Origin of the sequence: Fibrella aestuarina BUZ 2, assembly GCF_000331105.1 — a bacterium.
Taxonomy (GTDB): Bacteria; Bacteroidota; Bacteroidia; order Cytophagales; family Spirosomataceae; genus Fibrella; species Fibrella aestuarina.
On sequence record NC_020054.1, the window covers coordinates 1,159,041 to 1,274,383 of the forward strand.

Sequence of the window (115,343 nt, forward strand, 5' to 3'; positions counted from 1 at the left end):
GGCAGCATCGAGCAGCAGGTGGGTGATTTTTATGCCAGCGGTATGGATACGGCCGCCATTGACAAGCGCGGTTACGACCCCGTGAAGGCAGAGCTGGCGAAAATCAACGCGCTGACCGATTACAAGCAGGTGCTAACGTACCTGGCTACCAACGATGCCAACCGGGGCGGGAAGTTTATCGGTTTCTATGTCGGAGCCGATGACCGGCAAAGTAGCATCAACCGGATTAACTTTTTGCAGGCGGGCCTCTCGTTGCCCGAGAAAGACTACTACACCCGCTCCGACGAGGCTACCAAAAAGATTCGGGCTGCTTTCGTGGCGTACGTGGCCAAGCTGTTCACGCTGACGGGCGTCGACTCGGTGCAGGCGAAACAGAAAGGCCAGGCTATCCTGGCTTTTGAAACCAACCTGGCCAAATCGCACAAATCCCCAACCGACCTGCGCGACCCCGTTGCCAACTACAATAAGTTTGCCGTCGCTGACTTGACCAAGCGCATGCCCACGTTGAACTGGCGCTCCTTGCTCGACAACATGAGCCTGACCAAGGTAGATACCGTCTTAGTGGCGCAACCGGGTTACTATCAGGCCCTGGATAAGCTGTTGCCCACAGTACCCATTGCCCTGTTAAAAGATCAGCTTGCGTTCGACTGTCTGGACCGGAACGCTACCCTGCTCAGCAAACCATTTGAGCAGGCCCATTTTGAGTTCAATAGCAAAACGCTCTACGGCCAACCCCAGATGCCCGAACGCTGGAAGCGTATCGGTCGGCGTATTGATGGGGCAATGGGTGAAGCTCTGGGCCAGTTGTGGGTTAAGAAATACTTTCCGGCGGAGGCCAAAGAACGCATGTTGACGCTGGTCGATAACCTGCAAAAGGTCTACCGGGAACGCATCGAAAAGCTGGACTGGATGGCGCCCGAAACCAAAAAAGTGGCGCTGGTGAAGCTGGACCGGTTCCTGAAGAAAATTGGCTACCCCGACAAGTGGAAAGACTATTCCGACATCAAGGTTGGGCGTGACGATTACTACGGGAACGTGCAGCGCGCGAATCAGCACCGGTACCGCGAGGACTTTGCCAAAATTAACCAGCCGGTTGACCGGATGGAATGGGGTATGACGCCCCCCACGGTGAACGCCTATGCCAATCCGACCAACAACGAGGTTGTCTTCCCGGCGGGTATTCTTCAGTTCCCGTTCTTCGACAAAGACGCTGACGATGCGATAAATTACGGCGGCATCGGGATGGTGATCGGGCACGAAATGACGCACCTGTTCGACGATCAGGGCCGTCAGTACGACGCCAACGGTAACCTGCGCGACTGGTGGACCAAGCAGGACGCCGAGCGATTCAAAACCAAAGCGGAGGTGGTCGTGAACCAGTACAACGGCTACACTGTGCTCGACAACCTGCACCTGAATGGACGCCTGACGCTGGGTGAAAACCTCGCCGATCTGGGCGGTATCAACCTGGCCTATCAGGCCTTCAAGTTGACTGAACAGGGAAAGAGCACCGATAAGATCGACGGGTTTACTCCCGACCAGCGCTTTTTCCTGGGGTTTGCTCAGGTCTGGCGCATCAAGGTGCGTGACGAGACCGAGCGCGCCCGGGTGACTACGGACCCCCACTCGCCAGCAAAATTCCGGGTGAATGGGCCTCTGGCCAATTTTGAGCCGTTTTATCGGGCTTTCAACGTGAAGCCCGGCGAAAAACTGTACAAACCAGAAACGGCTCAGGCGCGAATCTGGTAAGCTGTGTTTTGAAAACGAAGAGCCGGACATGCGCACATGTCCGGCTCTTCGTTTTTTAGGGTGTTACCGGCCAGAAGCTTACTGCCTTTGGCTATTACCGGTTCAGCGTGATGTTGCCGGCGGCATTGTAGCGCAGTTCGTCTTCGGCCAGCATCAGGCGAAGCGTCTCGTCGAGTGCCTGCTCGGGCGTGTGGCTGAAATAATGGGCAATTTGCCGGGGCGAGACGCCCTGCTCGCGGGCCAGCGTGATGTACTCGCGCAGTTGCTCACGCACTGCCTGACTGGCTTCGGGGCGGCGTTTGGCTTTGAGGCAATTATCGCAGATTCCGCAGGCCGCGTCGGTTTGTTCACCAAAATAGCTTTGCAGCAGGCGCGTCCGGCATTGGGTCGGATGGCGAGCGTACTCGACGGCGGCTTCGGCTTTTTGCAGCGCATGCTGCCGACGTTGGTCGAGGCCCTGCACGTCGAAAGGCAGCGTGCGGGCATCATGCCGGGGTGTCAGGAACGTCAGCTGCGGCTTGTCTTTCTGTTTTTCGTAGAGTAATACCTCCCGCTCGGCCAGTTGGTCGAGGAGCTGGATCACGTCGTTTTCAGACACCAGGAACGCCCGCGAGAGGTTGCCTTCTGAAATGGGGACAAAATCGGTGAAGAGTTCACCACCGTAGAGCCGCATCAAGAGTTTGATGAACGGGTCGAAACGCGGGTTCATTACCTGAAACTCATACAACGCCCGATGATCGAGGTTCAGCACGACCCGGCTCGGGCGAAAGTAGGCTTCGCTCAGATCGATATAGCCCGCCAGTTGAAGCTGCTTAAGTGCGTAATGCGTATCGTTGGGCGGTAGGTTGAAGGTTTTGGTAAACTGAGCCAGATCAAAGTCGAACGCCGAAAACTCACCACTCCCAACCGGCACGGCGGTGTAGTTGGCTAGTGCCTGATAGGTACGTCGGATCAGGTCGACGGGTGGATACTGCAGCTCGGTTTGCCGGATTACCTTCTCGCAGTCGGCTTCCGTGTAGAGCAGGACCGCGTAGGCTTTTTGCCCGTCGCGCCCCGCCCGGCCGGCTTCCTGGTAATAGGCTTCGAGGGTATCGGGCGGCTCCAGGTGTACCACCACGCGCACGTCGGGCTTGTCGATGCCCATGCCGAAGGCGTTGGTGGCTACCATCACCCGAATCTTGTTGTTAATCCAATCGTCCTGTTTCTGTGATCGCTCGGGCGTGCTCAGGCCGGCATGGTAGAAATCGGCGCTGACGCCCTGCCTCATGAGCCACTCGGCCAACTGCTGCGTTTGTCGACGACTACGGATATACACAATCGCCGAGCCAGGTACGTTGGTCAGGACTTTCAGCAGCCGTGCCTCTTTGCCTTCTTCGAGCATCGCCGAGTACGACAGGTTGGCCCGCGCAAAACTCTGCCGGAACGTCTGGAAGCCTGTACGGAAATCCAGCTTCTCGACAATCTCCCGCTGCACGTCGGGCGTGGCTGAGGCTGTCAGCGCTACCGTAGGTACGTTGCGGCCCGAATTGGTCGGCAGCAGAGCGCGAAACTCAGCAATCTGAAGGTAAGGCGGCCGGAAATCGTGACCCCAGGCGGCAATGCAGTGTGCCTCATCAACGGCGAGCAGGCAGATGGTCATCTGCTTAGCCCGCTCGATCATGATCTCGGTCCGCAGCCGCTCGGGCGATACGTACAGGAACTTAACGTTGCCATAAATGCAATTGTCGAGCACCGTGTCGATCTCGCGGTAATGCATACCCGAATGAATGGCCGCCGCCGGAATACCACGTCGTCGTAACTGGAAGACCTGATCTTTCATCAGGGCGATGAGCGGTGTCACAACAATGCACACGCCGGGCATGGCCAGCGCCGGTACCTGAAAACAGATCGACTTGCCACCGCCGGTTGGCATCAACACGAGGGCATCCAGCCCGTTGAGCAACGCCTCAACGATGTCTTCCTGCAACGGGCGGAAGGTCGAATAGCCCCAATAGGTTTGAAGGATCTGGCGTGCGGTCATCGGTACACAAATTTACAACCGCCTATAACCAAAAAAGCCCCACAGACGTGGAGCTTTTCGTTTTGCCAGAAGGCAATGTCTTATTTCGCGCTGTCGGCAGGAGCAACGGCTGACATAGAAGCAGCAGCTGAATCAACGGTGGCCGTGGCAGCTGAATCAACTACAGTAGCTGATGAGTCCAGGGTTGCGGCAGTTGAATCGACAGTGGTTTCTTCCGTTTTGGGTTTGCTTTCGCAAGCAGCGAAGGCCAACGTGCTACCTACAAAGAGGAGGGCGATAACTTTTTTCATGATACTGTTTTTGGTGGCTTTAAAGTTTCCGTAGCAAAACTAAGTAGTGCCTTGATAATGTGCAAACTAGTCGCCTATATTCTTTTCGAAAGCGCTATTTGTCTTAAAAAAATACAGTATCGCTATACTATGGAAAAAGTTTGTTATGAGTAGTTATCCGCAAAACCGGGAACGTCGCCTACTGAACAGGCTGACTAGTATACATCTTCGTTTTGCCGATTCGTGCGTGACCGGATCCGATCGTACATGCCCGTGCTCCGGAACGTGAGCAATTTATGGCCGAAGAAGTTAGCCAGGAAACTGAAGCCCATCCCGACTACGTGCGAGAATTTCTCCCGCCAGAACTCAGTGAGTTGATCAGTGAGGAAAGGGTTGGCGATCCATTTGAGGGTGGCGGCAGCAACGCCCACCTGCACGACCCAGGCCACGGCGGCAATAACGAGAAACTTGATCATCTCGCGGCTGGAGTTGCCGGAGTTCTTCGCGGAAAATGCGTAGAGTTTCGTCGGAATAAAGGTAAGGACAGTGGCTGTCAGGTAGCCCAACAGCACGCTCGTGTTGAAGCTGAAATAGTCCCTGTAAAATACCTGACTAAAGAAGTTTATGGAAGCACCCAGCAGAGCCGTTAGGAAGAACGAGAGAAATTCCCGCTGCGCTTTGTATTTTTCGGTCTGCACAGGACTTGTTTCTACAGTGATCACAAAGAAAGTGGTTGAGCTTATCTAAAGTGCCGCAAAGGTACATCCGAAGCCGTTCAACCCTGTATCGGGAAGACGTTCTCTGAGTAAACGGCTACAGCAACAAATAGTTAAATAAGCCGCTGGAAAAGCCCCGGCATGATGCCCAACACAATCGTTAATACGGTAGCCGCAATCAGAACGATGCGGTAAAACGGTGCCACGCGGATAGTGCCAACCTGACCTTCGCGAAAATACATGGCAATAACCACCCGGAAGTAGTAGTAGATACCCACCGCCGACATCAGTACCGCCACAACCAGCAGCCAGGTCGCGCCGCGGCTTGCGGCCGTCGAGAAGACCATAAACTTACCCCAGAAGCCAGCCGTCAGCGGAATACCCGCCAGCGAAAGCATAGACACGGCCATGACAAAACCCAGGAGGGGGTTCTGGCGAGCCAGTCCGTTGAAAGCATCGTAGTTTTCACCGGCGGGTGCCAGCGTTGACTGGTCGCCAACGTTGGCGGCGTTCAGGGGCCGGTTGTTCGCCACCAATAACAGAATGCCGAATGCCGAGATGGTCGCCAGCGAATAAGCGAGGGAGTAAAAGGCAATGGCCCCGTTCGACTGTTTGGACAGCCCTACCAGCCCGATCAGCAGATAACCAGCGTGCGAAATGCTCGAATAGGCCATCATACGCTTGAAACTGGTTTGGTAAACGGCCGTGATGTTGCCGATCAGCAGGGTAAGCACCGTCACGATGATCAGCGCCTGCGCCCAGTAGGCATAGACCGCACTGGCGCTGAAGCTAACCAGCAAAACGCGTAACAGCGCGGCAAAACCCGCCGTTTTCACCACCGTCGACATAAAGGCTGTAAACAGGCTGGGCGCGCCATCATACACGTCGGGGGTCCAGAAGTGGAACGGTGCCGCCGATACTTTGAACAACATCCCGATCAGCAGCATGAACATGCCCGTGTAGAGCAGCAGCGGCGACGATTGGTTTTTAAGAATCGTGCTGGCCGTGGCGCCGATACCCGTGATGGTGAACGTACCTGTAGCTCCATAGAGCAGCGCCATCCCGAACAGCAGAATACCCGTCGCAAAAGCACCCATCAGGAAGTATTTGAGGGCGGCTTCGTTTGACCGCAGGTTCCGCTTGTCGCTACCCGTCAGGATGTACATCGCTACCGACAGGATCTCGATACCCACGAAGAGCATGATGAGGTTTTCGAAACCCGTCATCATGATGGCACCCACCAGCGAAAAGAGCAGAATGGCGTAGTATTCGGCGGGTTGGGCATCTTCGTCGTCGATGAGGCTTCCCGACAAGGCCACGACCATAAACGCCGACAACAACACAATGCCGGTGAAGATCATCGCCAGGTTGTTGATGACCAGCATACCATTGAAATAGGTATAGGTCTTGTTCCAGTCGTAGAAATTAGTCACCGCAGCCAGCACCAGAAAGGCCAGCGTCGCCGGGATTAAGAGGGCCCGCGATTTCATAAAGCCCAAAAACAGCAGGGCAATACCTGAAACGGAAAGTACAACGATGGGGAGCATTGGAAAATGAGTTTACCGCTTACAGTCTATCCGTTTTCAGTTGCGTTGCGACTAGAGAATACGGGGTCAGCGCAACTAAAAACTGAAAACTATAAACTACTTTATGTATTGCAATAGGTTGGTCACGGCCGGAGTAGTGAGCTTCTGGAAAGAAGCCGGATACAGGCCCATCCAGAACACGAAGAAGCAAAGGACCGCCAGCACATAGCTTTCGGTGCCGCTGAGGTCTTCGACCGATTGGGTACGGGCCGACGGCTGGCCAAACATACTTTTCTGGTACATCCGCAGCATATACACCGCCCCGAAGATGATGGTCAGCCCGGCAATGAGCCCGATGTAATGGTTGTAGGCATAAACGCCCGCCAGCAGCAGAAACTCGCCCACAAAGCCATTGGTCAGCGGGAGTGCCACGCTACCCAGCAGGATAATCATGAAATAGACCGTCAGGCGGGGCGTGGTGCGCGTGATGCCACCGAGTTGATCAAGCTGACGGGTACCGGTGCGTTGCAGAATCAACTCGGCGATGAAGAACAGTCCCACCACATTGATGCCGTGAGCCAGCATCTGGATCAGGGCGCCCTGTAAGCCGGCCTCTGAACGAGAGAATACACCCGCGGCCATCAGTCCCACGTGCGAGAAGGACGAGTAGGCGATGAGGCGCTTCATGTCGCGCTGCCGAATAGCGATGATGGCGCCGTATACAATCCCGATGACCGAAAGAATAATGGCGGTGTTGCCCCAGGTATCAACCCCGGCCGGCACGATCGGCAGCAACAGCCGGATGAGGCCGTAAACCCCCATTTTCAGCATGATACCAGCCAGCAGCATTGTGGCGGGCGTGGGCGATTCAACGTAGGTATCGGGTTGCCAGGTGTGGAACGGGAACACCGGCATTTTAATGGCAAACGCGATAAAGAAAGCCCAGAAGATCCAGCCTTGCTGCGAAGGGGTCAGCGTAAGCTGGTAAAAATCGGCGATGGCCGACGAGTGAACACCGTTGACCAGCGGGGTAGCCATGTAGAGATACACTAGTGCCACCAGCATGAGCAGGCTGCCAAAGATGGTGTAGACGAAAAACTTGAACGTGACTTTTACACGGTTTTCGCCGCCCCAAAGTGCCGCCAGGAAATAGATCGGAATGAGCGCGGCTTCAAAGAAAAAGTAAAACAGAAAGCCGTCGCGCGCCACGAACACACCCATCAGCGCCGCCTGCATGAATAGAATCAGCGCGTAGAACGAATTGGTCCGTTCGTAGGTCTGCTTGAATGTCGACAGGATAATGAGCGGTGTCACAAGGGCCGTCAGCACCACGGGGAGCAGGCTGATGCCGTCGATGGCACCGCTAAACCGGATGCCGCTCTTCCCATCGACCGCGTTGAAAAACCAGGCGTAGTCGAAGCCAAACTGGAAGGTGGCGTTGGTCTGAAACTGAAGGAAGGCCACGATGGCGATCCCTAACGTACCCAGCCCGCCCACGAGAGCCGCCAGACGTGCCGTATCGCGGGACGTGAACAGCGTGGCTATTGCCGCTACAAGAGGAAAAAGAATCAGTGATAAAGTAAGCATGGTAGCAGCGGCGGTTATTTACCGTGAAAGAACGGAACGTTAAAGAAGCGCAGACCAAAGAGCAGAGTGATGCTGACGACCATCAGCAAGACGTAAAGCGCGATCGACCCGTTTTGTACGCGCCGAAGCTGGCCCGATGTGCTGCGCACAACCCAGGCCACACCGCCCACAACCGCGTCGATGGCAAATTCGCCGAGGCTGTAAAAGGCATCGCCTAACGCCCGAACGGGCCGCACGATCAGGCTTTCGTAAAACTCGTCGATGTAGTATTTGCCATACACAACCTGTTGCGGCAGCGATCGCTCCTGCGAGTCAGGCTGCGGCACAGCGGCATTACGTACGTACATGACGTAGGCCACTGCGGCCGACACCAGGGCTACGCCTGCCGAAATGCTCATGAGCATCAGCTCGGTGCCGTGGTCGAGGGCATTGGCTTCAAAGAGCGTTGGGTTGGCCTGCCGGGCCTGATCGAACAGCGGCGACATAAACTCCGCGAGCCGCGAGGCGCCGCCAAGCACCTCAGGTACGTTCATGAAACCGCCAATCGCCGAGAGCACGGCCAGCACCATCAGGGGCAGCGTCATGCTCAGGGGTGATTCATGCAGGTGGTGTTTCTGTTCGGCAGTGCCCCGGAACTCGCCGAAGAACGTCAGGAACAGCAGCCGGAACATATAGAACGAGGTCATGGCCGAACCCAGCAGCCCCAGTGCCCACAGCACTTTGCTATGTTCGAACACATGGGCCAGGATTTCGTCTTTCGAGAAGAAACCGGCAAACGGCGGGATACCCGCAATGGCGATGGTACCAATCAGGAATGTCCAGAACGTAATGGGCAATGCTTTCCGCAGACCGCCCATGTTGCGGATGTCCTGTTCGTTGCTCATCGCGTGGATGACGCTACCCGCCCCAAGGAACAGCAGCGCTTTGAAGAACGCGTGGGTGATGACGTGGAACATGCCCGCCGTGTAGGCCGTTGCGGCCAGGCCCAGGAACATATAGCCCAACTGCGACACAGTCGAGTAGGCCAGTACTTTCTTAATGTCGTTTTGTAGCAGACCAATCGACGCAGCTAACAGTGCCGTGGCAATGGCGATGCCACCGATAATATCGAGGGTGATAGGAGCAAGGCTGAACAGCACGTTGGACCGCACCACCATGTAGATACCGGCCGTCACCATCGTGGCGGCGTGAATCAGCGCCGACACGGGCGTGGGGCCAGCCATGGCGTCGGGGAGCCACGTGAACAGCGGAATCTGCGCCGATTTGCCCATGGCACCAACAAACAGGAGCAGCGTGATGGTTACGACAACGGGCGCGTTGACGTCCATGCCTACGACCTGTTCAAACACATCGGTAAACTCGACCGAGCCGAACGTACCCATAATCGTGAAGATGCCCAGCAAAAAGCCCAGATCACCGATCCGGTTCATTACGAAGGCCTTGCGGGCGGCATTGTTGTAGCTGGTGTTGGTGTTCCAGAAGCCGATGAGCAAATACGAACACAGCCCCACGCCTTCCCAGCCGATAAACATGACCACGAAGTTGGACCCCAGCACCAGCAGGAGCATGAAGAACAAAAACAGGTTGAGGAAGGCCATGAACTTGCCATAGCCCGCATCGTGGTGCATGTAGCCGATGCTGTACAGATGAATGAGCGACCCAATGCCCGTCACGATGGTCAGCATCAGCAGCGTAAGCTGATCGACTTGAAACGAGAAATTGATGGGCATCGACCCGACGCTGATCCAGTCGAACAGGGTGGTTTTGATGGTGGCTTCGTTGCCGACGCCAAACGCACTCCACAGCAGACAGACGCACAGAAACGCCGCTACGGGACCAGCCAGCGCCAACGGTCCTACCAGCCCGTTGGGCACTTTACGAAAGCCCAACCCATTAATGACAAAGCCGATCAGCGGCAACAACGGAATGAGTAAACAGAGTAGATCAGGAGACATAGGGAAATCAGTTTACTGTCTTCTGGTTAGTGTTGTCTGTTGCATGGCTTCCGCCTACGTAAACAGAGTCAGCTGAGCAACAGAAAGCGGAAGACAGTGAACGGTAAACAGGTTTTACCATTTCAATTTATTCAACATCCCCACGTCGATGGTGCGGATGTTCCGGTAGATCATGACAATGATTGCCAGCCCAACCGATACTTCGGCGGCAGCAACGGCCATGATGAAAAAGACGAAGACCTGCCCGGTTGGATCAGAGCGATACGACGAGAAGGCGATTAGCAACGTGTTTACGGCGTTGAGCATCAGCTCGATCGACATAAAAATGACGATGGCGTTGCGGCGCGTCAAGACACCGATGATGCCAATGACAAAGAGAGCCGTGCTAAAAATGAGGTAATAATTGAGCGGTATTTGTTGAATAACTTCCGGAATGGTAGCCGTAGCGGTAGGTTGCATAGGAGCCTGTTGAAGGGAAAGTTGGGGGCAAAGGTAGGATAAAATCTATTTTTCCCGCGAAGGGCCCCGTGAATGCGTCCCGTTCAAAGCGCCGGTGAACATGCGAAGGCGGATTTCGGTCAGGCGGCGTTTGGTGTCGAGCGAAAACTCGCCCTTCTGCACCCAATCGTAAAAGGACGGTTCGTTTTTCAGGACGTCGAGCACCGGCTTCCCGGCATGTTTGCCAAAATTGATGACTTCTTCGCCCTTGTCGTTAAACACCATCCGGCCCGCCAGATCCACGTTGTTGTTGCGGCCAATGGCATCGAGCGTCTCCACGTCGTTGTCGATCACGAAGTCGCGCTTACGGCCTTCGTCGCGGATAGTCTGGCCAGCATGTTTTTGCACAATCGTATCCAGCACCTCAAACGTAGCCAGCGTATCAGCTTCGGCCCCGTGCGCACCCACCAGTTCTTTCCCGCAGAAATGCCGGTAAGCGGCGCTGAGGTTGCGGGGCTCCATCAGGTGATAAATGCGCTGCACGTCGACCATACGGCGATTTTTCATGTCGAAATCGACGTTGGCGCGCAGAAACTCTTCCACCAGCAGCGGAATGTCGAACCGGTTGGAGTTGAACCCCGCCAGGTCGCAGCCTTCCAGGAATTGAGCCAGTGTCCGGGCGATGCTCTTGAATGAGGGAGCGTCTTTGACGTCTTCGTCGTAAATGCCGTGGATCAGGCTGGTTTCGAGCGGGATTGGTACGCCGGGGTTGACGCGGTACGTTTTCACGACCAACTCACCCGACGGCATCGCTTTGGCCACGCATACCTCCACAATCCGGTCTTTGGCCGTATTGACGCCCGTTGTTTCGAGGTCGAAAACGGCTAAGGGTTTTTTCAGTTTGAGATTGTGGTTCATTGGTTGGCTTCGTTCGGTCAGGTACGTTTGATTCAACAAAAATAGTGACGTAGCCCGAAGCTTCACCCGAACCCCACCCAACCCGTCGGTGTTTTTTCAGTATGACCGAATACCTCAAAGATGCCTTGCGGAAGGCGGCCTCATTTTGCGCCTATCAGGAACGTACCCAGCAGGAGGTTCGCAAACGGCTCGATGCCTGGGATATCTACGGCGACGATGCTGAGGAGATCATTGCCGAGCTGATTACGCAGGGCTACCTGAGCGAAGAGCGGTTTGCTACCAGTTTTGCCGGGGGGAAATTTCGGGTGAAAGGATGGGGGAAACGAAAAATTGCCCAGCATCTGAAGCAACGGGGTATTACGGGCCGTAATCTGGAAACGGCGCTGGCCGACATCAAACCCGATGACTACCGGGCGCGGCTCGCTGAACTGCTGGATAAAAAACGGCGCACCCTCCACGACGATAACCCACTGGTTGTAAAGCAAAAACTGGCCCGGTATGCCCTGAGCAAGGGGTTTGAAATGGGCCTGATCTGGGAAGTACTGGGGGGTGAAGACTAAGCGCTCCATTCACGCGTTCTATACATACAGACCTTAATTCGGATAGGCTATTGCCTAACTAAACCGGGCTGCATCCCAACCTTTTCCGCTGCACTTGACTCTTTATTGTTGTCTTGATAGCTATTCTGCTCATACACAAGCAAAAAGCTGCACAGGACGTTGTCAGTAGAGGTTAATGTGTTTACAGTAGAATCGGTCGTTCAGATGGTAGCAGTCAAATCGAGGTCCAGTATTCAGGTAGCAGTCGAGCAGAAAGTACCCAAGCCGCAGCGGTGGTCGCTTGAAACGTTGTTTCTGATTATAGGCTTTTTCTTTGGCGTCTTATTTTTAGCCACTACGCCGCCTTTTCAGGTTGCCGACGAGTCGCGCCATTTTGTGCGGGCTTACCAAATTTCGGAAGATGTCCTTCACGCGCTGGGCTGGATTCCGTCCAGCGATAAGTTGCCCGTCAGTCTGGTCAATGCTATCGAAGAGACCCAGTATCTACACGTTGACCCAGAATCGAAAACGACGATAGGCCACACCCTATCGCTGATGGACGACGACCTGCGGCCCGAAGCCAGGGTCAGGTACGTCGACACGGCGGGTTACCCATTCATCAGCTACCTGCCTCAACTTGCCCTCATCATTCCAATGCGTTTGTTGCAGGTCAACGCCGTTGTCACGCTCTATGCCGCCCGGTTTTGCGCGTTGCTGTTTTGGCTGCTGGTAACGTACCTGGCCATCCGGAAGCTGCCCGTTGCCAAGCATTTGCTGGTGTTCATTGCCCTGCTGCCCATGACCATCTTTCAGGCGGGGTCTCTTTCCGCTGACTGCATCACCCTGTCGTTGAGTTTCCTGTTGATCGCCTATTACGTGCATCTGGCCCACAAAGCGTCGTATGTGCGGAGCAATGAGTTTTTGGTCGTCAGTGGGGTAGGAGCGTTGCTGACGGCGGCCAAGCTGGTCTATTTTCCGCTGGTCGGGCTTCATTTCCTCATCAGTCCGGCTAAATTCCGATCGCGTCGGCTCTACGTCCTGACGTTCGCCCTGACGGTATTTGTCTGCATCGCCACGCTGCTGATCTCCTATAACAACTTTCTGACGCCGCTATTTTCGCCTGAAAAAGCAGTCGCCGCAACAAGTGCCCAAGGCCCAACGCCTTACCCGCAGCTTAATTTTCTCCTGGCCAACCCCCTGAATATTGGCCGGATGCTGGCCGCAACGGGTGGTAAGTACGGACGTACCTACATGGATGGCTTCGTTGGGCATTTGGGCTGGCGCTGCGCTTCGCTACCGTCGTATCTGTACGTAGTCACGATCCTGATGATTGCGATTACGGCCTTTACCGCCGACAGTCGCCTGTTCACGAGGCGCTGGCACAGGCTGTTGCTAATCGGTATTGCGGCTGTCATCAGCGGAGCCATTTGCCTGGCCATTTGCACCGACACGTTCCTGAATCACAAGCCTACGTTCCTGTTACGCGGTATTCAGGGACGGTATTTCACGCCGTTCGCCATGCTGATCGGGCTGTTGGCCGCCAACCGAACGAGCCTCAACCGGCGCTACGGTCGCTACATTCAGGCTGCGATGCTGCCGTTTGTGGTTTTCCTGCTGCTGAATGCCTTTTACTTTCTGGTCGATCATTACTACGAGTTGTAGAGGGCGAACCGCAACGTTTCAAATGCGAAAAAGGCGCACCGAGATCAATCTCGGTGCGCCTTTTTCGCGTGGTTTCAGACAGGATTTAAAAATCCTCTTCCATCGAGAATTTCGTTACCTCTTTATCCTTGCTCGTTGACGCCATGACACCCGCTTTCTGGTACTCACCAACGCGCTTCTCGAAGAAGTTGGTTTTGCCTTGCAGCGAAATCATATCCATGAAATCGAAGGGGTTCGAGACGTTGTAAATCGAGTTCAAGCCGAGCGATACCAGCAGGTGGTCGGCCACAAACTCGATGTATTGTTTCATGAGGTCGGCGTTCATCCCGATCAGCGATACGGGGAGGGCGTCGCTCACAAACTCCTGCTCAATCTCAACGGCGTTCCGGATGATGTCGTAGATCGCCTGCGGATCCATTTTGTTCCGGATGTGATCCGTGTAGAGCAAGCAGGCAAAATCGCGGTGCAGCCCTTCGTCGCGCGAGATCAGTTCGTTTGAGAACGTCAGACCCGGCATGAGGCCCCGCTTTTTGAGCCAGAAAATCGAGCAGAACGAACCCGAGAAGAAGATCCCCTCAACCGCTGCGAAGGCGATGAGCCGCTCGGCAAAGCTACCGTTGCTGATCCAGCGCAAGGCCCAGTCGGCTTTCTTCTGCACGCAGGGGATCGTATCGATGGCATTGAGCATCCGGTCTTTTTCGATCGGGTCCTTAATGTACGTGTCGATCAGCAGCGAATAGGTTTCTGAGTGGATGTTCTCCATCATAATCTGGAAACCGTAGAAGCACTTCGCCTCGGCATACTGAACCTCCGAGAGGAAGTTGACGGCGAGGTTTTCGTTGACGATCCCATCCGAAGCGGCAAAGAAGGCCAGCACGTGCGAAATGAAGTGGCGCTCACCGTCGCTGAGGCTATTCCAGTCTTTCAGGTCCTGCCCCAGATCGATCTCTTCAGCGGTCCAGAATGAAGCCTCGTGCTTCTTGTACATCTGCCAGATGTCGTTGTGCTTGATCGGAAAGAGCACAAATCGGCTTTTATCTTCTTCCAGGAGCGGTTCAACAGAGGTTTCAGCGAGCATACCTTAGTAGATGGTTGTTTATCAGATTGTTAGAGAGTCGTCCGGTAGTGGTGGGCGACTTGCGACTAACAAAAATAGCGCTTATGGTGGCACCGACAAGGCCAGGCCGCGCTTATTCTTCTGATAATTTAGGCTGGGCCATTCCGCTACTTTTCTGCCGTTTCTGGTTTGAGCTTATCGGCCAGCTTCTTTTTAAACTTCTCGACTTTGGGTCTCGAAACGCTATTGATATAGAAGTCGTCTGGGTGGGCACGGTAGTAGCCCTGATGATACACCTCGGCGGGGTAAAATGCCTTGAACGGCACCACCTGCGTCACCACCGGATCAGTATAGATGCCACTGGCATTGTAGTGCGCAATGGCCTTATCGATGGCTGCTTTTTCGGCTGGGGTGCGGTAGAAAGCCACGGAGCGGTATTGGGTACCCACGTCGGGGCCCTGCCGGTTGAGTGTGGTAGGGTCATGGGCATACAGGAAGGCTTTCACCAGCGTGTCGTAGGGAATCACCTTCGGGTCATAATACACCTGAACCGACTCGGCATGCCCCGTCTGATCGGTGCCGACCTGCTCATAGGTGGGGTTGGCCAGGTCGCCACCCGCGTAACCCGAAACGGCTTCGCGCACACCCTTGAGCAACTCAAATTCTTCTTCAATGCACCAGAAGCAACCACCCGCAAATGTGGCTACGGCTTCGCCCGGTGCGGGCTGAGGCAGTTTGGCGGGCGACGTATCTTTTACTTCGTTCTGATTGGCTTTGTCGGCGCTCTTTTTGGTGCACCCCACAGCTAGTATGAGGAGGAAGAAATAAGGAAGGAAACGCATGGTCATACGAGTTCAATAGGCGAAGGTCAGCAGAGGATAACGTACCTACGCGGTTGTGTGAACGACAGACATGCAGCCTGCCCCCTCGGGTTACACCCACAGGCCGCGGCCCTGGTAATACTCTTTGCCAATCTGTTCGATATCGGCGACCGAATAGGAGAGCCAGCTGCGGTCTTTGAGTTGACGAAGGCGCCGTTTTTCAAACCACGATAGGTTACCGTCGATTAGAACGCCGAAAATGACCAGACGTTCCAGTGGCTTGCGAACCTCGGGCGGTGCTTCGGCCAGCCGGTCCAGAAAGCGGCCGGTCGGGTTGATGACCTGGAGGCCAAACCGGTCCATCAGCGTCTCGGTAAGCAGCAGATGGGCATAGTTGTACTGGCGCTTCAGAACCGCCACATATTGCAGCGCTTCCGGGATAAGGGCGCAAAACGCTTCGTTGTGCCGCCATTCTTCATAAAGATCATCCACGAATTCGCGAATGGTCAGGGGCGCCATGACCCGAATTTTGGCTTCGTGAATAACCCGGTTCGAGGCCCACACATTCCAGAAAGCGTACACGGGTAAACCAATCAGATTGATTACCTGAGGAATGACAAAACGCCCTGCCAGTGGCCGCAATGCGACTTTCAGCACAAAGCTGCTGATGACTGCTTTGACTTGATTGACTACGAAAAACGCGGTCAGGCCCCACTGCGGCAGGCCCAGATAGGGGTCGATACCATAACGTAGCAAGCCTTTGTCGGCCCCGTCCCGGACGGCTTCGGCCAGCGCGTACAGGTGGCGTTCGTACTGGGCATCGTGCTGACGTGGGAACTGGCAAACCGCCATCACATACCGTACGGCCCGCAGGTTGATGTACAACAGTGCATAAACTTCAAGGTAAACCAGTAAGATAGCGTACAGCGTTGTGATCAGGGGTAGGTCGACCGAGTAGCCGAATAGAGTGGCGCTGTTTGATGCGAAGAAAGCAGGCCACAGATACTGAGGCAGATACAGAGAAACCACACCAAAAATGCCCAGCAAGGCCGCCATCCCTAGCGTTTGCCGACGAACTTTGCCAATGACCTGGTTTTCCAGTTCATTCATGACAAACGGCTCGTCAGTCGGATGCGCCGAGTCTAAAGCCCGCCGCAGGTAGCGTAACGCTAACTGGTCGATGGGACCAGGCGTATTTTCGGGCGGTTGTGTAGACATTGGAATGGTATGCATTGGTGGCGGTTTTGTGGCTATATAACTGTCAGAAAGCGGCTGCTGTTTAGAATAAGTATTGGCTTACTGGTATTTGGTCAGTAGCGGCGTAACCCATTTTTGAGGATTAATAACCATCGACCATCAACAGACATGACACTTTTCGACGATACGTTTCGAACCATCACTACGGCTACTGAAGGTGATTTTCGGGACCGGGGCAGCAAGTTTCTGGGCTTTGCCTACCCAATCCGCTCCGAGGCCGATGCCCGAACGTACCTGGAGGCCCTGCGTAAAATTCACCCAAAGGCCAATCACCATTGTTACGCCTACCGGCTCGGCCTCGATCGTAACCACTATCGGGTCAACGACGACGGCGAACCGAGCGGAACCGCCGGGCGGCCCATTCTGAACGTGCTGTTATCGCGCGATCTGACCAATGTGCTTGTGGTGGTGGTGCGCTACTTCGGCGGTACGTTGCTCGGTGTGCCGGGGCTGATCAACGCCTATAAACTGGCCACCATGGCTGCACTCGACGTGGCCACGGTGGTAGAGAAAACGGTGAATGAGGTGTACCGGCTTCGCTTTCCGTTCGAACAGATGAACGACGTGATGCGCGTAGTGAAAGAACACCAGCTGACGATCCTGAAACAGGACTTCGATACCGCCTGCCTCCTCGACCTGGAAATGCGCCGCACGTTGGTGGAGGTCGTGATGGGCAAACTGGGGAAGCTGGATGGCGTAGAGGCAAAGAGCGTGGCGCAAGGGGCATCATAGGAATCAGGGATAAGTCATTTATACCCCTATACCCCGAGCCCTATGCCCCTTGCCCTACACCTGTTGCATCGTTTGCAGACGGCGGTAAACCCCTTCGTTGAGCAACAGGAGCTCGTCGTGGCGTCCACGCTCCACAATGCGCCCCTGGTTGATCACCAGAATCTCGTCGGCGTGCTGAATCGTGCTGAGGCGGTGGGCAATCACCAGCGTGGTGCGGTTGGCCATTAGGCGGGTAAGCGCCTCCTGCACCAATCGCTCCGATTCGGTATCCAGCGCCGACGTGGCTTCGTCCAGAATCAGAATGGGCGGGTTGCGCAGCACGGCCCGGGCGATACTGATGCGTTGCCGTTGCCCCCCGGATAGTTTGCTACCCCGGTCGCCGATGGTCGTGTGGTAGCCGTTGGGCATCTGGCTGATAAACTCGTGCGCGTTGGCAATCCGCGCCGCCTGTTCCACATCGGCCGCGCTGGCGTTGCTGCCAAAAGCGATATTGTTGAAAACGCTATCGTTGAACAGAATGCTCTCCTGCGTAACGATCCCCATCAGGTTACGAAGCGACGCCGTCTGGCAGTCGCGCAGGTCGTGTCCGTCGATACGTACCTGGCCCGCCGTAGGGTCGTAGAAACGCGGCACCAGATCGGCCAGCGTCGACTTACCCCCACCCGACGACCCGACGAGCGCGATGGTCTTGCCTTTCTGGAGCGTAAAACTGATATCCTTCAAAACGGGCGTGCCGGTTTCGTACGAAAACGAGACGTGCTCAAAGGCGATTTCGTGCTGAAAGTCGGTCAATTGGTAGGCGTTTGGCTTATCGGTAATGGCCGGTTGGGTATCCATCAGATCCAGTACACGTTTGCCCGATACCAACCCCCGCTGCGACGCACTGAAGGCATTGGAAATATCTTTGGCCGGCCGCGTCACCTGCGAAAACAGGGCCAGGTACGTCACGAAGGCAGAAGCCGACAAGTCACTCTGCCCTGACAGCACCAGCGAACCGCCATACAGCAAAATCCCCGACAACACCGCCACACCCATAAATTCGGAGAAGGGCGAGGCCAGCTCGCGCCGGTTGGCCAGCGCCCGGATCGCCTGCCGGTAGCCATTGTTTTCTTCTTGGAACTTGCCAACAATAAATGATTCCGCGTTGAAGCCCTTCACCACCCGCATGCCGCCAAAGGTCTCGTCGAGCACACTCATGAGGCCGCTGAGGCGCTGTTGCCCCTGCGTCGCGTCGCGCTTCATGCGCCGAACCAGCATGGCAATTACGCCGCCCGAAACAGGGATGACCAGGAAGGCCACCAGCGTGAGTTTGGTAGAAATCGTAAAGAGCGTGATCAGAAAGAAAACGAGGGTGAATACCTCTTTCGACGCCGCCGAGAGTGTGTTGGCAATAGATCCCTCTACCTCCTGCACGTCGGTGGTAATGTGGGAGATGAGGGTGCCTTTGCGCTGATCGGAGAAGTAGCCGAGGTGCAGGCGTAAGGTCTGCGAAAAAACCGATTCCCGCAGGGTCGCCACCATGCGCGCCTTGAAATTTTCCAACTGTCTGGCCGACAGGTATTTGAACAGGTTGCTCAGCAGCACTGAACTAACGACCATCGCGCAAACGAATTTCAGCGTGCCCACCTGCCCATATTGATGGAAGAAATACGAGAAGTAATAGTTGAACCAACCAACCCCATCCAGCAACGACTCGGGCCGAGGGTTCGCACTCTGAAAATCAGCCAGCTTCGACTGGTTGAATAAGACGTTGAGGAGCGGAATCAGCAGCGCAAAATTGACCGTTGCAAACAGCGCCGCCAGTAGCGACGTCAGCACAAACGGCACCAGAAACCGCCCCAGCGGTCGGCCAAATGAAAGAAGGCGGAAATATGTATTCATGGCTTAGTTAATGTACAATGCACGATGAATACTGCACAATGACCCTACTTTGAGATTCATACTGTCTAGCCAACAGAGTCAGTGTACATTCTTCATTGTGCATTGTACATTCATCAAATATCGCCCAGCTGGGGGCGTAACAAAATTTCTTCCAGCACGGCGGTTTTGGGCAGCGAACAGGCCGTCCAGATCGCATCGGCTACGTCGGTGGGTTGCATAAACCGGTCGGCAGGCAGGTCGACTCCCTCCCAACTCGCCGTCAGCGTGGCGCCGGGCAATACAGCAGTAACGCGCACACCGCTGGGTTTAAGTTCCTCACGCAGCACCCGGCTCATGCCCAGCAGCGCAAACTTCGAGATACAATATGACCCGCCGTTGGTGTAGGCCGTGATGCTGGCCGTTGAGCACATCATAATAATATGGCCATCGCGCCGGGCCATCATATCGCCAACCAGGCCGCGCGTCAGGTGGTAGGCGCTGGCTACGTTGGTGTTCATCAACTGCTCAAACGTGCCCTCGGCTTCGTTGTGAATCTGCCCCGGCTGAAACGTACCTGTATTATTGACCAGCACGTCGACCGGCCGATTCAACCCGCGAACGTACTCAACCAGGGCATCCACACCCGCCCGGGTGCTCAGGTCGGCGGCAAACGGGAGCCGGTCGGGCCCATCGACATCGGCCACGTTGCGTGCGCACACAACTGCCTCGTAGCCTTCCTGCACAAATTTATCGACGATGGCCCGGCCAATGCCCTTGGAGCCGCCCGTAACGACGATCAGTTTTTTCATGCGGCAAAGGTCGGCGGAAATGCCGGAACGTGGATGACACGGATGCCGTAGATAACTGCGGATTTTTGTATTCGTCGGACATCACCGCGTCAATGGACCTGCGCTAATCCATATAATGCGCGTCATCTGCGTTCCCAACCCCGAAATTTCTAAGTTGCTGGTTCCCTGATTCAGAAAGAGTTCGTATCTTTGCGGCCTTGTTAGCAAACGACTGAGGTGAACGCATTACGTCCATACGATATCAACATTGCCGGTCTGGAAAATAAACGGTACGAGTACGACTTTACGTCGGACAAATCGTTTTTTCAAGTCCTTGAGCAGCAGCTGATTGGCGATGGCAATGTGACCACGCACCTAGTACTCGATAAGTCAGAGACCATGATTCGGCTGGACTTCTCGATTCAGGGTAGTGTGGAACAGATTTGCGATCGCAGCCTTGATCCGTACGACGAATCAGTGGATACGAACCGGACGTTGTACCTCAAATTTGCTGACCGGAACGAGGAACTGACCGATGAAATTGAACTGATCGAGCGGAATACGCAGACGATCAATGTGGCCCGCTACATCTTCGATTTCATTGTGCTGGCATTGCCCATGAAACGGCTGCACCCTCGGTTCCGGGCCACCGAAGAGGATGACGACGAGGAGTCGGAAGGTAAATTGATTTATACCTCCGGTTCAACCACCGACGCCGACGAGACCAATGAAGAAACACCCGCAGTGGACCCCCGCTGGGAAGCCCTGCGTAAATTGAGTAATAATTAATTGTAGAGTTTTCAGTCCACTGTCTTCTGTTTACTGTAATTCTGTAACGAGGGCCTTGGAAACTGAAAACAGCGAACTGAAAACTGTAAACTGACTTATGGCACACCCCAAGCGACGCCACTCATCGACCCGCCGCGACAAACGCCGGACGCATTACAAAGCCACGCCTGTAACGCTGGCTACCGACGCCTCAACGGGCGAAGTTCACGAGCGTCACCACGCCCACGTATTCGAAGGGAACCTCTTCTACCGTGGCAAAATGATCGTTGAAGGCTACAAAACAGTTTCATAAGTTTCGTTTCGACGTTTTCTGCAATGCTGCTTGCACTATGGCGGCGCCGATGCGGAGCAACCGAAAACGTAAAACCAGAAACTGGTAAACTGAAGCAGGTATTCCGCCGGCGTCTGACTCAGATGAAGGCGGAATACTTTTTTTTGGCCCCTCCCTGCTAATTTTACGCCCTTGTTCTACCGTTCGGAGCGTGGGGTATGTAAGGATGAGAGCACAAGACAACGGGTTTCGTCATTCCGATTCCTTCCCTTCGATTCACTGACCGATTGTATTCAATGAAGATTGCTGTGGACGCCATGGGTGGTGATTTTGCGCCAGATGCCATCATCGAAGGCGTAGCGTTAGCCATCAGAGCTGGCTTGCCTGATCAGGTTAGTATCGTCTTAATCGGTCAACAGGCTGTTATCGACGAGCAACTTCAACGGCACGGTGTAGCCAATCACCCAGCCCTTGAAGTCATGCATGCCGACGATGTGGTTGAGATGGGCGAGCACCCCACCAAAGCCCTGTCGCAGAAGCCAAACTCGAGTATTAGCATTGGTTTCAAACTCCTGAAAGAAAAGCAGGTCGATGCCTTTTGCAGTGCCGGGAATACCGGTGCCATGCACGTGGGCGCACTGTTTAGTATCAAGGCAATTGAGGGCGTGATCCGCCCCTGCATTGCCGGCTTTGTTCCTCAGCTCAACGGCGGCACGGCCATTATGCTCGACATTGGGGCCAATGCCGATTGTAAACCCGAAATGCTGGCTCAGTTTGGCGAGTTAGGGTCTATTTACGCCCAGTACACGTTTGGCATCGATCAGCCCCGGGTGGCGCTGATGAACATTGGCGAAGAAGAGCAGAAAGGCTCGTTGATTGCGCAGGCTGCGCACCAGATGCTGAAAGAGTCGCGCCGCATCCATTTCGTGGGCAACATCGAAGGGAAAGACATGTTCCTGAACCGGGCCGACGTCATCGTGACCGACGGCTTCACGGGCAATGCCCTGTTCAAACTGGGCGAATCGTTTTACAATATTGTAACGGAACGGGGTTTCAACGACGAGTTTATCGACCGGACCAATTATGAATCGGTTGGCGGGAGTCCCATCATCGGGGTAAACGGCAACGTGATTATTGCCCACGGTATTTCGTCGGCAACGGCCATTAAAAATATGCTCAACTTAGCTATCCGGCAGGTTGAAGCCGATGCCCACCGGAAGATCGCTCAAGCGCTCAGCTGAGGCCCCGTAAGTAAAAAACAATGATGAGAGCAGCAATTACCGGTGTACATGGCTACGTACCTGACTACATTCTGACCAACGCGGAGTTGGAACGGATGGTAGACACCAATGATGAGTGGATTACCACACGCACCGGCATCAAAGAACGGCACATCCTGAAAGGCGAAGGCATGGGGTCGTCGCACATGGGCGCTGAGGCCGTTCGGGGGTTGCTAACAAAAACGAACACGGCTCCCGAAGACATCGACCTGCTGATTTGTGCCACCGTTACGCCCGACTACGTGTTTCCGGCCACCGCCAATCTGATTTGCGACATGGTAGGGATTCGAAACGTCGGCAGCTTCGATATTCAGGCCGCCTGCTCGGGCTTTTTGTACGCCCTCACCGTGGGGACGCAGTTTATCGAAAGCGGCAAATACCGCAAAGTGATTGTGGTTGGGGCCGATAAGATGTCATCGATTGTTGACTACACCGACCGCACCACCTGCGTGTTGTTTGGCGATGGCGCCGGGGCCGTGCTGCTCGAAGCCGCCGAAGAAGGCTACGGCATCGTCGACTCCATCATCCGCTCAGATGGCGTGGGGCAGTATCATCTGTTCCAGAAAGCCGGGGGCAGCCGCTACCCGCCCACCCACGAGACCGTGGAGAAACGCTGGCACTATGTGTATCAGGACGGCCCGTCGGTGTTTAAATTTGCCGTGAAAAATATGGCCGATGTGTCTGCCGAGATCATGCAACGAAACAACCTGAAAGGGAGCGACGTAGCCTGGCTGGTACCGCATCAGGCCAATAAACGCATTATCGACGCGACCGCCAACCGCATGGGTATCGGCTCTGATAAGGTAATGCTGAATATTCATAAGTACGGAAACACCACCGCAGCAACCATTCCCCTTTGCCTGTTCGATTACGAATCGAAGCTGAGCAAAGGCGATAACCTGGTGTTGGCCGCCTTTGGCGGCGGCTTCACCTGGGGAGCGGTTTATGTGAAGTGGAGCTATTAATCAAGTAATGTACAATGAAGAATGAATAAGGCACAATGGGAATTCGCGTTCCCTTTCAGCTGATAGTCAGCCGCATTATTCGTTCACGCATTGTACATTGTTCATTCTTCATTGTACATTAGACATTATGGCAACGACCGCAGACATTCGGAACGGCTTAGTAATCAACTACAATAACGATCTTTTCCAGATCATCGAATTCCAACACGTGAAGCCCGGCAAAGGAGCCGCTTTCGTTCGTACCAAACTGAAAAACCTCTCGTCGGGCCGTGTTATCGACAACACCTTCAACGCGGGCGTAAGCATCACACCCGTTCGGGTGGAGCGCCGCAAGTTTCAGTTTCTCTACAAAGACGAAGCGGGCTACAACTTCATGGATCAGGAAACATTCGACCAAATCAATATCGACGAAAAGATCATTGATCAGGCCGACCTGATGAAAGAAGGGCAGGAAGTGGAGGTGTTGATCAACACCGAAAACGAAGCTCCGCTCACTTGCGAGCTGCCCGTTTCGGTTGAACTGGAAGTATCCTACGCCGAGCCCGGTCTGAAAGGCGACACCGCCAACGGAGCGAAAAAGCGCGTACAGGTCGAGTCAGGGGCTATGATCAACGTACCCCTCTTCATCAATCAGGGTGATAAAATCCGCGTAGACACCCGCACGCGGGAGTATCAGGAACGAGTAAAATAAATCAGTTTATAGGTTGGAGTTTACCGTCTGAAGTGGCTCCGCTGTACCACGGGAACGTACCCAGGTAGCGTAACTTCAGACGTCAGACACCAAACTATAAACCCTTGCTTATGAGCACACAGGACATTCAACAGCTAATCGATTTTATCTCGAAATCGGGCCTCGACGAGGTGAATATCGAGACCAGTGAACTCAAGATCAACGTGAAGCGGTCGGCTTCAGTAACGGTAGCGGCGGCTGCGCCAGCCCCCGTAGCGATCGCTGCCCCGGCTCCGGCGGCACCTGCCGCGGTCCCGGCTCAACCGGCCGCCGCTCCGGCACCAGCAGCGCCCGCCGCACCGGCTGCCAATCAGGTCACGATTAAATCGCCCATGATCGGGACGTTCTATCGGTCGTCGAATCCCGAGACGCCCTCGTTTGTTGAGGTGGGCGACGAGATTAAGCCCGGCAAGGTGGTGTGCATCATCGAAGCGATGAAACTCTTCAACGAAATTGAGTCGGAGATTTCAGGTCGTATCGTGAAAGTGCTGGTTGAAAACGCCACGCCTGTCGAGTACGATCAGCCGTTGTTTGTTGTCGAAATCTAAAGAGTGAGGGAGTGAAAGCGTGAAAGAGTGGCTCGCTCTGTATGGGTACGTCCCTACCAAAGCCCGCTCTTTCACTCTTTCGCTCTTTCATTCTATCACTCTTTATGTTTAAGAAAATCCTAATCGCTAACCGGGGCGAGATCGCATTGCGTATCATCCGTACCTGTCGTGAGATGGGCATCCGCACGGTAGCTGTTTACTCAACCGCCGACCGCGATAGCCTGCACGTGCGCTTTGCCGATGAGGCTGTCTGCATCGGTCCGCCAGTAAGTCGCCAATCGTATCTGAATATTCCCAGCATCATTTCGGCTGCGGAAGTAACCGGGGCCGATGCAATTCACCCGGGCTACGGATTCTTATCAGAAAACGCCGAATTCTCGCAAATCTGCGCCGATTACGGCATTAAGTTCATCGGGGCTACAGCCGAGCAAATCAACGCGATGGGCGACAAGGCTACGGCCAAAGCGACCATGAAAGCGGCGGGTGTGCCGGTTATTCCGGGTTCGGAAGGCCTGCTGGAAAGCATCGAGCAGGGCAAAGAGCTGGCTGCTGAGATGGGCTACCCGGTTATCATCAAAGCGACGGCTGGTGGTGGCGGACGTGGCATGCGGATTATCCGGGCCGAAGCTGAGTTTGAGAAAGCCTGGAACGACGCCCGGACCGAAGCCGGTGCTGCCTTTGGTAACGATGGCCTGTACCTGGAGAAGTTTGTCGAGGAGCCCCGCCACATCGAGATTCAGATTGTGGGCGACCAATACGGCAAAGTGTGCCACCTGTCGGAGCGCGATTGCTCGATTCAGCGGCGCCACCAGAAGCTGCTCGAAGAAACGCCTTCCCCCATCATGACCGACGACCTGCGGGAACGCATGGGCGCTGCCGCGATCAAAGGGGCGCAGTCGATTGGCTATGAAGGAGCAGGCACGATCGAGTTTCTGGTCGACAAATACAGCAACTTCTACTTCATGGAAATGAATACCCGTATTCAGGTAGAACACCCGATTACGGAAGAAGTAACCGATTACGATCTGATCAAAGAACAGATCAAAGTGGCTGCCGGCGTGCCTATTTCGGGCAAAAACTACACGCCGAAGCTGTTTGCGCTGGAGTGCCGGATCAACGCCGAAGATCCCGCCAACGGATTCCGCCCGTCGCCGGGTAAGATCACCAACCTGCATATTCCGGGTGGGCACGGTGTGCGTGTGGATAGCCACGTCTATGCGGGCTACACCATTCCGCCCAACTACGACTCGATGATTGCCAAGCTGATCGTATCGGGGCAGTCACGTGAGGAAGTGCTGACACGCATGAAGCGGGCGTTGCAGGAATTTGTCATCGAAGGCATTAAAACCACCATTCCGTTCCACATCAAAATGATGGACGACCCCGGTTTCAAGTCGGGTCAGTTCACGACAGCGTACCTGGATACGTTTGATTTCAGCGTATTGAAATAAGAAGACCTTACAGGTTTCCAAAACCTGTAAGGCCTGAAAAGCCCCGCCGGAGCAATCTGGCGGGGCTTTGTCGTTCAGGTACGTTGCCTAGTTTGTTAACTCGGCCTGATAGGCGCGAATCTGCCGACGGGTTGAGGTGATCCGTCGCCGTGAAATGCTGATCGTCTGCCCGTTTTTCAGGTGAAGGTGCGGTTCGTCGCCAAACCGTACGTCGAGCAGGTACGTTAGGTTGACGAGGGTCGATTTATGCACCCGGCAAAATGGCGAGCCAACCAGATCGGCTTCAAGCCGTTTCAGGTTCTTGGCAACCAGATACCGGCGTTTGTCGCGGGTGTGAATGAAGGTGTAATTGCTGGCTCCTTCCAGCCAGACGATATCGGTGGCGGCCACCTGCACAAGCTGATTGCGGAATGGCAGTGACAGCTTCGGCACGTGGATGGGCGTGGCAATTGGCCGGACAGGTTGCGGCGAGGCGACAGGGGCGTGGCATATGTGGATCATTGTTAGAGGGCGTTGTTGCTGTTCGAGCGAGGAAGATGCTGTAAAACTAGAACCGCGCGTGCGCCCCCTAAACCAGTATCCGTTGAACTGGTAGAAACACGCCCTAAAGCGTAACATTAGCTGCATTAACTGAGCTACACCAACTGAATAGGGCTGGCCAGCCACACCAAAAAAAAGCCACCGCTCAACCCTGAGCGGTGGCTTCGAAAGCCGCGTAACGTAGCGGCTACGGGATCTTCAGCCCAACCGTAACGGTGGCTATACCCAGAAACCCTTTGATGTTGGCATCGCGGTAAACGCCCCCTGCCGGTACGGCATAGCGAACGTCGACATCCAGAAACTTCAGTGGTGAAACGCCCAGACCTGCTTCGAGCGCCCACGTGAAACGCTTCACTTGCAGGTTAGCGGCTTCGCGAAGGCTCAGCAGATTGGTTGTTTCTTCCGTAGCCGGAATGGCAATGGCGGTGCCGAAACCGATTGCTGTATTTGGGTTCACCTGCCCCTGCGTGCTGCGTACTGCCTGCGACTTATTGACGAAAATAAGCGAGGGTCCAATGTAGGCGCGCAGCCGATCTTTCAGGATACGCCGCCCAAACAGGACAGGTACGTTGAATGACTCGATCGACGATTCGGACGTTACGTCGACTGTGGCATTGAGCAGACCGGGCGCAAAGCTGAGTGGTAAACGAGCCGCCAACGACGGATTGGCGTTGACGTCGAGCGTTGCGTTGGTTTTCTGCTTCAACAAATACCGGTTATACGATACCTCAAGCTGAATGTAGCCTTTGCGGCTGGCATTGTTAAAACGGGTGAATGCACCGAATGAATAGCCGGTGCCGACGCCGTTGTTTTTATTCTCAAGCTGCGGCACCTGTACGCCCACGATACTTGTTGGCTGAGCCGGAATCGTGGTATATCCGTGAACGAAGGTAGCTCCACCTTTGATACCTACCTCAATGGAACGAGTGGGTAATTGCGCCATTGCCGCCGTTGAGCTAAGCACAAGCGCGGCCAGTATGTATGCGTGTTTTTTCATCTTCATTAAGGTTGAACCAGCACTTTGCGGTAACGCGAGGCGTCGATTTCGGGGAGTAGGGTGTTGTATTTGGCGGCGATGGCTTTCTGAATTTCGTTGGCTACGAGTGCCTGGCCGGCTGCGGTAAAGTGAATGCCATCGAGGCCAATCGTACCGCCCAGAATGTAGCCAATACCAAATGAGGTGCCATTGACCGTGAGGCCAGACGTCAGTTGGTTGATCAGCGTCGACAGATCGGTCCAGGCCAGGCCACGTGCATCGGCCTGCGCCTTCATGATCCCGTTGTACTCATCAATTTTCGCATTCAGCGCGGTTACCTCCTCTGCGTCGAGCACCGAGGCGTTGGCCAGCGGGTTGGTAAGCGAGAGGCCATAGGGGCCAACTTTCGTGCCCACGTCGGTACGACCGATCGTTGCGTAGTCGGCTTGTTGGTTCAACAGAAGCAAATCGCCCTCTTTGGAGGCGCGGACGCCCTGCGCGGCCAGCGGCGACTGAATAACGAAGGCCGTTATGGCGGGAGCCCCGGGGGTTGCTTTCTGTACCGCCGCGTTAACCTGCGCCAGCACCTGCGCCAGTGTTACGGTGCGGAAGAAAGGAGCTACCGTAATTTTAGGAATACCAATTACAACGCCTTTGCGGCCTCCGTTGCTCAACACGTTCAGCAGCGCTTCTGAGTTGGCCGTAAACAGCGTCGTCGGGGTGAAGGCCGTTACGCCACCCGACGTAGCGTAACCCAGCGCATCGTTGTTGCCCATAAAGCTGGAGAAGAACGTGGCCCCGTTGACCTGATTGGTCACAAATTGCAGGTACGTCTGGGTTGAGTTGTCGGGCAGCAGGCGCTCGAAATAGGGGTTACCCAGCGCGGTGCCATAGCCCGGTGTCTGGATGTCGCTCATCCGGATGCCCGGCACGCCCAGGTTGTTGAGTGGGTACGTCGTATACTTGGTATACAAGGGCCGCCCATTTACCAGCGTACGAACAGCCTGAGGCGCTACCAGCGACGTGACCGGCAGGCCACCGCTAGCGGCCGTTGGCAGGCTGGTCAGCTTAAGGTAGCCCGTCCCGTTGGCTTGGTCAGTCGAAAACAGGGGTTGTACAAAGTTGCCACCACCAACCAGCTTGAATTGCTGCGAGAGAATGTAGGGGTAGCTATTGAGTTGTCCGTCGCGGTAGAGACCACCGTCCATAAAACCGGCTGTCAATGAATTGCCAACAGCCACATAGCGGGCAAAGCTGGCTGTCCCGCGCGATAGGGGGTCCACACGGCGGGCCAGGTCGTTTTCATAACAACCGGCCAGACCCGCCACCAGGCCCACAAGGGCTGCCAGGCGGACAGGCTGAGTTAATCGCATGTGCATGAGGTAGATTGTGAAAAATAGAAGAAAAAATTAGCTTGAAGAATTACACAAAGATAACAGAGGGCTCAGGCCGTTTACAGACGTAGGATAGGTTTTAACCATAGTTTTATGCCTCGCCAAGCCTACCGATGTTGTTACTTCTGAACAATGGGCTCGTCTGAGTGTTGGTTTGTTTGGTGAAATGAAGTTGTTTGCACCATGAATCAGTATGTTTAACACTTAATCAATTCTACGCATGGGTCTCTTAAGTTTTTTCAAAGGCGTTGGCGAAAAAGTTTTCGGCAAACACGAAGAGGAAGTTCCGGCCGCTACTCCTAACCAACCTGCCGATCCCGAGCCGCTGAAAGCCAGTGCGCTGCTTAACCACGTGAAGCAACTGGGCCTGCCCTACCAGACCCTGACGGTTAAAACCAAAGGCGACACCGTAACACTGGAAGGTCGGGTAGCCAAGCAGGAAGATGCCGAAAAACTGGCGTTGGCCGTTGGTAACGTGGAAGGCGTAACCGTGGTTGACAACCAGTTGCAGGTCGACAACCCGGAGCCGGAAGGGCAGTTCCACACGGTTGAAGAAGGCGACACGCTGTCGGCCATCTCGAAAAAAGTATACGGTGATCCTATGAAGTACGGCATCATCTTCGAGGCCAATAAGCCCATGCTGAAAAGCCCCGATCTCATCTATCCCGGTCAGGTGCTGCGTATTCCGCGCCTGTAAGTAAAAGCGACTATAAAACCGGCGATCGGTAGCCGACTGTTGCCTGAGGCAAGTCAGCTACCGATCGCCGGTTTTTGTATTAATAACCCGTAGCCGTTTGGCGTTTCAGCGCCAGTTGAACGTCGGGCGGCAGGTTGGTGAAGAAGCGCAGACCCGTGCGCTGTTCCAACTCACCGACGGTCAACCGGTAAGTTGTCCATGACTGCCCCGAGGCCGATTGTTGATTGGGCATCAGCACGGCTACCGCCTGTGTATTGGCGTTGATACGCTGAAGGTCGTTGTCGCCGTTGGGCAGAATAAGCAGCACTTTCCAGCAATAAGCCGGTACCGTGATTTTGCCATTGGCCAGGCTGCTTGCCTCGCCCTGCTCCCCCGAGCCGCCCGTGCCGGTTACGCCCGCCACGATGTACACCTCATTGCCCGTATCCAACTGTTTGCGGGCGTAATCTTCCAACGATTTCCAGACGCCCCGGTTCAGGTTAGGTGCTTGCGGCACGACGTTTGATAGGACAAACGTGGCCGCGTTGGCTTCAGGGCTGTTGTCGCGGTCTTCGGACGGACAAAGGTGCCCCCGGTCAAAGCCAGTGCGTTCATAATCAGCGCTTCGTACGGTCGAATAGCCCGCTGGCAGGTCGGGGTCAGGTCGAAAGGCTTTGCTCCTTGGCGCATCGCCGCGCCAGGTTTGGTCGAGGTGCCAGCTTACCCAGTTGGCAATGCCCCGGCCCCGGTTAAACGACAGCGTGAACTGTGGCTTCACCAGCAGGTAGTTGTCGGGATCGACCGTAGTGGCCTCGCTTGGGTTACCCAGCGTGAGGTGCTCGCTGATTGGCGTTTGCGTACCGGGCTGCCCTTTGTTGCCGGTCGATGGACCTACGGGCCTGTGTAAACAGCCGTTGAGCAGGAGCAGAAGGCCTACCCAAAGCAGGTGTCTGGGCTGTCGATTACACCCAACCATTGATTTTGTTACCATACTTGTAGAACTTTACTTTAGGAAGCCTGTGAAAAGGCCGCTTCCTCACCTAAAACGTACCTAACTAATAAATTACGATGTGCGCGCTGCGATTTACTGCTTGTGCCAACAGAGGCTGATGAGTTAACTCGCAGGCCGCACATTCTGATTCATTTTAACCCAAAGCATGAGTAAAAAGAAGCAGCCGGTGAGCCAACGCCCCGGCTCTGGCGCGCCGCAGAATCCCGCCCCGCGCCCTTCGGCGCCGCCTACGCAACGTACCCAGCCGGTGGTCACTATTCCACCGCGACCCAGCGCCCCCACCGCGTCGGATCTGCCCATTGAGCGGACACCCGTTGCGTGGTGGCCGTTGCTGGCACTGGCCGCCATCGGTGTGCTGATCTACGCTAACACGTTTGGTCACCAGTATGCGCTCGACGACATCGCGGCCATCGGGCAAAACCTGTTCGTGAAAAACGGGTTGAAAGGCTTGCCCGACCTCATGCGCACGGAGTTCTGGCACTTCAGCAATATCTCGCTGGGTTATTACCGCCCGCTGTCGCTGATCACGTTTGCACTGGAACAGGAATTTTTCGGCGATAAACACCCTGAATACAGCCATCAGATCAACGCCGTCTTGTATGGCCTTACGGGCCTGAGCATTGGGGCGTTGCTGCAAAAATGGTTACCGGGTAAAACCGTAATGGCGTTCCTGATCGGGCTGGCGTTCATCACGCATCCCATTCACACCGAGATCGTAGCCAACATCAAAGGCCGCGATGAACTGCTGAGCTTCCTGTTTATCTCGCTCATGCTGCTGACCTACTGGAAACAGCTCGAAGCTAAAACCTCGTTCTGGTACCAGGGCCCCACGTCGGATATGGCGCTGGGCGGCGTGCTCACGGTCTTCAACGTGGTAGGCGGCTGGGTAATCGGGAGCAGCCTGCTGGTCAACTCGTTCGGGGCTACGGCGGGTGGCGTGATCGGCGTGCTGGTGATGGCGGGGCTATCAACCACTTGGGTAGGGCTGGCCTGTGCGTCGCTGTACTTCGCGTTCCTCTCGAAAGAATCGTCGATCGTGAGTTTGGCCCTGATCCCGGCCATGCAGTACTGGTTTGCCCGCCGCAACGTGGTGCGCTCGATGGTGAGCCTGTGGCCATTCCTGATCATCGCCGCTGTGTTTTTCTACCAGAAAAAGCAGATGATCGGTACGTTGAGCGGCAACCCGCCCACCGACTGGGCCAACTACCCCTACGCGATCCTGAATACCAAGACCTCGACGATGTTTAAATTCTTCGTCTGGTACATCAAACTGTTGATCCTGCCGCATCCGCTTGTCTACGACTATTCGTACAACGTAATCCCGACGGGTGGCAAGAGCGATCTGCTCTCGTGGCTGGGCTTCTTCAGCATGATTGGTCTCATTGTGCTCACCTGGATCGGTTTCCGGCGGCGGACGCTGTGGGGCTTCGGGCTGTTCTGGTTCTTTGTCACGATGGCACCGGGGCTGGGCTTTATCTATAGCCGGGGCGGTATCCTGGCCGAACGTTTCCTGTATGCAGCCGTGATGGGTTTTGCCTTTGTGCTGGTCTGGGCTGTGCAGGCGTTGGTAGAGAAATTAGGCGTAGCCAAGCCGAAGGAGGACGTACCCAGCGAACCGGCAGGTACGTTGGCAGCGCGGCCAAGCCTGGCCATGAATTACCTGCCGCTGGCGGCCATCCTGGCGGTGGTGTGCGGGCTGTATTCATTCAAGACAGTCACCCGCAACCCGGATTGGGAAAATAACTTCGTTCTGTTTAACTCGGCTCTGCCCTATGCGCCCACGAGCTGTCAGGTGCAGCGCCACGTGGCGAATGAATGGATCGAGAAAGGGCTGAAAGAACGCGCCAAGATCGACACGGCCAATAGCCGGCTGGTGCGCTACCAGACCAAGCCCGATTCGGTAAAGAAATACCAGGCGATGCTGGGCGAATACAATAAGGAAACGAGCAAATACGCCCGCTGGGCGCTGGATCACCTCCAGGAGTCGTGCCGGATCTACCCCAATTTCGGCGAATCGTATTTTTCAATGGCCTACGTGTTCCAGCGGATCACGCCCAACGTCGACTCTGCCAAGTACTATTACAAGCAGACCATCCGGGCGGCTTCGTCCTATGCGCCTGCTTACAACAACCTTGGCGTGATCTACCAAAACGAAGGGAAGTATCAGTTGGCCTCGTATTATTACAACAAGTCGATGGAAGTAAACCCGGCTTATCAGGATGGTAAAAACAACTACGCCGCCCTGAAAAAAGCGACGGGTCTCGATGTCCGTTTTCTTCCTGATTCGGTGATTCGGGCCAATTAATTCAATCTAATTTGCTTGGTACACGGAGAGCAGCCTATCCAGTCGGATAGGCTGCTCTCCGTGTATTTATACTAGGCTATCCGTACATCTTGTCAGATTGTTATTGGATTGAGTATACTAGGAGTTACTCTACGCCCAACTGCCCGTCTGAAGACGAAGACTTCTACCACTTGCCCTCTGTTCACTTTATGAATACGCCGCCACCAACCCCCCTTACCAATAGCCTCATTCAGCCGGCGGAGGGCTCCCCGGCCCACGAATCGGGCGTTGAGCAATTGCTCGACATGCGAGCGAAGCTGCTGATTCGGGAGGCCCAATTGAGCCAGGCGCAACGGATGGCTGGCATGGCTAGTTGGGAATGGTATTTTGGGGATACCAAGATTCGCTGGAGCCCCGAGATGTATGTATTCTGGGGGTATGAACCCAACGAGATTGAGGTCGATCTGGCCACTGTAGCTCAATCCACGCACCCAGGCGACTTGCCTGTTCTGGAGGCGGCTGTCGCGAAAGCGTTACAGGGCGACGATCTGGAGATGGAATACCGGCGGTACGACAAGTTTGGCCGCGAGATTTACATCCATACCATCGGGCGTATTGTGCACGACGAGGCCGGGAAGGCAATTGGGGTGTTTGGCGTCGACATGAACATCACCCGGCAAAAAGAGCAGGAGCGTCAATTGCGTGAACTTAATGAAACGTTGGCCCGGCAAAACCAGCAACTGGAGCAGCGAAACGCCGAATTGAGTTCGTTTACCCACGTAGCCAGTCACGATTTGCAGGAACCACTCCGCAAAATCAAGAGCTTCAACCAGATGATTCTGGATCAGGAGGCCGAACGGCTGTCGGAGCGTGGGCGTGAGTTTTTCAAGCGCTCCATCGGCGCGGCAGCCCGCATGCAGGAGCTGATTCATGACCTGCTCAACTATGCTCGTATCAACGGCGCCGAGCACGTCTCCGAAACGTTTAGTCTGGCTGATCTGGTCACTGAAGTGCAGACCGATTTGCAGGAAGCCATCACCAAAAGCCAGGCGGTTATACGGCTATCCGAGTTACCCGAGATCACGGCCGTCCGGTTCATGTTTGGGCAGCTGCTGCAAAACCTGCTGAGCAATGCGCTTAAGTTTCACCGCCCCGGCCAGCCGCCCGTCGTCACGATCAGCCATCAATACTTGCCTGCCAGCAACGAACACGAACTGACGATCAGCGACGAAGGCATCGGGTTTTCGCCCCAATATCGCGAACGGATATTTCAGCTGTTTCAGCGGCTTCATTCCCAGAGTGAATACCCCGGAACGGGCATCGGGCTCGCCATCTGCCAACGGGTCATGCATAACCACGGCGGCTCCATCGAGGCGCACAGCCAGCCGGGCGAGGGTGCTACCTTTGTGATGCGTTGGCCGTTGGCAAACGCCTGAGGCTATTCCTTGTCCAGCTTAAAGCGGAATTCGGTCCCTTTCTCGAGGCGGCTCAACACCGTGATCTTCGATTTGTGGGCGTTCAAAATGTGCTTCACAATGGCGAGGCCCAGCCCGGTACCGCCCTGCTCTTTGGAGCGGCTCTTTTCAACGCGATAAAACCGCTCGAAGATGCGGCTGAGGTGCTCGGGCGGAATGCCGGGGCCGTCGTCTTTCACCGATACCTGAATGTGCTTTTTGCCGTCTTCATCGAGCGCAACGATCACGCGGCCGTTGTCGTTGCCGTATTTGACAGCGTTCTGAATCAGGTTGATCATCACCTGGGTCATGCGTTGCCGGTCGGCCTTGACCCAGATCGGGCCCTGGGGGGCTTTAAGCCTCAGGCTGGTCGTACGGGCGCGGGCCAGACTTTCTAGTTGCTCGAAAATTTCTTCGATTAATTGCCGCATATCCACGCGCTCAAAATGCATGCGCAACTCGCCGGTTTCAAGCTGCGAAAGCGCCACCAGGTCTTTCACGAGCGCATCGAGGCCGTCGAGGCTGCGGGCGGCTTTGGCCAGGAACTTGTCGCGCACGAACTCATCGTCCACCGCCCCGTCGATCAGGGTGTGAATAAAGCCCTGCGCAGCAAAAATGGGGGTCTTCAACTCATGCGATACATCGGCCAGAAACTCCCGCCGAAACTGCTCCATCCGTTTCAACTCGTCGATCTCCCGCTGCTTTTTGGCGACGTACACGAAAATCTCGTCGTTCAGCTTTTTAAACGGATTGCCTGTTTTCAGGATGGATTTGCGCGATATGGAGAAGTCTTTGACCTTCAGCCGGCGGATGGCGTCATAGAGCTTCGTGATTTCGCGGTACACCAGAATATCGATGGTGTACATGACCAGAAAAAACGACAGCAGAAACGACGACGTACCTACGACAAACAGCATACTGCCCGTTGTGCCCGGCACAAAGGCCAGAAAGGCCATCGTCAGCCCCGCAATGAGCAGGGCCAGCAAGAGGGCAATAATGCGGGGAGATAAGGACATGTGACAGAAAACCATGTAGCGCCGCAACCCCTTGCGGCTCACTGGCGTCAGCAAACTAATGCGTCAGCAGTACGGGTAAACAGCCTGCCACTGACGCCAGTGAGCCGCAAGGGGTTGCGGCGCTACGCGATTTCAAACATATACCCCACGCCTTTCAGCGTTCGGATATAGCCTTCGCCGATTTTTTCGCGGAGTTTACGAATGTGCACGTCGACAGTGCGTTCGAGGACGTAAATATCGGCACCCCAAATTTTTTGTAGCAATTCTTCGCGGCTAAAGACTTTGTTGGGCGTTTGGGCCAGGTGGAAAAACAGTTCAAACTCTTTCTTCGGCAAGATGATCGTCTGATCGCCTCGGTTCACCGAGTAGTTCTGCCGGTTGATGGTCAGGTCGGCAATCTGAATCAGGTCGCCGGTATCGGCTTTCTGGGCTTCTCGACGAAACAGCGCGTTGATACGGCTCATCAGCGCGCGGGGTTTGATGGGCTTGGTGATATAATCATCGGCGCCCACTTCAAAGGCCGCTACTTCCGAATATTCTTCCGAACGGGCCGTCAGGTAAAGGATGTAGGTATTGCGCAGTTCCGGAATGGCACGGAGTTGCCGACCGGCTTCGATCCCATCGAGGTGGGGCATCATGATGTCCATCAGCACCAGCTCGGGTGTGAAGGTTTTGGCTTGTTCAACGGCCTTACGGCCATCAGGAGCCGTTTCAACGTCGTAACCCTCCTTGCGAAGGTTATATTCCAGCAGTTCAACGATATCGGGGTCGTCATCGACGACCAGTACACGATGGGCTTGCTGAGAGGCTTTTGCCGTACTCATTGGCTTGTGCAGAAGGATGGTCTACGCCCCGAAGTTAGGCGGCATTGCGAATACGTTAAGAGCCAGCTTTACAGACTTAACACAAAGATAACGTTTGCTTAACGACGACGAAGCCGGTAAAGCCACCCCCGTTCGTTGCTGATTAACAGGTCGGTATCGTTCAGGAAGACAATCGCTTCGGTTTGGCTGCGGGGTAGCCGAAGGCAGCCCGTTGGCCGCCCCAGCCGGCCCGACGTACCCAGATCGAAGAACAGGATTTTGCCATACGTCAACACGGCCAGCGTTTGCCCCGCCCGCCCATCCGTAGCCGGGCTGATGGCCGCGCCTGTGACCATCGACTTGATAAAAACCGAATCGAGTGGAGCCAGCTGATACGTGCCCGCGCGGGCTGGCACGCCGTAGAGACGTACCTGATGGCCAGACCGGTTTTTTGATAACAGGAATAAACTGTCGGTGCGGTAAAAAACCGCTTCGCAGTCGAAATTGCGCCCCGGCTTCGTCGCCCGATCAGGCGGGAAAGCAAGCTGGTCGGCGTAGCTTATGGCTAGCGTCGCTGTATGGTTGCCAGCCCGATCGACCTGATGTATGGCCAGGTCACGCCGTGTGTTGGCGTTATTGCCCAGATCGGCGATGAACAGGCGGGACGTATCGGCCTGCGTCAACTCTTCCCAATCCGTATTGCGCAACGACGGGAAGGGAAGCGAATCGAGCAAGGTCCCCGTAGCCACGTCGACCCCATACAAGGTAGGCCGCCCACCGCCGTCGTTGTGGGTCCAGATGGTGCGGCCGTCGGCGGTTCGGCGTGCCAACCCGGAGCTTTCATTGACAACGCGCGGCAGGCGGGCCAGCCGTTCGATCTGGTACTGGGAACGTACCCGGGCTACGCCTAATCGCCTGACTTCGGGCGCACACGAACAAAATCCGACCTTTACGCCAAAAAATACGTTAAGCAACCAGTGAAACATAAATCAGTTATTGAAGTATATACTACTAAGTAGGAGATAATCTCCACTGGTGATTGAGGTCATTACAAACAAGCGCATGATCAATCGAGCTACAGAAGTTCAACAGCCGTTTTACATCCAACTGGCGGCTGTACTAACCTCAACCCTAATTCTGATCTACGGGTTGTATGAATTGCAGACGTTGCTGATACCGCTGGTATTTGCCATTCTGTTTTCGGTCCTGCTCTATCCACTCTGTTTGCGGCTCGAAAAATGGCGTATACCCCGTATCGCGGCTGTCTTGCTGTGTCTGGTCCTGACGCTGGCTGTCATCTCCACGTTGTTGTATGCGGTCACCATTCAGATCAGCAACTTCTCGGAAGTGCTGCCTCAGCTTATTCAGAAAGGCAACAACGCGCTCGACAAGCTGCAAACCTACGCCGACGCTAATTTCAACATTGACCGTAAGCGGCAGATGACCGAGGGACGCAAGTACCTGAATAGCCTGCTGGAATCGGGCGGCGCCATGCTGACGTCTACGCTGCTGGCCACCACCAGTACGATTACCGACATCTTCATCGTACTGCTGTTTATCTTTTTCTTTCTGCTTTACCGCGACTTTTTCCGGTCGTTTTTCTACAAGGTATTTGGCCACACCCGGCGCACCAAGGTAGACACCGTGCTGGGGCGCATTTATGAGGTGGTGAAAGATTACCTGGCCGGCCTCGTGCTGGTGATTCTGGTAACGGGCACCCTGATGACCATCGGCCTGATGATCTTGGGCGTCGATTACGCTATCTTCTTCGGCTTCTTCGGGGCCTGCCTGGTGTTGATTCCTTATTTCGGTATCTCGCTGGGGTCGCTGCTACCCGCTGCCTACACCCTCGTCACGCAAGACAATCCATTGAAGGCGCTGGGCGTCATTGGCGTCTTTCTGTTCGTGCAAGCCATCGAAGGCAACTTCATCACGCCCTACATCGTGGGGTCGAAGGTGAGCATCAATCCCCTCGCTGCTATTATTGCGCTGTTGGTTTGGGAGAAATTGTGGGGCTTGCCGGGTCTGGTACTGGCGCTGCCGCTGACGGCCATCATCAAAGTGATTTTCGACGCCGTCGAACCAATGACGCCCTACGGTTTCCTGCTGGGCGAAGCGGAAAAACCACGACCACCCATTAAAAACCTGCAGCAACTGACCGACCAATTGCCCAAACGGGTGAAGAAAGTGGGGCAGGTGGATGAAAAAGATTAGCGGCTAAGCAGGACCGTGAAGGCATCTACCAGTTGGGCAAGCGCCATTTCCGTGGGTACGTCGGTAAGGTGACCGTCGGGCGCTAATTTGCCTCGGACACCACTGATGAGCAGCGTCGTGGCGGGTGTGAAGCGGGCCTGCAACGTACCTACAACCAGTTGCAGGGCATCGTGTGCTTTCTCGCCCGATGCCGAAGCCGTAACCAGGGCGGTGGGCTTATCGGTGAGCAGGGTTGTCGATACCAGCCATTCCAGTAGGTTTTTCAGGCTACCCGGCAGACTGAACACATATTCAGGGGTGCAGATGATGACGCCATCGGCGGCCTCGATCGCCGCTCGAAGTACGGATACCTGTTCAGGTACGTTGCCGCGATTGAGGTCCGGGTTGAAATGCGGCAGCTGATCGAGCTGGTTGTAAAACGTCATGTTCCAGCGGTCGCCCGCCAGTGCTGCCATTATCCGCAGCAACTGCGCATTCGACGAGTCGGCCCGCGTGCTCCCCGAAATGGCCAGTATGTGTTTGGGTACGTTGTTCATGTCTTGCTGCTGATACGTAGCCAACTACTGAATATAATCCATTCGGGTTCCTGAGCGATGCGTGCGAACGGAGCAGTACGTCAGAAATTCAGTGGATCGAGGTTTTTGAAATGGCCGTTCATGCGGATGCGCTCTTTGGTCCGTTCCATGTCAAACACCACCGGAATCACTTTGTCGAGGTGGCGGATCAGGAAACGCTGCCGCTCGCCTTCGGTACTCAGCGTCAGCAGTTCATATTCCTGCTCAATGGAGAGCCCCACCTTGTGCGCAATCCGGTACGAAAACTGGTCGGGTGGCGTCAGGCTGTAGTCGGCCTCGATTTGAAGCAGATCGTACAGTTTCACCAACCGGTCGAGCAACTGAGTCAGGTACTGGCCCCCGCCCGAGGCCCGCAGTTCCTCGTCGGGGTTGATTTCCACGGGTTGCACATGGCCACCGGCATACAGCTTGTCGGCGACCGGATTCTGAAAATCGACCAGCCGAAAAACGCGGATGCCTTTCGTTTTCACGTCGAGGCGCCCGTCGTCGTAGCGTTTGTGCAGCGCCGTAATGTGTACTTCGGTGCCGTAACCGGGCATTTTATTGTCGACATAAGCCGGAATGCCAAACGTCTTTTCTTCGTCGAGGCACTCGTTGATTAGCTGCCGATAGCGCGGCTCGAAGATGTGCAGGTTGAGGTCTTCGCCGGGGTAAACGATCAAACTAAGCGGGAATAAGGGCAGAAACATAACGAGAGAAGAGAAGAAGTGTAAACAGCCTATGTTCGAGTAGCAATCGGTTTAAACCGATTGCTACTCGAACATAGGCCACTCTTTATTTATTGGGCTTTTTCCACGCTGATCCCAACGCTGACCACGTCGGGGAGGGGGTCCTGGCGCATATATTGTTTGATCCGAAACGCATACGTACCTGGCTTCGGAAACCGGTAGGCCCGCTTCATCAGCACCTTGTTGTCATAGAGATCGCCCAGCCCTTTGCCGCGCGGTTTGCCGGTTTTGGGGTCCATCAGAATCAGCTCGTCGAGGCGCGATTCCAGCTCTTTGCCCCGCTCGTCGGTGAGGTAGCGTGTCAGGTATAAGTTGTAATACGGATACGTGAGGTTGTTGCGCAGGGTATAATAAATATCGTAGGGCTGGCTGGCGTCGGTAATCTGAAAACGGAAGGTAGGCGTGTTCTTTACAAACCACTTCCCATCCTCGATGTCGGCATTTTCTTTATAGACTACATTGGGGTCATGGCAGGCCCAACAGGTAAGGCCTATAAACAGCCCGGTCAAAAGTCGTATCATTGGCAGGTAGCGATGCATATGTGTACAAAGCTACTTACGAAAAGAGGATGCTGGTTATTGGATACCAAACCCGCTTATGTCCCTTATCGATCACGTATCGTCATGAATCAACTTGCTCGCCTCGATGCACACCATCGGCTCCTGATTGGGCTGGGTGTGGCGGCGCTCACCTTCGCCGTCGCCAGCTATTACGTAATCTGGCCATTGCAACTGCTCCTTGCCTATGACAGCTATGCGCTGACGATCAACGCGCTGGCCTGGCTATCGATGACGTACCTGCACCCACGCGAAGCCCTGAAAGCCTACAAGCTGCAGGATTCGGGGCGGGTGCTGATCCTGATATTCGCCGTTGCGGCGGCACTGGCTAGCTTCTTCGCCGTTATTTTTCTGCTCGACGTGGTCAAACAACTGAACGGGCAACACCTGCGGCTTTATATCATTCTGTCGGCGCTTACTGTAATCAACTCCTGGGTGCTCCTGCACTCACTCTTTACGCTGCGGTATGCGCATCTGTATTACCAGCACGAGCCCGGCGAGGGGCTGAATTTTCCCGATACCAAGCAGCCCGGCTACGAAGATTTCGCCTATGTCGCGTTCGGGATCGGTATGACCAGTCAGGTGGCCGACGTGGGACCGACGACCCCGGCCTTTCGGCGGCTGATTCTGGTGCATAGCCTGTTGGCGTTTGCCTTCAACACGCTCATCGTCGCCCTGAGTATTAATGTCGTTTCGGGCGTGCTCTCGTAGCCCCTCACTAAGTTTTCAGAAAGGCCCTTGCGATACTTGACCGAAACCGGCAACTTGCCGCGCACACATTGATTTTGAAGTACCGCCATGTTTTCCCAAACTGACCTTGACCAAATTGCCAACCAAGGCACTACCACCGACGTTGTTCAGCAGCAGATCCAGCACTTTATCGATGGGTTTCCCTTTCTGCATGTAATCCGGGCGGCCACTGTGGGCGACGGTATCATCCGCGTACCCGAAGACCAGCTGACCAACTACATCCATCAGTACGATGCGCAGGCTAGTGAGTTGACGCTGATGAAATTTGTGCCGGCGTCTGGTGCCGCCACCCGGATGTTTAAGTCCCTGTTTGCGGCGCTGGATGGTAAGATGGATAAAGCAACCGACGGCTTTTTCGAACGCCTCGACGATTTTGCCTTCTACGAAGACCTGAAAGCGGCGATGGCCAAAGACCACCTCGACCTCGACAAGGCCGTTGCCGATAATGACCGGCATACCGTCCTGACGTACCTGCTCACCGCCAAAGGCCTCGACTACGGTAGCCTGCCCAAAGGCCTGCTCAAGTTTCATAACTACGCCGATGGGCCACGTACCCCGGTCGAAGAGCACCTGGTGGAAGGCGCAGCTTACGCCAACGCCAACGGGCAGGTTCGGTTGCACTTTACCGTTTCGCCCGAACACCGGAGCCGCTTTGAAGAACTGATTCAGCAGGAACTGCACGACTACGAAACCTGGCTGGGCGTTGACTTTGAGGTTACGTTTTCCGAACAGAAAAAGAGCACGGATACCATTTCGGTCAATCTCGACAATACCCCGTTCCGGAATGGCGACGATACGCTGCTGTTCCGGCCGGCCGGGCACGGGGCCTTGATCGAAAACCTGAACGACATCGACGCTGATCTGGTGTTTATCAAGAACATCGATAACGTGGTACCCGATGAGTTGAAAGAACAGACCATCACCTACAAAAAAGTGCTGGCGACGGTGTTGCTCGACGCCCAGAAACAACTGTTCCGCCTGCAGGAGCTGTTGAGCGGCGACGAGGTTAGCGAGGGCTACCTGGCTGAAGCCGACGAGTTTTTGCGTACGACACTCTGCGTAACGCCCCCGGCCGACTTTGCCCAGCGATCGGCCGCCGACAGGCTCCTCTATTACCGGCAAAAGCTTGATCGGCCGATTCGGGCCTGTGGGATGGTGAAAAACGTAGGCGAGCCGGGTGGTGGTCCGTTCTGGGCGCAAAACGCCGACGGTTCGGTTTCGTTGCAGGTAGTGGAGTCGGCGCAAATCGACATGGACGATGCCGCCCAGAAAACTCTGTTCGAGCAGGCTACGCACTTCAACCCTGTTGACCTGGTCTGTGGACTGAAAAACCGGCAGGGCCAACGGTACAACCTGCCCGATTTCCGCGATCCGCTGACGGGCTTCATCACGGCCAAGTCGAAAGACGGCAAAGACCTGAAAGCGCAGGAACTGCCGGGTCTCTGGAACGGCGCTATGGCCAACTGGAACACGCTGTTTGTAGAAGTACCGCTGATTACGTTCAACCCGGTCAAGACGGTCAACGACCTGCTCCGGCCCGAGCACCAGCCTGTTGCGCTGGAAGACTAAGGTTAGTAGTATACCCTATACATGCCAAAGGCCCGGAATATCCGGGCCTTTGTGCGTTGATGAGTAGCGGTTATCGCATAGGCAATGGCGGATTAGGCAGACAACAGGCTGGCGTCTGTGGCCGAATTCGGAGCAACCCCGATGGGAATCTCTTTCGTCTCCAACGACTCCATGTTCTGGAAGGTCAGCAAGGTGGTGTTTTCATAGACACCGAGGTTCGCATCGCGAACGCGCTCCATGATGGGCTTGAGGGCACAGGTCACCTCATCCTCGCAATCGTCGCATTTGACGTAGAAGTTCAGCGATACGCAGGGCGTGGGTGCAATGGGGCCGTCGATGACGCGCAACACCTGAGCCAGGTTTACCCGGGCTGGGTCGATACGGAGCAGATACCCACCACCTTTACCTTTCTGGCTTTGCAGGATACCGTGGTTGCGGAGTTCCAGCAAAATAGCCTCTAGGAATTTCTTCGGAATGTTCTCGCGCGCAGAGATGTACGAGATCAAAACCGGCCCTTTGCCAAACTCTTCGGTCAGAACCTTCAATGCCTTGATGGCATACTTCGCTTTTTTAGAGATCATTGGTTACGGTAGTCAGACCGTTCATCGCGGTTAGGTGATAAGAGAAATACTTATTGATTACTCAGGCCTACTTACAAACGGCCAAGTTAGTAACCAACTATGTGTCAATCAACGTTTCGCCCATCTATTTCCTTACTCTATCATAGATCGGGCCAAAAAAGTTCCTATTGCCTATGGGCGTACATCCGTAGCGCACGCTCAAGCCTTTTTGAGATGCCTGACGAATGCCCCGATGCCTAAGCTATTCCGAACCCACTCACCATCAGTGTGCAGGCTGGTTGCTGATCAAATCGATAGCGGCTAGGCGGCTAAACCTGGCAAGCAACGGGTGCACTCAATAGAGCTGTATTTACGACACAGCAGCCCTTGTAAACAAACACCACTAAGTAGACAAAGACTTATTCCGGGAAAATACTAGACGAAATGAAGCCCCTAAGCTACGAAAAAAATAGTGTGGCTACGCATTTACGTCGGCCAGCTCTTCTTCGCGAACCGGCTGGCCCATGAGCGTGGCAAAACGGTTGATGTTAAACGTCGGCTCAAACCAGACTTCGCCCAGCACCGGGTGCTTCACCGGTACGTCGGGGTTCTGAATTTCGTTGAGCAGTACACCCGTTTCGCCGGTTGTGTGTTGCTTCACTTGCCGGATCGTGTACAGCGTGTCTTTCACGGGCGTTTTCACGCCAAACTCCGCATAAAACGCCAGCACAGGGGCCGGAAACTTGTCGTTTGTGCAAATTACTTCCATACCTGCCTAACAAGGAGGCCTATCGCCCCGGTTCCGGTTGGGTACGTATCCGTGTGGCATCGGCGGCTGGTTTTACTGACCGTATTTGAGGCGTGCACGGCCACAAAAAACGCGTCGTTAATCCGCCTGTCTCGACTGGCGGATTAACGACGCGTTTGATCAAGAGAACGGTAAACGGGCTAATTAGCCGTTGATTATCCTTCAAATAGGTTGCCAAGCTGACCCAGTACGGAGCCGCCTTCTTTGTGCGATTGAGCACTATAAGGTGCCAGGCGCTGCACGAGTTTCGAGATCGGCATCGACTGAATCCAGACTTTGCCGGTACCGCGCAGGGTGGCCAAAAACAGGCCTTCGCCGCCGAAAATCATGCTGCGAAGCCCGCCCGCCTGTTCGATGCTGAAGTTAATCTGCGGCTCGAAACCGACCACACAGCCCGTATCGACGCGCAGCACTTCGTTGTTGAGGGTGCGCTCCATCACGACACCACCCGCGTGGATAAACGCCAGACCATCGCCCTGCACTTTCTCAAGGATAAACCCTTCGCCCCCAAACAGGCCGGCCCCGAGCCGCTGATTGAAGTGAATGCTGAGCCGCGTACCCATGGCCGCGCAGAGGAAGGCGTCTTTCTGCACGATGAGTGTATTCTGGTAAATGTTGGCCAGGTTGATGGGCATGACCGTGCCGGGGTATGGCGCGGCAAACGCTACTTTTCGCTTACCCACACCCCGGTTAGTGAAGTGGGTCATAAACAGCGACTCGCCCATGATCATGCGCGAACCCGCCTGCATGAGCTTGCCCAGAAAGCCACCGCTGGTTTGGGAGCCGTCGCCCATCCGGGTTTCAAACGAGATGCCCTCTTCCATGAAGAGCATGCTGCCTGCTTCGGCAATGACGGTCTCGTTGGGGTCGAGTTCAATCTCAACCACCTGGATGTCTTCGCCAATGATTTTGTAGTCGATTTCGTGTGAGGTCATGTCAGGAATGTTGGCCAGATAGGGGCCATTTGCTAGTTACTAAGTACGAGCAAACGGAAATTAGGTGGGTTGAAAATTGGATAAGCGGGCAAAAAAAGCGGTCATCGCACGAATGCGATGACCGTCGTTTATAGGCGCTCAAACGAACCGCTTGGCTGGTTACCTTTCGGGGTCGTTGTCGGGCAGGATGTCGTCGGTTTCGTCGAAGAGTTTTTCGTCTTCATCGTCAGGTACGTCCTCGTCGGGGCGGTCGGCTTCGCCTTTGAGGGCTTGCAGGTCGTCGCGGTGGCGTAGCTTCTTGTCGTCGACCGTCCGGTTCAGAAACTGGTTGATCTTGTCGATCTCGAAACTGGTCACGATCTCGCCAAACGAGTTGATCTCGATGTTGAATCCTTCCAGTTCTTTATGAACCCGTGGCTTTTCTGCTTCGTCGGGATTTGCGGGAGTTGGTTTCTTCTTCGCCATGAGTCTATATAGGAACGCGGATAAAACGAATTGAACGGATTAGCGCGGGTTTTTGATAGAACCGGATTAAACGGCAAATCTCTTAAAATCTGTGTAAATCTGCTTTAATCCGTTTATCCGCGTTCCCGTTAAAGTTGCGACAAAGCCGCTTCCAGTCGGCTGATGACTTCGGCTTTTCCGATAATCTGCATGGTCAGCATCAGGTCGGGGCCCGCGCCGAGGCCCGTAAGCGCCAGCCGCATCGCCTGCATCACTTTGCCTTGCTTGATGCCCGCCGCCGTCAGGGTATCCGACAGCAAATGCTTGATGGCATCGGCTTCGAACGGACCGTCGTACGTCAACAGCGCATCGCGGAAAGCCGTGACAGCCCGGCGGGCGTCGTCATTCCACTTGGCTGCCCGAACGGTCTCGTCGTACTCAGTAGGGGCGAAGAAGATGGTGCGGGCCTCGGGAAAAATATCGGTGGCGAAGGTCACGCGCTCTTTCAGCAACGCTACCAACTGCTCCGCTTTTTCGGGTGAGCAATCAAACCCGGCTTCCTGGGCCTGCCGCTGTACGGTGGGGGCCAGATCGGCGTTGGGACGCTGCCGGAGGTACTGCTGGTTGAACCATTTTGCCTTTTCGATGTCGAAACGCGCCCCGCCTTTCTGAATCCGTTCGATGTCGAAGGCCTCGATCAGCTCATCCATCGTGAACAGCTCCTGTTCGGTACCGGGGTTCCAGCCCAGCATGGCCAGGAAGTTCACGAGCGCTTCGGGCAGGTAGCCGTCTTCGCGGAAGCCCCGCGCCAACGTACCTGAGAACGGATCCTGCCATTGGAGCGGAAACACCGGGAAGCCACCCAAATCGGCGTCGCGTTTGCTCAGTTTGCCGTTGCCTTCGGGCTTGAGCAGCAGGGGCAAATGGGCAAACTGCGGCATGGTGTCTTCCCAGCCGAGGTAGCGATACAGCAACACGTGCAGCGGTGCCGACGGCAACCATTCTTCGCCGCGGATCACGTGCGTAATCTGCATGAGGTGATCATCAACCACGTTGGCGAGGTGATAGGTCGGTAACCCGTCTGACTTCAGCAACACCTTGTCATCGATGGCCGACGAGTGCACGTTCACCCAGCCGCGTACCAGATCGTTGAGCCGTACTTCTTCCTTACGCGGCGTCTTGAGCCGGATTACATACGGATCCCCAGCGTCGATGCGCGCTTTCACGTCGGCAGCGGGCAGCGTGAGGCTGTTCTTCATCTGCATCCGCGTGATGGCGTTGTACTGCGCGGCGGGGGCGTTGGCGGCTTCGAGCCGGGCCCGCATGGCGTCGAGCTCTTCGGCGGTGTCGAAGGCGTAATACGCTTTTCCTTCATCGACGAGCCGCTGCGCCTCGCGCTGGTAAATCGCCTGCCGTTCCGACTGTCGATAGGGTGCGTCGGGGCCGACGGGGCCATTAGCGGTCTGCCCTTCGTCGATCTGAATGCCGACCCAGGCCAATGCTTCGATGATGTATTGCTCGGCACCCGGCACAAACCGGTTCTGGTCGGTGTCTTCGATCCGAAGGAGCATCTGCCCACCCATTTTTCGGGCAAACAGGTAATTATATAACGCCGTGCGAACCCCACCGATATGCAGGGGGCCGGTGGGACTGGGCGCGAAACGAACGCGTGGTTTCATAGTTGGGGGATAGAACGCGGATGACGCAGATTTTAAGGACGATTGCGGATTTTACAGTCAACAAACTGAGCAAACAATCCGCGATCATCCTTGAAATCCATGTCATCCACGTGCCAATCAATTAACTGCGATGACTGAAATTTCGACGTTGACGTCTTTGGGTAATCGGGCAACTTCGACGGTTTCGCGAGCCGGGAAATCGCTCGTGAAAAAGCGGCCGTAGACCTCATTGATGGCCGCGAAGTTGTTCATATCTTTTACGAAGATGGTCGCCTTAACTACGTTGGCATAATCCATGTTGCCTGCCCGCAGAATGGCGCCCACGTTCTCCATTACTTTTTGGGTCTCAGCCTGGATATCACCCAGCGGGGCCAACTCAATGGCAACCTGCCCTGATACATAGAGTGTTGTGCTGCCACAGGCCGTAGTTACTTTCACAGCCTGATTGTAAGGCCCAATCGGAGCGGGGGCCTGGTCCGTATAAACAATTTCTTTAGACATAAGCTTGAGTCTCAAAAGTCTGCAAAAGTACAACCCTCATGGCTACCCACCATCTGATAATCTTTGTTAAGAACCCAATTCCCGGCACTGTCAAGACCCGAATCGCCCGAACCGTGGGTAACGACCGCGCCGTTCAGGTCTACCGGCACCTGCTTCAGCATACGCAACAGATTACCCGCTATACGCCTTATACAAAGGCTGTTTACTACGCCGATTTTATCAACCCCGGTGATGGCTGGAATGGTTATGAAAAAGCACTGCAAGTGGGCGACGACCTCGGCGAGCGCATGGCTAATGCGTTCCGGGAACAGTTTGCCGCCCGCGCCGAGAAGATCGTTATCATCGGTAGCGATTGCCTGACCATTACGGAAGATCATCTGGCGCAGGCGTTTCGGGCGCTTGATCAGGCCGATGTAGTAATCGGCCCCGCTACCGACGGCGGTTATTATCTGCTGGGCATGAAACGTCTCCACGATGATTTGTTTATAGACATGCCCTGGAGCCAGCCTGATCTACTGGACCGCACCAAAGCGCTGCTGGCTGCCAACGGGCAAACCGTTGCGCTCCTGCCCGAGCTGACGGATATTGACGAATGGGCTGACTATGAACGATACGCATAGGCCGCAGGCGTGGGCCGTGCGATAAGTCACCTACGAGCGGGTCAGTATTGGTATTCATTTTGCATTTCATCGGTAGGTGCGCGTGCTGGCATGAGTCAGGTGCTGATATGATCTGTCACCCATGTTATTGATTTCGTTGTCACCAGTCCGTTTACTAAGTCGTGCCATCGGTTTCGTACAGAGTAGCGTACGTATATCGTATTTTTGGCCATACACTTTTCACACAAACCAATGCGACCCTCTTCAGTGGCAGCCCTTACGTGCCTGATGTATGCGATAAAGCGCATGGCCTGCAGCGTTCGCTATTTGTTTGAAATAGCTTTGTCGGACCCTCTTGGTCTTTCATGATGGAACCGAAAAGAACGAAAAGCCCGCCAAAAGCGGGCTTTTTTGTTATAGGTCGTATACGTACAGGTTGGCAAAGCACGTATTGCACAGCCTTAGAAGTCAATACTGCATCTAGTTAGTAACATGGCAAAACCATACCAGATCATCTATTACCGGGGTTTCGGCTCCCCCAATGCCGTCTGGCTGACAGGCCGGGTCCTTCGCCAGAATGAATTAACATCGCCCGCCGACCGGGCTTCCTTCTGGGACAATCTGTCGGCTACCGTCAGCCGGTTTCTCACCAAGGAAGTTGGCGGTATTACCGTCCGCATCGAAACGTTTGGGCAGACGTTCCGGACCGTGACGAACGAGGAAGGCTACTTCGACATCACGATCAATCCGGACATTGAGTTGCCCGCCGGCCGGGCGTGGTTTCCGATCCGATACGCGCTCGAAGGTGTCCAGCAACCCGATACGGGTGAAGCGGTGATCAAGGATGGGCAACTCATGATTGCCCCGGCCTACAGCCAGTTTGGGGTTATTTCGGATATCGATGATACCGTTTTGGTGACGGGGGCTACCAGTGCCTGGCAAACCCTGCGGCTCACGTTTCTGGAAAACGCCTTCACGCGGCTCCCGTTTGCGGGGGTGTCGGCGTTTTACCGGGCGTTGCAGAGTGGCGCCGTCACCACGCTCTTCAACCCGATCTATTTTGTGTCGAGTAGTCCCTGGAATCTCTACGACCTGCTGATCGATTTTTTCCGCATTCAGGGCTTGCCCAAAGGCCCGCTGCTGCTGCGCGACCTGGGCCTCAACGCCGACCTGCTATCGTCGCAGGGGCATCACACCCATAAACGGACCATGATCGACAAAGTGCTGTCTGTTAACCCGGACCTGCCGTTTGTGTTGCTGGGGGATAGCGGCCAGCAGGATCCCGAGATTTATGCCGATGTCATCCGGGCCAATCCGGGGCGGATCAAGGCCGTGTACATCCGCGACGTCAGCACCGACGACCGCCGCGATGCCGCGGTGAAGGCACTGATCGAGGCAACCGCTGATCATGACGTACCGATGCTGCTCGTGGCCGATACGGTAGCGGCGGCTGAACACGCGGCGGCTATCGGCCTGATCGACCCCGATACGCTCCCTGAAATCCGTGCCGACCGGCAAGCCGATAAGGAATAATCACGACCCTTTCGGGCGGGTGGCGGGCTGCACTCGCCCGAAAAGCTGGGTACGTTCGTTGTTGCGCCCCACCAAAACGAACGTACCCAGCCGACCCCGAACGGGAACGATCGACCGAATCTCACCCGACAACAGGAACCCCGTATCGGCGGGAGAAAGGGCGGTAAACCGACCCTGCTCATTCCGTAACACAAACCCGTTGCTGGCGTCGTAGCGGCCTTGATAGGGGCTAACGCCGTAGAAATTGCCGCCGCCAAGCAGGTCGAGATCGCCATCATCGTCGATATCGAACGGGGTTAGGGCGAAGACCTTAGACACTTGAGCCAGCATTGGTAAGGGCTGCACCGTAAACGTAGGCGCCTCGCCGGCGTTCGGGCCGTTGTTGATCAGATATACCGAGGCAAACTGATCGACGGTGCGCTCTTCGGCATTGGCAAGGTCGTTGGCCGTGAAAATGTCGGTGATCAGTTTGCCCGCGATGCTGCGGTAGGTCACGTAGCGTTTGTTGATAATGCTGGGCATCTGTTTGCCCAATTCGTCTTTGGTGGCTACGGGGTACCACTCATCCAGATTACCATACGAGTCGGGGCCTATCTGAACGGGTCGGTTGTAGGCCACTAGCTGATCGGTGGTTTGGTTGCCGTCGACGTCTTTCACCCACATCCGCAACTGCCCGCCTGCGTTCTTGCGAAACTTGGTGTTCAGCCCGAGGTTGCCTGCCATCAGGTCGATATCGCCGTCGCGGTCGAAGTCGGCAGCGGCGAGGCACTGCCAGAGGCCGCGCATGGGGGCGTCGCCGAACAGATTTTTCGCTTCGGTCAATTGCCCTTTCTGGTTCAGGAAAACGCGGGGCGCCATCCAGTCACCCACCACCACCAGGTCGGGTTGGCGGTCGTTGTTGAGATCGGTCCAGCGGGCATCGGTGATCATACCGGCCTGCCGGAGGCCCGGCGCACGCTCATCGGTAGCGACCGTAAAGCGGGGGAGGCCGCCCGGCCCGCGCCCGTCGTTGATGAGCAGGTACGAATCGGGCGTTTGGCCGTATTGATTGGCCAGTACCCGACCACCCACAAAAAGGTCCAGATCACCGTCGGCGTCCAGATCGGCGGCCCGTACGCAGCTTTTATTCCCCATGAGCAGCGGCAGCGTGGCCTTGCTGAACTGAGGTTGACCGCCGGTCGTGCCGTTGTTCAGGTAAAGCCGGTCGAGCAGGGGCGGGTCTTTCCGCGAAAATTCGTTGCCGCCGCTTACCACATACAGATCCAGGTCGCGGTCGCCGTCGGCATCGAAGAACAGCGCATCGACATCCTCCGACACGGAATCAGCCGCCATCACCGGCTGCGGCGACGCCACGAACCGACCCGTCGGCGTTTGCAGTAGCAACGTACCCGGCTGATTGCGCGCCCCACCCGCATACACGTCGTCGAGCCCATCGCCGTTGACATCCCCCACCGCCAGACGCGGCCCCTCAGTCGACACCTTAAACGGCATCAGCGACTCACGGGAAAAATCGAGGTAGTAGGTGTTTTCGCGGTGCCGGTAAGGCAGCGCGGTGGTATCGGCCGCGGCCAGTTGGGCGAAAACGCGCGGTGCGCCCGGTCGGCTGATCACGTACCCACGACCATCGAGTTTGGCGTCGGTCTGTTTCAGGACAACCTGCTGATTGACCCGCACGTTGCGTCGCACCTCCATCTGTTGATCCGGCCAGATGACGATGAGCGAATCGATGAGTTGGGACGTACCCAGCCCAAACGTCAGGCGCGGCTCTACCGATGATTCAAAACCCCGCGTGGGCATCAATTGCTGCATTTGCAGGCTGTCGCTGTGGGCGTAACGCACCAACACCCGGGCGCCAATTCCGGCGGTGTTGGCCCCGCTGCCCTCCAGCCGGACGCGCAGGTACGTTCGCTGCGGAAAGAGCGTGTTGGTCTGGTTGAGGTAGATGCTGGCCGCTTCGTTGAGGTTATTCGTGATCAGGTCAAGGTCGCCGTCGTTATCCAGGTCGGCGTAAGTGGCGCCGTTGGCACAGTTCGGCGTCTTGAAACCCCAGGCGGCCGATTTATCATCGAAACGCCCTTCGGCTGTGCCCCGAAACAGGTAGTTGTGCACTTTGCCCTCGGGCATGATTTCGATCGCCTTGGTCAGGGCTTTGGCTGAATTGCCCTGTGCATTGCCCAGCGCCATCTGTACTGAATCGTTGGAGATATACTTGACGTAATCAAGGTCGTTGGGCCGGCGGGCAATTCCGTTGGCAATAAACAGATCCGTCTGCCCGTCTAGGTCATAATCGGCCAGTAGCGGCGACCAGCTCCAGTCGGTGGCCGCTACGCCTGCCAGGGCCGCTACGTCCGCAAAACGACCATTCCCTTGGTTGATTTGCAGGCAGTTACGGCTATACTGGTTCATGTAGCCATAGGCCAGTTTGTACTGGTAAATATCATAAGGGTCTTCGCCCGCCGACGCTTTCTCGACGGTTTCGTCGTCGGGATACATATCGAGCGTGACCAGATCGGGCCGGCCGTCGTGGTTGATGTCGGCCGCATCATTTCCCATCGAAAAACGGCTGGTGTGGGCCAGTTGCTGTGGCGCCACGTTGTCGAAGCCCCCGCGCTGATTATTCAGGTACAGGTAATCGTCTTCGTGAAAATCGTTTGAGACGTATATGTCTTCCCAGCCATCGCTGTTGAAATCGGCCACCGCCACGCCCAACCCATAGCCCATTGGCGCACGGAAAATGCCGGAAGAGGCAACCGGGCGGAAGGAGACGGGGGGAGGCGTGTTGCCGCCCAGAGTGGTTTTAGGCTGGCTTCCGTTCGCCACTCTCCCTTCGTTCCTGTACAAAAAATCACCCGCCAGCGAATCGGGCTGATCGCGGGCTGTGATCCGGTCGTAAGAACGCACCGAATGAACGGCGTGATTGAGCAGAAAACAATCGAGGTCGTTGTCGTGGTCGTAATCGAAAAAAGCGGCCTGCGTTGAAAAACCGGCGAAATCAAGGCCGTAGGCTTCGGCCTGTTCGGTGAACGTAGGCACGCCGTCGGGGCCGGGGCCATTGTTGATATACAGCTCGTTATGCCCTTTCAGTGGCGCTCCGTTTTTCGTGCGAAACCCGCTGACAGCGCAGACGTAAATGTCGAGCCGTCCGTCGCCGTTTACGTCGGCCATTGTCGTGCCGGTTTGCCACTCAGACTGCCCACCGACGTCGGCCTTTTCGGTTATATCGTCGAAATGTGGCTTTTCGCCCGGTTTGGTCCGGTTTAGGTAGAGCCTGTTGACGCCCCAATTAGAAACAAAATACAAGTCGGTGAGGCCGTCGTTGTTCACATCACCCGCCGATACGCCGCCGCCATTGTAAAAATAGAGGTAGTCGATGATGTTCAGCTGCGGGGATTCGATTACCCGGTTTATAAAGCCCACGCCCGTTTGGGTCGCGTTGAGCGACTCGAATAGGGGGGGCTCATCGGGTGTAGTGCGGCAACTGACGAAGGTGACGATACAAAGAAGAAGGGCAAGTAGTCTCACAGATGGTAGGAGGGAATCGCTGACTTAACTGATTACTTTGGTTGAAAGACCCGCAGCGGGCCGTTGCACTCGCCAACCAGCACATAACGACCCACCCGCTTTACATCGCGCACGTCGCCCCTGACAAACAGACCCGATTGAGCGGGCGACAGCGTTTCGAACTGAAAATGACCCTTGTTCTTCAAGACAACGCCGTGGTTGGCGTCTACTTTGCCGAGGCGCAGGCGCAGGTACGAATTGTTGCCCATCAGCAGCAGGTCTCGTTTGCCGTCATGGTCAAAATCGTCGGGCAGAATGGCACAGATCGGGGCATATTGGGCCGATTGGGGCAGCGCGTGCGGCACGAGTTCGCCGTTGTTGTTTTCAAGCGCCAGCGTACGAATTTCGTTGATAGTGGCTTTCTGGGCGTGTTCAAGCGCCGAGGGGTCGAAAAACTGGTCGAGTGTCGCCGTCGAATAGGCCGCATAGGTCGGAAACGTGCGCCGGAGCGCCGAAATCTGATCGCCGACCTCGTCGCGGGTATGCGCGGGATACGCTTTGCCCTGAATGTAGTAGGTCATGAAAAAGTCGAGCATGCCGTTCTGGTCGAAATCGTCGTAGACGAGCGTGGCGGGTTCGTCGACCGACGCCCGGAATTGCGTGTTTCGGCCCAGGTTGCCAACGACCAGATCATCGTCGCCATCGCCGTCGAGGTCGGCTTTTTCAATGCGCGTCCACCAGCCGGAAAGGGTTGGCTGTTTGCCGGTTTCGGCTGTCAACTGCCCATGCTTGTCATTCAGCAGCGTGGTGACGGGCATCCATTCACCCACCACAACCAGATCGGGCCAGCCGTCTTTGTTCAGATCGGTCGCGACGGCGTCGGTAACCAGCCCCAACGTACCCAGCGATTTGCGGGTGAAATGCGCCTTGCCGTCGTTGATCAGCAAAATGCTTTCTTCGGCCAGTGGAAACCGCACGGGCCGCACGTGGCCACCCACAAAAAGATCGAGGTCGCCGTCGCGGTCAACATCGAGCGCCTTCACGCAGGAGCCGTTGATGTTATCGGCGGGCAACTCGGCCGGAACAAGTTTTCCGTCCTGATTGAGCCAGAGCTGATCGGCAAGTTCGGCCTGATCGCGGGGGGCGTAGTTCCCATTCACGACGAACAGATCGGGCCGTTTGTCGCCGTTCAGATCGGCCAGCACGGCGTCGGCGTTTTTGCGGGCCGGGCCGGGAGCCGGGGGCATGGGGCTTGGGGCAAAGGGCGTCGTAGCGTTATCCCTGTTCCCGAGCAGCAACGTACCTGGTTTTTCGGGCGTACCACAAATGAATACGTCAGGTACGTTGTCGCCGTTGATGTCGCCTACGGCCATTCGTGGACCCGCGTAGGAGTACTGCATCGGCAGCATCTGTTGCCGTTCAAAATCGTTGGAGGGCGCGATGGTATGGCTGTACCCCACCCCCAGCCCCTCCCCTGAAAACCAGGGGAGGGGGGCCGTCTCAGTTAAACTGGAGCGCACTACACCCCTCCCCTGGTTTTCAGGGGAGGGGCTGGGGGTGGGGTCAGCCTGTTTGTAATCAAGCGTCAGCGTCTGGTCGGTGGCAGCATTGGCGACTTGCTGGGTACGTCCGTCGGGCCAACGTACCTGAATAGTACTGGCTTTTTCCGATGTGGGCAACCCGAACAGGAGCGCGTCGTGGCTGGCTGAGAGGTAGCCGCGGGTTGGGTAAAACTCCTGCGACTGGGTCAGACCCGCCTGCGTTACGTGTACCGTGGCGCCAATGCCAAAGGGGTTACTAGCGGGTCCTTTCAGCTTTATTTTCAGGAAACGGCCCTGCTGGTTGTCGCGTTGGGTATTGCGGTAAATGCGGGCCGTTTCGTTGAGGTTGTTCGTGATCAGATCAAGGTCGCCGTCGTTGTCGAGATCGGCGTAGGCGCAGCCGTTTGAGCGCGTGTTGTCGTCGAAGCCCCATGCTGCCTGGCGGTTCTGGAAGGCCACGCTGTCGGGCTGCGTGCCGCTTATGTTTCGGAAAATGAAGTTTTTCGTGGGCGTCGATGGCATCTGCTTCAGTTGTTCGAGCAGGGGCGTGCCGCGCTGCATTTGTTCTTCGGCACTGATGTATTTGGTGAAATCGGCGTTGGTCAGGTCGCGCCCGAGCCCGTTGCTCACGAACAGATCTTTCCGCCCGTCGAGGTCGAAGTCGGCCAGGAGAGCCCCCCAGCTCCAGTCGGTCGCGGATACGCCCGCCAGTTGTCCCACTTCGGCAAACTGCCCCGAGCCACCAGCAGGCGTTCGCTGGTTGATCTGCAACATATTCCGCATGTTCTGGTGCCAAAATCCATTGCGGAGCTGCGCCTGATAGACCTGCCAGCTATCGGGCCAGATCAGCAGCTTCTGCCGGGCGTTGTCGTCGGGCAGCATGTCGAGGGTGAAAATGTCGGGTAGCTCGTCGTTGTTCACGTCGGCTACGTCGACGCCCATCGCCGAATACGATGTGTGCCCGATGCGCTCGCGTAGTTCATCGCGGAAGGCAGGGGACTGGGACTTAGGGCTTAGGGCGTGGGGCGTGGGGTTGGCGCCGCCTGTTGTTCTCTCTGGCTCCCTACTCTCTGCTCCACGCTGGTTGATATAGAGGTAATCGTCTTCGACGAAGTCATTGGCTACATACACATCGGGCCAGCCATCGGCGTTGACGTCGCTCACCGAAACCCCCAACCCAAAACCCAGCGGATTGCCCTTGATGCCTTCCTGTTCGCTGACGTCGACAAATAGCGTGGGGCGCGGGACCGGGGGCGCGGAGTTGGCTTCGCCCTTGGTTACCCCAGGCCCTATGCCCTCCGCTCTTCGCTCCACGCTCATGTTCCTAAACAGCTTATCGCCCGCGTTGTAGTCGCGTTCGGCGCGCATGACGGCGGCTTCTTTGCGCTGGTAGTTTTTCAGATTGTGGTTGATCAGGAAGCAGTCAAGGTCGCCGTCGCGGTCATAATCGAAGAAGTTGGCCTGGACCGAATAGCCCGAATCGTCGAGGCCATACTCATGGGCGCGTTCGGTAAAGCTGGGTACGTTGTCGGGGCCGTTGTGGTTATTGATAAAGAGCTGATTGCGCCGGAGTGAGTCGGGCCGCAGGCCTGAGTAGCAAACGTAGATATCAAGCCAGCCGTCAGCGTTGACGTCGGCGAGGGTAACGCCGGTTTTCCAGCCGCCCGTTCGGCCTGCCAGCGAGTTGCCCGCACCGGCGGCCCGGCCTGTACCGGCCTTATCGGTGACGTCGGTGAATTTCAAGGGCGTGTCGGGGCTGCTAGCGTTTAGATATAGCTTATTACCAACCTGATTACCCGTGAAATACAGGTCGACGCGGCCATCGTTGTTCAGATCACCCGCCGCGACCCCGGCCCCATTGTAGAAATACTCGAAGGAAAGAATATTCTCCTGCTCGGTCTCCTGAAGCTGGTTAGCAAAGCTGACGCCCGTTTGTGCGGCGTCTGTTTTTTCGAAGAGCGGGGGCTCGCTTCCGCAACCAAAACAAAGGATGGATATAACGAGCAGTACGGCAGGTTTCATAGGTACGTAAAGATAATACATCTGTGGGGGTGGGCCATCGTCCCTACCCGCTTTCGCGAGAGTGTCCGCTGAGAATCAGCCACGTACCTGTCTTTATGCAAAAAGACCGCGACTAATTGGTCGCGGTCTTTTCAGGAAATCACTTGAATGCGGCACGCAGGGTATTATTCGCTGCCGCGTTCTGGTTCGGGCGGGCACGGTGGCCCGCCCCTACACTAGTATCCGATGTTCTGCTTGAGGTTCGGGTTGGTATCCAGTGCCTGTTGCGGAATCGGGTAAACGGCGCGGTAATCGGGCGTTACTGACGGCTTCTGATCGAAGGGCTGCGTGAACGTGCCGAAGCGGATCATGTCGTTCCGGCGCCAGCCTTCCCAATACAATTCGCGACCGCGCTCGGCCAGCAGGTTTTCGAGCGTTACGGTTCCCAGCGCGGCTACACCCCGTGCGGTACGTAGTTGCGTCACCAGGCTGGCTGGCGTAGCACCGTTGGTCGCCGTGCCACCCCGCAGAATCGCTTCCGCCTTCATCAGCAGGACGTCGGCATACCGGAAGAAGACATAGTCATTGCCGGGGTTGTCAGGACGAACCGGGTCAATCGGGTATTTGATAACCCGGATACCGCTGGCCTCACCCGCATACAGCAGGTTGAGCTGCGGCGTGAAATTGAGCGGATTACCCGCCCGGTCTGTCAACTGACGGCCATTTTTGTCGGTTTGCACACCGGCCAGGAAGCCCGCCCGGATACCCGTCGAATCGGTCATGCCCGGAATTGCCGCGCTCCGGCGCTGATCGTTTGCGTCGAAGCTCTGGTAGAAGTTAGCCAGCGTCGTGAAGCCGTTCCAGCCACCCCCAAAGGGTTGGTTGTAGTGCATCGTCATCCGGTAGCGGTTCTGTACGCTACCGACAGCGGCTCCGCGCTCGTTCTGAATCACGAAAATCAACTCGTTCGACAGGGTCGTGTTGTCCCAGTGGAAGTTGTCGAAATACTGACCAGCCGGTTCCAGCGAATAGTTGCCACTCGCGATGATCGCATCACAGTTGGCAATCACCTGGTTCATGTCGGCTGCCGGGAACGTAAACGGACCAGCGGGCGTCTGCGGGCTGTTGGTAAAGACGGCCCGGTTCAAATACACTTTGGCCATCAGGAAACGAGCGGCATCGCGCGTGGCCCGGCCCGGCGACTTGGTTGCCGGGAGGTTGGCAATCGCGTAGGTCAGGTCGTCGATAATAAACTGCGTCGCTTCCGTGCGGCTCAATACGCGCGGGTTCGTGTCGAAGCTGTCGGTTGCTTCCCGGAACGGAACCTGCCCATACAAATCCACGATGTTGAACATGAAGAAGGCTCGCAGGAAACGCGCCTGCGCTTGTACCGACGTGTTGTTGGCCGTAGCCGCTGCCGCCGCAACCTCCGTTGTGCGGAACAAGCCGGTGTTCAACTGGTTCCAGGCGCCGATAATCTGGTTGTGCGTGGCATCCCAGGTGTGCTGGTGCAGTCGACGCCAGGTACCGAAGTCGTCCCAGTCGGTGCCGCGCGTTGGCCCCATCATCTCATCCGACGAGTGTTCCTCCATGGCGTAGGTGTTCGCCTGGTCGGTGAGGGGGTTCAACTGTTGGTAAGCGCCGTTCAGGAGTTGTTCCAGGTTTGCAGAAGCTCCCCCGGCATCGATTGTCGTGGGTCGGTCCAGCACGCGGTCTTCCAGATTCGTGCAGCCGGCCGAGGCTATCAGTAGGGCACTGGCAGCCAGGAGCGGAAATTTAAGAGTTGTGTTCATTGAGTTTAATAACGTTAAACGACATCCGGTTCTGATTGGCTGAATCGGATCGTCGAGCAGCTTAGAATGAGGCACTCAGACCCAGCGTGAACGTGCGGGCCGACGGGAACGACGTGTAGTCGATGCCCAGCGAAGGCACACCATCCAGCGTTTTGTTGGTATTTACTTCCGGATCGATACCGGTGTAGCCGGTCAGCAGCAACAGGTTCTGGCCCGTCAGCGACAGACGCAGGTTGCGGATGCCCGACGTTGCTGGCAGGTTGATACCCCGGCTCAGCACCACGTTCGAGAGGCGGACGAAGTCGCCTTTTTCGAGGAAACGCGTTGATACAACGGGCGGGTTCAGGCGGTTTTCGCCGTTGGTCACCACGTCGCGCGTCACGTTACGACCAATACCCAGGTTGCCTTTTACGAAAATGGCGTTCTTGGTATTGTTGTAAAGGTAGTTGCCACCCGCACCCGTAATGAACAGGTTCAGCCCCCAGCCTTTGTAGCCCAGGTTGTTGGTCAGGCCGAAGTTGTAGGTCGGAATGGCCGAGCCCACGTAGGCCAGTTGCAGGGTGGGGTCGGTGTAGGTACCAAAGCCCTGCTCATCGAAGCCCGTGAAGGTGGGCATGAAGAACGAGAACAGCGGCCGACCACCCACGATCCGTTGCGCATAGGCACCCGACAGACCTTGTCCGTTGATAGCACCGGCGTTATACAGACCGTTGAAATCCGACACCTGGTTTTTGATAAACGTCGCATTGGCCGATACATCCCAGGTGAAATCGCTACCGCGCACTACGTCGTAGTTTACGGCCAGCTCAACACCCCGGTTGCTCACATTGGCAGGCAGGTTGATCCAGCGGGCGCGGGCCGGTGCCGGCGCAGCATACAGGGCTTCAAACAGCAGATCGGTCGTGTTCTTGTCGAAGTAATCGATCGTGGCAGTCAACCGGCCATCCAGGAAGCCCAGGTCAAAACCAGCGCCAAACTGCCGGGTTTGCTCCCAGCGCAGGTTCGGGTTGTCGACCAGGTCGCGGCTGGTAGCGTTGTTGTTGGCATCGTAGGCGTAGCGAACGTTGGTGATGTTCGCCGGGAACTCCTGGTTACCCGTGATCCCGTAGTTAGCCCGGAACTTGATGTCGACGCCTTTGCCTTTCAGGAACTCTTCTTCCGAAATTTTCCAGCCTGCTGCAAACGACGGGAACGTACCGTACTTGTTCTGCGGGCCAAACTTCGACGAGCCATCGACCCGAACCGTTGCGGTCAGCAGGTACTTGTCGTTGATGTTGTAGTTCACCCGACCGAAGTATGACTGCAACTCGCTTTCCAGCAGATCAGATCCCGCTTCAAACGCTTTGTTCTGGCCTGAGTTGTTTACGCCCGTAATGTTGTTGGCGTAGGGGAACACGGCCGTTGGTTGGAACAACTGCGCCTGAATGAAGCTGCCTTTGCTCTGAAACTTCTGATAGGCAAAGCCCAAGAGGGCATCGAAGGCACCGGGGCCCAGTTTCCGATTGTAGCTCAACGTGTGCTCGAGCAGCTGGCTTTGGCGTGACCGGTTCTGAATGACGGCCCGACCAGCGTTTTGCGCGATGGATTCGCTAAAACCGGGCAGGTTACGCTGAATCGACGTGCGCCGCTCTGATACTGAGTTGTCGATACCCACGTTCAGTTTGTACGACAGCCCTTCGATGATCCGCCACGTAGCACTCACGTTACCCAGCGTCCGGCTAGTGTTCCCAACGTCGTCGATGCCATTAAGCAGCGACACCGGGTTACGGAACGCCACGCCATTAGGCACGGCACCCGCATACCCGTCCGGGTTGTAATAACGGCCCTGACTGTCATAGATTGGGTACGTTGGGTTGGCCTGAATGGCCGCCCCGATCAGGTTGCCCTGATAGCCCGCGTTGTCGCCGTTCGGAATGTAAATGTCACGCACGCCCGCCGTTGTCAGCTGCATGTCGATCGTCACCTTGTCGTTGAACAGTTCGTGCGAGGCGTTGATGCGGCCCGTGATCCGGCGCAGACCGGCTTTCTTGATGATCCCCTGCTGATCGGAATAACCCAGCGAGAAATTGTAACGGGTATCGTCGTTGCCGCCGCCGTAGCTGATGTTGTAGTTCTGCGATACGCCCGTTTGGAAAATCTGGTCCTGCCAGTTGGTGTTAGCCGATGCGCTGTTGATTGGCGTAATGGCTACGCCCGCGCTCTGAAGCGCCGCCGGGTATTCGGCTGCCGACAGCAGATCGTAGCGTTTCAGCGGTGAGCTGATGCTGGTATTAGCCGAAATGTTCAGCGTCCGCTGGCCAGCTTTGCCTTTCCGGGTCGTGATCAGCACCACACCGTTGGCACCCCGTGCCCCGTAGATAGCCGCCGATGAGGCGTCTTTCAGTACCGAAATGTTCTCGATATCGTCGGGGTTCAAAAACGTGAGCGGGTTCCGGGCTGTTTGCGTCCCCGTTCCGAAATCGCGACCACCATCCGATACGTCACCCCCGTCAAGAGGTACACCATCGACCACATAAAGCGGGTTGTTGTTCGACCGGATCGACGTCGTTCCCCGAATACGGATGTTGACGCCTGCGCCCGGTTCGCCACTGGCGGGCGTGATCTGGATACCGGCCGCACGGCCTTGCAGCAGCTGCTCCGGCGTCGCAATTACCCCTTTGTTGAAGTCTTTCGTGCCCACTGAGACGACAGACCCGGTGGCGTCTTTCACGCGCTGGGTACCATACCCTACAACCACCACCTCGCTCAGCGTTTTGTTGTCTTCAACGAGCGTAATGTCGATCGTCTGGCGGTTGCCTACGGTTACTTCCTGCGTTGCGTAGCCGATCGAGCTAAACACCAGGACCGATGTAGGCGTAATGCCGGTCAACCGATATTTGCCTTCGGCATCGGTGGTTGAGCCTCTCGTCTGACCTTTGATCTGAACCGTAACACCGGGCAAGCCGATGCTACCGCCCGATTCGGTCACTTTACCGGTTACGGCAGCTTCCTGCGCGAACGCACAGGAGATGGTAAAGAGCATGAGCAGCGTGAAAACTGCTTTCCATAGGTTTGCAAGTGTGTTGATAGCCGGCCTGTGTCCTGCATCAACAACCTGACCCACTGTTGAGTAGGGTTTGTTGTCCATAAATGGTTGACTTGTTAAGAAATTGGCTTATAAACCATTCCTTTCGCCTTGCTTGATTACGAAAGCAGACAAAGCCAAACAGACAACCGGGACGTCGGCAAAGGGTATGTAAAGGAGATGTCACGTTGAGTATTGACTCTTTCTGTTCTGTAACTGTACAAAACAGGTATGGTCTATAGGGCAAATTACAATAATAAGATTGAAAAGTTCAAACGGGGGCCAGCACATCTTGTCAATAAAAGGCGGATATTGATTAAATAGACACTTACTTATTGGTGTGAATAGAGGGTGAAAGCCATTATTCGCTAATTATCAGTCGATGATTAGTAAAAAACAGGTTGATAAAAAGGAAGTCGTTATACTATATATGGCTATATCAACAGCCGCTAGCTGCTCTGGATAAACCACTCATTAGCAGCTAGCGGGTCGGTCTACTGGGCGATGAGTATCGATAGCTAGCGAAAGCTAATTCGGAGTTGACTCCCCACAGGCCAGGTGCAGGCGATTGGCTGAAAAAAGGCTCACCGAACCCGGCTCAATACGGGTCTGGCGTCATTGATAAGGCTCAGCAGGTAACGCTGTTTCCCAATGGTCAACGGGCTGATCTGCTTAACTTCGCCGTTAGTCAGGTAGCCGCTCTGCCGACTCGACAGCACCTGAAACGTACCCTTATGATTCATCAGAACCAGGCCCTGACAGGCGTCGATCATGCCTAATTGAGGCGTGAAATGGGTGAAGTTGCCACCCAGCACGAGGTCTTTCCGGCCATCGTTGTTGAGGTCTTCGCAGGCAATGGCGTTTACGCAGGTCATCTGCACGGCGGCGGGCAGATCACGCACCGTAAAATGAGGCTCACCACCCGGCCCTTTGCCATCGTTTATGGCAACAATGGAACGGCGATACGTAAGCGTTTTGACCTGTGCCTTGTCGAGCACGTCGGCGGTAAACAGGTCCTGTAGCGATTTCGTAGCGTAATCGCTGTGTTTGAGGATTTTGGTTTTTAGAAACGGAAACTGATCGGCCATTTCGCGTTTCAGGAATACAGGTATGTCGCGCCCGTCGATCGTTTTGGTGGTCACCTTGTCGAGGATACCATTCTTGTCAAAATCGTTGACCCAGAGTTTCAGCGGGTGGTCGGCGTCGGCAGCTAGGGAAAAGTTATCACCGAGGTTACCCAGCACCAGATCGTTATCCCCATCGCCATCGAGATCGGCCACGGCTACGCTGCCCCACAGTCCGTTGATGTTGGCCAAACCCGTGTTCAGTTTTGAAAAACGACCATTGGCATACCCAAAAACAACCGGCTCCATCCAGTCGCCAACAACCACCAGTTCGGCGCGGCCGTCGCCCGTCAGGTCGGCCCAGGTGGCATCGCGTATCATGCCCGCCTTCGTTAGCTCAGGCGCAAGGCGCGGGGCTACATCGGTAAACTCGCCCACACCGTTGTTCTGGTACAGGTAACTCGTTGGGGTAACACCATACTCTTTGGGGTAACTGCGGCTGCCCACAAACAGGTCAAGGTCGCCATCATTGTCGAAGTCGTAGGGCGTCACCACGGCGGTGTTCATGGTGGCGGGTGGCAAGGCGCGGGCGTTCAGCGCAAACTGCCCTTTGCCATCGTTCATGAATAGACGATCGCGCAAAGTACCCGACCCCGTAGGAGCTTCGTTGCCGCCGCTGCCTACATACAGATCGAGATCGCCGTCCTTATCAGCGTCGAAGAAGAGGGCGGCCGTGTCTTCAAAGTCCTTGAACTGGGCCATCGACGGCTGGGTTGAGACTGTGAAACCGCTGCCCGTTTGCAGGTAGAGCTGTCCGCCCTGCCCCCTCGCTCCGCAAATGTAGACATCCTGCCGACCATCGCCGTTAACATCGCCAATGGCCGCTTTGGGGCCTTCCTGCGACAGCTTCATCGGGATGTTCCGCTCGTCAAAGAAATCTTCGTACCGATCCTCCAGGTGCGGGGCAAACGGTGCAGGTACGTCGGTGAGGAGTAAAGACCCCGCCCCCAGCCCCTCCCCTTGAACTAAGGGGAGGGGAGAACCCTCGCGGAGCTTTTGCTCCCCTCCCCTTGAACTAAGGGGAGGGGCTGGGGGTGGGGTCTTTGCATCCTTGTGGGCCAGCGTCAGTGTTGTGCCCGCTTTAGGCGTCCGCACCAACGTACTACGATCGTCGGGCCAGGTGACGCGTACGGAATCGATGCGGGGCAACGTACCCAGCCCAATGGTCTGTACGTATTCGGTGCTCGACTGGAAACCGCGCGAGGGCGCAATGTACCGGCTGATGATCTGTCCGTTGGCAAACACCTCGATCTTCGACCCGATCGCATAGGTGTTCTGGCCATCGCCGGTCAGTTTTACTTTCAGGAATTGGTTACCCGCGGCCTGCTTCTCGGCGTGATTCTGGTACACAAAGCAGGGTTGGTTAACATTGTTGACGACCAGATCGAGGTCGCCATCATTGTCGAGATCACCGTAGGCGGCCCCGTTGGAGAAACTGGGCTCATCCAGGCCCAGCTCCGCCGCTTTTTCGGTGAAGCGCAGGTTCTTGTTGTTGCTAAAGAAGCAGTTCGGAATGGGCCGTGACGGCATATTCTTGACGATCTCATCGAACTGCTTTTTCTCGCCCGACAACACCATTTTCTGAGCTACCTCGTTGGCGAAGAAGTCAATAAAATCCTGATCGATGATATCGTTGTAGATGCCATTGCAAACAAAGAGATCGTTGTACCCGTCGTTTTCGGCATCGAATAGCAAGGCGCCCCAACTCCAGTCGGAAGCGGCAACACCGGCGTAATTAGCGATTTCGCTGAACGTGCCGTTCTGGTTATTGAGTTGGAGGCAGTTTTGCTGAAGCTGCTTATAAAACCCTTTGTCGCGTTTCAGCCCGGCTACGTAATGGTTCTCGAAGGAAGTCGTGGTTTTGAGTCGTAGCTCATCGCGCGGTAGCATTTCCGTCGTGAAGATTTCCGCATAGCCATCGTTATTGATGTCGCCCATATCGGCCCCCATCGACGCGATGCTCAAGTGCTTCATCCGCTGCTCGATTTCTTCCTTGAACCCTGTATGCCGACCTGCCGCGTCGTGCTGATTGATGTACAGGTAGTCTTTCTCGAAGAAGTCGTTCGAGACGTAGATGTCGGGCCAGTTATCGCCGTTGACATCGCCGATGGTCACGCCCAGCCCAAAGCCAATCAGGCTGCTGTAAATGTTTTCTTCCTTAGAAACGTCAACGAAGAGCGGGGCTGTGGGCGTGGAGCCAATGGCCTGGGTGCCCTTTATTCTCCGTTCCACGCTCATATTGCGCATTAACCGGTCGCCGCCGCCTTTCAGAAAATCCTTGACGGGCCACTCACTGGCGGGCAGGGAGCGGTTATTTTCGAAGTTGAGCGTGTTGACCGGGATGAAACTGTTGTTCAGAATGTAGCAGTCGAGATCGCCGTCTTTGTCGTAATCGAAAAAGGCGGCGTGCGTTGTGTAGCCGTTGTCGTCGAGGCCATATTGGTGCGCTTCTTCTTTAAACGTGGGAACGCCATCCGGGCCATTGCCCTGGTTGATGTACAGTTCTTTCCGCTGATCGACCCCTTTCTGGTAACCCGCGTAACAGACGTAGATGTCGAGTCGGCTGTCGTTATTGATGTCGACCATCACGACGCCCGTTCCCCATTTACCCTTGCTACCAACGCCAGCCTGCTCCGTGACGTCGTCAAACGTCCACGGTTTGCCGCCCTGCTTGCCCCGGTTGATGAACAGCTTGTTTGACCCCATGTTGGCGGTAAAGAAAACATCCGCCCAGCCGTCGTTGTTGAGGTCGCCGATGCCGACGCCGCCCCCGTTGTAGAAGTTCCGGTAGTTGAAAATGTTGAAGTCGGCCTTGTTTTCGACCTTGTTCTGGAAATTGATGCCAATGGCCTCGTTGTCCATTTTCTCGAACAACGTGTCTTTAGCAGGGCCTTGACAGGCCGTAAAGCCAACCGTAAAAAGTAGCAAACAGGCGGCTGTTTTTAGGCAATTGAACGGCTTATGTAGTTGGGTGGCCATCCAGAAAGGCCGCGGAAAGAAGGTGCGTATCACAGGTTGGTTAGAAAAAAACGCTCGCCTCGGGTAAGCTTTCCAGCTTGACGGGCGGCCGTTTATAAATAATGTCAGCCGTTATATCATTCCACTTTTCGGGCATAGCCATGTGCGCATACTTGCCACCTTTGCCCTCGATGTGGATGATGATTTTCTCGCGCGACAGGTGATCGACGGTAATGATACCGTCGGTCATGAGGTAGCCGATGCCGTATTGATTGGCCTTATCGGTAATTCGGCCCATCATAACGCTGGCATTTAGCTGGTTATTGGCGTAAACGGGCTTGCTAAATGGCTTGTTGCTGTACCAGTGTTCACCATTAAAGGTAACGATCACGTTGCTCTCAAATTGGTCGAACAGGCTGATTTTGAAAAATCGATCGCTGGCGGCGACGGTGCCGGTAAAAACGGACGAGTCCGGGTAAAAGGGTTGGCCGTCGATGGTTACCCGAATGCGGGCCTGACCATCCTTCAGCGATTTTAGTATCTCATCCTGGCTAACGGAGGGTTTACAGGCAAAACTCAGGATACCTATCCATACTACTAATCCTACTTTCCACATAATTGGGATAAAGTTACAGCGCAAATGGGGATTCTACTGAAAGCAAAAATGCCCGGCTGAGCGGGCATTTTTGTGTCATGGTATGACTTGAAGTCTAGTAACCCGCGTTCTGCTTCAAATTCGGGTTCGAAGCGAGTGCGTCAGACGGGATCGGGTACAGCACCGTGTTTGCGCTCTTATTGTCGACGCCCGTGCCAGTGGTGAATTTGCCGTAACGAACTTCAACGGTCCGTTTGCCACCTTCCCAATACGTTTCACGTCCGATTTCATCGAACATCGTATCTTCAGTCAGGGCGGTCAGGGTTGACGCTTTCCGGGTAGCCCGTAGCGCGTTTACGGTTGCCAGCGCAGCTGCCGTGTTTCCGCTGCGCAGTTGCGCCTCGGCCTTCATCAGATACGCATCGCCGTAGCGAATGAGGATGTACTTGTTGGCATCGGCCGGGTGGTATTTGATTACGCGGATACCTTTATCCGTAGGGCAGCCCGACAGAACGACGTCGCGGGTAAACTGCAGGGGCTTGTTGGCCCGGCTGTCGTTCAGCGCTTTGCCTTTGTCATCGTATTGCTGACCGATCAGGAACCCTTTGCCGATACCTGAGAATTGCGTACCATCTTTTTTCGCAGGAATGCCTTTCCGCATGTCGTTATTCTCAAACTTATCGTAGAAGTCAGCCAGCGTGGTGAAGCCATTCCAGCCAGATGGATTCTGATCGTAGTGGAGGGTCATCATCCAGCGGTTCTGCGGGTTACCCTGCGCACCGGTCAGGATAATTTCGTTGGCGGCACTGGTCGTAAAGTTGTCGAAGTAGTTGGGATTCAGTTTGAAACCCGCCGCCGTGATGGCATCGACGTACTTCACTACATTATCCATATCAGCCTTGTCGAAGGTGTAGGGGCCTTCTGGCTTCGTTGACTTGTACACCGCTTTGTTCAGGAACAGCTTAGCCAGCAGGTAGTTGGCCGATGCCTTGCTGGCAACAGCGTTCTCGGCGGCTGTAGCACTGGCTTCAGAGAGCGCAGGAAGTGCCTCGGTCAGGTCTTTGACAATGAAATCAAAGGCTTCCGAGCGAGTCATTACCTTCGGGTTGTCGTTAACGCCCTGATTAACATCGCGGTAAGGTACTTGTCCCCAGTAATCCATGACGTGGAACATGTTCCAGGCACGCAAAAACTTGGCCTGAGCTACCTGAGCCGGCGTCGAAGATGACGTAGCAATGATCTGCGTGGTTTTGAAAACCTCTGAGTTCAGGTTATTCCACGAGTTCAGGATACCTGAGTGGGTGGCATCCCACGTGTGCTGATCCAGTGTACGCCATACCCCATTATCACCCCAGTCGACCCCGCGGGTAGGCGGAATCATTTCGGCAGTGGTATGCACACCAAGTGAATAAATGTTCGCCTGGTCAGAGAAGTTGTTACCGAGGTTATTGTAAGAGGCTTGCAAGGCGTCTGCCACATTGGGCAGACCGGCAAACGTACCTGCCGAAGACGCTGGAACCACAATGGATGAGGTTTCCTTTACGGTCAGGTCCGTACAAGCCGACATAGCGGCAATAAAAGCGCCAGTCGTTAGTGCACTAAGTACTAGACTGTTTTTCATGTTAGTAGTTGCTTACGATTTAGAAAGTGAATGTAGCGCCTAGCGTGAACGTGCGGGCACGGGGGTAAGCCGTGTAGTCGATACCCAGCGAGGGTACACCGTTCAGCGACTTGTTCGTGTTTACTTCGGGATCCTGACCCGTATAGCTCGTCAAGACAAACAGGTTCTGGCCCGTGAGGAAGAGACGTACATTTGACAATGTTGACGAGTTTTTCGGGTTGATACGGTACCCAATGTTGACGTTCTGCAGCCGGACAAATGAGCCATTCTCCAGAAAACGGGTCGACACGTCAGGTGCGTTGAAAGCGCCTTCTGCCAGGCTAGGTACGTTACGGGTTACGTTACGACCGTTGTTGTAAGAGCCTTTGGTGAAGTAGGCATTGGCCGTGTTGTTATAGACGTAGTTACCGGCAACAGCGTTGAAGAACAGGCTGGCCGTCCAGTTGCCATACCGGAAGTTGCTGGTCAGGCCACCCGTGAACTTCGGAATGGGCGATTTGCCAATGAACTTCTGTACGTCACCACCGATGTAAACCGAGTTGCCGGCTTCGTCGTAGCCACCAAACTCACGCAGGAAATACGCGAAAAGCGGCTGGTTGTTGGCGATACGTTCAGCATATGCACCCGTCAGCCCCTGGCCACTGATGGCACCCGTGTTGATGATGCCACCGTAGTTTTTGAGGATGTTGTGGTTGTAAGCACCGTTCACGCTGATATCCCAACCGAAGTTTGTCTTGTCAACAGCTACGTAGTTCAGAGCGAGTTCAACACCACTGTTGATTACATTGCCATCAATGTTTTTCCAGACGAATGGGGTCAGTGCAGGCTGCGCAGAGGCTACCTGAATGAGCAGATTCTGCGTGTTTTTCTGGTACACATCAAGGCTACCCGTCAGGCGGTTGCCCGTGAAGGCAAAGTCAATACCACCGTTGATTTGCGTAGCGGACTCCCACTTCAAGTCGGGGTTCGGGAAGGCCTCTGAGTTAAGCCCGCCTCCCGATACGTTGCGACCGCCGGTCTGAATCGTGTACTCACCATAACGCTGCCGTTGTACGTACAGGTTGTGGGGGATCGACTGGTTACCTGTTACCCCGTAACCAAAGCGCACTTTGAGGTCGGCGAATACGTTTTTCGGGATGAAATCCTTGTTGATCAGCTTGTAAGCTACAGCCGCCGATGGGAAGTAACCATACTTATAGTTCGGTCCGAAACGGGTTGAACCGTCAGCGCGCAACGTACCCGTCACGATCAAATCGCCAAGACCCAGGTTTACCCGGCCGAAGTAAGATTGCAGTTCATCCTTCGTGTAGTTCGTGTTGGCAATGACGCTACCAATCAGGTTCTTGTTCGGATCTGAATTGTAGACCGTCGAGGCCGAAGCTGCGTTCTGAATCATCAGATCCAGGTCACTCGTCAGGAAGTTAGTTGCCGATGCTTTCTGGTAGAAGTAATCGAAGCTCTGGTAAGAGTACCCCAACAGGGCGCTGAGATCAACCTTGCCCAACTGCTTGTTGTACGTGAAGTAGTTCTCCCACAGGTTGTTGTCAATCTGAATATCCGTCAGGTACAGGCGTCCCTGATTCTGGATGTCCTGATACCCCAGGTCACGCGAGAAGGCCGACTTCCGCGACGACATCGACTTGTCAAAACCGTATACCGTTTTGAATTTCAGACCGTCCAGGATTTCGAATTCAAGGTTGATGTTACCAACGGCCCGGAGCGTCTTGGTGTTGTCTTTCGACAGGCTCAGCAGGGCTTGCGGGTTGGGTTCAGCTACGTTGGTCGACTGGTAGAGTGAACCATCGGCGTTATAGACAGGCAGCGTCGGGTTCGACTTCAGGATACCGGCCAAGAGGTCACCCTGGTAACCGGCATTGTCGGTAACGGGGATGTTGCCATCCTTAGTTTGCGATACCGTAGCCTGCACACCAATGTTCAGCCGGTTATTGATGAACTTTTTGTTCCCATTCAGGCCAATGCTAATCCGGTTTAGCGAGCTCTTCTGCATGATACCCTGCTGATCGAGATACCCCAGCGAGAACCGGTAGTTGCCCGTATTATCGCCGGCTCCGTAGGCCAGGTTTTGCTGGTTGGTTACGCCGGTGCGGAACAGAATGTCCTGCCAGTCGGTGCGGGAGCCACGGTCGTTAGAGGGCTGCAGCTTGGCATATTCGTCCGGGCTTAACAGGTCGTACCGCTTTGTAATGTTGCTGATACCAATTGAGGGCGAATATTCAAGCGTTCCTTTGCCACCTTTGCCTTTTTTGGTCGTAATCAATACGACACCATTGGCGCCCCGTGCCCCGTAGATGGCCGTAGCCGACGCATCTTTCAGAATGTCCATCGACTCGATGTCGTTGGGGTTCAAGAAGTTGAGGGGGTTACGGGCTGATGAGCTGCCGATCCCTGAGTTATCACCACCCGACGAGGTTTCGTCGCCGCTGAGGGGAACGCCATCAACAACGAAAAGTGGGTTGTTACCATTCCGAACCGACGATGTACCCCGGATACGGATGTTGATCGGGCCGCCCGGCTCGCCGTTGCCCTGCGTGATCGCCACACCCGGCACACGGCCCTGCATGAGCTGCTCAGGCGAGATGATTACCCCCTTGTTGAAGTCTTTGGTACCGATGGCGTTGACAGCGCCGGTCAGGTCCTTCTTCTTAACGGTACCATAACCGATAACGACAACCTCATTCAGCGTTTTGTTGTCTTCCTGCAGAGTTACGTCGATCGTTGACCGGTTGCCAACGGTAATTTCCTGATTTTCAAACCCTACAAAGCTGTATACGAGTACGGCGTTATTCGCTGCATTAATCTTGTAATTCCCGTCGGCATCGGAGTTGGTACCCCGTGTTGTGCCTTTCACACTGATACTTACGCCCGGCAGGCCCCGCCCACCTGCATCCTTCACTTTACCCGATATGCTGTTGTCTTGGGCAAACGTCAACTGGCTGCTCAATGTCAGCAATAGTATGAGCATTGCCAGAGCGCCTGCTTTCAGAAAGACCAGGGCAGGCTGCATACGCCGGGTGGTTACGGCGCTACCTACTAAGTAGGAATTGTGCATCATAGGTTTAAAAATGGTTAGCAATAGATTTTGGTAAACATTTATCACGATCAGGGTTAAGCCTTATTTCTAAGTAAAAAGCAAGTAGTATTCTGGTTGTGGTTGCTATGCGCAGAATCGCTCTACACTGCATTTCTAGGAGAAATTATTGCCGTAAGCCCTGAAATGAGTGGCGAATTACAATAAATAGTTAGTAAGATACAATAGAAAGATAATTAAAATTAGTCGTATTAATACGCATGTAATGTACTGTACTAATTGTAAATATTGACACATGTACTTAATGATTTACATTAATTGAGTATTTTTTCTATATAGGTAATGAGCTAATTATCAGTAAAACTTTTTGGCTCTATTGTCGAGGCTACCGCTGTATGTCGGCTTCTATGGGGTAAGATATGTGCGGGTCTCTAGTGTGCTTTTATCGTACCTTTATCCACCAGAAATAGTCCCACGGATGCCCGCCAGGGTTTCTGTTCATTGACCGTTACGAATGATTGCTCACGACGAATCAATAGTCTTGCCCGCCGACTATACCGGCGACTTTTTCACTGACGATACGCTACGGACCCTTTACGCCACCGATGCATCGGCCTATCGCGAGATGCCCCGCGCCGTGGCCATTCCCCGTACGGTTGACGACCTGAAGGTTTTAATTCGGCTGGCACAACAGCAGGGAATACCCCTTATTCCGCGTACCGCCGGTACGTCGTTGGCGGGTCAGGTTGTGGGCGCGGGTATTGTGGTAGATGTGTCGAAACACTTCACGAAGATTCTGGAAATCAATCCCGACGAGCGCTGGGTACGTGTACAGCCAGGTGTTGTCCGGGATGAACTGAATCTGTTTCTGAAGCCCTACGGCCTTTATTTCGGGCCCGAAACCAGCACCGCCAACCGGGCCATGATTGGTGGTATGGTGGGTAACAATTCATGCGGCTCCAACTCAGTGGTGTACCGGGCTACCCGTGAGCATACATTGGCCGTGAAGGCGCTGCTGGCTGACGGATCGGAAGTGGCGTTCAGTAGCCTATCGGGTTGGGACTACACCAAAGCCGTGGCCGAAGCGAGCCGTAAGGTCGGGCAAACCCCCGCCGACCAGCCCACGCTGGCCGATCAAATTCTGCTAAAAACCAATGCTATACTGGCCAATCCGACGAACCAGGCCGAGATACGGGCGCAGTTCCCGAAACCCACGATTGAGCGCCGCAATACCGGTTACGCGCTTGACGAACTCCTTAACTGCGAGCCGTTTACGCCGGGTGGTGAGCCGTTTAACTTTTGCAAGCTCATTGCCGGTTCGGAAGGGACACTGTGCTTTCTAACCGAAATCACGCTGAATCTGGTGCCGCTGCCGCCCAAAGAAGGGGGCCTGGTGTGCGTGCATTGCCACACCATCGACGAGTCGTTGCGCGCGACGCTGGTGGCGTTGAAGTATAAGCCGCAGGCCGTTGAACTGATTGACGACATCATTCTGGAGCGGGCCGATTCCAACGCCGAGCAGCGTAAGAATAGCTTCTTCGTGCAAAAAACGCCCACGGGAGGCTTCCCAATTATCCTGGTTGTCGACCTGTCGCGGGCCACGCGGGCGGAGGTGGAAGAAGCCGCCGTGCAGATGGAAGCCGAGATGCGGGCGGCGGGGCTGGGCTACCATTACCCGCTACTGTTCGGCGACGATACCAAAAAGATCTGGATCTTACGGAAAGCCGGTCTGGGCCTGTTGGGCAATTTACCCGGCGACGAAAAGGCGGTGGCGGTTATTGAAGATACGGCTGTCGACGTCAACGACCTGCCCGACTACATCCGCGAGTTCAACGAGATTTTGAAAACCCACAACATGGCGTCGGTGCACTATGCCCACGCCGGTTCGGGCGAGTTGCACCTGCGGCCAATCATCAACCTGAAAACAGCCGAGGGCCATCGCCAATTCCGGCTGATTGCCGAGGAGATCGCCACGCTGGTGAAGAAATACAACGGCTCGCTGTCGGGTGAGCACGGCGACGGGCGGCTGCGGGGCGAATTTATTCCGCAGATGGTGGGGGCGCACAACTACGAACTCATGCGGCAGGTGAAGCAGCTTTGGGACCCCAAGGGCATCTTCAACCCCGGCAAGATCGTCGACACGCCGCCGATGGATACGTACCTACGTTACGAGGCCAACCAGCAGACGCCCGATTTTCAGACGTACTTCCGGTATCACGACCAAACTGTGTTGCAACATGCCGAGCAGTGCAATGGCTCGGGTGATTGCCGCAAAACAGAGCTATCGGGCGGAACGATGTGCCCGAGCTACATGGCGACCCGCAACGAAAAAGATACGACGCGGGCACGGGCCAATATCCTGCGCGAGATGCTGACGCGTTCGCCCAAGGAAAACCGCTTCGACCACGACGAGATCAAGAAGGTGTATGACCTCTGCCTGTCGTGCAAGGCCTGTAAGTCAGAATGCCCCTCTAATGTGGACGTGGCGAAACTGAAGGCGGAGTTCCTGCAACATTATTACGATGCCAACGGCGTGCCGATCCGGTCGCAGCTGGTTGCCAATTTTGCGCGGTTGTCGGGGCTGGCCAGTTACGTGCCCTGGGCCTGGAATGCTGTGCTGGGTACGTCGGCGCTACGCCGGATCGCCAACCGGCTCGTTGGTTTCCACCCCGACCGTACCATGCCGTTGCTACACAGCACAACGCTCTCGGCCTGGCTTAAACGTACTTGGCCAACGGCGCCCGAAAACAAACCCGTAGGCGGCAAGAAAGTGTATCTGTTTGCCGACGAGTTCACCAACTTCAACGACGTATCGGTAGGCCAGAAAGCCGTTCGGTTGCTCGGTAAGCTGGGATATGAGGTGATCCTGCCCGAGCATGGCGAAAGTGGGCGGGCAGCCCTCTCGAAGGGGATGCTGAAATACGCGAAAAAGCTGGCCGAACGGAATATTCTGGCCCTGCGCGGACTGGTCACCGACGACAGCCCACTCGTTGGCTTGGAGCCCTCGGCCATCCTGACCTTCCGCGACGAATACCCCGATCTGGTCGATGTGTCGCTGGCTGAGGATGCCCGGCAGATCGCCAAAAATGCGTTGACGTTCGAGGAGTTCATCGCCCGCGAGCTGGATAACAAACGCATCGATCCGCAGGTATTCACGGAGGCGAAGCGGCTGGTGAAAGTGCACGGCCACTGCCAGCAAAAAGCGGTGTCGAACATGGCCCACAGCAAGCGGATTCTGGCCTTACCAAAAAACTACACCGTGGAGCTGATCCCGTCGGGCTGTTGCGGAATGGCGGGCTCATTTGGCTACGAAAAAGAGCACTATGAGGTGTCGATGCAGGTGGGTGAGTTGGTGCTGTTGCCGACGGTACGCGAGCAACCGGCCGACGTAATCATCGCCGCCGCCGGTACGTCGTGTCGCCATCAGATTCACGATGGGGCGCACCGCACAGCCCTTCATCCGGCGGAGGTGCTGTATGAGGCCCTGCGGTAAGAAGTGGGCGGCAACGTACCCAGAACCGTCTATCCGATACTCGCCTCATAGTTCGGCGTATCCTGTTATTTTTACAAGTAAATAGGTACGTTACCCTCGTTGGTGACGCTGCCGCAACGCTGTTTTCAATGAAAAAACTACTTGTCGCTGCCGCCTGCCTCGTAAGCTGGCAGGGTTTGGCACAGACATCTTCGTCAACTAGTAGCACCGCGGGCTACGACCAGAAAGCCCTTTTTCACCCGCTGTTCAACATGCAGCCGGGCAACGATTACCGGACGGGCAGCGGTGCGCCGGGGCCACGCTATTGGCAGAACCGCTCCGATTACAAAATCAACGTTAGCCTCGACGACGTGCAGAACGTGGTGACGGGCGAGGTGGAGATCACCTATAAAAACAACTCACCCGAATCGCTCAATTACCTCTGGTTGCAACTCGATCAGAACGCGTTCAGCGATACGTCGCGGGCAGCCAAAACAACGCCCATTCAGGGGGGGCGCTTCGGGAACAAAGACTTCAGCGGTGGCTTTGGCATCACGGCCGTGCAGGTGGAACAGGGCGCGAAAAAGTTTGCACCCGCCAACTACGTGCTGACGGATAGCCGGATGCAGGTGAAACTGGGCGAGGCCATGAAGCCCGGTGGCGATGTGGTGAAAGTAAAAATCACGTACTCGTTCAAAGTGCCCGAATATGGCTCAGACCGGATGGGGCAGGTGAAGCGCCGCGACGGGATCATCTATGAGCTGGCGCAGTGGTATCCGCGTATGTGCGTATACGACGACATTCAGGGCTGGAACACGCTGCCGTACCTCGGTGCGGGTGAGTTTTACCTCGACTATGGCGACATCGAGTACGCCGTCAACGTACCCTGGAACCACATCGTCGTGGGGTCGGGCGAGTTGCTGAACCCGACGGAAGTGCTGACGGCCGAGCAGATCAAGCGGCTGGCGCAGGCGCGGCAAAGCGACAAAACAGTCATTATCCGTAGCAAAGACGAGGTAAATAACGCCAACACGCGGCCCAAACAATCGGGGCGGCTGACGTGGCGGTTCCGGATCAACAACACCCGCGATGCCGCCTGGGCTTCGTCGAAGGCGTTTGTGTGGGATGCCGCCAAAATCAACCTGCCCAGTGGTAAAACAGCACTGGCCCAGTCGGTCTACCCGGCCGAAAGCGCGACCAACGATTCGTGGAACCGCTCGACAGAATACGTCAAGCACAGCATTGAGTTTTATTCTGGGTACGTCTACGAATACACGTACCCGGTGGCTACCAACGTAGCTGGTATCGTGGGTGGTATGGAGTATCCCGGCATCGTTTTCTGCGATCACCGCGACAAAAACGACGGGCTTTTCGGCGTAACCGACCACGAATTTGGGCATAACTGGTTCCCGATGATCGTGGGTAACAACGAGCGGAAATACGCCTGGATGGACGAAGGTTTCAACACCTTCATCAACTTCCTGTCGCTGGCCGCCTTCAACAAAGGCGAGTACAACCGGGAGCGCGGCACCATGCACGATGTGGCCCCGGCCCTTTATCAGCCTAAAGAACCCATCCTGACGATCCCAGACGTGCAACCGGCGCAGGCGCTGGGTATTCTGGCGTATTACAAACCCGGCATGGGGTTGCGCATTCTGCGCGAAAGTATCCTCGGCCCCGAGCGGTTCGACTACGCGTTCCGGCAATACGTAAACCGGTGGGCGTTTAAACACCCTACACCGCACGACTTCTTCCGGAGCATGGAAAATGGCGCGGGTGAAGACCTGGGCTGGTTCTGGCGGGGTTGGTTCTTCGAGACCTGGAAACTCGATCAGGCTGTGAAGAACGTACAGTACCCCGAATCGCCGGAGAAAGGCAGTGTGATCACGATCGAGAATCTGGACAAGCTGGCGATGCCGGCGGTCATCGAGATCCAGGAGAGCAACGGGAAGAAGAGCCGGGTAAACCTGCCCGTCGAAGTATGGCAACGCGGCGGTACGTGGAGCTTCCGGGCCAACACAACGACGCCCATCAGCCGGGTTACCATTGACCCCGACAAGAAACTGCCTGACTATAACCCCCGCAACAACGTCTGGAAAGGGGAAACCACCAGTCAGGGGAATTAAGTTGCCAAACCTATCAAACCTATAAGGTCTCCAAGACCTTATAGGTTTAGATTTTTACACGGAAGCGGCCATTACCAGTCTGGTAATGGCCGCTTTTGCTGTAGTCAGACTTTCACGATCCCTCTTTATTTTGTTAATTTTGTAAGATCGGTTCGCCGGTGCGTTACTCTTGTTTAACCAATTACAGAGATGAAGAAATCACGGCTCCTTGGCGGGTTGTTTGCCTTGTGCCTGTTGGTGTTGGCTGGTTGCCGGAAATCGGCGTCACCGGCCGAATACATGCCCAAAGCCAGCAATCCCGAGCGATACAATGCCTGCCTGGATAAGCTGACACAGGTGGTCATCCACGACATTTTCTCGCCGCCGGTTGCCAGCCGTATTTATGGGTATGCTACGCTGGCTGGCTACGAAGCCATGGCGCCCTTCAACGCTAATTACGAGTCGTTGAGTGGTAAGATGAAAGGCTTTAGCAATGCCGCCAAGCCCGAAGCCGGTCAGGAATATTGCTACCCGATCGCTGGTGCCAAGGCATTTCTGACGGTAGCCCGGGCGCTGACATTCTCGGCCAACTTCTACGACGAATTCGAGCCAGAGTTCTACAAGCAGTTCGAAACCGATGGCGTCCCCGAGGAGGTTCGTGAACGGTCGATGGCCTACGGCGAAGCTGTGGCCAAAAATGTGCTCGAATTTGCCGCGAAAGATCATTACAAACAGACGCGGGGCTTCAAACACACCGTCACCAATGAAGATGGCACCTGGGTGCCCACCCCGCCGGCCTACATGGATGCTGCCGAGCCCAAGTGGAATAACATCCGCTGCTGGACAATGGATACCTGTAACCAGTTTATGCCACCCCGCCCCTATACCTACAGCATGGCTAAAGGTAGCCCCTATGAAAAAGAGGTTATGGAGGTGTATGAAACTGGCAAAAAGCTAACCAAAGAGCAAAACGACATTGCCTATTTCTGGGATGACAACGCCTTTGTGATGAACGTAGCCGGGCACGTGATGTATGCGTCTAAGAAAATGACACCGGGCGGCCACTGGCTGGGAATTGCCCAAACAGTGGGGCGGCAGCAGAAGCTGGATCTGATGCGGATGGCCGAGGCCTATGTGCTGACCTCTTTTGCGCTGGCCGATGGCTTCATTGCCTGCTGGGATGAAAAGTACCGCAGCAAGACCGTTCGGCCCGAAACAGTCATTAATAAATCGATTGATCCGAAGTGGGCGCCCTTCCTGCAAACCCCGCCCTTCCCGGAGTATCCGAGCGGACACAGTACCATTTCTGCGGCCGCGGCTACCGTATTGACCCAGTTGATGGGCGACAGCATTGCCTTCACCGATTCAACGGAATACAAATACGGCCACGGGGTACGTGCGTTCAAATCTTTCAACGATGCGGCCAATGAAGCGTCAGTTAGTCGCCTGTACGGCGGTATCCACTATCGGTCAGCGCTGGATAACGGGGCTGCCATGGGTATGAAAGTTGGGCAACACGTGCTCGAACGAGCTAAAACCCGTAAGGAAGGGGTAGCGTCGAAGTAGGTTTACTAAGAAAGGGTCAACGTAACTGGTAGATGCCAATCGGCACCAGTTGCGTTGACCCTTTCTTAGTAAACTTAACCCTATTTCCCTTCCATCTCGCGCAACAGCTTGTTGGCGTAGATGAATTCGTTCAGCTCTTTTACGTCGGAGTGGGGGAGGGTTTCGCTGTTACCTTCCCACAGTTTTTTGCCCTGGTAAAGAAACATGATTTTCTCGCCGATCTCCATCATCGAGTTCATGTCGTGCGTAATCACGACGGTCGTGATCTTGTATTCGTCGGTGATCTCCTTGATGAGTTGGTCAATCTTGATCGACGTAAGCGGGTCGAGGCCTGAGTTGGGTTCGTCGCAAAACAGGTATTTGGGGTTCATCACGATGGCCCGGGCAATACCAACCCGCTTTTTCATCCCACCCGAAATCTCCGACGGCATCCGCTGCTCGGCGTTTTCCAGCCCAACCCGTTGCAGGGCGGCGTGAGCGCGGTCGAGCTTCTCGTCTTCCTTCATTTCGGTGAGCATATCGAGCGGAAAGCGGACGTTATCAAGCACGTTTTTCGAATCGAACAGCGCCGAGCCTTGGAAGAGAACGCCCATCTCGCGGCGGATGGCCTTGATATCATCTTCGTGGCTCGTCAGAAAGTTACGGCCATCGTAAAGGACTTCCCCTTCGTCGGGCTTCACCAGGCCAATCATACATTTCAGCAATACGCTTTTACCCGTACCTGATCCGCCAATCACCAGACTGGTCTCGCCCTGCTGAAACTGCCCACTGATGCCCGCCAGCACTTGCCGGTCGCCAAACGTTTTCTGAATATTCTTAATCTCGATCATGAGTCAAAGACCGTCTCTTTAGAGCGGGGATAGGCTAGGCCAGTAGCAATTGCGTAAGCACGAAGTCGGCGATGATGATCGATATACAACTCGCCGTTACGGCGTTGGTCGATGCATTACCGACTTCAAGGGCGCCACCGCTCACGTTGAAGCCCTGATAGGCTGAAATCGTAGCGATCAGAAACGCAAAGACTTCCGTCTTGATCAAGGCGAATTTTATGCCGAACGGATTGTAATCGAGACGAAGGCCCGCCAGAAAATCTTCGTTTGAAATCACATTCGTGAGCATACCGGCGATGTAGCCACCCACTATGCCCAGAAACGCGGCCATAATGGTGAGTAACGGAAACATGAACATGGCACCGATTACCTTGGGCAACACCAGATACGAGCTCGAATTGATACCCATCACCTCAAGCGCGTCGATCTGCTCCGTCACGCGCATTGTGCCCAATTGCCCCGCAATGTTTGACCCTACCTTACCGGCCAGTACGATGGCGCTGATGGTGGGGGCAAATTCGAGGATCGTACTGTCGCGCACAATGAAGGCAATGATGTTGCGCGGCACAAACGGGTTATCCAGGTTATAGGCCGTCTGAACGCAGGTAACGGCGCCGATAAAGGAAGCGACGATCGAGACGATGAAGATCGAATTGACGCCGATGCTGACGCATTCGTCGAGAATCAGGCGCATGTAGACGGACAGACGTTCGCGGTTGCGAAACAACGTACCGAGAAAGATAAAGTACCGACCAAGGGTAACCATATAGAAACAAACAAAGGGCCGTTGGCCACAACGGCGCAGCAGGGCCCTACGGCACTCAACGACCAGCGGGTGGGAATGGTTTCTGGGCCATTGCGTTCTTCCCCACTCTATCTTTGCGAAAAGTCATTCCCACATGTCTGTACATAACCCCGACATTAAGCGCGTTACCACGCACACACTCCAGGAGCTGAAAAGCCGGGGTGAAAAAATTTCAGCGCTAACTGCCTACGATTTTTCAATGGCGCGCGTGGTCGATGCCGCTGGCGTTGAGCTGATCCTGGTGGGCGATTCGGCGTCCAATGTCATGGCGGGGCACGAAACCACGCTGCCCATCACGCTCGATCAGATGATCTACCACGCCACCTCGGTGGTTCGGGCGGTAAAACGGGCGTTGGTGGTCGTCGACCTGCCGTTTGGTTCGTATCAGGGCAATTCATCCGAAGCCCTGCGGTCGGCCATCCGGATCATGAAAGAGTCGGGCGCCCATGCCGTGAAAATGGAAGGCGGGCAGGAGATCCGGGAGTCGATTACGCGCATTCTGAGCGCCGGGGTGCCTGTGATGGGCCACCTGGGCCTTACGCCCCAATCGATCTACAAATTTGGCACCTACGCCGTGCGGGCCAAGGAGCAGGATGAAGCCAAGAAACTAATCGACGACGCCCACATGCTCGAAGACATTGGCTGCTTTGGGCTGGTGCTCGAAAAAATCCCGGCGGCGCTCACCAAACAGGTGTCGCAGGAGTTGGCCATTCCCACCATCGGGATTGGTGCCGGACCCGACGCCGACGGGCAAATTCTGGTTATCCACGATATGCTGGGAATAAACAAAGAGTTTAAACCCCGCTTTCTGCGCCGTTACGCCGATCTGCACACCGCCATGCTGGAAGCCATCAGCCACTACGTAGATGACGTGAAAACCAACGACTTCCCGAACGAATCGGAAGCGTACTAAGTTGACTTTAAACCTGTAAGGTTTCCGAAACCTTGCAGGTGTGTTTTATGAAGAAGCGTTTGCCTTACTCGGTGGTTTATGAAGACAACCACCTGTTGATCGTGAATAAAGAGCCGGGGGTACTTGTCCAAAGCGACCGCACCGGCGACCCGTCACTGACGGAACTCCTGAAAGAATACGTCAAGGAGAAGTATAACAAGCCCGGCGACGTATTTCTGAACCCCATTCACCGGTTAGACCGGCCTGTCAGCGGGTTGGTAGTGTTTGGACGTACCTCAAAAGCCACCGAGCGGATGGCCGAGATTTTCCGGAAACGGCAGGTTCAGAAAACCTATTGGGCCGTTGTGCGGCAACATCCGGCCGAAAAGAAAGGGAAACTGGTCCATTACCTGGTGAAAGACGAGGCCAAAAACCAGGTAACCACCTACGATTACGAAGTGCCGGGCTCGCAACGGGCCGAACTGAGCTACCGTCTGCTGGGCAAGATCAACGAGCATTACCTGCTGGAAGTGGAGCCGCTGACGGGGCGACCGCATCAGATTCGGGCGCAGTTGGCAGCTATGGGGTGCCCGATTCGGGGCGACGTCAAGTATGGCTATGACCGCCCCGTACCCGAAAAGAAAATTTACCTGCACGCTCGCCGTCTGTATTTTATTCACCCCGTGAAAAAAGAGCCGTTGATTCTGCGGGCGGGCCTCCCCGACGACGGGTTCTGGGAGGAATTCCTTGAACTGGATAACGAGGAATTCAAGGACAAGAATTTAGATTTTATTTTTTAACGCGACGGGGCGGGGGCATAAACCAATCGGTTACGCCCTCGCCCCGTTTGCATCTAGGCTGCGTTCGATCAGGCTTCGGAATGCACCGAAGAATCTGCCGATTTATAGCTAACGTCGATACTCATTTGCTCGATAACACGCTCGGCCATCAATACCGCACCGCGCAACGCACCGAACACCATGCACAAAGGCAAAATGATGGGCAGGAAGAGAATCCACTGCAGCATCATGTACAACCGGATCGTTTTCATCTCTGTAGGCTTTTGAGGGTTTGGCACTGAAAAAGAGTTCATTAAACTTCTTTTCAAATGCCGTGCCAATTGTGTTACGGTATAACTAATTTATTACGTCAAAGTTAATCTTGGCATAGTGCAAATGCAAGCCTCGAACAATCAAATTATGCTATTTTCTTTCTTGTTAACTACCCCACAAACAAAAAAAGTTTTACTAGCATTAAGGTATAAGTAAAAACATTTATGTAAAAACATCAGGTTTTTCGTAAACTATTAAAATGGACTTGCGTCAAGGCCGGTTGCACTATATTTGACCGATAACTATGCGCAACCGACGTTTATATCGTTCCACGGTGGCCCGGCTCCTGTTGCTGGTTCAGCTGTTCATGCTGACCAACACAGTGGTCTTCCGCCATGCACACCGTTTACCCGACGGGACGATTGTCGTTCACGCTCACCCCTTTCTGCCTAAGGCCAACGGGCCTGTTCAGCCCAACGACCATACCCGGCAGCAACTGGTCTGGCTCGATGCGATGACCGACGCGTGTTATCCGTTTACGGAGCCGACTTTTTTCGTCTTCCAGGCTCCGATCTCGCCGTTATTCCCGGCCCCGGCTACGACCCTGGCTGAGTCGGCACATTCCGTTGCCTTTACCTGCTTCTCGCATCGGGGTCCCCCGTTGGTATAGTTCCTTCTAGTATGGCTCAGTGGTACAGGTCCCATCGGCATGATTGGGTTGATCTGCGCCCTTGCCTATTGACTATCAACCAAGACATCCCGAATGCATGAAACTGTTACTCCTCCTGGTAGCCTTTATTGGGCTGCCTGTCTCTATATGTAGTGCCCAGAATACCCTGACTGGAAAAGTCACGCACGGCGAACGCGTTGGCGAGGCCGTAATCGGCGCCGCGATCTACCTGCCTGACCTGCGCTTGGGTGCCACCACCGATGTGAACGGCAGCTATCGCCTTACCAACCTGCCCGCGGGTACGTTTACGGTGCAGGTAAGCTACATTTCCCACAAAACCCTGGTGCAGACCGTTACCATACAGGGCGAGACGGCTAAGGATTTTGTGATGGAAAACAGCTCGCAGATGCTCGAAGAAGTGATCGTGTCGGGCGCGGCTACCAAAACCATTATCCGCGAAAGCCCTGTGCCTATTACGGCGCTATCCCAACTGCGGATGCTGCAGCAAAGCTCAACCAACCTGATCGACGCGGTGGCCAAACTGCCGGGCATGTCGCAGGTGACGACGGGCGCGGGTCTCAGTAAGCCCATCATCCGGGGGCTGGGTTTCAACCGGGTCATCACCATGCACGATGGCATCCGGCAGGAAGACAACCAATGGGGCGAAGAACACAGCATTCAACTGGACGAATACGCCATCGACCGGTACGAGATTATCCGGGGGGCGGGTAGCCTGATGTACGGCTCGGATGGGCTGGGTGGTGTGGTCACGGCGCTCTCGGCCCGGCCCGTTGAAGAGGGTAAAGTGCGCGGGCGGTTGCTCACCAACTACCAAACCAACCACAACCTGCTGGGTGCCTCGGTGCAGGCGGCTGGCAACCAGAATGGCTTCGTCTGGCAGGGAGTCGTGTCCACCAAATCGTCGGCCAATTACCGCAACCGGGCCGACGGGCGGGTGTTCGCCTCGAACTACGCCGACGTGATTGATATCAGTGGATTTATCGGCCTGAACAAGAAGTGGGGTTACTCGCGGCTCTATTTCCTGCGCACCGATCAGCGATTTAACATCATCAACGGCACGCGCGATTCGCTGACGGGGCGCTTCACCACCACGTCTGTGCGGGTAGACGGTACACAGGCCGACCGTCCCGTTACGGATAGCGAGCTGAACAGCCGTGACTTTTTGCCCTACAATTCGCAGCATCTGATCAACGGCAAAGTCTCCCTCAACAACCTCTTTCAGTTTCGCAACGGCGGCGCGCTGACCCTCAACCTGAGCCATGCCCGCAACAGCCGCGACGAGTTTGCCGACATCGTTCGGCCCAATCAGGCTCAGTTGGGGCTGCGGTTATTCACGAATTACGTTGACCTGCGGTATAACCTGCCGACGCGCCACAACTGGGAGATCACGCTCGGCAGCAACGGCATGCAGCAGGCGCTGGACAATCAGGGCTACCAGGCGCTGTACCCAAACTACGATCTGTTTGATCTGGGCGGGTTTGTGTTTTTCAAGAAGAACATCGACAAGCTGAAAATCAGCGGCGGGGTACGTTACGATGGACGCTCGCTGCGCATTGGGGCGCTCTATGCCGATGCCGACGGGGCTTTCCAGGTACGTTCGCAGGGGCCGGGTAGTCAGCGGTTTGCGGGCGCCGATAAATCGTACAGCAACGTGTCGGCGAGTTTGGGGGCGGTTTACTCGCTCACGGATCGGCTGAACATCCGCGCCAACGTGTCGCGCGGGTTTCGGGCGCCAACCGTGCCCGAGCTGTCGTCAAATGGCGTACACGCAGGTACGTTCCGGTATGAGATCGGCAAGCTCGACGCCGTACCGGAGGTGGCCTATCAGGGCGATTTAGGCTTTACCTACGAAAGCCCCAACTGGTATGTCGACTTTAGCCTGTTTCAGAATAGCATTCAGAATTACGTGTATTCGGAGCGGGTGCAGACGACGGCGGGCATCGATTCATTGTTTCAGGGGAACGTACCTGTGTATCGCTATGCGCAGGGTAACGCCCGCTTGCAGGGGATGGAGGGTACCGTGACGTTCAACCCGGCGGCAGCCCGGTGGTTCTCGCTGACGCAAACCTATTCGGCGGTATTTGGCCGAAACCTGTCGGCGGTGGCGGAGAATGCGCAATACCTACCCTTTATGCCCGCTCCCCGCTGGGTGAGTCAGCTTCGCCTGACGCGCGACCGGATCAAATCGCGGTTCCGTAACCTGTATGCGACCCTTGACGTAGAAGTGACGCAGCGGCAGGACCGGTTTCTGGCGGCCTACAACACCGAAACGGCCACGCCCGGCTACACGCTCGTGCACGTCGGGGCGGGCGCTGACGTCACGGGAAACCAGAAGCAGACGCTGTTTTCGGTGTTTCTATCAGCCAACAACCTGTTCGACGTGATCTATCAAGCTCACCAGAGCCGCCTTAAGTACCTCGACGTCAACAACGCGACGGGCCGGGTAGGCGTGTTCAACATGGGTCGTAACGTGAGCCTGAAAGTGGTGGTGCCCTTCTAAGATTAACGTTTGCGCGCGGGCTGGTGTTGAGTAACTTACGGGCATAAACCGTGCAGATCATGACCGTAGCTGATAAACTTCCTGCATGAAGAGCATTTGGCCTAGCTACTTGATGCTGTACAGGCTACACTTTTCGGCGAGCCGATGTACCCTTCCGTCGCTGACAAAGCAGCCGTCTATTGCTATACTATCATCTGCAATCACGTCTTCTCTGACGGAAATAAACGAACTGGCCTTGGGTCGGCGCTCAACTTTCTGTTGGTGTTGGCTAACGGCTGGCAAATAAAGTTGTCCGTGCAACCCGATACCGTCACCAGCTATATACTGGACCTGGCGTCGGGACAATCGAGTTTGGAGGCGTGCTGGGCGTGGTTTGCGGCGAATGCGGTACCCTTGTAGCCGCCCGAACGTTACGGGGCGCTGCCTTGTTTTGTGGGGTAGCGGGTTGTCTCTACTTTTGCCGGGCTGAAGACGGCCCATCAACAACGAACCATGTTGCTTACCTTAATGAAATCGAAGTTGCACCGCGTAAAGGTCACTCAGGCTGAGTTGAACTACGTGGGCAGCATCACCATCGACGAAGATCTGATGGACGCCGCAGGGCTGCTCGAAAACGAGCAGGTACACATTGTGAACAACAATAACGGCGAGCGGCTGATTACGTACGTCATTAAAGGCGAACGCGGCACGGGCATCATCTGCCTTAACGGGGCCGCGGCCCGCCGTGCGCAACCGGGCGATGTCATCATCATTATCGCCTATTGCACCCTGACGGCCGACGAGGCGAAAACGCACAAGCCATTGGTTGTTTTCCCCGACGAAAACAATCGGCTCGTCACGGGCGGTCAGGCAGCGAGGGGATAAACTAGCGCGGGGCAGGAAGCAGGGTTTGCAGGGTGAGCTTTCGCACTTACCCCCAGCTCCGTGCTCCCTGCCTCAGGCTATTAATGGTTCGGGCAGCCGCAGTCTTTCTTGCGGAACAGGCCCCAGAGGAAACCGCGCTTCCGACGGTAGCCTTTTCGTTTGCGTTTAAAAATGGCTTCTTCTTTTGCCTTGACGGTCAGCTCGGAAGGAGCAGAAGCATAGGCTAGGGCCGGCGCCTCGACCATGGTCAGCAGAGCCGTAAGCAGGAGTACCAGAGCGGTCAATTTCATGTTGATTGCGATTACGAAGCCGTACCTAACTAACGCAAAAAGCAGGCCGACCGTTACGCTGTTGGTGCGCTTTTCTAGGGTACGATCAACCGGCCCGGTCAGGTACGAGTCGTTCCAGGTAAAATAGCCAGATCCAGAAGCCCGCCTTCCCCCGAACGCGCTCGTAAGAACGTACCTGAAAAAGGCCCTCGTAGCGGTATCCCTCGGTGGGAGCATGTTCATTGCGAAGCGTTGCCCCGCGGATCAGCCGTACGGGGTGCCCCAACGCCACGTTCCGAAGCAGCGCCATATTGTAAGCGTCGAGCGTTTGGTCGGCAATCTGCTTTCCAGTTTTCTGGTCGCGGCCTCCATGACCGGCATACCAGATACGATCGCCGGCGTCGATGTCGTCTTCATACATCCCGGCCAGAATAATCGAATCGGCTCCGTGTGCTGACGTACCGCTGATGCCCGCCCGGCGCGGACGATGCAGACCGCTGAGCGACAACGCAATGCGGTTGGCGAAGGTGTCGCCGGGCCTGAAGTCGTTGAGCGGAATAGGGGGCTGTCGGTTGTCCTGTGGCATAAGCAATCAACAAAAAATCCCGGCTAATAGACCGGGATTCTGTGCTTAGTGTGCCTGAAGGCTAGCGCCAACCGCGCCGCCCGCCATTGCCGTAGCGTGGCGCGTTATAATAGCGAGGCGCATTGTATCGGTAACTGTAATAAGGTCGACGATAATAGGCCCGCGGCGGTGGGGCTACATAAACCCGTGGCCGGTAATAGGGACGAGCGCCGTAGTAACCATACGCAGGTCCATAGGGTGGGCCGCTGCGAACGCCTACGTAAGACGGGCCACAACTCCAGAGTGTCGCAGCGAGCAGCAGAGTCAGCGCCGCATAGAGCATTGGTCTGTTTTTCATAGCCACAGCCCAGCCGGGAGAATGTGGAACTTACCAGTCGGGCTACTCCATATAACACACGGCCGCTAAAAATGATTTTCGATGGATCCATTCTAATAAAGTTATAATTCGGGGGGAGCCGGGCCTCCAACCTTTCCCACAACCTCATACTCCTAGTTACGTAAACCCACCTGTGCCAACTAAACGTTGAGCCCTCAACGTTGTCTTAACCACGTAACCGTACGTCAAATGTCTGTTCATCTCACCTTCCTGCGCGTGTTTTTAGTGGGCCCCTGGCTGTGGCTGTTGTCGTTGCCCGGCCCGGTCCGGCACGCCCATGCCCCCATGATCGATTACCCAACCGAGTGGCGTAAAGCCGACTCGCTGATGGCCAAAGGGCTCCCTAAATCGGCCCTGGAAATTGCCGATCGCCTGTATGCGGAGGCGAAAAAAACCAATAACCAGCCCCAACTGCTAAAAGCGGCAATGCGGCGCGTGGTCTTCCGAACGCAGGCGGCCAAAGACGAAGAAACGTACGTTACGCTGACGCGTGAACTGACCACCGATATTGCCGAAACCAACGGTGCGACCCGTGCCGTACTCCAATCGGTGCTGGCCGACGTATACTGGCAATTCTACCAGAACAACCGCTACCGGTTCTTCAACCGCACCAGCACCGCGCCCGGCGCCGACGTGGCCGGCCCCGACTCGACCGACGTCAGCACCGACCCACGTACCTGGGATACGCGCCGCCTGATGCAAACCATCACGACACTCTACAAAGCGTCTGTGCAGCCCGCGGTGTTGCAAAAAACGCCCCTCACCGCCTATGACGCCATCCTGACGCCGGGCAACAACGCGGGTCGGCAATTGCGCCCTACGCTCTATGATGTGCTGGCGCAACGGGCCATCAGCTTCTTTGCCAACTCGGAAAACGACCTGACTAAGCCAATCAACGCGTTCGGTCTGAACGATCCCACGTACCTGAGCGATCCCGAAACGTTCGCTGGTAAAGCGCTACCCACTACCGATACGCTGTCGGGGAAATACCAGGCGCTGGCCCTCTATCAGCAATTGATACGAATTCACCAGGCCGACAAAGACCCGCTGGCACTGGCTGTGACCGACGTCGATCGACTGCTGTTTGTGAGCCAGTCAGGTACGTTGCCCAACGAGCGCGACCTGATGGGTCAAACGCTCCGGCGGCAGATGGCGCGGTATAAAAACCAACCGGCCGAGGCCGAATACGGACTGGCGCTGGTGCAACTGCTGGCTCAACCCGACGGCATCATCCGCAACTACATACGGGGGCGGACCAACGTACCCAACACCGGCAATGCGCCCGATTCGGCCCGTCGCTGGGATCGGAAAACCGCCGCCGAACTCGCTCGCGACCTGATTGCCCGCTTCCCCAAAAGCTACCCGGCGCAACAGGCACAACCGTTGCTCAACAACCTGTATCAGCCCACGCTGTCGGTACAAACCGAAGACGTGAACGAACCCAACAAACCCTTCCGGGCTCGGGTCGATTTCCAGAACGTAAAAACGCTCTTTTACAAAATACTGCGCCTTACGCCCGACGAACTGCTGAGGCTGGACAACGCGGGTTCCGACGACGATAGCCAGGACCGGTGGTTCGCCGCTCTGCAAAAGCACCCAGTTGTCACACAGGGCCAACTTTCCCTACCCGACGACGGCGACCTGCGCGCGCACAGCACCGAAGTGCCGATGAATGCGCTGCCGCTGGGTCACTATGTGCTGCTAGTTTCCAACGAAGGCCGGTTTGCTAAACCCAGCGACGACCGGGCCGAGATTGTGAGCATTGGCAAGGTCGTGGTGTCCAATCTGGCGTACGTGCAGGCGGGGGCCAACCAGACGGGTGGACTAACGCTGTATGCAACCAACCGGCAAACGGGCGCGCCAGTAGCCAATGTGACCGGCACGGTGATGGTGGCGCAGGATCGCTTGGGCCGGTCGAACTACGTAGCGGAAACAACCCGCAAGACCGACGCCCAGGGCCGCTGGGTACTGGAACCGGCTCAGGCACCCACTCAGAAAGCCTTTCTGGTCCGGTTTACGAATGGCACCGACGTGCTGGATACACAGGTGTTCTATCGATACGGTCGCCCTGATCAGCCCGACGCGCCGCAGGATGTGAACCGGGCAGTGATCTTCACGGATCGGGCTATTTACCGGCCGGGGCAATCGATCTTTTTCAAAACGCTCCTTTATCAGGGCAAAGACAACAACTTTACGGTTCGGGCCAATCAGTCGGTAACGGTTCGGTTCAACGATGCTAACGGCGAAGAGGTCGCTAAAGCTGAACTGAAAACCAATGAGTTCGGGACGGCCTCAGGTACGTTCACCGCGCCGGTGGGCCGCCTGACGGGGCAGATGACGCTGGTTGTCGACAATGCCGAAGGGGGTGGGCAGGCGCTGGTCCGGGTCGAAGAATACAAACGCCCCACCTTCGCCGTGGTGGCCGAACCCATGAAGCAGGCGCCTGTGCTGGGGCAGGCGGTCACGGTGCAGGCCACGGCCAAAACGCTGGCGGGCGCGGTGGTTGACGGGGCCAACGTGACGTATCGCGTAACGCGCACCTACATCCAGCCCTACTGGTACTGGTGGCGCTCCTACCGGCCCAACGCGGGGCAGGAGCAGGAAATCGCCAACGGCACCGCCACGACCAACGCCGACGGCACCGTGAGCCTGACCTTCACGGCCGTGCCCGACATGGGCATAGCGAACACCGATAAACCGCGCTTCACCTATACCGTCAGTATCGACGTGACGGACCGGAGCGGCGAAACCCGCAGCACCACGCAAACCCTGTCGATTGGCTACACGGCCCTCACGGCGAGCCTGCCGCTGCCCAATCCGGTGCTGACGACCGACAAAAAAGCATACAACGTCGGCCTCACCAATGCCAGCGGCACATCGGTGACGTTGAAAAGTGGCACGGTTCGCCTCGCCCGGCTGGAACCGCCACGCAACGGCGCCTTACTGCGTAATCGCCTTTGGGAGAAACCTGACCGCCCCACGCTGACCCGCGCCGACTTTGAAAAGCAGTTTCCGCTCGATCTGTACGCCGATGAAGACAACCCGGCTACCTGGGCGAAAACGCCCGTTCGTACCGAACCGGCCAAAGCGGTGTCGCTGGCGGGCCTGACGCCCGGCTTGTATGAAGCAGCCATCGACGCGATCGATTCGACCGGCAAATCGGCGACCGAAGCTGTTTTCTTCACCGTTATAGACCCGCAGCAACCTACGGCACCGGTGCGGGCGGGCGAGTTTGTGCAGGTGCAGAAAGCGACGGCCCAACCCGGCGACGAAGTCGTATTCTGGGTCGGAACACGGCAACCGGGCCACGTCCTGATGGCTGTTGAGGAGAAAGGCAAGATCGTGCGGCAGGAGTGGATCAATACCACTGGTAAACCCGTTCGGATAGCATTGCCCGTTGGCGAAAAGCACCGGGGTGGCTTTGCCGTACACTTCGCGATGGTGCAAAATGGTCGTTTACTGATGAAGAACGAAACCATTGCCGTGCCGTTCACCAACAAGCAGCTAACGATCGAAACCGAGACGTTTCGGGATAAGCTGCAACCCGGTCAGGCCGAGCAGTGGACATTGCGCGTCAGTGGTCCGAACCAGGATAAGGTGCTGGGTGAACTGGTCGCCACGCTTTACGATGCCTCGCTCGATCAGTTCGTCGCGCACACCTGGCCAACGACGTTCTACCAGCCCACTGCGGGCCTGTACGACTATTGGGTGAGTAGTACGTTTGGCGCCGCGACCACCCGGCAATATTGGTATCCGACTCCGCCCGAAAATGAGAGCAACTTGCAGCGCGACTTCCCCGAGCTGAGTTGGGGGCCTTACCAATACATCCCCTACACTGGCCGGTTTGCTATCCTTGTCCAACCCGACCCCATCCGCATCGAGCTGGACTACGCTAAAAACGTCGTTAAAGGGCGTGTCACAGCCGATAACGGACGCACGCCCGTGCTCGATGTCAATGTGCTGCTAAAGGGAACAAGGCAGGGCGTGACAACCGATGCTGATGGCCGGTTTACCCTGGCCATACCAGACACCCAAAAGAACCCGGTACTGCTATTCAGCTACGTAGGTTACGGGCAAACCGAAGTGGCGCTGGGTAGTAAGCGAAAAATAGTGGTCCTGATGCCTGCACAAAGTACACTCTCACAGGAGCGTATCTCAGCTGGTTTCGGTGGTCAGGCAGCGCCAGGCATGAAGATGTCGGTACGGGGCCGCGCTTCAGCGGATATGGCCATGGCTGCTTCGGCGCCGATGGCTGAACGCAAAGAAAACGCCGACGGCGCCGGGCAGGCTGCCCCGGCCCCGAATCAACCCGCGTCGGCCGACGTGGCTCAGCCGGTGATTCGGAGCAATTTCAACGAAACGGCCTTCTTCTTCCCGCAACTACAAACCGACGCGCAGGGGCGGGTGGTGCTCAAATTCACTATGCCCGATGCCCTCACGAGCTGGCGGTTGTTGGCGTTCGCGCATACGAAAACCATGCAGACGGGCAGCCTCGAGGCCACCGTGCAAACGCAGAAAGAGCTGATGGTAACAACCAACGTACCCCGCTTCCTGCGCGAAAACGATACGTTGCGTCTCACCGCTCGCATCGACAACCTGAGCGGGAAAGCCCTGGCCGGTACCGCCACGCTGACCCTCACGGATGCCCTCACCGGCGAGTCATTGACAGCCAAGATGGGCCTGCGCGTAGCGGACGTTTCTTTTTCGGCCAAAGCCGGGCAGAACAGCGTGGCGACCTGGAACCTCGTAGTACCGCAGGAGCTGCCGCCCGTGGCGGTACGTGTCACGGCGCGTGCCGGTACGTTCACCGATGGCGAAGAGCGCGTGGTGCCGGTGCTGCCCAACCGTGTGCTGGTGACCGACGTGCAACCGTTCTGGATCGATGGGGGCACGCCTGGTGGCGGCAAGAGCAAAACGTTCCGGCTGAAAGCGCTCGCCGACCATAACTCCGAATTGCCCCTGCAAACCGAACGTTATACGGTTGAGGTAACCAGCAATCCGGCCTGGTACGCGCTGCAAACGCTGCCTTACCTGATGGAGTATCAATACGACTGCGCCGAGCAACTGTTCAGCAAGCTCTACGCCAACGCATTGGGCGCCCACATTCTCAACAGCCGTCCGGCCTTCCGGCAAGTGGTCGATGGCTGGAAACAGACGCCGCCCAAAAGTCCGCTGGCCAAAAACGACGAATTAAAAGCGGTGGTGCTGGAAAACACGCCCTGGCTGGCCGATGCCAAATCGGAAACCGAACGCACGGCCAAACTGGGCCAGTTTTTCGACCAGAACAATCTGGCGGCGCAACAGCGGCGGGCAATTGCCAAACTGCGGCAGTTGCAGACTGCCGACGGTGGCCTGATGTGGTTTTCGGGTATGCGCCCCAACTTCTGGATGACGATGCACGTGCTGGCCGGTTTAGGTCACCTGCAAAAACTCGGCGTGCGTTTCGATGCCGACGTACAGGCCGAGGTAAAAGACTTGCAGGCAAGCGCCATTCGTTATGTGGACACCGAGGCACAACGCCTGATGACCGACGAGAAACGGCTCGCCAAAACAAAGGTGAGCACGGGTAGCTATTGGGCGGCAACGTACCTGTATGCCCGGAGTTTCTACCTTAATACCAATCCCGTCGACAAAGGGCTGCAAGCGTACCTGTTACCGGCTATTCAGAAAGGCTGGCAGCAAAGCAACCTGCAAGGGCAGGCGCTGGCGGCTGTCACGCTACACCGCTATAATCTCAACGCCGATGCACTGGCCATTTTGCAATCCCTGACCGAACGTAGCAAGCTCTCCGACGAACTGGGTCTTTACTGGCCCGACAACGTCAGTGGGCCATACTGGTACCAGGCTCCGGTCGAGACGCAGGCGTATTTGATTGAGGCCTATCTGGAAGCGGGTACTGCCGGTGATGGCTTTGCCTGGTATCGCAAACAGCCCGCTTTTGCCAAAATGTCGGGCAATCAGGTGTTTATCGACAAGATGCGGCAGTGGCTCATCCAGCAGAAACGTACCCAGGCATGGCCTTCGACCAAAGCCACTACCGAAGCCGTTTACGCACTCCTGCTGACGGGTACCGATTGGCTCGACACGAAAAACACCGTTACCGTGCGCGTGGGCAACCAGGAAATCGCCAAACGGGCGCAGGGGAGCGAAGCCCTGACGGGCTATCAGAAAGTAACGTTTGCGCCAGCCGAAGTAACACCCCAACTCGGCGTGATCGAGGTAAGCAAGTCCGGAAAAACAGGTATCAGCTGGGGGGCGGCTTATTGGCAGCACTTTGAGCCGATGGATGCCGTGGGTCGGTCGGGGCCGGGCAGCCTCAACGTGAAGAAAACGCTCTTCCGCCAGCGAAACACGGCAGCGGGCCCTGTACTGGAACCCATTACGGCCCAATCGCCGCTTAAACCGGGTGATCTACTGAGCGTTCGGGTGGTACTGACGACCGATCGGGTGATGGAATACGTGCACCTGAAAGACGGGCGGGCGTCGGGGTTTGAACCGGTTGCGGCCCTATCGGGTACCAAATACCAGAATGGTCTTTCGTATTACGAAGCCCCGCGCGATGCCAGCACCGACTTTTTCATCGAGTACCTGCCCACCGGCACCCACGTGTTTGAGTACAAACTACGGGTCGTACACGCGGGCGACTTCGGGATGGGCGTTGCTACGGTGCAGTGCTTTTATGCGCCCGAATTTGCCGCCCATTCCAACGGCGGACGCGTGCAGGTTAATTAACTGAGGGCCTATACTTTCGCACATGATGAGGATATTGATGAAATAAGCTAACTAACGGGTTGGCAGTGATAGCCCAGATAATGTACTACTGCCAACATGGCGAAAGGGCATGGTTTGTCTAAGATGAAGCGCCCCACTTTGTCGATGAACCATGCCCTACGCCGGGGTCCCGAAAAATGGTTGCCTGAACCAGCCGAATCGCATCAGCCGATCGTACCTTGGGGAAGTCGCAAACGCTGGCCTGAGCTAAACCCGGCTTGATTCGTGCCGATTCGATGTATGCGTATTGGTGCCGTAACATACCTGTTAGTAAGCTCGTTAGGCTGGGTACGTTGTCAGGTAGCCAGGTTAGGGTTTTTCCTAAGCGGTCGATCTGGTAACGGTGAATTAGAGGGCTAAACTTGTCTAAAACAGGGATATTTCGACCGGGAAAGCGGGTTTGTCGGCTGTCCTTTGTAGTTTGGTATGTTTCGCTAGAACGGCGCTAACCCCAAACATCCAAGACAAACGTAGTTAATGCATTCTCTACCCCGCAATGCAATTCGCAATGCGCTTGGCAGCCTGTTGCTACTAGGCCTTGCCGTACCCATGCTGGCCCAACGGCGGCCCAGCGCGCCCACCTCTTCATCAACGGCTTCGGTCACGACCACCCCGGCGTCAAGCACCGCCTCACCAACCGCCGCCGGCCCGCCCCGTACGCCCATCAAACCCTACCGGGAAGTGATCACCAAAGCGGCCAAAACCAGCCGTGGCCTGTTCACGGCCCACCAGATCGACGATAAATACTACCTCGAAATCGCGGATTCGCTGCTGGGTCGTGAGTTTATGGCCATCACCCGTATCGCCAAAGCGCCCACCGGCGCGGGCTACGGCGGCGAACTGGCCAACCGGCAGGTGCTTCGCTGGGAGCGCGGCCCCGACCGTCGGCTGTTGCTGCGCGTAGTAAGCTACATCAACGTCGGCACGGCCGGGGGCGATACGTTGCCTATTTCGCAGGCCGTACGCAACTCCAACGTGGAGCCGATTGCCGCTGCCTTCGACATCCGGGCGATCCGCAAAGATTCGTCGTCGGTCATTGACGTGACTGATTTTTTCCGGAATGACAATCAGATCGTATCGCTGACCCCCGCGACCAAATTCCGCTACCGGATTACCGCCGCCGCCACCGACCGCTCGTTTATCCAGACGATCCGGTCGTTTCCGATCAATACGGAAGTGCGCGTAACCCGCACGTTCAGTGTGAATACCGCCCCCACGCCGCCTTCGCCCACGCCTTCGCCGCTACCCACGGTTAGCCTGCCGGGCGGAAGCGACGCCGGTGCCGTCACGATGGAACTGAACGTATCGATGATTCTGCTCCCGAGAGATCCCATGCGCAAACGCCTGTTCGACTCGCGCGTCGGCTTCTTTGCGTCGAACTACACCGTTTACGACGATAATTCGCAACGCACCGAAGACGAGACGTTTGCCGTACGGTGGCGCCTCGAAGCCAAGTCGGACGCCGACGCCGAGCGCCAGAAGCGTGGCGAACTGATCGAGCCCAAGAAGCCGATCGTGTATTATATCGACCCGGCTACGCCCTACAAATGGCGCTCATTCCTGAAAGCAGGTGTGGCCGACTGGCAGAAGGCCTTCGAGAAAGCTGGCTGGAAAAACGCGATCATGGCCAAAGATTGGGATCTGCGCGATACTACGATGAGCCTCGAAGACGCCCGGTATTCAGTCATCCGGTACTTCGCGTCAGACATTGAAAATGCCTACGGCCCCAACGTTCACGACCCGCGCTCGGGTGAGATTATCGAAAGCCATATTGGCTGGTACCACAACGTCATGAACCTGCTGCGGAAGTGGTATGTGGTGCAGGGAGCGGCCGTTGATGCCCGCGCCCGCAAGCCCAAGTTCGATGATGAATTGATGGGACAACTCGTTCGGTTTGTGTCGAGCCATGAGGTTGGTCACACACTAGGCCTGCGCCATAACTTCGGTTCAAGCCACGCGACACCGGTCGAGAAGCTGCGCGATAAGGCCTTCATCGCCCAGAATGGGCATACAGCGTCGATCATGGACTACGCCCGGTTCAACTACGTAGCCCAGCCCGAAGACGGCATCACCGACCTATTCCCGCGCATCGGCACTTACGACATCTGGGCCATCGAGTGGGGCTATAAGCCGGTTTATGACACCAAAGACGCTACGGCTGACAAACTGGTGCTGAACAAGATGGTGCAGAGCCACGCCAATGACCCACGTTACTGGTTCGGGACCGAAATCAACCCGATGGACCCCCGTTCGCAGAGCGAAGACCTGGGCGACAATGCCATGAAGGCGAGTGAATATGGCATCAAAAACCTGAAGCGTATTCTGCCCAACCTCCCCGAGTGGACGCGTGAAGAGGCCGAAGACTACGATAAGCTGCGGGAGATGTACGGTGAAATTGTTGGCCAATTCCGGCGGTACATGGGCCACGTAACGAAGTATGTGGGCGGCATTTACGAGACACCACGTACCTACGATCAGGCGGGCATTGTCTACGAACCAACCCCGCGTGCGCTTCAAAAGGAAGCGATGACGTTCCTGAATACGCAGCTATTCCAGACGCCGACGTGGCTACTCAACGCCAAGATTATGCCGCTGGTACGCGCCGATCAGGGTGTCGACTACGTACGAACATTGCAGGAAACAACGCTGAACAGTCTCATGGACGTGGGCCGGTTGTCGCGTCTGATCGAAACGGGTTCGGGCAGCCTCGGCAAAGGCGGCTACACGCTGATCGAGTTTATGGCTGACTTGCAAAACGGCATCTACAGCGAGTTGGGCTCGGGTAAGGCAATCGACATTTACCGGCGCAATCTGCAAAAAGCCTACGCCGAGAAGCTGATTGCGGTATTGAACACGCCCGCCTCATCGGGTGCCGGAGCGGCGCCGTCCAGTGGCGCGGGGTTCCGGTTCAACCCCGGCCCCGTGACCGATATCCGCAAATCGGATATCATGTCGGTGGTTCGTGGTCAACTGGTTAGCCTGCAACGAAGCATCGCTTCGGCGCTACCTCGGCAGACCGACACCATGAGCAAGTATCACCTAGCCGACGTGCAGGCCCGTATCCAGAATGCGCTGGATCCGAAGAAGTAAGTTTGAATGCACAATGTATGATGTACAATGCACAATGGTCGCCTACCCGAAAAAATCTTGCCTAGGCGACCATTGTGCATTGTACATCATACATTGTGCATTATATTTGCACTCCCATTCGGGATGTAGCGCAGTCCGGTAGCGTGTCCCGCCATAGCGGGAAGGTCGGTATGAGTTATGTTGTTTACATAGTTTATAGCGACTCGCTCCAGAAGTTCTACATTGGCCAAACTGTTCATCTGGGTCTTCGACTAGAGGAACATAATCGGGGAAAAGGCAATTTTACTGCTAAAGGCCACCCTTGGCGGCTGATTGCCAGCTTTAACTGTGAAACTAGAACTGAAGCCGTTCAACTTGAGTTGAAAATAAAAGGCAGAGGTGCTAAAAGATACTTGCAGGACATCGGCTTGCAGGAATAGTATTCGGGATGTAGCGCAGTCCGGTAGCGTGCTTGCATGGGGTGCAAGAGGTCGTGGGTTCGAATCCCGCCTTCCCGACAAAGCCAGTCAGCAATGACTGGCTTTTTTGTTGTTCGCATTTTAGCGATGCGCTCACAACGTACGGTGTCTATTGAGTTGACATAGGCTGTTCAGGTACGTTGATCGTATCGGGTTGGCCGACGACCGAGAGTTGGAAAACATCGTGGCGGGCATAATGCCCCACGCAGTCGAAATCCAGTTTGCTTTTGACGAGTTCAGCAAAGTCCAGTTCGGCGGTCAATAAGCCTTCCTGATCCCAGAGTGGGCCGGCCAACACGTCACCCATCGGCGAAATAATGACGCTGCCACCCCGGCTCATGATGTCGGGTTCGTCGCGGATGGCTTCCTGATAGCGGTTGGGGTAATCGGCTTTGGTCACGAACTGATTGCTCGACAGCACGAAGCAGCGGCCTTCCAGGGCGATGTGCTGCATGGTCGCCTGCCAACTGGGGCGGGCGTCGGCGGTGGGGGCGAGGTAGATTTCTATGCCTTTCTGGTACAGAGCCGTTCGGGCGAGGGGCATGTAATTTTCCCAACAGATCAGCCCGCCGATCTTACCCAGTCCAGTATTGAAACTAACGAGCGAACTACCATCGCTTTCACCCCAGATATACCGTTCGAGGCCTGTTGGTTTCAGCTTCCTGTGTTTGCCCAGCAGTCGGCCGTCGGGGCCGAAGTACAGCAGGCTACAATGGAGTGAGCCGCCCACCGGCTCACGCTCGGTAACGCCCAGCGCGACGAACATACCCGAATGCCGCACGGCCTCGCCTATCCGGGTGACCTCGGGTGAATCAACCTCGACGCAGTTGGCCCAGAAATCCAGCCACATCGCCCGACTGGCCTCGGAACGTCGGCCAATGACCGCATCGAAACGCAGCCCGCGTGGATAGCAGGGAAGGAATGTTTCGGGAAATAGCAGCAATTGACAGCCGGCGGCGGCTCCTTTTTCCAGCCACGCCAGCACTACCTCGACACTCTTCTCCAGATCAAACAGAACAGGGGTGGCCTGAACAACCCCTACTTTAACGCGCTTCATGCTGCTCTTCGTTAGTTGATCGTTGAAGTAACACGCTTTAGGGCAGAACAGAAAACAGCGTTCATCGATTGGGTAGAGGGCGGCCTTGCTGCTTGCTTGAATTAAGGTAACTCGAATGATGAGATGGCAGGCGCGGAATCGAACCGCGATGACCAGATCCAAATTCTGGTATAATGACCGTTATATGACCCACCAAGGTATTTTAATTAATACGTAATTGTGAAATAAATGAGCTAATTTCTATTTTTTGAAGATGGTCAATTTGAAAAAATAGACAAAGAGTATGAGCCACTAATACAGAATATTAGCGCTACAAATCGGCTGATTGGTAAGAATTATTGTTCGGTTAGTTCTTGTTTACGGTCGCCTGCTTATATGAGAGTGATTACTGAATGGAGTATTGTGTATTGGGTGAAAAAGTCGTCGGGGCAGCAAGACTCGAACTTGCGAAGCCGAAGCGCCGGAGTTACAGTCCGGTGTAATTGCCACTATACGATACCCCGTTGCTTGATAATGAGCTGATTAAACGAAAAAATCCCCTGCCAGTTGATGCCGACAGGGGATTTTAGTATGACTCTAGTTCAGTGTAGTCAATACGAGCTTTCCCGCTGCCTGTGGCAGTGTTGGTAATAACCCTGGTATTGATTCCGCGTGAACATGATTTCGCTTTGTTTGATACAAAGGTGGTAAAAAAAGAAAGTAATTGTCAAGTTATTTCGAATTTATTTTTCTGAATGTGCTTTCTCTGCCTAATAAAGCAGCTAATGCTATTTCGAGATGATGCTTTGAATTGATATTGAGATTGGTAAAAAGTATCATCGACGTTCCCGCTGTTATTTATCAAACACAAACGTACCTGCGTATTGACCGTTAATCTGGTCAATACGCAGGTACGTTTAGGAAGTCAGGAAGGAGTACTAGGTGAACAACCTACCCACAAAAATGAGAATGACTGCCCCAATGAAAGCAATCAGCAGATTCATAACAAGACCGTCGTTGTCGGGGTCGTTGCCCAGGCGCTTGGCTACAAAACCGCCGACGAAGCCGCCGACGATCCCCAGAATGATATTGATCAGTGCCGAATTGTGGCTGCCCATGAAACGGCTAGCCAGATAACCGGCAATACCGCCGACGATAATTGAATACAAAAAGCCCATGAGAATAGGAGTGTTATGTGATGCCGATATGGCTGGGTACTATTACTTATGGCTAACTAACTAGGCGGTATTTGGTTTGGAGCAATCGTGGTTAAAGTGATTTAAAGGGATAAGCTCACCGGCCTATAAGGCCTTCAAAAACGCAACCAGGGCCCTTTTTTCGGAGACGGTAAGATTGAGCTTGTTGGCCGAAAGCGTTTGGTTGGGTAAGTCGAAGCCGAGGCCAACACCGCCGCCTTTGTCATAGAAGTCGACCACTTCGTCGAGGGTTTGGTAGACGCCATTGTGCATGTAGGGGGCCGTTTGGGCGATGTGTCGGAGGGTCGGTGTTTTGAAGGCGTAGTGCAGCGGATCGAGTTTGGTATGTACATACCGGCCCGCATCGGTGTCGAGCTGCCGGTTGTCGGGCTGGGCCGGTACACCGATGACCTCGGATTCGATCGTCGTAAAATCGGGCGGGACCGTGCCGTTGAAAAGTGGCATGAAGTGACAGGTGCCGCACTGTCCTTTGCCCATGAATACGTTGAAACCATGCACCTCGTCGGTGTTGAGAGCAGCCGTTTGCCCCCGCATATACCGGTCGAATCGGCTGTTGAGCGATACGAGCGAGCGCTCGTAGCTAGCCAGCGCATTCTGAATCTGATCGGCGCTGATTGGGCGCTGGTCGGCCGGAAAGGCTTTTTTGAACGCCGCTACATAGGCCGGACTGACGCACAGTCGCCGGGCCGCTTCGTCGAGCGAGCCCGCCATTTCGGCTTGATTATGCACCACGTCGAACGCCTGACTTTCGAGGGTGTTGGTGCGCAGGTCGTAGAAATAACCGGCCTGCAACGCGGCGTTGAGCAAGGTGGGCGTGTTGCGCAGCGGGGTGCTGGGGCTACCCACCGGAAACGCCCGAGCCAGCCCATCGGTGAACGCCCGATCGGGTTGATGGCAGGTAGCGCAGGAGCGCTGCCCACTGCCCGAGAGGATGGGGTCGCTGAAGAGCCGACGGCCCAAGGCAGCGCGGGCAGGTGTGGGGCGTTGGTCGGCGGTGGGGGCGTAGAAGGCCGCGTTGAACGCATTGGGCGAAAACAGGGTGGGGGCGGTAGCGTTCAGCGGGCGTTGATCGGTCAACGGTGCGATGCTCAGAGACCGTTGATAGTCGAGCAAGCCAGCCGAAATTGGGTTCAGGTACGTCCGCAGAAACGTTGCCCGGTCGAAGCGATTGAAATCGGGCTGGCGCTGGCAAAAAGCAATGGCCCCATCGAGGCGGCTGTTGAGCTGACGATAGGCGTCGTTGTTGCGCTTGTACACTGATAGCAATTGCTGAATGGCCCGGAGCGATTCGGCGGTTTCGGGAATGGCCGTGCGGCAGGCGGGCGTATCGAACCCACTGATGCCCATCGCGGCGATTCGGAACGTACCCAGCCGGAGCAGGTCAAACAGGTGGCTGTCGGTGAGGGTGGTTGCGTACCAGAGGTAGCGGGCCGAGTTGAGTTCGCGGCGGAATTTGGCTACCTCCCGAAGCAGATCGGCCCGGCGCGTGGTATCGAAAGCGGGGTACAGCATCGTTTCGATCACCTGCAACCCACCTGGATCGAAGGTTTTGTGCTCCTCGACTTCGATTTCGGGCAGGGGCGGGCCGTTGAGCTGCCGGTTGGTGTGGGGCATGTAATAGGCCGTAACCGGTTCGATGCGCTTGTACCGAAGCCGAAACGCCCGAAACGCCGCCTGCAACGAATCGGTCGACTGGGTACGTTGAGCCAATGGCTGAAACGTAGCGTCAACGAAGGTTTGTAACGCTTCGAGCTGCGCTACTACCTGCGCTTTTGCCCGTTGGGTTGCCTGTTCCCGCGCCGACCGCGCTTCGATAAACCCAAACAGCCTAACGAACAGCGCCGCCATGCCGAAGAAGGAAAGAAGGAGCTTCATGCTTGTTAAAGATACTATATAAAATGGGCTGGCGCAGCCTGAGTAGCCCGCCAGCCCATGCCGAAAGGTATCTATCCGGGTTATTTCTGAACGCCCCGGATCAGCACAACCTGTCCGCCTTCGGTGAAGGAGCCGTTCGAAGCGGTAATGCTGGCCGCTTTCGAGCCCGCGCTACCGTCAGCATTGTTGTATTTCATGTCGCGCCATGTGTGCGGGTGCAGGTTCACGATAAACGAGTTCGGCACGCCGATAATGTCCGATACGTCGTACATGGCCCCGTATTCCCACGAGCTGAGCAGTGACGACGCCGCTGAGTTATACTTGGCGTTGAAAGTGGCATCGTCGCGGCGGTGGTTCATTTCCAGCATTGGCTTCAACTGACCGGTTGCCAGCGAATACTGCCAGATGCGCCCATCGTGTTTGTTGTTGATGTAGAACGAGTCGCCATCTTCCTGAATATAGACGTAGTCTTTCGTGACGCAGAGGTTGTCGGGGTTCACGATGTTATTGCCGGGATCAACGCCGCCGTCGGCAATGATCGACAGTTTGCCTTTGAGTGGATCGGCGGCGTCCATTTGCAGTCGGTAGACCCGACCCCACATGGTTTTACCCGCAATGGGCGTCAGCCGGTCACCCTGCGACTGACCCGTAGCCGTAAAGAACACATCGCGCCCTTGCCCGTCTTTCCGGTAATCGATGTCTTCGACGCGGGCAAACTGAATGGCTTTTTTCTCGACGGATTGAGCGGCTATCTGCGCGCCCGTCTGCGTTTTAGCGTCGGTCACCTCCACAAATTCTACGTCGTAGGTCTGCCCCTGCACCATGCTGGTTTCGACCGCGTCCTGGTTAGTGCGGCGCAGGAAATAGAGTTTGCCGTTTTGCAGGTCGCCCACCGTGTTCGACACGTAGGCCAACAACTGCCCGTCGCCATTGTCTTCGCCCAGAATGACCACGGTTTTGCCACCATAGGCCGTTTTGGGTAGCGGCACGGCGTTTTCCATACTCGCTTTCCCCAGGGCGGGCAGCACCCGGTCTTTGTTTTTCTTGTCGGCCGTGCCCAACGGGTTTATGGCGTGTACCATTGATTCAGCCCCGCTTTCACCCGCCGTCAGGAATAGCGGCCCAAACCCGTGTTCGGCTGGTGTGGCCATCGACGCTGAGCAAAGCCGCCACGCACCGCCTTCATAGTCGACGATGTATTCCCCTTTGACGGGTTTAAAGGTCTTGTCGAGGTATACCCGCGACACCGATTGCATGTATTCGTGGTTGTTGATGAGCACGTACCCACCGCCGTTGGGGTCTTTCAACAACCCGGCCCCATCGGGTTGACCGCCAAACACAAAATCGGGCGACTGAGCCAGTTTGTCGTCGCTGCTGATGAGCGTGGTAATCTGCAGGTTATCGAAGCCAGAGAGCGCCTTGACCAACGCCGGGTTGACCGATTGGTTGGTGAGGTTGATGGCTGAGTTGACCGCTTCAGTAGTGGGGCCTTCATTCTGATGACAACCGACCGTCGACAACGCAGCGGCAGCTACCATAATCTGTAAAGCAGCTAATTTCATAAAGGGAAGTGTTGGGTGTTACGCAATACTTCCGCAAAGCAAGAAACCAGCTATTACCTGATGGTTACGGGCCCGTTACGGCTTCGTAAAATCAGGGAATAGCTGGTTAATGGGAATTTAATATTGACCCGCTCAATGAATAGCAGCTCAAACTACTGGTTAGTTGGCAGGCATCAGCACCGAATCGATGGCGTGAACGGTACCATTGGTCGCCTGGATGTCGGCGGTAGTTACCATGGCTGAGCCACCACTGCCGTCGGTGAGCATAACCGAGTTACCCTGTTTCCGTACGGTCAGGGTGCCACCCGCTACCGTCTTGATTTTCTGGCCGTCTTTCAGGTCGCTTGCCATAACGTTGCCGGATACCACGTGGTAGGCTAGCAGGCGTTGCAGCTTCGCTTTGTTGGCGGGCTGAGTCAGGCTTTGCAGTGCGCCTGCCGGTAGTTTGGCAAAGGCGGCGTTAGATGGCGCAAACACCGTGTAAGGCCCCGGCTCTTTCGCGTTCTGGTCGAGACCAGCCGCTTGCAGAGCTGTTTGCAGGGTCGAGAAATCAGCAGCAGCGGCCAGGCTACCGGCCAGATCGGTCGTCAGCGCTTTCGAACTCATCCCCGATGAAGACGGCATATTGACCGACTCTGACATGGGTGTGCTGGGTACGCTACCCGTCGAGGAAGGGCGTTGGGGCATCGTATTTGTCGTTTGCGCATAGGTGGCCGTGCCAACCAGTGTCGCGATGGCCAAAAGGGCCACATGCGTCAATTGCTTTTTCATGGAGTGATTACTCTTTTTTGTCTAGTAAGATTATATGCTATGAATAAACGACTCATAACCAATAATGTTTACGTGAAAGTCAGAATAGAAAACATCGATTGTCGATTTGGCTAGTCAGCCAAAAAAGGAAAGTGGTTGCGTTGGTAAGTCGACCATATTTTTGGTATGATTGCGCTTGCCGTAATGCTGCCGCCTGTGGGTGGCTACTACTCGTCTCACCGTGCCTGCTACCGAATCGTCTCAAGCTTCTCTCTACCAAATCGCGCTGGCGCTGGTGCCGGGCGTGGGCGGCGTCATGATCCGCCAGCTTATCAGCTACTGCGGGTCGGCCGAGGCTGTCTTTTCGACGCCACCGGCCAGGCTGCTCAAAATTCCGGGTGTCGGCGACGTAACAGTGCGGGCAATCCGGCAAGCCGCTGGTACGCCCTTGCTGGGTACGTCCGGGTCAGGTACGTTGGCCGAGGCCGAAAAAGCGCTCAATCGGCTTCAGAAGATGGGCGCCCGGTCGCTGTTTTATACCGATGCCGATTACCCCGCTCGGCTTAAGGCGCTGTATGATGCTCCCGCGCTGCTGTTTTGCCTGGGCAAGGCCGATCTGAACGCCTCTCGCACCATTGCGCTGGTCGGCACCCGGCAGGCAACGGAGTATGGCCGCCGTATGACGGAAGAACTGGTACAGGCGATGCAGCCATATGGCGCGAGTATCATCAGTGGGTTGGCCTATGGTATCGACATTGCGGCGCACCGGTCCAGCCTGACGGCGGGCCTGCCGACGGTGGGCGTCATGGCCAGTGGGCTCGACATTATTTATCCGGCGGTGCACAGCCGTACGGCGCAGGATATGCAGCAACAGGGCGGGCTGCTCACCGAACACCTGCCGGGTACCAAGCCCGATCCGCGCTATTTCCCGGCCCGAAACCGCATCATTGCGGGGCTGAGTGATGCCGTTGTGGTGGTTGAGGCTGCCGCCAAAGGAGGCGCATTGATTACGGCCGAATATGCCAACAACTACAACCGGGAGGTGTTTGCGGTGCCGGGGCAGGTGTCGCAGGCGTTTTCAGCGGGCTGCAACAAACTGATTCGCGAAAACAAGGCGCAGATATACACCAGTCCGAAAGACCTGATCGAAGCCCTGAACTGGGATCAGGATCCCACTCTACTGGCGGCGGGGAAGTCATCGGCGGCTACGCCGCTACCGCTCGATTTCACGGCGCAGGAAAGCCAACTGGTCGCCTTGTTGCGCCAGAAACCGGGCCTGCACATTGATGAACTAAGCTGGCAATCGCAGATTCCGATGGGCGCGCTAGCTTCGCTGCTACTCAGCCTGGAATTTCGTGGGTACGTTCGGAGCCTGCCCGGCAAACGCTACGAAGTCGTGTATGTATGAAAAGGCGTAGGCCTGGGGGCATAGGGCTCGGGGTATCCCATAATAAATTCACTACCCCGAGCCCCATGCCCTACGTTCGGCTCACCGTTGTGTGAAATCGGAGAGAGGGAGCGAATCGGCGGGGTCGGTGAGGGCCTCCAGCATGCGCTCGACCTCTTGGGTACGTACTTTATCCCCGTTCCGGTCGAATGACAGCATCAGGTTGCGAAGCATCCGCCGGATGATGTCGATGTTGGTGCAGGGCTGGTAGAAAATCGGGGCGGGTTTCAGATTCAACTGCGCTATGTAGTGGTCGATGTCTTTTGTCGAGAAAATCAGACCACGGTTGAACACGTTGATGTAGAATTGCACCCCGTTGGGCGCTTTGTAGGTCAGCACAAACAGGTTGGGCAGGTTGACGCCGTAAATGGGCAACCCCAGTTTCTGCGCCACCATCATATAGATCAGGCAGAGCGAGATGGTGTTACCCCGGCGGGTTTCCAGCACCTGATTGATCATCGAATTGGCAGGCGAATGAAAGTTTTTGGTATTGGGCGCAAACTTCATTTCGTTATAAAAAACGCCGTTCATTCCCTTCACCTGATCGGCCGGATGCACGTCGGTGCGCACCTTCAGCCAGGCATCGTAATAGAGCTGCTCCAGATCCTGCCGAAGTTTGTCGAGCGAGAGATCAGGGTATTGGTAGGTGGCGATAATCCACAGTCCCTCCAGCAGGTCCATGCCGCCGCCGTCTTTCCAGCCAACGAGTCGGTCGAGCACCGTGGTGTATTGTAAATCATGGATTAACTCTTCAATCCGTTTCTGCAAATGGGGGTTGAAGCTGCCTTCCCATTCCGATTCCAGAAACGGGATGACTGCGCTGCCAATTTGCCGGATTCGCCCTTCTACGTGCTCAATCACTTCGGTATCGTCATCATCGAGCAGCGAGATCAGGGCTTTGATTTCATTGTCGTTCATAGTCGTTGCGTAGAGGTCGCCCCTTTATTGGGCGTACCTCAGCGTAAATAAGATTTGTCCAATTCGCGGGCTTATGGTTAGCTTTGCCCGGTTTTTTGGCGGGGCACTCTCTGCAAGTAACAACAGAAAATTACAAAAAACGATTTGGAACTCAGCGCAGCAACACCCCAAAAAATAGTGGTTACCGGCGGGGCCGGTTTTATTGGCTCACATACGGTTGTCGCTTTGATCGAAGCCGGTTTTGAGCCAATCATTGTCGACGATTATTCCAATTCGGAGCCTCGTGTGCTCGAGGGCCTGAAGACGATCCTCGGTCGGGACGTAACCTCGTTTACGATCGATTGCAACGACCGCGCCGCCATGGCTGAGGTGTTTGCCAGCGGACCTATTGCGGGCGTCATCCATTTTGCGGCGTTCAAAGCCGTGGGCGAGTCGGTTGAACAACCCCTTAAGTATTACCGGAACAACCTCGATTCACTGCTGCTGCTGCTCGAACTGATGCCGCAGTTTGGGGTGAAGAACCTCGTTTTCTCGTCGTCGTGTACGGTATACGGCCAACCCGAGCAGTTACCCGTTACCGAGAGCACGCCCCGGCTACCTGCTCAGTCGCCCTACGGTAACACCAAGGCGATCTGTGAGGATATCATTCGGGATACGGTCACGGCCAAAACGCCGGTGCGGGCCATTTCGCTGCGGTACTTCAACCCGATTGGGGCGCATCCGTCGGCGCTGATCGGCGAATTGCCGCGTGGTGTACCGGCTAACCTAGTGCCCTATCTGCTACAGGTGGCCGCTGGCAAGCGCGCGAGCCTGACCGTGCACGGTAACGATTACAACACACCAGACGGTACGGCTATTCGCGACTACATCCACGTGATGGATTTGGCCGAAGCGCACGTGAGCGCTCTGAAAGTACTGGCCGACGCGGATACCGACTCGTTCTACGATGTGTACAACATCGGCACGGGGCGAGGTGCCTCGGTGCTGGAGCTGATCAATACTTTTAAAGAGGTAACTGGCATTGACCTGCCTTATGCGCTTGGCCCACGTCGCCCCGGCGATGTTGAACAAATTTATGCCGATGTAACAAAGTCGGCACAAGGCTTGCACTTCCAAACCAAACGCTCACTTGCCGACGCCTTGGCCGATGCCTGGCGCTGGCAGCAAACGTTAAGTTAGTTTAAGGGGCAACGGCCAACGCCCAGAGTTGCCTGGCCGGATTACTACCATGAATAATAGCAGAGCACACTGGACTTTGGACCTTGGGCTTTGAACTTCTGTCTATGAAAACGATAGTCATTACCGGCGGGGCCGGATTTATTGGGTCGCATGTGGTGCGGCTATTCGTTACCAAGTACCCAGAGTACCGCATCGTCAACCTCGATGCGCTGACCTACGCGGGTAACCTCGCCAACCTGCGCGACATCGAAAACGCGCCGAACTATACGTTTGTGCGGGGCGACATTACCGATGCTTCGTTTCTGGAAGGCATGTTCACCGAACTGCAACCCGAGGGCGTCATTCACCTCGCCGCCGAGTCGCACGTGGATCGCTCGATCACCGACCCGATGTCGTTCGTGATGACTAACGTGGTGGGTACAGTAAACCTGCTCAACGCTGCCAAAAACTGCTGGAAGGCTTCTGAATCGGCCGGGGGCGCGTCCGCCTTTGACGGGAAACGATTCTACCACGTCTCGACCGACGAGGTGTATGGCTCGCTGCATAACCCCGACGAATTTTTCCTAGAAACTACCCCCTACGATCCCCAATCGCCCTATTCGGCGTCGAAAGCGGCGTCGGACCACTTTGTGCGGGCCTACGGCAATACGTATAAGATGCCCGTGGTGCTGAGCAACTGCTCGAATAACTACGGCCCGAATCACTTTCCCGAGAAGCTGATTCCGCTGATGATCCACAACATTCAGCAGAATAAGCCACTGCCTGTATACGGCAAAGGTGAGAACGTGCGCGACTGGCTCTTCGTGGTCGATCACGCCCGCGCTATCGATACCATCTACCATACAGGTACGTTGGGTGAGACCTACAACATCGGTGGTTTCAACGAGTGGAAGAACATTGATCTGGTGCATTTGCTGTGCAGCATCATGGACCGCAAGCTGGGCCGTGAGCCGGGTACGTCAGCGCAATTGATCACCTACGTGACCGACCGCGCCGGACATGACCTGCGCTACGCCATCGATGCTAGCAAGATCATGAACGAATTGGGCTGGAAACCCTCGCTCCAGTTTGAAGAAGGCCTCGAAAAAACCGTTGATTGGTTCCTGGCTAACCAGGACTGGCTCGACAACGTCACGTCGGGTGCTTATCAGGGCTATTACCAGGACATGTACGCAAACCGGTAAAGAGAGAACGAGTGAAGGCACTGTTCACTCACTCATTGATTCATTCACTCGTCAAGAAAGATGAAAGGAATTATCCTCGCGGGGGGCTCAGGCACCCGGCTCCACCCACTCACACTGGCCGTTTCAAAACAGTTGATGCCCATCTACGACAAGCCGATGATTTATTATCCGCTGTCGATTCTGATGCTGGCGGGCATCAAAGATATTCTCATCATCTCCACCCCGCACGACCTGCCTCATTTCGAGAAATTGCTCGGGGATGGCTCACGCATCGGGTGTTCGTTCAGCTACGCCGTGCAGCCCAGCCCCGACGGGCTGGCGCAGGCCTTCATTATTGGTGCCGATTTCATCGGTAACGATAAGGTAGCGCTGGTACTGGGCGACAATATCTTTTACGGTTCAGGATTGTCGAAGTTGCTGCAAGCCAACAACGACCCGGATGGCGGCGTGGTGTATGCCTATCAGGTGCACGACCCCGAGCGCTACGGCGTGGTTGAGTTCGACGAGGCGTTCAACGTACTGTCAATTGAAGAGAAACCGGAGCAGCCTAAATCAAACTACGCGGTGCCGGGCCTATACTTTTATGACAACGACGTAGTCGAGATTGCCCGCAACATCAAGCCGTCGCCACGCGGTGAACTAGAGATCACCGACATCAACCGGGTTTACCTGGAGCGTGGCAAGCTGAAAGTAGGTGTACTGGACCGGGGAACTGCCTGGCTCGATACGGGTACGTTCATGTCGCTGATGCAGGCCGGGCAATTTGTGCAGGTCATCGAAGAGCGGCAGGGCTTGAAAATCGGCTGTATCGAAGAGATCGCCTACCGGATGAAGTTTATCAACAAAGAACAACTGGTCGAGATTGCTAAGCCACTGGTTAAGAGCGGCTATGGCCAGTATCTGCTATCGATATAGGAGGCTGAACTTCCAGATGGGCATAAAAAAAGCCGGGGCAGAGCTCCGGCTTTTTTTTACCTAACCTATGAGATGAGAAAACTTATACAATTAGAAAATAATGTTGGTATGGACGCGGTCGGAAAGATAACTGCCGCTTGATGTACACAAAGGTAGGTGGGTTGGCTACGGCCTGTAAGCGCATTATTACCCTTTTTTTTGCAATTGAAAACAACAAGCAAAAACCCGTATTCGAATGCGTAGTTCTACGTAACCGGGTGGTTCATCCGCAATAAAACTGCCGCTAGCTCAATACGAAATCTGGACACGTGGATAGCTGAATGCGTTTTGGTAGCTTGCTTACGGAATCTCAAAACAACCAGACTCAATGCCCAAACGTGACAAATTTCACGGCGATGTAGGTCAGTTTCTAACTGGCAAAGACGCTGTAGACCGTACTATCCGCTACAAGAAACACAAAGAAGTCGACCAGAAATGTGCCCCTGATACCTATATCCGTGGGGAGTTTTTTGGCATCAACCGGATCAACAGCCTACTGGGCCGCAAGGACTGCGTGGGGATCCGCATTTACTACGGTAAGCGGTATGAAGACAAAGATGAGAACCCCGTCGACGAAGGGAGGGGCGAACTGAAGTCCCGCCTCGTCATTGTTGGGGTTCGCGCTGATGGTACGGATATTTTCGATGACAAAACCGGCTTAAAAGGCGACGGCGATGGTGATGCACTGGGCGACGGTTATACATGTCCACGGCATTGTGCCCCTTAAGCCGGTATGGTTGAACGTTTCGTTGAGTTTTTTCAACACTATCCGCTAGATGTAATAAGCCACCTTTTTTTGTTCTCGCCTGTATGTGTTTTTATATACAGGCGAGCTTTTTTTGACAAGGCACTGCTTTGCGTTTGCCTCTATTTTCTAGTGCATTTTCTTGAGGAAACTGTATTGCTATATTATGTTTTACATAAGCAAAGCACGATTAGTATTCAGAAAGGGCTAATTGCAATTGACACGTTGGTCATTGCCGAATTATACTATCTTGCTCTCAAAGAAAATGAAATATCGCGTCAGATTGGATTAGCCTTGTCGCTAGTTACTTTATTCGTGACGATTGTTACCTACGTTTATAGTCAATATAGTTTTATAGGCGCTTCTCTTTTTCGTTTGCTATTGATTCTTTTCGCGATTGTGTATTTTAATAAAATATTAGCGGAAAATCGGATTTTAAAAATTATCCATCATCCTATGTTCTGGATAAGCTCCGCTTTTCTGGTCTTTGGCATGGGTACGTTTATGACATCGTTATTTATTGATTACCTATTAGATCCCGCTATTACGTCCGACAAAACGTTTGACTTATTTTGGAATATGGGGCAACTGTTAAGTGTTTTTCAATGTGTTCTGGTCTCAATTGGCTTCTGGGTCAGTAAGTTTGACCGGGGGAATTACATTCAACCACTTTAACATCGGCTAGGTACGTTCTGCTGATTAATCCAAAACGTACCGGCCCCTGCAATTAGAGCAGGCCCAATTCCTGCCGCACCAACTTTGCGCCCGCCACCATATTGGTTAGTTTTTGCTTGGTAGCCCAACGGGCGGTTTGGCTCATGCCACAATCAGGGGCGATGGCTAGCTTTTCGGCGGCTACGTAAGGGAGGCACTTATGAATACGCTCGGCGACATCCTGCGGGGTCTCGATGTAATAGCTTTTTACGTCGATAACACCGACGGCTACATCGAATTTTTCGGCAAATCGCGCCAATAATTGTACTTCCGAAAAATTCAGAATCGTCATTTCAGTATGCAATTCGTCAACGGTCATATCCAGGAAGTCAGGGAGCATGGGTGCGATGGTTTTTTTGCCCACGGACCGCCCTTTGTAATTGCCAAAACAGAGGTGCATAGATAGGCGTGTTTTACCCACCCCCGGCGCTACCGTCCGGTTGAAAATATCGACAAAGCGTTTGGTGTCTTCGCGGTAGGCATAGCAACTCATCGAGGGCTCGTCGACGCAGATTTCATCGACGCCCAGCGCAATCAGATCGTCAATTTCTTTGCGTACGATGGGCAGTAGTGCTTCGGTAATTTCCCAACGGTCTTTGTATCGTTCGTCGGGCAGCAACCGACCGCTCAGCGTGTAGGGTCCCGGAATCGACATCTTCAGACGCTGCCCGGCGGGGGCGAGCCGTTTGAGCCGACGGTACTCGTCTACGACGCCAAGGCCACGTGGCGCCGTTAGTGGTTCGGTGATGGTGTGCTTGCCGCGCTGATCGTGAGCAGGTGGGCCAAACCGGCGCAACTCTTCGTCGTTATTCTGGATGCCCTTGATGTAGCCGTAGAACGACAGATTGAAGTCGAAGCGGGTTTGTTCTCCGTCGGTGATAACGTCGAGCCCGGCCGTGGTTTGATCGTGAATGGCCGTGATGACGGCGTCTTCGATGAGTTCGTTGATATCGGCGGGGCCAAACGCGTTGAGGTTCTGCGAAGCATGCTCAAGCCAGCCCGGAAACGGCAGCGAGCCAACGACAGTGGTTTTGATGGGTACGGGTTGCATGGTGTGTTGCACTGACTTTCAATGCTTTATCCGATTGGGTGCCTTGTTCACAAGCAGAAAAAACAGGGAGCGGCAGGTTTTACCCATTTTTGCAGCATGAACACTGTTGTTGCCCGCCCCGTGAGTTACTCACGCACGACACTCACTGAATTGATGATTCCGGCCTACGCCAACTTTGGCGGTAAGATCCACGGTGGTACGCTGCTGTCGCTGATGGACAAAGTAGCCTACGCCTGCGCGGCCAAACATGCTGGTGAATACTGCGTCACGGTATCGGTCGACGGGGTCAATTTTCGGCAGCCGGTCGACGTGGGGGAACTGGTCTCGCTGATGGCCTCGGTCAATTACGTGGGGCGCACGTCGCTGGTTATCGGGATTAAAGTCATTGCCGAGAATGTCAAGACGGGGGTGGTAAAGCACACGAATACGTCGTATTTCACGATGGTGGCGAAAGATGAAACCGGCAAGCCAACCGAAGTGCCGCCGCTGCTACTAGAAACGCCCGACGATGTGCGCCGGTTTTTAGAAGCGATGAAACGCAAAGAACTGCGGGCCACTTACAGCGAGCATTTCGACAATGCCCGTACCCGTATGTTGCTGGCCGAAAACCTAAGCCAGTTGACGACTGAGCGGTGCACGTTGAGCGAAGCACTGGCCAACGAGTTAAGCTAGTTTACCTGTCCAGACTACTTTATCCGACATCGGGTTAACTACCTGGGCTGGGTACGTTGCCTGCTTCAGGTACGTTACCTGATCCCGTTCCGGCTGCGCCGTGAAGCGGGAAAACTGAACAATACGGGTCAAATAATGACTTTTGATGAAAAGGGGGCCGTAACGCTCACCGCTTCTCCAAGTCATTCGTCATTGTATAGACATGTGGTACTTTATTCTGAAACAGGACGACCTGAAACCGGAACCTTATCGGGCTTTACAAAAACAGGCCACGCTCACGGAGGTAGAGCCTTTCAACGAACCCCATTACAATCTCTGCCTGTTTACGGTAGATGACTACGCCGCTTTTGTGGACGCGCTCGATCTGATGGGGCTGCGCTATGATGTAGTAAGGCAGCGCCCTACCCGCGAACAGCTGCTGGAACGGCTTCGAAGTGAGTGAACGGCCGCGGCGGTGAGCAGTTGGCTGGATTAATCGGCCAATCGGAAAAAGCGGGAGGTGAGCAGCATCGCCGCTACGCTAAGACCAACCAGCAAGCCCACCCAGACGCCGAGCACGTCGTAGCCAAGCGTAAACCCCAGCACATAGCTGGTGGGCAAGGCAACGAGCCAATACGAAAAAAGCGTGATCACTGTGGGTACGTTCACGTCGGAGAGGCCGCGTAACATGCCGACACCGACAACCTGAAAACCATCGGCTAGTTGAAAGAAGCCCGCCATGAAGACCAGCATGGCGGCCATACGGGTTACGTCGGGGGCGTCGGTCAGGTAAATGCTAACCAACGTTTCGTTGAACAGCATGAAGATGAGCGCCGTAGTACCCATCAATAATCCGGTAAGGATAAACGCCGCCAGCCCCGCCTGCCGGATACCATCCCGATCGCCGCGGCCATAGGCATTGCCCACGCGAATGGCAACGGCCGACGAGATACCCATCGACATCATGTAGGTACTCGACACCAGGTTGATGGCAATCTGATGCGCCGCCAGTTGGTTGGTGCCCAGCCAGCCCACGAGGATAATGGCAACGCTGAACAGGGCAATTTTGAAGAAGAACGTAAGCCCGCTGGGTAACCCCAGGCGAATAATCTGACGCATACTGGCCAGAATCGGTTGCTGGTTGAACGCCAGCTCAAAGTAGGGCCGAAACTGCCGTGACCGGTGGATGTACAGCAGCATCGCCACGGCCATGAACACCCGTGACAGCAGCGTGGCCATCGCCGAGCCCTGTACACCCATCGTCGGAAAAGGGCCGATTCCCAGAATGAGCAGGTAATTGAACAACGCGTTTACGACCAGCGCGGCCACCGTGATGACCATGGCGATGCGGGGGTAGCTCAGGCCGTCAGACAATTGCCGGGCGGCGATGAAGACGAATAGCGGTAGGTTAGAGGCGCTCATAATGAGCATAAACGGGCGAGCCAGAGCGTTTACGGCGGTTGTTTGGCCAAACCACTCGATGCCGAGCGCCGCTATGGCTACCACCCCCCCAAACACAATGCCCAGCAGCAGGGCCACCCGGAGCCCGGCCCGGTACTGTCGGTTAATGTCAGCGGCATCGGCGCGACCATGGGCCTGGGAGACCAGCGCACTCACCACCGATAGGGCCCCAATACCGATACTCGACAACAGCAGCGAGAGTGAGGCCGACAAACCCGCCGCGCCCAGCGGCACGGGCCCCAGCAACCGGCCGATGAACAGGTTGTCGGTGACGCTCATCAACATATTGCTCAGTTGAGCAATGATGATGGGGATGCTTAACCGAAGCGTGTCGATCAGGTCAGTACGGAGTGACGGCGGCCTCAAAAGTGGGCTTTCGGTTTGCATGGCAGGTCTACTCAAAGACAATTAGTTGAGTATTTTTTTGTAAAAGTACTAAAGGAATGGTTACAGACCTGTTAGTTGACCGCCGCGGGCGCCAGCCGAAAGAACCGGACGGTGAGCAATACGGCGGCTACAGTGAGGCCCACCAGTAGCCCCGCCCATACGCCCTGAGCATCGTAGCCGAGCGTAAACCCCAGCACGTAACTGGTGGGCAAAGCCACAAGCCAGTACGAAAAAAGCGTGATCAAGGTGGGTACGTTCACGTCGGAGAGACCGCGTAATACGCCAATACCCACGACCTGAAGGCCGTCGGAAAGCTGAAAAACGGCGGCCATCAGCACCAGCGATGCTGCAATCTGCGCCACGCCTGCCGTAGGCTGCCCCGGCGCATCGCTGAGGTACAGACTGACGAGCGTATCGTTGAAAAACCAGAAAACCAGCCCCGAGGCGCCCATGAGCACTGCCGACAGGGCAAAGGCCGCCAACCCCGCCCGACGAATGCCCGGCTGATCGCCGCGCCCCAATGCACTGCCCACGCGAATGGCACCGGCCGACGAGATGCCCGTCGCCATCATGTAGGTGCTCGACGCCATGCTGATGGCGATCTGATGCGCCGCCAGCCGGTCGGCACCCAGCCAGCCCACGATGATCATCGCCACGCTGAACAGGGCGATCTCGAAGAAAAAGGTTAGGCCACTGGGAAGCCCAAGGCGCAGTATCTGGCGAACCGAATCGGTCACGGGTCGACTCACAACGGCTGGGCTGAAATAGGGCCGAAACTGCCGCGACCGGTGAATGTAAAGCAACATCGCCCCGGCCATAAATACCCGCGACAGCAGCGTGGCCGTGGCCGAACCTTGCACGCCCATGGCAGGCAACGGGCCAACGCCCAGAATCAGCACATAGTTGAGCAGGGCGTTGAGGCCCAGCGCCACGACCGTAATGGTCATGGCCACGCGCGGATACCGCAGACCGTCGCAAAGCTGCCGGGCGGCAATGAAGACAAACAGGGGGAGCGTCGAGGCGCTGATGATGAGCATGAACGGTTGCGCCAGTGCATTGACTTCAGCCGTTTGGCCAAACCACTCGATCCGCCAGGCAGCCAG

91 protein-coding genes and 2 tRNA genes (2 of these 93 cut by a window edge) are annotated in these 115,343 nt (G+C 55.6%); 40 read left to right on the plus strand and 53 right to left on the minus strand.

All coding sequences use genetic code 11. The annotated features are described in order from the left end of the window. Nucleotides 1–1,749 carry the 3' portion of a M13 family metallopeptidase gene (locus FAES_RS04625; protein ID WP_015330040.1) on the plus strand. The gene continues 351 nt to the left of window position 1, outside the view, so only the last 1,749 of its 2,100 coding nucleotides appear in the window; the start codon falls outside the window, past its left edge; it ends in the stop codon at nt 1,747–1,749. Nucleotides 1,750–1,843: 94 nt separating this feature from the next. Here the strand turns inward: FAES_RS04625 and FAES_RS04630 are convergent, their stop codons facing one another. From FAES_RS04630 to FAES_RS04665, 8 genes are all read right to left on the minus strand, one after another. Beyond that, on the minus strand, nt 1,844–3,769 hold the full coding sequence (locus FAES_RS04630; RefSeq protein WP_015330041.1) for a RecQ family ATP-dependent DNA helicase: 1,926 nt from the start codon (nt 3,767–3,769) through the stop codon (nt 1,844–1,846). An 80-nt stretch (nt 3,770–3,849) separates the two neighbouring features. Further along, on the minus strand, nt 3,850–4,059 hold the full coding sequence (locus tag FAES_RS04635; RefSeq protein WP_041257556.1) for a PG1828 family lipoprotein: 210 nt from the start codon (nt 4,057–4,059) through the stop codon (nt 3,850–3,852). Between the two features lie 194 nt (nt 4,060–4,253). Further along, nucleotides 4,254–4,760, minus strand: a complete 507-nt coding sequence (locus FAES_RS04640; RefSeq protein WP_015330042.1) for a GtrA family protein — start codon at nt 4,758–4,760, stop codon at nt 4,254–4,256. A gap of 107 nt (nt 4,761–4,867) precedes the next feature. After that, nucleotides 4,868–6,301: an NADH-quinone oxidoreductase subunit N gene (locus tag FAES_RS04645; protein ID WP_015330043.1), complete on the minus strand. Its 1,434-nt coding sequence runs from the start codon at nt 6,299–6,301 to the stop codon at nt 4,868–4,870. Between the two features lie 96 nt (nt 6,302–6,397). Beyond that, nucleotides 6,398–7,867 carry a complex I subunit 4 family protein gene (locus tag FAES_RS04650; protein WP_015330044.1) on the minus strand — a complete coding sequence of 490 codons (1,470 nt, stop codon included), beginning with the start codon at nt 7,865–7,867 and terminating at the stop codon, nt 6,398–6,400. 14 nt (nt 7,868–7,881) lie between these two features. Continuing rightward, complete coding sequence (gene nuoL / locus FAES_RS04655; RefSeq protein ID WP_015330045.1) at nt 7,882–9,822, minus strand: NADH-quinone oxidoreductase subunit L; 1,941 nt, start codon at nt 9,820–9,822, stop codon at nt 7,882–7,884. 114 nt (nt 9,823–9,936) lie between these two features. Beyond that, a complete protein-coding gene (gene nuoK, locus FAES_RS04660; RefSeq protein WP_015330046.1) occupies nt 9,937–10,281 on the minus strand; it encodes an NADH-quinone oxidoreductase subunit NuoK in 345 nt (114 codons plus the stop codon). Between the two features lie 45 nt (nt 10,282–10,326). After that, nucleotides 10,327–11,178, minus strand: coding sequence for a 3'-5' exonuclease (locus FAES_RS04665; RefSeq protein WP_015330047.1), 852 nt, complete (start codon nt 11,176–11,178; stop codon nt 10,327–10,329). A gap of 101 nt (nt 11,179–11,279) precedes the next feature. Between FAES_RS04665 and FAES_RS04670 the strand changes: the two genes are divergently transcribed. Continuing rightward, entirely contained in the window at nt 11,280–11,738 is a 459-nt protein-coding gene (locus FAES_RS04670) for a regulatory protein RecX (protein WP_015330048.1), read from the plus strand. Between the two features lie 204 nt (nt 11,739–11,942). Next, the gene (locus FAES_RS04675) at nt 11,943–13,379 is read left to right on the plus strand and encodes a DUF2142 domain-containing protein (RefSeq protein ID WP_015330049.1); all 1,437 of its coding nucleotides are present in this window, start codon (nt 11,943–11,945) and stop codon (nt 13,377–13,379) included. 85 nt (nt 13,380–13,464) lie between these two features. Here FAES_RS04675 and FAES_RS04680 read toward each other — a convergent pair whose 3' ends face one another. The 3 genes from FAES_RS04680 to FAES_RS04690 form a co-directional block, all read right to left on the minus strand. Continuing rightward, complete coding sequence (locus FAES_RS04680; protein ID WP_015330050.1) at nt 13,465–14,457, minus strand: ribonucleoside-diphosphate reductase small subunit; 993 nt, start codon at nt 14,455–14,457, stop codon at nt 13,465–13,467. Nucleotides 14,458–14,603: 146 nt separating this feature from the next. Next, nucleotides 14,604–15,278: a peptide-methionine (S)-S-oxide reductase MsrA gene (gene msrA / locus FAES_RS04685; RefSeq protein WP_041258585.1), complete on the minus strand. Its 675-nt coding sequence runs from the start codon at nt 15,276–15,278 to the stop codon at nt 14,604–14,606. 90 nt (nt 15,279–15,368) lie between these two features. Beyond that, nucleotides 15,369–16,475, minus strand: coding sequence for an LBF_2804 family protein (locus FAES_RS04690; RefSeq protein WP_051054025.1), 1,107 nt, complete (start codon nt 16,473–16,475; stop codon nt 15,369–15,371). Nucleotides 16,476–16,622: 147 nt separating this feature from the next. Between FAES_RS04690 and FAES_RS04695 the strand changes: the two genes are divergently transcribed. Further along, nucleotides 16,623–17,246: an IMPACT family protein gene (locus tag FAES_RS04695; protein ID WP_015330053.1), complete on the plus strand. Its 624-nt coding sequence runs from the start codon at nt 16,623–16,625 to the stop codon at nt 17,244–17,246. 54 nt (nt 17,247–17,300) lie between these two features. On the opposite strand, the gene FAES_RS04700 is transcribed toward FAES_RS04695, so the two are convergent. Both FAES_RS04700 and FAES_RS04705 read right to left on the minus strand, forming a co-directional pair. Further along, on the minus strand, nt 17,301–19,127 hold the full coding sequence (locus FAES_RS04700) for an ABC transporter ATP-binding protein (RefSeq protein ID WP_015330054.1): 1,827 nt from the start codon (nt 19,125–19,127) through the stop codon (nt 17,301–17,303). Between the two features lie 113 nt (nt 19,128–19,240). Beyond that, complete coding sequence (locus tag FAES_RS04705; RefSeq protein WP_015330055.1) at nt 19,241–19,915, minus strand: SDR family oxidoreductase; 675 nt, start codon at nt 19,913–19,915, stop codon at nt 19,241–19,243. A 216-nt stretch (nt 19,916–20,131) separates the two neighbouring features. Between FAES_RS04705 and FAES_RS04710 the strand changes: the two genes are divergently transcribed. From FAES_RS04710 to accC, 7 genes are all read left to right on the plus strand, one after another. Then, entirely contained in the window at nt 20,132–20,683 is a 552-nt protein-coding gene (locus FAES_RS04710; RefSeq protein ID WP_015330056.1) for a YceD family protein, read from the plus strand. Nucleotides 20,684–20,780: 97 nt separating this feature from the next. Then, on the plus strand, nt 20,781–20,975 hold the full coding sequence (rpmF, locus tag FAES_RS04715) for a 50S ribosomal protein L32 (protein ID WP_015330057.1): 195 nt from the start codon (nt 20,781–20,783) through the stop codon (nt 20,973–20,975). Nucleotides 20,976–21,250: 275 nt separating this feature from the next. Then, nucleotides 21,251–22,195, plus strand: coding sequence for a phosphate acyltransferase PlsX (plsX, locus tag FAES_RS04720; RefSeq protein WP_015330058.1), 945 nt, complete (start codon nt 21,251–21,253; stop codon nt 22,193–22,195). A gap of 20 nt (nt 22,196–22,215) precedes the next feature. Further along, a complete protein-coding gene (locus FAES_RS04725; protein ID WP_015330059.1) occupies nt 22,216–23,199 on the plus strand; it encodes a beta-ketoacyl-ACP synthase III in 984 nt (327 codons plus the stop codon). Nucleotides 23,200–23,326: 127 nt separating this feature from the next. Next, complete coding sequence (gene efp, locus FAES_RS04730; RefSeq protein ID WP_015330060.1) at nt 23,327–23,890, plus strand: elongation factor P; 564 nt, start codon at nt 23,327–23,329, stop codon at nt 23,888–23,890. Nucleotides 23,891–24,000: 110 nt separating this feature from the next. Further along, nucleotides 24,001–24,477, plus strand: a complete 477-nt coding sequence (gene accB / locus FAES_RS04735) for an acetyl-CoA carboxylase biotin carboxyl carrier protein (protein WP_015330061.1) — start codon at nt 24,001–24,003, stop codon at nt 24,475–24,477. Between the two features lie 104 nt (nt 24,478–24,581). After that, nucleotides 24,582–25,928, plus strand: a complete 1,347-nt coding sequence (accC, locus tag FAES_RS04740) for an acetyl-CoA carboxylase biotin carboxylase subunit (RefSeq protein WP_041257557.1) — start codon at nt 24,582–24,584, stop codon at nt 25,926–25,928. 87 nt (nt 25,929–26,015) lie between these two features. Here the strand turns inward: accC and FAES_RS29500 are convergent, their stop codons facing one another. From FAES_RS29500 to FAES_RS04755, 3 genes are all read right to left on the minus strand, one after another. Beyond that, nucleotides 26,016–26,429 (minus strand): LytR/AlgR family response regulator transcription factor, encoded by a 414-nt coding sequence (locus FAES_RS29500; RefSeq protein ID WP_158408749.1) that lies wholly within the window; start codon nt 26,427–26,429, stop codon nt 26,016–26,018. A gap of 226 nt (nt 26,430–26,655) precedes the next feature. After that, nucleotides 26,656–27,465 (minus strand): outer membrane beta-barrel protein, encoded by an 810-nt coding sequence (locus FAES_RS04750; protein ID WP_041258588.1) that lies wholly within the window; start codon nt 27,463–27,465, stop codon nt 26,656–26,658. Between the two features lie 5 nt (nt 27,466–27,470). Then, entirely contained in the window at nt 27,471–28,823 is a 1,353-nt protein-coding gene (locus FAES_RS04755; RefSeq protein ID WP_015330065.1) for an SGNH/GDSL hydrolase family protein, read from the minus strand. Nucleotides 28,824–29,058: 235 nt separating this feature from the next. On the opposite strand from FAES_RS04755, the gene lysM reads away from it, so the two are divergent. Then, nucleotides 29,059–29,535, plus strand: coding sequence for a peptidoglycan-binding protein LysM (lysM, locus tag FAES_RS04760; protein WP_015330066.1), 477 nt, complete (start codon nt 29,059–29,061; stop codon nt 29,533–29,535). Nucleotides 29,536–29,614: 79 nt separating this feature from the next. Here the strand turns inward: lysM and FAES_RS04765 are convergent, their stop codons facing one another. Further along, entirely contained in the window at nt 29,615–30,505 is an 891-nt protein-coding gene (locus FAES_RS04765) for a DNA/RNA non-specific endonuclease (RefSeq protein ID WP_015330067.1), read from the minus strand. Between the two features lie 166 nt (nt 30,506–30,671). Between FAES_RS04765 and FAES_RS04770 the strand changes: the two genes are divergently transcribed. Together FAES_RS04770 and FAES_RS04775 are read left to right on the plus strand one after the other, a co-directional pair. After that, on the plus strand, nt 30,672–32,831 hold the full coding sequence (locus FAES_RS04770; RefSeq protein ID WP_015330068.1) for a tetratricopeptide repeat protein: 2,160 nt from the start codon (nt 30,672–30,674) through the stop codon (nt 32,829–32,831). Between the two features lie 188 nt (nt 32,832–33,019). Further along, nucleotides 33,020–34,246, plus strand: a complete 1,227-nt coding sequence (locus tag FAES_RS04775; RefSeq protein WP_015330069.1) for a sensor histidine kinase — start codon at nt 33,020–33,022, stop codon at nt 34,244–34,246. A gap of 2 nt (nt 34,247–34,248) precedes the next feature. Here FAES_RS04775 and FAES_RS04780 read toward each other — a convergent pair whose 3' ends face one another. From FAES_RS04780 to FAES_RS04790, 3 genes are all read right to left on the minus strand, one after another. Then, nucleotides 34,249–35,280, minus strand: coding sequence for a sensor histidine kinase (locus tag FAES_RS04780; protein ID WP_041257559.1), 1,032 nt, complete (start codon nt 35,278–35,280; stop codon nt 34,249–34,251). 122 nt (nt 35,281–35,402) lie between these two features. Beyond that, the gene (locus FAES_RS04785) at nt 35,403–36,104 is read right to left on the minus strand and encodes a response regulator transcription factor (protein WP_015330071.1); all 702 of its coding nucleotides are present in this window, start codon (nt 36,102–36,104) and stop codon (nt 35,403–35,405) included. 98 nt (nt 36,105–36,202) lie between these two features. Continuing rightward, nucleotides 36,203–37,069: a YjiK family protein gene (locus FAES_RS04790; RefSeq protein ID WP_015330072.1), complete on the minus strand. Its 867-nt coding sequence runs from the start codon at nt 37,067–37,069 to the stop codon at nt 36,203–36,205. Between the two features lie 76 nt (nt 37,070–37,145). Here FAES_RS04790 and FAES_RS04795 point away from each other — a divergent pair, with 76 nt between their 5' ends. Then, nucleotides 37,146–38,297: an AI-2E family transporter gene (locus FAES_RS04795; RefSeq protein WP_015330073.1), complete on the plus strand. Its 1,152-nt coding sequence runs from the start codon at nt 37,146–37,148 to the stop codon at nt 38,295–38,297. Here the strand turns inward: FAES_RS04795 and FAES_RS04800 are convergent. The 3 genes from FAES_RS04800 to FAES_RS04810 all read right to left on the minus strand — a co-directional run bounded on the left by FAES_RS04800 (nt 38,294) and on the right by FAES_RS04810 (nt 40,121). Continuing rightward, a complete protein-coding gene (locus tag FAES_RS04800) occupies nt 38,294–38,833 on the minus strand; it encodes an NADPH-dependent FMN reductase (RefSeq protein ID WP_015330074.1) in 540 nt (179 codons plus the stop codon). The genes FAES_RS04795 and FAES_RS04800 overlap by 4 nt on opposite strands. A gap of 80 nt (nt 38,834–38,913) precedes the next feature. After that, complete coding sequence (locus FAES_RS04805; RefSeq protein ID WP_015330075.1) at nt 38,914–39,561, minus strand: LON peptidase substrate-binding domain-containing protein; 648 nt, start codon at nt 39,559–39,561, stop codon at nt 38,914–38,916. Nucleotides 39,562–39,650: 89 nt separating this feature from the next. Next, nucleotides 39,651–40,121 carry a gliding motility lipoprotein GldH gene (locus FAES_RS04810; RefSeq protein WP_051054365.1) on the minus strand — a complete coding sequence of 157 codons (471 nt, stop codon included), beginning with the start codon at nt 40,119–40,121 and terminating at the stop codon, nt 39,651–39,653. Nucleotides 40,122–40,223: 102 nt separating this feature from the next. Between FAES_RS04810 and FAES_RS04815 the strand changes: the two genes are divergently transcribed. Next, nucleotides 40,224–40,868 carry a DUF1345 domain-containing protein gene (locus FAES_RS04815; protein ID WP_041257560.1) on the plus strand — a complete coding sequence of 215 codons (645 nt, stop codon included), beginning with the start codon at nt 40,224–40,226 and terminating at the stop codon, nt 40,866–40,868. An 87-nt stretch (nt 40,869–40,955) separates the two neighbouring features. Next, complete coding sequence (locus FAES_RS04820; protein ID WP_015330078.1) at nt 40,956–42,476, plus strand: DUF4301 family protein; 1,521 nt, start codon at nt 40,956–40,958, stop codon at nt 42,474–42,476. Between the two features lie 92 nt (nt 42,477–42,568). On the opposite strand, the gene FAES_RS04825 is transcribed toward FAES_RS04820, so the two are convergent. The 6 genes from FAES_RS04825 to FAES_RS04850 all read right to left on the minus strand — a co-directional run bounded on the left by FAES_RS04825 (nt 42,569) and on the right by FAES_RS04850 (nt 47,403). After that, entirely contained in the window at nt 42,569–43,057 is a 489-nt protein-coding gene (locus FAES_RS04825; protein WP_015330079.1) for an RrF2 family transcriptional regulator, read from the minus strand. A 457-nt stretch (nt 43,058–43,514) separates the two neighbouring features. Further along, complete coding sequence (locus FAES_RS04830; RefSeq protein WP_015330080.1) at nt 43,515–43,805, minus strand: hypothetical protein; 291 nt, start codon at nt 43,803–43,805, stop codon at nt 43,515–43,517. 194 nt (nt 43,806–43,999) lie between these two features. Continuing rightward, on the minus strand, nt 44,000–44,779 hold the full coding sequence (locus tag FAES_RS04835) for a TIGR00266 family protein (protein WP_015330081.1): 780 nt from the start codon (nt 44,777–44,779) through the stop codon (nt 44,000–44,002). 159 nt (nt 44,780–44,938) lie between these two features. Beyond that, complete coding sequence (locus tag FAES_RS04840; RefSeq protein WP_015330082.1) at nt 44,939–45,244, minus strand: hypothetical protein; 306 nt, start codon at nt 45,242–45,244, stop codon at nt 44,939–44,941. A 128-nt stretch (nt 45,245–45,372) separates the two neighbouring features. Beyond that, nucleotides 45,373–46,902, minus strand: a complete 1,530-nt coding sequence (gene gltX, locus FAES_RS04845) for a glutamate--tRNA ligase (RefSeq protein WP_015330083.1) — start codon at nt 46,900–46,902, stop codon at nt 45,373–45,375. A 117-nt stretch (nt 46,903–47,019) separates the two neighbouring features. Further along, nucleotides 47,020–47,403 (minus strand): Rid family detoxifying hydrolase, encoded by a 384-nt coding sequence (locus tag FAES_RS04850; RefSeq protein WP_015330084.1) that lies wholly within the window; start codon nt 47,401–47,403, stop codon nt 47,020–47,022. A gap of 38 nt (nt 47,404–47,441) precedes the next feature. On the opposite strand from FAES_RS04850, the gene FAES_RS04855 reads away from it, so the two are divergent. Together FAES_RS04855 and FAES_RS04860 are read left to right on the plus strand one after the other, a co-directional pair. Further along, nucleotides 47,442–48,023 (plus strand): TIGR04282 family arsenosugar biosynthesis glycosyltransferase, encoded by a 582-nt coding sequence (locus tag FAES_RS04855; RefSeq protein WP_015330085.1) that lies wholly within the window; start codon nt 47,442–47,444, stop codon nt 48,021–48,023. A 471-nt stretch (nt 48,024–48,494) separates the two neighbouring features. Then, nucleotides 48,495–49,535, plus strand: coding sequence for an App1 family protein phosphatidate phosphatase (locus tag FAES_RS04860; protein ID WP_015330086.1), 1,041 nt, complete (start codon nt 48,495–48,497; stop codon nt 49,533–49,535). Here the strand turns inward: FAES_RS04860 and FAES_RS04865 are convergent, their stop codons facing one another. From FAES_RS04865 to FAES_RS04900, 8 genes are all read right to left on the minus strand, one after another. Further along, the gene (locus tag FAES_RS04865) at nt 49,536–53,057 is read right to left on the minus strand and encodes a VCBS repeat-containing protein (protein ID WP_015330087.1); all 3,522 of its coding nucleotides are present in this window, start codon (nt 53,055–53,057) and stop codon (nt 49,536–49,538) included. It abuts the gene before it with no gap. Nucleotides 53,058–53,089: 32 nt separating this feature from the next. Next, entirely contained in the window at nt 53,090–56,599 is a 3,510-nt protein-coding gene (locus tag FAES_RS04870; RefSeq protein WP_065814291.1) for a VCBS repeat-containing protein, read from the minus strand. 215 nt (nt 56,600–56,814) lie between these two features. Next, complete coding sequence (locus tag FAES_RS04875) at nt 56,815–58,371, minus strand: RagB/SusD family nutrient uptake outer membrane protein (RefSeq protein WP_015330089.1); 1,557 nt, start codon at nt 58,369–58,371, stop codon at nt 56,815–56,817. Nucleotides 58,372–58,432: 61 nt separating this feature from the next. Next, nucleotides 58,433–61,393: a SusC/RagA family TonB-linked outer membrane protein gene (locus FAES_RS04880; RefSeq protein ID WP_229364424.1), complete on the minus strand. Its 2,961-nt coding sequence runs from the start codon at nt 61,391–61,393 to the stop codon at nt 58,433–58,435. A 626-nt stretch (nt 61,394–62,019) separates the two neighbouring features. Beyond that, entirely contained in the window at nt 62,020–65,571 is a 3,552-nt protein-coding gene (locus tag FAES_RS04885; protein ID WP_229364425.1) for a VCBS repeat-containing protein, read from the minus strand. A 7-nt stretch (nt 65,572–65,578) separates the two neighbouring features. Then, nucleotides 65,579–66,133 carry a hypothetical protein gene (locus FAES_RS04890; protein ID WP_015330092.1) on the minus strand — a complete coding sequence of 185 codons (555 nt, stop codon included), beginning with the start codon at nt 66,131–66,133 and terminating at the stop codon, nt 65,579–65,581. Between the two features lie 94 nt (nt 66,134–66,227). After that, on the minus strand, nt 66,228–67,733 hold the full coding sequence (locus FAES_RS04895) for a RagB/SusD family nutrient uptake outer membrane protein (protein ID WP_015330093.1): 1,506 nt from the start codon (nt 67,731–67,733) through the stop codon (nt 66,228–66,230). A 19-nt stretch (nt 67,734–67,752) separates the two neighbouring features. Next, nucleotides 67,753–70,758 carry a SusC/RagA family TonB-linked outer membrane protein gene (locus FAES_RS04900; RefSeq protein WP_229364426.1) on the minus strand — a complete coding sequence of 1,002 codons (3,006 nt, stop codon included), beginning with the start codon at nt 70,756–70,758 and terminating at the stop codon, nt 67,753–67,755. A 538-nt stretch (nt 70,759–71,296) separates the two neighbouring features. On the opposite strand from FAES_RS04900, the gene FAES_RS04905 reads away from it, so the two are divergent. The 3 genes from FAES_RS04905 to FAES_RS04915 all read left to right on the plus strand — a co-directional run bounded on the left by FAES_RS04905 (nt 71,297) and on the right by FAES_RS04915 (nt 77,925). Further along, entirely contained in the window at nt 71,297–74,275 is a 2,979-nt protein-coding gene (locus FAES_RS04905; protein ID WP_015330095.1) for an FAD-binding and (Fe-S)-binding domain-containing protein, read from the plus strand. 128 nt (nt 74,276–74,403) lie between these two features. Continuing rightward, nucleotides 74,404–76,380, plus strand: a complete 1,977-nt coding sequence (locus tag FAES_RS04910; RefSeq protein ID WP_015330096.1) for a M1 family metallopeptidase — start codon at nt 74,404–74,406, stop codon at nt 76,378–76,380. 189 nt (nt 76,381–76,569) lie between these two features. After that, entirely contained in the window at nt 76,570–77,925 is a 1,356-nt protein-coding gene (locus tag FAES_RS04915) for a vanadium-dependent haloperoxidase (RefSeq protein ID WP_015330097.1), read from the plus strand. Between the two features lie 80 nt (nt 77,926–78,005). Here the strand turns inward: FAES_RS04915 and FAES_RS04920 are convergent, their stop codons facing one another. Together FAES_RS04920 and FAES_RS04925 are read right to left on the minus strand one after the other, a co-directional pair. After that, a complete protein-coding gene (locus tag FAES_RS04920; RefSeq protein ID WP_015330098.1) occupies nt 78,006–78,755 on the minus strand; it encodes an ABC transporter ATP-binding protein in 750 nt (249 codons plus the stop codon). 34 nt (nt 78,756–78,789) lie between these two features. Further along, nucleotides 78,790–79,521, minus strand: coding sequence for an MlaE family ABC transporter permease (locus FAES_RS04925; RefSeq protein ID WP_015330099.1), 732 nt, complete (start codon nt 79,519–79,521; stop codon nt 78,790–78,792). 133 nt (nt 79,522–79,654) lie between these two features. Between FAES_RS04925 and panB the strand changes: the two genes are divergently transcribed. Beyond that, complete coding sequence (gene panB / locus FAES_RS04930; protein ID WP_015330100.1) at nt 79,655–80,473, plus strand: 3-methyl-2-oxobutanoate hydroxymethyltransferase; 819 nt, start codon at nt 79,655–79,657, stop codon at nt 80,471–80,473. A gap of 47 nt (nt 80,474–80,520) precedes the next feature. Next, the gene (locus tag FAES_RS04935) at nt 80,521–81,252 is read left to right on the plus strand and encodes an RluA family pseudouridine synthase (protein ID WP_015330101.1); all 732 of its coding nucleotides are present in this window, start codon (nt 80,521–80,523) and stop codon (nt 81,250–81,252) included. A 68-nt stretch (nt 81,253–81,320) separates the two neighbouring features. Here FAES_RS04935 and FAES_RS04940 read toward each other — a convergent pair whose 3' ends face one another. Next, nucleotides 81,321–81,503, minus strand: a complete 183-nt coding sequence (locus tag FAES_RS04940; protein WP_041257561.1) for a hypothetical protein — start codon at nt 81,501–81,503, stop codon at nt 81,321–81,323. A gap of 305 nt (nt 81,504–81,808) precedes the next feature. Here FAES_RS04940 and FAES_RS04945 point away from each other — a divergent pair, with 305 nt between their 5' ends. The 4 genes from FAES_RS04945 to panD all read left to right on the plus strand — a co-directional run bounded on the left by FAES_RS04945 (nt 81,809) and on the right by panD (nt 85,559). After that, a complete protein-coding gene (locus tag FAES_RS04945; RefSeq protein WP_015330102.1) occupies nt 81,809–82,174 on the plus strand; it encodes a DUF8478 family putative metalloprotein in 366 nt (121 codons plus the stop codon). Between the two features lie 97 nt (nt 82,175–82,271). After that, the gene (locus FAES_RS04950) at nt 82,272–84,695 is read left to right on the plus strand and encodes a TonB-dependent receptor (protein WP_015330103.1); all 2,424 of its coding nucleotides are present in this window, start codon (nt 82,272–82,274) and stop codon (nt 84,693–84,695) included. 144 nt (nt 84,696–84,839) lie between these two features. Beyond that, nucleotides 84,840–85,094 (plus strand): type II toxin-antitoxin system death-on-curing family toxin, encoded by a 255-nt coding sequence (locus FAES_RS04955; protein ID WP_051054028.1) that lies wholly within the window; start codon nt 84,840–84,842, stop codon nt 85,092–85,094. A gap of 93 nt (nt 85,095–85,187) precedes the next feature. Next, nucleotides 85,188–85,559 carry an aspartate 1-decarboxylase gene (gene panD, locus FAES_RS04960; protein ID WP_015330104.1) on the plus strand — a complete coding sequence of 124 codons (372 nt, stop codon included), beginning with the start codon at nt 85,188–85,190 and terminating at the stop codon, nt 85,557–85,559. A gap of 80 nt (nt 85,560–85,639) precedes the next feature. Here panD and FAES_RS04965 read toward each other — a convergent pair whose 3' ends face one another. Together FAES_RS04965 and FAES_RS04970 are read right to left on the minus strand one after the other, a co-directional pair. Further along, nucleotides 85,640–85,849 carry a hypothetical protein gene (locus FAES_RS04965; protein WP_041257562.1) on the minus strand — a complete coding sequence of 70 codons (210 nt, stop codon included), beginning with the start codon at nt 85,847–85,849 and terminating at the stop codon, nt 85,640–85,642. A gap of 85 nt (nt 85,850–85,934) precedes the next feature. Next, complete coding sequence (locus tag FAES_RS04970; RefSeq protein WP_015330105.1) at nt 85,935–86,414, minus strand: YDG/SRA domain-containing protein; 480 nt, start codon at nt 86,412–86,414, stop codon at nt 85,935–85,937. A gap of 565 nt (nt 86,415–86,979) precedes the next feature. Between FAES_RS04970 and FAES_RS04975 the strand changes: the two genes are divergently transcribed. From FAES_RS04975 to FAES_RS04990, 4 genes are all read left to right on the plus strand, one after another. Then, nucleotides 86,980–93,522 (plus strand): alpha-2-macroglobulin family protein, encoded by a 6,543-nt coding sequence (locus FAES_RS04975; RefSeq protein ID WP_015330106.1) that lies wholly within the window; start codon nt 86,980–86,982, stop codon nt 93,520–93,522. A gap of 516 nt (nt 93,523–94,038) precedes the next feature. Next, a complete protein-coding gene (locus FAES_RS04980) occupies nt 94,039–96,651 on the plus strand; it encodes a zinc-dependent metalloprotease (RefSeq protein ID WP_015330108.1) in 2,613 nt (870 codons plus the stop codon). A gap of 170 nt (nt 96,652–96,821) precedes the next feature. Continuing rightward, complete coding sequence (locus FAES_RS04985) at nt 96,822–97,070, plus strand: GIY-YIG nuclease family protein (RefSeq protein WP_041257563.1); 249 nt, start codon at nt 96,822–96,824, stop codon at nt 97,068–97,070. Between the two features lie 4 nt (nt 97,071–97,074). Then, nucleotides 97,075–97,148, plus strand: a tRNA-Pro gene (locus tag FAES_RS04990). A gap of 70 nt (nt 97,149–97,218) precedes the next feature. Here FAES_RS04990 and FAES_RS04995 read toward each other — a convergent pair. The 6 genes from FAES_RS04995 to FAES_RS05020 all read right to left on the minus strand — a co-directional run bounded on the left by FAES_RS04995 (nt 97,219) and on the right by FAES_RS05020 (nt 103,570). Next, complete coding sequence (locus tag FAES_RS04995) at nt 97,219–98,166, minus strand: carbon-nitrogen hydrolase family protein (protein ID WP_015330109.1); 948 nt, start codon at nt 98,164–98,166, stop codon at nt 97,219–97,221. Between the two features lie 423 nt (nt 98,167–98,589). Then, nucleotides 98,590–98,669, minus strand: a tRNA-Tyr gene (locus FAES_RS05000). A 414-nt stretch (nt 98,670–99,083) separates the two neighbouring features. After that, nucleotides 99,084–99,323, minus strand: coding sequence for a GlsB/YeaQ/YmgE family stress response membrane protein (locus FAES_RS05005; protein ID WP_015330111.1), 240 nt, complete (start codon nt 99,321–99,323; stop codon nt 99,084–99,086). A gap of 123 nt (nt 99,324–99,446) precedes the next feature. Further along, on the minus strand, nt 99,447–101,237 hold the full coding sequence (locus tag FAES_RS05010) for a cytochrome-c peroxidase (RefSeq protein WP_148289292.1): 1,791 nt from the start codon (nt 101,235–101,237) through the stop codon (nt 99,447–99,449). Between the two features lie 80 nt (nt 101,238–101,317). Further along, nucleotides 101,318–102,799: an alkaline phosphatase PhoX gene (locus FAES_RS05015; protein ID WP_015330113.1), complete on the minus strand. Its 1,482-nt coding sequence runs from the start codon at nt 102,797–102,799 to the stop codon at nt 101,318–101,320. A gap of 159 nt (nt 102,800–102,958) precedes the next feature. Further along, a complete protein-coding gene (locus FAES_RS05020) occupies nt 102,959–103,570 on the minus strand; it encodes a fasciclin domain-containing protein (RefSeq protein ID WP_015330114.1) in 612 nt (203 codons plus the stop codon). A gap of 220 nt (nt 103,571–103,790) precedes the next feature. Between FAES_RS05020 and dprA the strand changes: the two genes are divergently transcribed. Next, nucleotides 103,791–104,957 carry a DNA-processing protein DprA gene (gene dprA / locus FAES_RS05025; RefSeq protein ID WP_041257564.1) on the plus strand — a complete coding sequence of 389 codons (1,167 nt, stop codon included), beginning with the start codon at nt 103,791–103,793 and terminating at the stop codon, nt 104,955–104,957. Between the two features lie 81 nt (nt 104,958–105,038). On the opposite strand, the gene FAES_RS05030 is transcribed toward dprA, so the two are convergent. Beyond that, a complete protein-coding gene (locus FAES_RS05030; RefSeq protein ID WP_015330116.1) occupies nt 105,039–105,914 on the minus strand; it encodes a transglutaminase-like domain-containing protein in 876 nt (291 codons plus the stop codon). 144 nt (nt 105,915–106,058) lie between these two features. On the opposite strand from FAES_RS05030, the gene galE reads away from it, so the two are divergent. The 5 genes from galE to FAES_RS05055 all read left to right on the plus strand — a co-directional run bounded on the left by galE (nt 106,059) and on the right by FAES_RS05055 (nt 110,651). Beyond that, nucleotides 106,059–107,093, plus strand: a complete 1,035-nt coding sequence (galE, locus tag FAES_RS05035) for a UDP-glucose 4-epimerase GalE (protein ID WP_015330117.1) — start codon at nt 106,059–106,061, stop codon at nt 107,091–107,093. Between the two features lie 104 nt (nt 107,094–107,197). Continuing rightward, nucleotides 107,198–108,277, plus strand: a complete 1,080-nt coding sequence (gene rfbB, locus FAES_RS05040; RefSeq protein WP_015330118.1) for a dTDP-glucose 4,6-dehydratase — start codon at nt 107,198–107,200, stop codon at nt 108,275–108,277. A 60-nt stretch (nt 108,278–108,337) separates the two neighbouring features. Beyond that, nucleotides 108,338–109,192 carry a glucose-1-phosphate thymidylyltransferase RfbA gene (gene rfbA, locus FAES_RS05045; RefSeq protein WP_015330119.1) on the plus strand — a complete coding sequence of 285 codons (855 nt, stop codon included), beginning with the start codon at nt 108,338–108,340 and terminating at the stop codon, nt 109,190–109,192. A gap of 367 nt (nt 109,193–109,559) precedes the next feature. Next, entirely contained in the window at nt 109,560–109,958 is a 399-nt protein-coding gene (locus FAES_RS05050; protein WP_015330120.1) for a hypothetical protein, read from the plus strand. A gap of 6 nt (nt 109,959–109,964) precedes the next feature. Further along, nucleotides 109,965–110,651, plus strand: a complete 687-nt coding sequence (locus FAES_RS05055; RefSeq protein WP_041257565.1) for a hypothetical protein — start codon at nt 109,965–109,967, stop codon at nt 110,649–110,651. A gap of 52 nt (nt 110,652–110,703) precedes the next feature. Here the strand turns inward: FAES_RS05055 and FAES_RS05060 are convergent, their stop codons facing one another. Continuing rightward, entirely contained in the window at nt 110,704–111,741 is a 1,038-nt protein-coding gene (locus FAES_RS05060; RefSeq protein ID WP_015330121.1) for a cobalamin-independent methionine synthase II family protein, read from the minus strand. A gap of 96 nt (nt 111,742–111,837) precedes the next feature. Between FAES_RS05060 and FAES_RS05065 the strand changes: the two genes are divergently transcribed. Continuing rightward, the gene (locus FAES_RS05065) at nt 111,838–112,413 is read left to right on the plus strand and encodes an acyl-CoA thioesterase (RefSeq protein WP_041257566.1); all 576 of its coding nucleotides are present in this window, start codon (nt 111,838–111,840) and stop codon (nt 112,411–112,413) included. Here the strand turns inward: FAES_RS05065 and FAES_RS30300 are convergent. Continuing rightward, on the minus strand, nt 112,405–112,545 hold the full coding sequence (locus tag FAES_RS30300; protein ID WP_158408751.1) for a hypothetical protein: 141 nt from the start codon (nt 112,543–112,545) through the stop codon (nt 112,405–112,407). The genes FAES_RS05065 and FAES_RS30300 overlap by 9 nt on opposite strands. Nucleotides 112,546–112,615: 70 nt before the next feature. Between FAES_RS30300 and FAES_RS05070 the strand changes: the two genes are divergently transcribed. Further along, nucleotides 112,616–112,855 carry a hypothetical protein gene (locus FAES_RS05070; protein ID WP_015330124.1) on the plus strand — a complete coding sequence of 80 codons (240 nt, stop codon included), beginning with the start codon at nt 112,616–112,618 and terminating at the stop codon, nt 112,853–112,855. 29 nt (nt 112,856–112,884) lie between these two features. Here the strand turns inward: FAES_RS05070 and FAES_RS05075 are convergent, their stop codons facing one another. Beyond that, on the minus strand, nt 112,885–114,240 hold the full coding sequence (locus tag FAES_RS05075) for an MATE family efflux transporter (protein ID WP_015330125.1): 1,356 nt from the start codon (nt 114,238–114,240) through the stop codon (nt 112,885–112,887). Nucleotides 114,241–114,311: 71 nt separating this feature from the next. Continuing rightward, on the minus strand, nt 114,312–115,343 hold the 3' portion of the coding sequence (locus FAES_RS05080; protein WP_015330126.1) for an MATE family efflux transporter. 327 nt of this gene lie beyond the right edge of the window; the window shows 1,032 of its 1,359 coding nt (coding positions 328–1,359); the start codon falls outside the window, past its right edge; it ends in the stop codon at nt 114,312–114,314.

What these genes read in the sequence shown, in the direction of transcription:
- FAES_RS04630 (WP_015330041.1), bottom strand. Translation starts at nt 3,769, where the DNA reads ATGACCGCACGCCAGATCCTTCAAACCTATTGGGGCTATTCGACCTTC.
- FAES_RS04635 (WP_041257556.1), bottom strand. Translation starts at nt 4,059, where the DNA reads ATGAAAAAAGTTATCGCCCTCCTCTTTGTAGGTAGCACGTTGGCCTTC.
- FAES_RS04645 (WP_015330043.1), bottom strand. Translation starts at nt 6,301, where the DNA reads ATGCTCCCCATCGTTGTACTTTCCGTTTCAGGTATTGCCCTGCTGTTT.
- FAES_RS04650 (WP_015330044.1), bottom strand. Translation starts at nt 7,867, where the DNA reads ATGCTTACTTTATCACTGATTCTTTTTCCTCTTGTAGCGGCAATAGCC.
- nuoL (WP_015330045.1), bottom strand. Translation starts at nt 9,822, where the DNA reads ATGTCTCCTGATCTACTCTGTTTACTCATTCCGTTGTTGCCGCTGATC.
- nuoK (WP_015330046.1), bottom strand. Translation starts at nt 10,281, where the DNA reads ATGCAACCTACCGCTACGGCTACCATTCCGGAAGTTATTCAACAAATA.
- FAES_RS04665 (WP_015330047.1), bottom strand. Translation starts at nt 11,178, where the DNA reads ATGAACCACAATCTCAAACTGAAAAAACCCTTAGCCGTTTTCGACCTC.
- FAES_RS04670 (WP_015330048.1), top strand. Translation starts at nt 11,280, where the DNA reads ATGACCGAATACCTCAAAGATGCCTTGCGGAAGGCGGCCTCATTTTGC.
- FAES_RS04675 (WP_015330049.1), top strand. Translation starts at nt 11,943, where the DNA reads ATGGTAGCAGTCAAATCGAGGTCCAGTATTCAGGTAGCAGTCGAGCAG.
- FAES_RS04680 (WP_015330050.1), bottom strand. Translation starts at nt 14,457, where the DNA reads ATGCTCGCTGAAACCTCTGTTGAACCGCTCCTGGAAGAAGATAAAAGC.
- msrA (WP_041258585.1), bottom strand. Translation starts at nt 15,278, where the DNA reads ATGCGTTTCCTTCCTTATTTCTTCCTCCTCATACTAGCTGTGGGGTGC.
- FAES_RS04690 (WP_051054025.1), bottom strand. Translation starts at nt 16,475, where the DNA reads ATGTCTACACAACCGCCCGAAAATACGCCTGGTCCCATCGACCAGTTA.
- FAES_RS04695 (WP_015330053.1), top strand. Translation starts at nt 16,623, where the DNA reads ATGACACTTTTCGACGATACGTTTCGAACCATCACTACGGCTACTGAA.
- FAES_RS04700 (WP_015330054.1), bottom strand. Translation starts at nt 19,127, where the DNA reads ATGAATACATATTTCCGCCTTCTTTCATTTGGCCGACCGCTGGGGCGG.
- FAES_RS04705 (WP_015330055.1), bottom strand. Translation starts at nt 19,915, where the DNA reads ATGAAAAAACTGATCGTCGTTACGGGCGGCTCCAAGGGCATTGGCCGG.
- rpmF (WP_015330057.1), top strand. Translation starts at nt 20,781, where the DNA reads ATGGCACACCCCAAGCGACGCCACTCATCGACCCGCCGCGACAAACGC.
- plsX (WP_015330058.1), top strand. Translation starts at nt 21,251, where the DNA reads ATGAAGATTGCTGTGGACGCCATGGGTGGTGATTTTGCGCCAGATGCC.
- FAES_RS04725 (WP_015330059.1), top strand. Translation starts at nt 22,216, where the DNA reads ATGATGAGAGCAGCAATTACCGGTGTACATGGCTACGTACCTGACTAC.
- efp (WP_015330060.1), top strand. Translation starts at nt 23,327, where the DNA reads ATGGCAACGACCGCAGACATTCGGAACGGCTTAGTAATCAACTACAAT.
- accB (WP_015330061.1), top strand. Translation starts at nt 24,001, where the DNA reads ATGAGCACACAGGACATTCAACAGCTAATCGATTTTATCTCGAAATCG.
- accC (WP_041257557.1), top strand. Translation starts at nt 24,582, where the DNA reads ATGTTTAAGAAAATCCTAATCGCTAACCGGGGCGAGATCGCATTGCGT.
- FAES_RS29500 (WP_158408749.1), bottom strand. Translation starts at nt 26,429, where the DNA reads ATGATCCACATATGCCACGCCCCTGTCGCCTCGCCGCAACCTGTCCGG.
- FAES_RS04750 (WP_041258588.1), bottom strand. Translation starts at nt 27,465, where the DNA reads ATGAAAAAACACGCATACATACTGGCCGCGCTTGTGCTTAGCTCAACG.
- FAES_RS04755 (WP_015330065.1), bottom strand. Translation starts at nt 28,823, where the DNA reads ATGCACATGCGATTAACTCAGCCTGTCCGCCTGGCAGCCCTTGTGGGC.
- lysM (WP_015330066.1), top strand. Translation starts at nt 29,059, where the DNA reads ATGGGTCTCTTAAGTTTTTTCAAAGGCGTTGGCGAAAAAGTTTTCGGC.
- FAES_RS04765 (WP_015330067.1), bottom strand. Translation starts at nt 30,505, where the DNA reads ATGGTAACAAAATCAATGGTTGGGTGTAATCGACAGCCCAGACACCTG.
- FAES_RS04770 (WP_015330068.1), top strand. Translation starts at nt 30,672, where the DNA reads ATGAGTAAAAAGAAGCAGCCGGTGAGCCAACGCCCCGGCTCTGGCGCG.
- FAES_RS04775 (WP_015330069.1), top strand. Translation starts at nt 33,020, where the DNA reads ATGAATACGCCGCCACCAACCCCCCTTACCAATAGCCTCATTCAGCCG.
- FAES_RS04780 (WP_041257559.1), bottom strand. Translation starts at nt 35,280, where the DNA reads ATGTCCTTATCTCCCCGCATTATTGCCCTCTTGCTGGCCCTGCTCATT.
- FAES_RS04785 (WP_015330071.1), bottom strand. Translation starts at nt 36,104, where the DNA reads ATGAGTACGGCAAAAGCCTCTCAGCAAGCCCATCGTGTACTGGTCGTC.
- FAES_RS04790 (WP_015330072.1), bottom strand. Translation starts at nt 37,069, where the DNA reads ATGTTTCACTGGTTGCTTAACGTATTTTTTGGCGTAAAGGTCGGATTT.
- FAES_RS04795 (WP_015330073.1), top strand. Translation starts at nt 37,146, where the DNA reads ATGATCAATCGAGCTACAGAAGTTCAACAGCCGTTTTACATCCAACTG.
- FAES_RS04800 (WP_015330074.1), bottom strand. Translation starts at nt 38,833, where the DNA reads ATGAACAACGTACCCAAACACATACTGGCCATTTCGGGGAGCACGCGG.
- FAES_RS04805 (WP_015330075.1), bottom strand. Translation starts at nt 39,561, where the DNA reads ATGTTTCTGCCCTTATTCCCGCTTAGTTTGATCGTTTACCCCGGCGAA.
- FAES_RS04810 (WP_051054365.1), bottom strand. Translation starts at nt 40,121, where the DNA reads ATGATACGACTTTTGACCGGGCTGTTTATAGGCCTTACCTGTTGGGCC.
- FAES_RS04815 (WP_041257560.1), top strand. Translation starts at nt 40,224, where the DNA reads ATGAATCAACTTGCTCGCCTCGATGCACACCATCGGCTCCTGATTGGG.
- FAES_RS04820 (WP_015330078.1), top strand. Translation starts at nt 40,956, where the DNA reads ATGTTTTCCCAAACTGACCTTGACCAAATTGCCAACCAAGGCACTACC.
- FAES_RS04825 (WP_015330079.1), bottom strand. Translation starts at nt 43,057, where the DNA reads ATGATCTCTAAAAAAGCGAAGTATGCCATCAAGGCATTGAAGGTTCTG.
- FAES_RS04830 (WP_015330080.1), bottom strand. Translation starts at nt 43,805, where the DNA reads ATGGAAGTAATTTGCACAAACGACAAGTTTCCGGCCCCTGTGCTGGCG.
- FAES_RS04835 (WP_015330081.1), bottom strand. Translation starts at nt 44,779, where the DNA reads ATGACCTCACACGAAATCGACTACAAAATCATTGGCGAAGACATCCAG.
- FAES_RS04840 (WP_015330082.1), bottom strand. Translation starts at nt 45,244, where the DNA reads ATGGCGAAGAAGAAACCAACTCCCGCAAATCCCGACGAAGCAGAAAAG.
- gltX (WP_015330083.1), bottom strand. Translation starts at nt 46,902, where the DNA reads ATGAAACCACGCGTTCGTTTCGCGCCCAGTCCCACCGGCCCCCTGCAT.
- FAES_RS04850 (WP_015330084.1), bottom strand. Translation starts at nt 47,403, where the DNA reads ATGTCTAAAGAAATTGTTTATACGGACCAGGCCCCCGCTCCGATTGGG.
- FAES_RS04855 (WP_015330085.1), top strand. Translation starts at nt 47,442, where the DNA reads ATGGCTACCCACCATCTGATAATCTTTGTTAAGAACCCAATTCCCGGC.
- FAES_RS04860 (WP_015330086.1), top strand. Translation starts at nt 48,495, where the DNA reads ATGGCAAAACCATACCAGATCATCTATTACCGGGGTTTCGGCTCCCCC.
- FAES_RS04870 (WP_065814291.1), bottom strand. Translation starts at nt 56,599, where the DNA reads ATGAAACCTGCCGTACTGCTCGTTATATCCATCCTTTGTTTTGGTTGC.
- FAES_RS04875 (WP_015330089.1), bottom strand. Translation starts at nt 58,371, where the DNA reads ATGAACACAACTCTTAAATTTCCGCTCCTGGCTGCCAGTGCCCTACTG.
- FAES_RS04880 (WP_229364424.1), bottom strand. Translation starts at nt 61,393, where the DNA reads ATGCTCTTTACCATCTCCTGTGCGTTCGCGCAGGAAGCTGCCGTAACC.
- FAES_RS04890 (WP_015330092.1), bottom strand. Translation starts at nt 66,133, where the DNA reads ATGTGGAAAGTAGGATTAGTAGTATGGATAGGTATCCTGAGTTTTGCC.
- FAES_RS04895 (WP_015330093.1), bottom strand. Translation starts at nt 67,733, where the DNA reads ATGAAAAACAGTCTAGTACTTAGTGCACTAACGACTGGCGCTTTTATT.
- FAES_RS04900 (WP_229364426.1), bottom strand. Translation starts at nt 70,758, where the DNA reads ATGCAGCCTGCCCTGGTCTTTCTGAAAGCAGGCGCTCTGGCAATGCTC.
- FAES_RS04905 (WP_015330095.1), top strand. Translation starts at nt 71,297, where the DNA reads ATGATTGCTCACGACGAATCAATAGTCTTGCCCGCCGACTATACCGGC.
- FAES_RS04910 (WP_015330096.1), top strand. Translation starts at nt 74,404, where the DNA reads ATGAAAAAACTACTTGTCGCTGCCGCCTGCCTCGTAAGCTGGCAGGGT.
- FAES_RS04915 (WP_015330097.1), top strand. Translation starts at nt 76,570, where the DNA reads ATGAAGAAATCACGGCTCCTTGGCGGGTTGTTTGCCTTGTGCCTGTTG.
- FAES_RS04920 (WP_015330098.1), bottom strand. Translation starts at nt 78,755, where the DNA reads ATGATCGAGATTAAGAATATTCAGAAAACGTTTGGCGACCGGCAAGTG.
- FAES_RS04925 (WP_015330099.1), bottom strand. Translation starts at nt 79,521, where the DNA reads ATGGTTACCCTTGGTCGGTACTTTATCTTTCTCGGTACGTTGTTTCGC.
- panB (WP_015330100.1), top strand. Translation starts at nt 79,655, where the DNA reads ATGTCTGTACATAACCCCGACATTAAGCGCGTTACCACGCACACACTC.
- FAES_RS04935 (WP_015330101.1), top strand. Translation starts at nt 80,521, where the DNA reads ATGAAGAAGCGTTTGCCTTACTCGGTGGTTTATGAAGACAACCACCTG.
- FAES_RS04940 (WP_041257561.1), bottom strand. Translation starts at nt 81,503, where the DNA reads ATGAAAACGATCCGGTTGTACATGATGCTGCAGTGGATTCTCTTCCTG.
- FAES_RS04945 (WP_015330102.1), top strand. Translation starts at nt 81,809, where the DNA reads ATGCGCAACCGACGTTTATATCGTTCCACGGTGGCCCGGCTCCTGTTG.
- FAES_RS04950 (WP_015330103.1), top strand. Translation starts at nt 82,272, where the DNA reads ATGAAACTGTTACTCCTCCTGGTAGCCTTTATTGGGCTGCCTGTCTCT.
- FAES_RS04955 (WP_051054028.1), top strand. Translation starts at nt 84,840, where the DNA reads ATGTACCCTTCCGTCGCTGACAAAGCAGCCGTCTATTGCTATACTATC.
- panD (WP_015330104.1), top strand. Translation starts at nt 85,188, where the DNA reads ATGTTGCTTACCTTAATGAAATCGAAGTTGCACCGCGTAAAGGTCACT.
- FAES_RS04965 (WP_041257562.1), bottom strand. Translation starts at nt 85,849, where the DNA reads ATGAAATTGACCGCTCTGGTACTCCTGCTTACGGCTCTGCTGACCATG.
- FAES_RS04970 (WP_015330105.1), bottom strand. Translation starts at nt 86,414, where the DNA reads ATGCCACAGGACAACCGACAGCCCCCTATTCCGCTCAACGACTTCAGG.
- FAES_RS04975 (WP_015330106.1), top strand. Translation starts at nt 86,980, where the DNA reads ATGTCTGTTCATCTCACCTTCCTGCGCGTGTTTTTAGTGGGCCCCTGG.
- FAES_RS04980 (WP_015330108.1), top strand. Translation starts at nt 94,039, where the DNA reads ATGCATTCTCTACCCCGCAATGCAATTCGCAATGCGCTTGGCAGCCTG.
- FAES_RS04985 (WP_041257563.1), top strand. Translation starts at nt 96,822, where the DNA reads ATGAGTTATGTTGTTTACATAGTTTATAGCGACTCGCTCCAGAAGTTC.
- FAES_RS04995 (WP_015330109.1), bottom strand. Translation starts at nt 98,166, where the DNA reads ATGAAGCGCGTTAAAGTAGGGGTTGTTCAGGCCACCCCTGTTCTGTTT.
- FAES_RS05005 (WP_015330111.1), bottom strand. Translation starts at nt 99,323, where the DNA reads ATGGGCTTTTTGTATTCAATTATCGTCGGCGGTATTGCCGGTTATCTG.
- FAES_RS05010 (WP_148289292.1), bottom strand. Translation starts at nt 101,237, where the DNA reads ATGAAGCTCCTTCTTTCCTTCTTCGGCATGGCGGCGCTGTTCGTTAGG.
- FAES_RS05015 (WP_015330113.1), bottom strand. Translation starts at nt 102,799, where the DNA reads ATGAAATTAGCTGCTTTACAGATTATGGTAGCTGCCGCTGCGTTGTCG.
- FAES_RS05020 (WP_015330114.1), bottom strand. Translation starts at nt 103,570, where the DNA reads ATGAAAAAGCAATTGACGCATGTGGCCCTTTTGGCCATCGCGACACTG.
- FAES_RS05030 (WP_015330116.1), bottom strand. Translation starts at nt 105,914, where the DNA reads ATGAACGACAATGAAATCAAAGCCCTGATCTCGCTGCTCGATGATGAC.
- rfbB (WP_015330118.1), top strand. Translation starts at nt 107,198, where the DNA reads ATGAAAACGATAGTCATTACCGGCGGGGCCGGATTTATTGGGTCGCAT.
- rfbA (WP_015330119.1), top strand. Translation starts at nt 108,338, where the DNA reads ATGAAAGGAATTATCCTCGCGGGGGGCTCAGGCACCCGGCTCCACCCA.
- FAES_RS05050 (WP_015330120.1), top strand. Translation starts at nt 109,560, where the DNA reads ATGCCCAAACGTGACAAATTTCACGGCGATGTAGGTCAGTTTCTAACT.
- FAES_RS05055 (WP_041257565.1), top strand. Translation starts at nt 109,965, where the DNA reads ATGGTTGAACGTTTCGTTGAGTTTTTTCAACACTATCCGCTAGATGTA.
- FAES_RS05060 (WP_015330121.1), bottom strand. Translation starts at nt 111,741, where the DNA reads ATGCAACCCGTACCCATCAAAACCACTGTCGTTGGCTCGCTGCCGTTT.
- FAES_RS05065 (WP_041257566.1), top strand. Translation starts at nt 111,838, where the DNA reads ATGAACACTGTTGTTGCCCGCCCCGTGAGTTACTCACGCACGACACTC.
- FAES_RS05070 (WP_015330124.1), top strand. Translation starts at nt 112,616, where the DNA reads ATGTGGTACTTTATTCTGAAACAGGACGACCTGAAACCGGAACCTTAT.
- FAES_RS05075 (WP_015330125.1), bottom strand. Translation starts at nt 114,240, where the DNA reads ATGCAAACCGAAAGCCCACTTTTGAGGCCGCCGTCACTCCGTACTGAC.